Source organism: Allobaculum sp. Allo2, from assembly GCF_022701175.1.
GTDB lineage: Bacteria > Bacillota_I > Bacilli_A > Erysipelotrichales > Erysipelotrichaceae > Allobaculum > Allobaculum fili.
In genome coordinates this window covers 2,316,680-2,426,247 of sequence record NZ_CP078088.1, presented here as the reverse complement: position 1 = coordinate 2,426,247, position 109,568 = coordinate 2,316,680, and the positions used below count along the sequence as shown (strand labels likewise).

General features: G+C 50.9%; 128 protein-coding genes, 3 tRNA genes, 13 pseudogenes and 1 riboswitch (1 of these 145 cut by a window edge). Of the genes and pseudogenes, 90 read left to right on the top strand and 54 right to left on the bottom strand.

Annotation, left to right across the window (positions count from 1 at the left end):
• Positions 1-364: the 5' portion of a hypothetical protein gene (locus KWG61_RS13985; RefSeq protein ID WP_242743450.1), read on the bottom strand. The gene continues 80 nt to the left of window position 1, outside the view; only the first 364 of its 444 coding nucleotides appear in the window; the start codon lies at positions 362-364; its stop codon lies beyond the left edge, outside the window.
• A 197-nt stretch (positions 365-561) separates the two neighbouring features.
• Between KWG61_RS13985 and KWG61_RS13980 the strand changes: the two genes are divergently transcribed.
• Both KWG61_RS13980 and KWG61_RS13975 read left to right on the top strand, forming a co-directional pair.
• Positions 562-1,029: a hypothetical protein gene (locus tag KWG61_RS13980; RefSeq protein WP_230267614.1), complete on the top strand. Its 468-nt coding sequence runs from the start codon at positions 562-564 to the stop codon at positions 1,027-1,029.
• A 321-nt stretch (positions 1,030-1,350) separates the two neighbouring features.
• Complete coding sequence (locus KWG61_RS13975) at positions 1,351-1,542, top strand: hypothetical protein (protein WP_230267615.1); 192 nt, start codon at positions 1,351-1,353, stop codon at positions 1,540-1,542.
• An 849-nt stretch (positions 1,543-2,391) separates the two neighbouring features.
• Here the strand turns inward: KWG61_RS13975 and KWG61_RS13970 are convergent.
• The 10 genes from KWG61_RS13970 to KWG61_RS13930 all read right to left on the bottom strand — a co-directional run bounded on the left by KWG61_RS13970 (position 2,392) and on the right by KWG61_RS13930 (position 8,224).
• Positions 2,392-2,568: a hypothetical protein gene (locus KWG61_RS13970; RefSeq protein ID WP_242744341.1), complete on the bottom strand. Its 177-nt coding sequence runs from the start codon at positions 2,566-2,568 to the stop codon at positions 2,392-2,394.
• Positions 2,565-2,822 (bottom strand): hypothetical protein, encoded by a 258-nt coding sequence (locus KWG61_RS13965; protein ID WP_242744340.1) that lies wholly within the window; start codon positions 2,820-2,822, stop codon positions 2,565-2,567. Before KWG61_RS13965 ends, KWG61_RS13970 begins: the two co-directional genes overlap by 4 nt.
• On the bottom strand, positions 2,750-3,199 hold the full coding sequence (locus KWG61_RS13960; RefSeq protein WP_242744339.1) for a hypothetical protein: 450 nt from the start codon (positions 3,197-3,199) through the stop codon (positions 2,750-2,752). Before KWG61_RS13960 ends, KWG61_RS13965 begins: the two co-directional genes overlap by 73 nt.
• Before the next feature lie 241 nt (positions 3,200-3,440).
• Positions 3,441-3,728 (bottom strand): hypothetical protein, encoded by a 288-nt coding sequence (locus KWG61_RS13955; RefSeq protein WP_242744338.1) that lies wholly within the window; start codon positions 3,726-3,728, stop codon positions 3,441-3,443.
• A gap of 207 nt (positions 3,729-3,935) precedes the next feature.
• Positions 3,936-4,949 (bottom strand): hypothetical protein, encoded by a 1,014-nt coding sequence (locus KWG61_RS13950; RefSeq protein ID WP_242744337.1) that lies wholly within the window; start codon positions 4,947-4,949, stop codon positions 3,936-3,938.
• Positions 4,937-5,143, bottom strand: coding sequence for a hypothetical protein (locus KWG61_RS13945; protein WP_242744336.1), 207 nt, complete (start codon positions 5,141-5,143; stop codon positions 4,937-4,939). The genes KWG61_RS13950 and KWG61_RS13945 overlap by 13 nt, the downstream gene beginning before the upstream one ends.
• Before the next feature lie 83 nt (positions 5,144-5,226).
• Positions 5,227-6,390, bottom strand: a complete 1,164-nt coding sequence (locus tag KWG61_RS13940; protein ID WP_242744335.1) for a serine hydrolase — start codon at positions 6,388-6,390, stop codon at positions 5,227-5,229.
• A gap of 495 nt (positions 6,391-6,885) precedes the next feature.
• Positions 6,886-7,335: a peptidoglycan bridge formation glycyltransferase FemA/FemB family protein gene (locus KWG61_RS16550; protein WP_256460704.1), complete on the bottom strand. Its 450-nt coding sequence runs from the start codon at positions 7,333-7,335 to the stop codon at positions 6,886-6,888.
• Complete coding sequence (locus KWG61_RS16545) at positions 7,274-7,951, bottom strand: peptidoglycan bridge formation glycyltransferase FemA/FemB family protein (RefSeq protein ID WP_256460703.1); 678 nt, start codon at positions 7,949-7,951, stop codon at positions 7,274-7,276. Before KWG61_RS16545 ends, KWG61_RS16550 begins: the two co-directional genes overlap by 62 nt.
• A gap of 12 nt (positions 7,952-7,963) precedes the next feature.
• Entirely contained in the window at positions 7,964-8,224 is a 261-nt protein-coding gene (locus KWG61_RS13930; RefSeq protein WP_242744334.1) for a hypothetical protein, read from the bottom strand.
• A 350-nt stretch (positions 8,225-8,574) separates the two neighbouring features.
• Here KWG61_RS13930 and KWG61_RS13925 point away from each other — a divergent pair.
• The 9 genes from KWG61_RS13925 (at position 8,575) to KWG61_RS13885 (ending at position 12,790) form a co-directional block, all read left to right on the top strand.
• Positions 8,575-8,650: transfer RNA gene (locus tag KWG61_RS13925), tRNA-Val, on the top strand.
• A gap of 8 nt (positions 8,651-8,658) precedes the next feature.
• Positions 8,659-8,742 (top strand) — tRNA-Tyr (locus tag KWG61_RS13920).
• 3 nt (positions 8,743-8,745) lie between these two features.
• Positions 8,746-8,819, top strand: a tRNA-Gly gene (locus KWG61_RS13915).
• Positions 8,820-8,907: 88 nt separating this feature from the next.
• Entirely contained in the window at positions 8,908-9,609 is a 702-nt protein-coding gene (locus KWG61_RS13910; RefSeq protein WP_242744333.1) for a hypothetical protein, read from the top strand.
• 247 nt (positions 9,610-9,856) lie between these two features.
• The gene (locus KWG61_RS13905; protein WP_230267621.1) at positions 9,857-10,276 is read left to right on the top strand and encodes a potassium channel family protein; all 420 of its coding nucleotides are present in this window, start codon (positions 9,857-9,859) and stop codon (positions 10,274-10,276) included.
• A gap of 93 nt (positions 10,277-10,369) precedes the next feature.
• Positions 10,370-10,717, top strand: a complete 348-nt coding sequence (locus KWG61_RS13900; protein WP_256460702.1) for a potassium channel family protein — start codon at positions 10,370-10,372, stop codon at positions 10,715-10,717.
• Positions 10,718-10,971: 254 nt separating this feature from the next.
• On the top strand, positions 10,972-11,868 hold the full coding sequence (locus tag KWG61_RS13895) for an FprA family A-type flavoprotein (RefSeq protein WP_242744331.1): 897 nt from the start codon (positions 10,972-10,974) through the stop codon (positions 11,866-11,868).
• Entirely contained in the window at positions 11,862-12,134 is a 273-nt protein-coding gene (locus KWG61_RS13890) for a hypothetical protein (RefSeq protein WP_242744330.1), read from the top strand. Before KWG61_RS13895 ends, KWG61_RS13890 begins: the two co-directional genes overlap by 7 nt.
• 224 nt (positions 12,135-12,358) lie before the next feature.
• Entirely contained in the window at positions 12,359-12,790 is a 432-nt protein-coding gene (locus tag KWG61_RS13885; protein ID WP_230267624.1) for a hypothetical protein, read from the top strand.
• Between the two features lie 123 nt (positions 12,791-12,913).
• On the opposite strand, the gene KWG61_RS13880 is transcribed toward KWG61_RS13885, so the two are convergent.
• Together KWG61_RS13880 and KWG61_RS13875 are read right to left on the bottom strand one after the other, a co-directional pair.
• Positions 12,914-13,549 carry a chromate transporter gene (locus KWG61_RS13880; RefSeq protein ID WP_242744329.1) on the bottom strand — a complete coding sequence of 212 codons (636 nt, stop codon included), beginning with the start codon at positions 13,547-13,549 and terminating at the stop codon, positions 12,914-12,916.
• Positions 13,542-14,240 (bottom strand): chromate transporter, encoded by a 699-nt coding sequence (locus tag KWG61_RS13875; protein WP_230267626.1) that lies wholly within the window; start codon positions 14,238-14,240, stop codon positions 13,542-13,544. The genes KWG61_RS13880 and KWG61_RS13875 overlap by 8 nt, the downstream gene beginning before the upstream one ends.
• A gap of 186 nt (positions 14,241-14,426) precedes the next feature.
• Here KWG61_RS13875 and KWG61_RS13870 point away from each other — a divergent pair, with 186 nt between their 5' ends.
• The 7 genes and pseudogenes from KWG61_RS13870 to KWG61_RS13840 all read left to right on the top strand — a co-directional run bounded on the left by KWG61_RS13870 (position 14,427) and on the right by KWG61_RS13840 (position 20,163).
• Positions 14,427-15,410, top strand: a complete 984-nt coding sequence (locus KWG61_RS13870) for a hypothetical protein (RefSeq protein WP_230267627.1) — start codon at positions 14,427-14,429, stop codon at positions 15,408-15,410.
• Positions 15,411-15,735: 325 nt separating this feature from the next.
• Complete coding sequence (locus tag KWG61_RS13865; protein WP_242744328.1) at positions 15,736-16,701, top strand: MalY/PatB family protein; 966 nt, start codon at positions 15,736-15,738, stop codon at positions 16,699-16,701.
• Between the two features lie 33 nt (positions 16,702-16,734).
• Positions 16,735-16,920, top strand: coding sequence for a hypothetical protein (locus KWG61_RS13860; RefSeq protein WP_242744327.1), 186 nt, complete (start codon positions 16,735-16,737; stop codon positions 16,918-16,920).
• A 62-nt stretch (positions 16,921-16,982) separates the two neighbouring features.
• Positions 16,983-18,298: pseudogene (locus KWG61_RS13855) on the top strand (serine dehydratase subunit alpha family protein).
• A gap of 175 nt (positions 18,299-18,473) precedes the next feature.
• Positions 18,474-19,288: pseudogene (locus KWG61_RS13850) on the top strand (FAD/NAD(P)-binding oxidoreductase); the annotation flags it as partial.
• A complete protein-coding gene (locus tag KWG61_RS13845) occupies positions 19,283-19,783 on the top strand; it encodes a hypothetical protein (protein ID WP_367614401.1) in 501 nt (166 codons plus the stop codon). The pseudogene KWG61_RS13850 and the gene KWG61_RS13845, both read left to right, overlap by 6 nt.
• A gap of 14 nt (positions 19,784-19,797) precedes the next feature.
• Entirely contained in the window at positions 19,798-20,163 is a 366-nt protein-coding gene (locus KWG61_RS13840; protein ID WP_242744324.1) for a rhodanese-like domain-containing protein, read from the top strand.
• 252 nt (positions 20,164-20,415) lie between these two features.
• On the opposite strand, the gene KWG61_RS13835 is transcribed toward KWG61_RS13840, so the two are convergent.
• Entirely contained in the window at positions 20,416-21,633 is a 1,218-nt protein-coding gene (locus KWG61_RS13835; protein WP_230267631.1) for a hypothetical protein, read from the bottom strand.
• 183 nt (positions 21,634-21,816) lie between these two features.
• Complete coding sequence (locus KWG61_RS13830; protein ID WP_242744323.1) at positions 21,817-22,272, bottom strand: hypothetical protein; 456 nt, start codon at positions 22,270-22,272, stop codon at positions 21,817-21,819.
• A gap of 77 nt (positions 22,273-22,349) precedes the next feature.
• On the opposite strand from KWG61_RS13830, the gene KWG61_RS13825 reads away from it, so the two are divergent.
• From KWG61_RS13825 to KWG61_RS16535, 15 genes and pseudogenes are all read left to right on the top strand, one after another.
• Positions 22,350-23,225, top strand: coding sequence for a glycerophosphodiester phosphodiesterase (locus tag KWG61_RS13825; RefSeq protein WP_242744322.1), 876 nt, complete (start codon positions 22,350-22,352; stop codon positions 23,223-23,225).
• A gap of 724 nt (positions 23,226-23,949) precedes the next feature.
• Positions 23,950-25,038, top strand: a complete 1,089-nt coding sequence (locus KWG61_RS13820; RefSeq protein WP_242744321.1) for a hypothetical protein — start codon at positions 23,950-23,952, stop codon at positions 25,036-25,038.
• Positions 25,039-25,264: 226 nt separating this feature from the next.
• A pseudogene (gene ftsZ, locus KWG61_RS13815) lies at positions 25,265-26,346 on the top strand (cell division protein FtsZ).
• A 698-nt stretch (positions 26,347-27,044) separates the two neighbouring features.
• The gene (locus tag KWG61_RS13810) at positions 27,045-28,721 is read left to right on the top strand and encodes an LCP family protein (RefSeq protein WP_242744320.1); all 1,677 of its coding nucleotides are present in this window, start codon (positions 27,045-27,047) and stop codon (positions 28,719-28,721) included.
• A 330-nt stretch (positions 28,722-29,051) separates the two neighbouring features.
• Positions 29,052-29,594 carry a glycosyltransferase gene (locus tag KWG61_RS13805; protein WP_242744319.1) on the top strand — a complete coding sequence of 181 codons (543 nt, stop codon included), beginning with the start codon at positions 29,052-29,054 and terminating at the stop codon, positions 29,592-29,594.
• A complete protein-coding gene (locus tag KWG61_RS13800; protein ID WP_242744318.1) occupies positions 29,591-29,902 on the top strand; it encodes a hypothetical protein in 312 nt (103 codons plus the stop codon). Before KWG61_RS13805 ends, KWG61_RS13800 begins: the two co-directional genes overlap by 4 nt.
• A complete protein-coding gene (locus tag KWG61_RS13795) occupies positions 29,899-30,162 on the top strand; it encodes a hypothetical protein (RefSeq protein ID WP_242744317.1) in 264 nt (87 codons plus the stop codon). Before KWG61_RS13800 ends, KWG61_RS13795 begins: the two co-directional genes overlap by 4 nt.
• 418 nt (positions 30,163-30,580) lie before the next feature.
• The gene (locus KWG61_RS13790) at positions 30,581-30,838 is read left to right on the top strand and encodes a glycosyltransferase (protein ID WP_242744316.1); all 258 of its coding nucleotides are present in this window, start codon (positions 30,581-30,583) and stop codon (positions 30,836-30,838) included.
• The gene (locus KWG61_RS13785) at positions 30,739-31,719 is read left to right on the top strand and encodes a glycosyltransferase (RefSeq protein ID WP_367614400.1); all 981 of its coding nucleotides are present in this window, start codon (positions 30,739-30,741) and stop codon (positions 31,717-31,719) included. Before KWG61_RS13790 ends, KWG61_RS13785 begins: the two co-directional genes overlap by 100 nt.
• On the top strand, positions 31,716-32,456 hold the full coding sequence (locus KWG61_RS13780; protein WP_230267639.1) for a glycosyltransferase: 741 nt from the start codon (positions 31,716-31,718) through the stop codon (positions 32,454-32,456). The genes KWG61_RS13785 and KWG61_RS13780 overlap by 4 nt, the downstream gene beginning before the upstream one ends.
• Before the next feature lie 257 nt (positions 32,457-32,713).
• A pseudogene (gene rfbA / locus KWG61_RS13775) lies at positions 32,714-33,603 on the top strand (glucose-1-phosphate thymidylyltransferase RfbA).
• A 70-nt stretch (positions 33,604-33,673) separates the two neighbouring features.
• Positions 33,674-34,258 carry a dTDP-4-dehydrorhamnose 3,5-epimerase gene (gene rfbC, locus KWG61_RS13770; protein ID WP_230267641.1) on the top strand — a complete coding sequence of 195 codons (585 nt, stop codon included), beginning with the start codon at positions 33,674-33,676 and terminating at the stop codon, positions 34,256-34,258.
• A 6-nt stretch (positions 34,259-34,264) separates the two neighbouring features.
• A complete protein-coding gene (gene rfbB / locus KWG61_RS13765; protein WP_230267642.1) occupies positions 34,265-35,299 on the top strand; it encodes a dTDP-glucose 4,6-dehydratase in 1,035 nt (344 codons plus the stop codon).
• Positions 35,300-35,407: 108 nt separating this feature from the next.
• Complete coding sequence (locus KWG61_RS16540; protein ID WP_256460701.1) at positions 35,408-35,779, top strand: sugar nucleotide-binding protein; 372 nt, start codon at positions 35,408-35,410, stop codon at positions 35,777-35,779.
• Positions 35,780-35,817: 38 nt separating this feature from the next.
• Entirely contained in the window at positions 35,818-36,261 is a 444-nt protein-coding gene (locus KWG61_RS16535) for a sugar nucleotide-binding protein (RefSeq protein WP_256460700.1), read from the top strand.
• 208 nt (positions 36,262-36,469) lie between these two features.
• Here the strand turns inward: KWG61_RS16535 and KWG61_RS13755 are convergent, their stop codons facing one another.
• The gene (locus KWG61_RS13755) at positions 36,470-37,552 is read right to left on the bottom strand and encodes an MraY family glycosyltransferase (protein WP_230267644.1); all 1,083 of its coding nucleotides are present in this window, start codon (positions 37,550-37,552) and stop codon (positions 36,470-36,472) included.
• Positions 37,553-37,792: 240 nt separating this feature from the next.
• Here KWG61_RS13755 and KWG61_RS13750 point away from each other — a divergent pair, with 240 nt between their 5' ends.
• The 16 genes and pseudogenes from KWG61_RS13750 to KWG61_RS13680 all read left to right on the top strand — a co-directional run bounded on the left by KWG61_RS13750 (position 37,793) and on the right by KWG61_RS13680 (position 46,339).
• A complete protein-coding gene (locus KWG61_RS13750) occupies positions 37,793-39,346 on the top strand; it encodes a YegS/Rv2252/BmrU family lipid kinase (RefSeq protein ID WP_256460699.1) in 1,554 nt (517 codons plus the stop codon).
• A complete protein-coding gene (locus KWG61_RS13745; protein ID WP_367614399.1) occupies positions 39,298-40,086 on the top strand; it encodes an ATP-dependent helicase in 789 nt (262 codons plus the stop codon). The genes KWG61_RS13750 and KWG61_RS13745 overlap by 49 nt, the downstream gene beginning before the upstream one ends.
• Positions 40,087-40,190: 104 nt before the next feature.
• On the top strand, positions 40,191-40,382 hold the full coding sequence (locus KWG61_RS13740) for a hypothetical protein (protein ID WP_242744314.1): 192 nt from the start codon (positions 40,191-40,193) through the stop codon (positions 40,380-40,382).
• Positions 40,349-40,540 (top strand): annotated as a pseudogene (locus tag KWG61_RS13735) (3'-5' exonuclease); the annotation flags it as partial. The gene KWG61_RS13740 and the pseudogene KWG61_RS13735, both read left to right, overlap by 34 nt.
• 104 nt (positions 40,541-40,644) lie before the next feature.
• Positions 40,645-40,872, top strand: a complete 228-nt coding sequence (locus tag KWG61_RS13730) for a hypothetical protein (RefSeq protein ID WP_242745749.1) — start codon at positions 40,645-40,647, stop codon at positions 40,870-40,872.
• Positions 40,869-40,994: a hypothetical protein gene (locus KWG61_RS16530; protein ID WP_256460698.1), complete on the top strand. Its 126-nt coding sequence runs from the start codon at positions 40,869-40,871 to the stop codon at positions 40,992-40,994. Before KWG61_RS13730 ends, KWG61_RS16530 begins: the two co-directional genes overlap by 4 nt.
• A 142-nt stretch (positions 40,995-41,136) precedes the next feature.
• Positions 41,137-41,598, top strand: coding sequence for a hypothetical protein (locus tag KWG61_RS13725; RefSeq protein WP_242744313.1), 462 nt, complete (start codon positions 41,137-41,139; stop codon positions 41,596-41,598).
• A 14-nt stretch (positions 41,599-41,612) separates the two neighbouring features.
• Positions 41,613-41,786 (top strand): hypothetical protein, encoded by a 174-nt coding sequence (locus tag KWG61_RS13720; protein WP_242744312.1) that lies wholly within the window; start codon positions 41,613-41,615, stop codon positions 41,784-41,786.
• 1 nt (position 41,787) lies between these two features.
• Positions 41,788-43,089 (top strand): hypothetical protein, encoded by a 1,302-nt coding sequence (locus tag KWG61_RS13715; protein WP_242744311.1) that lies wholly within the window; start codon positions 41,788-41,790, stop codon positions 43,087-43,089.
• 108 nt (positions 43,090-43,197) lie between these two features.
• On the top strand, positions 43,198-43,518 hold the full coding sequence (locus KWG61_RS13710) for a hypothetical protein (protein WP_242744310.1): 321 nt from the start codon (positions 43,198-43,200) through the stop codon (positions 43,516-43,518).
• Positions 43,515-43,679: a hypothetical protein gene (locus KWG61_RS13705; protein WP_242744309.1), complete on the top strand. Its 165-nt coding sequence runs from the start codon at positions 43,515-43,517 to the stop codon at positions 43,677-43,679. Before KWG61_RS13710 ends, KWG61_RS13705 begins: the two co-directional genes overlap by 4 nt.
• 13 nt (positions 43,680-43,692) lie before the next feature.
• On the top strand, positions 43,693-43,851 hold the full coding sequence (locus KWG61_RS13700) for a hypothetical protein (protein ID WP_242744308.1): 159 nt from the start codon (positions 43,693-43,695) through the stop codon (positions 43,849-43,851).
• Between the two features lie 170 nt (positions 43,852-44,021).
• Complete coding sequence (tnpB, locus tag KWG61_RS13695; RefSeq protein ID WP_230268547.1) at positions 44,022-44,408, top strand: IS66 family insertion sequence element accessory protein TnpB; 387 nt, start codon at positions 44,022-44,024, stop codon at positions 44,406-44,408.
• Between the two features lie 92 nt (positions 44,409-44,500).
• Positions 44,501-44,653 carry a hypothetical protein gene (locus KWG61_RS13690; protein ID WP_242744307.1) on the top strand — a complete coding sequence of 51 codons (153 nt, stop codon included), beginning with the start codon at positions 44,501-44,503 and terminating at the stop codon, positions 44,651-44,653.
• Entirely contained in the window at positions 44,608-44,943 is a 336-nt protein-coding gene (locus KWG61_RS13685; RefSeq protein ID WP_242744306.1) for a hypothetical protein, read from the top strand. Before KWG61_RS13690 ends, KWG61_RS13685 begins: the two co-directional genes overlap by 46 nt.
• A 37-nt stretch (positions 44,944-44,980) precedes the next feature.
• Complete coding sequence (locus KWG61_RS13680) at positions 44,981-46,339, top strand: transposase (RefSeq protein ID WP_242743384.1); 1,359 nt, start codon at positions 44,981-44,983, stop codon at positions 46,337-46,339.
• A gap of 52 nt (positions 46,340-46,391) precedes the next feature.
• Here the strand turns inward: KWG61_RS13680 and KWG61_RS13675 are convergent, their stop codons facing one another.
• Both KWG61_RS13675 and KWG61_RS13670 read right to left on the bottom strand, forming a co-directional pair.
• Positions 46,392-47,372 carry a protein phosphatase 2C domain-containing protein gene (locus tag KWG61_RS13675; RefSeq protein WP_242744305.1) on the bottom strand — a complete coding sequence of 327 codons (981 nt, stop codon included), beginning with the start codon at positions 47,370-47,372 and terminating at the stop codon, positions 46,392-46,394.
• Positions 47,338-48,201: an HAD hydrolase family protein gene (locus KWG61_RS13670; protein ID WP_242744304.1), complete on the bottom strand. Its 864-nt coding sequence runs from the start codon at positions 48,199-48,201 to the stop codon at positions 47,338-47,340. Before KWG61_RS13670 ends, KWG61_RS13675 begins: the two co-directional genes overlap by 35 nt.
• A 218-nt stretch (positions 48,202-48,419) precedes the next feature.
• Between KWG61_RS13670 and KWG61_RS13665 the strand changes: the two genes are divergently transcribed.
• The 3 genes from KWG61_RS13665 (at position 48,420) to KWG61_RS16520 (ending at position 51,486) form a co-directional block, all read left to right on the top strand.
• Positions 48,420-49,502 (top strand): GYF domain-containing protein, encoded by a 1,083-nt coding sequence (locus KWG61_RS13665; RefSeq protein WP_242744303.1) that lies wholly within the window; start codon positions 48,420-48,422, stop codon positions 49,500-49,502.
• Between the two features lie 350 nt (positions 49,503-49,852).
• Entirely contained in the window at positions 49,853-50,506 is a 654-nt protein-coding gene (locus KWG61_RS16525) for a GH25 family lysozyme (RefSeq protein ID WP_256460697.1), read from the top strand.
• The gene (locus KWG61_RS16520) at positions 50,470-51,486 is read left to right on the top strand and encodes a GH25 family lysozyme (protein ID WP_256460696.1); all 1,017 of its coding nucleotides are present in this window, start codon (positions 50,470-50,472) and stop codon (positions 51,484-51,486) included. Before KWG61_RS16525 ends, KWG61_RS16520 begins: the two co-directional genes overlap by 37 nt.
• Positions 51,487-51,796: 310 nt before the next feature.
• On the opposite strand, the gene KWG61_RS13650 is transcribed toward KWG61_RS16520, so the two are convergent.
• The 6 genes and pseudogenes from KWG61_RS13650 to KWG61_RS13630 form a co-directional block, all read right to left on the bottom strand.
• Entirely contained in the window at positions 51,797-52,324 is a 528-nt protein-coding gene (locus KWG61_RS13650) for a hypothetical protein (RefSeq protein WP_242744302.1), read from the bottom strand.
• Between the two features lie 186 nt (positions 52,325-52,510).
• Positions 52,511-52,597, bottom strand: a pseudogene (locus KWG61_RS17815) (hypothetical protein); the annotation flags it as partial.
• Positions 52,594-53,976 carry a glycoside hydrolase family 43 protein gene (locus KWG61_RS13645; RefSeq protein WP_242744301.1) on the bottom strand — a complete coding sequence of 461 codons (1,383 nt, stop codon included), beginning with the start codon at positions 53,974-53,976 and terminating at the stop codon, positions 52,594-52,596. The gene KWG61_RS13645 and the pseudogene KWG61_RS17815, both read right to left, overlap by 4 nt.
• Positions 53,916-55,553 (bottom strand): immunoglobulin-like domain-containing protein, encoded by a 1,638-nt coding sequence (locus tag KWG61_RS13640; RefSeq protein ID WP_256460893.1) that lies wholly within the window; start codon positions 55,551-55,553, stop codon positions 53,916-53,918. The genes KWG61_RS13645 and KWG61_RS13640 overlap by 61 nt, the downstream gene beginning before the upstream one ends.
• A 496-nt stretch (positions 55,554-56,049) precedes the next feature.
• Positions 56,050-57,072, bottom strand: a complete 1,023-nt coding sequence (locus KWG61_RS13635) for a glycoside hydrolase (protein WP_242744300.1) — start codon at positions 57,070-57,072, stop codon at positions 56,050-56,052.
• Positions 57,069-57,797 (bottom strand): hypothetical protein, encoded by a 729-nt coding sequence (locus KWG61_RS13630; protein ID WP_242744299.1) that lies wholly within the window; start codon positions 57,795-57,797, stop codon positions 57,069-57,071. The genes KWG61_RS13635 and KWG61_RS13630 overlap by 4 nt, the downstream gene beginning before the upstream one ends.
• 502 nt (positions 57,798-58,299) lie before the next feature.
• Positions 58,300-58,464, top strand: a riboswitch (Lysine riboswitch).
• 72 nt (positions 58,465-58,536) lie between these two features.
• On the opposite strand from KWG61_RS13630, the pseudogene KWG61_RS13625 reads away from it, so the two are divergent.
• From KWG61_RS13625 to KWG61_RS13615, 3 genes and pseudogenes are all read left to right on the top strand, one after another.
• Positions 58,537-59,366: pseudogene (locus KWG61_RS13625) on the top strand (transporter substrate-binding domain-containing protein).
• Between the two features lie 5 nt (positions 59,367-59,371).
• On the top strand, positions 59,372-60,118 hold the full coding sequence (locus tag KWG61_RS13620; protein ID WP_230268290.1) for an amino acid ABC transporter permease: 747 nt from the start codon (positions 59,372-59,374) through the stop codon (positions 60,116-60,118).
• Positions 60,115-60,867, top strand: a complete 753-nt coding sequence (locus KWG61_RS13615; RefSeq protein ID WP_230268289.1) for an amino acid ABC transporter ATP-binding protein — start codon at positions 60,115-60,117, stop codon at positions 60,865-60,867. The genes KWG61_RS13620 and KWG61_RS13615 overlap by 4 nt, the downstream gene beginning before the upstream one ends.
• A gap of 193 nt (positions 60,868-61,060) precedes the next feature.
• Here KWG61_RS13615 and KWG61_RS13610 read toward each other — a convergent pair whose 3' ends face one another.
• The 3 genes from KWG61_RS13610 to tnpB (KWG61_RS13600) all read right to left on the bottom strand — a co-directional run bounded on the left by KWG61_RS13610 (position 61,061) and on the right by tnpB (KWG61_RS13600) (position 63,380).
• Entirely contained in the window at positions 61,061-62,419 is a 1,359-nt protein-coding gene (locus KWG61_RS13610; protein ID WP_242743384.1) for a transposase, read from the bottom strand.
• Between the two features lie 38 nt (positions 62,420-62,457).
• Positions 62,458-62,901: a hypothetical protein gene (locus KWG61_RS13605; protein ID WP_242743428.1), complete on the bottom strand. Its 444-nt coding sequence runs from the start codon at positions 62,899-62,901 to the stop codon at positions 62,458-62,460.
• Positions 62,902-62,993: 92 nt separating this feature from the next.
• Entirely contained in the window at positions 62,994-63,380 is a 387-nt protein-coding gene (gene tnpB, locus KWG61_RS13600; protein ID WP_230268547.1) for an IS66 family insertion sequence element accessory protein TnpB, read from the bottom strand.
• Between the two features lie 270 nt (positions 63,381-63,650).
• Here tnpB (KWG61_RS13600) and KWG61_RS13595 point away from each other — a divergent pair, with 270 nt between their 5' ends.
• The 6 genes and pseudogenes from KWG61_RS13595 (at position 63,651) to gpmI (ending at position 67,304) form a co-directional block, all read left to right on the top strand.
• The gene (locus KWG61_RS13595) at positions 63,651-64,034 is read left to right on the top strand and encodes a GntR family transcriptional regulator (protein ID WP_242744298.1); all 384 of its coding nucleotides are present in this window, start codon (positions 63,651-63,653) and stop codon (positions 64,032-64,034) included.
• The gene (locus tag KWG61_RS13590; protein ID WP_242744297.1) at positions 64,003-64,362 is read left to right on the top strand and encodes an ATP-binding cassette domain-containing protein; all 360 of its coding nucleotides are present in this window, start codon (positions 64,003-64,005) and stop codon (positions 64,360-64,362) included. Before KWG61_RS13595 ends, KWG61_RS13590 begins: the two co-directional genes overlap by 32 nt.
• Positions 64,347-64,694 (top strand): AAA family ATPase, encoded by a 348-nt coding sequence (locus KWG61_RS13585; protein WP_242744296.1) that lies wholly within the window; start codon positions 64,347-64,349, stop codon positions 64,692-64,694. Before KWG61_RS13590 ends, KWG61_RS13585 begins: the two co-directional genes overlap by 16 nt.
• Complete coding sequence (locus KWG61_RS13580; protein ID WP_230268417.1) at positions 64,691-64,882, top strand: hypothetical protein; 192 nt, start codon at positions 64,691-64,693, stop codon at positions 64,880-64,882. The genes KWG61_RS13585 and KWG61_RS13580 overlap by 4 nt, the downstream gene beginning before the upstream one ends.
• Before the next feature lie 108 nt (positions 64,883-64,990).
• Complete coding sequence (locus KWG61_RS13575) at positions 64,991-65,551, top strand: hypothetical protein (protein WP_230268416.1); 561 nt, start codon at positions 64,991-64,993, stop codon at positions 65,549-65,551.
• Between the two features lie 191 nt (positions 65,552-65,742).
• A pseudogene (gpmI, locus tag KWG61_RS13570) lies at positions 65,743-67,304 on the top strand (2,3-bisphosphoglycerate-independent phosphoglycerate mutase).
• Positions 67,305-67,530: 226 nt separating this feature from the next.
• On the opposite strand, the gene KWG61_RS13565 reads toward gpmI, so the two are convergent.
• Positions 67,531-68,640, bottom strand: a complete 1,110-nt coding sequence (locus KWG61_RS13565) for a hypothetical protein (protein WP_242744295.1) — start codon at positions 68,638-68,640, stop codon at positions 67,531-67,533.
• Positions 68,640-68,957, bottom strand: a complete 318-nt coding sequence (locus KWG61_RS13560) for a hypothetical protein (protein WP_242744294.1) — start codon at positions 68,955-68,957, stop codon at positions 68,640-68,642. The genes KWG61_RS13565 and KWG61_RS13560 overlap by 1 nt, the downstream gene beginning before the upstream one ends.
• Positions 68,958-69,354: 397 nt before the next feature.
• Between KWG61_RS13560 and KWG61_RS13555 the strand changes: the two genes are divergently transcribed.
• A complete protein-coding gene (locus KWG61_RS13555; protein ID WP_242744293.1) occupies positions 69,355-69,657 on the top strand; it encodes a thioesterase family protein in 303 nt (100 codons plus the stop codon).
• A 293-nt stretch (positions 69,658-69,950) separates the two neighbouring features.
• Here KWG61_RS13555 and KWG61_RS13550 read toward each other — a convergent pair whose 3' ends face one another.
• From KWG61_RS13550 to KWG61_RS13530, 5 genes are all read right to left on the bottom strand, one after another.
• Positions 69,951-70,871: a putative glycoside hydrolase gene (locus tag KWG61_RS13550; RefSeq protein ID WP_242744292.1), complete on the bottom strand. Its 921-nt coding sequence runs from the start codon at positions 70,869-70,871 to the stop codon at positions 69,951-69,953.
• Positions 70,808-70,960 carry a hypothetical protein gene (locus KWG61_RS13545; RefSeq protein ID WP_242744291.1) on the bottom strand — a complete coding sequence of 51 codons (153 nt, stop codon included), beginning with the start codon at positions 70,958-70,960 and terminating at the stop codon, positions 70,808-70,810. Before KWG61_RS13545 ends, KWG61_RS13550 begins: the two co-directional genes overlap by 64 nt.
• Positions 70,961-71,010: 50 nt before the next feature.
• Positions 71,011-71,676, bottom strand: coding sequence for a hypothetical protein (locus tag KWG61_RS13540; protein WP_242744290.1), 666 nt, complete (start codon positions 71,674-71,676; stop codon positions 71,011-71,013).
• 357 nt (positions 71,677-72,033) lie between these two features.
• Positions 72,034-72,882 carry a transposase gene (locus KWG61_RS13535; protein WP_242744289.1) on the bottom strand — a complete coding sequence of 283 codons (849 nt, stop codon included), beginning with the start codon at positions 72,880-72,882 and terminating at the stop codon, positions 72,034-72,036.
• On the bottom strand, positions 72,879-73,322 hold the full coding sequence (locus KWG61_RS13530; protein ID WP_242743450.1) for a hypothetical protein: 444 nt from the start codon (positions 73,320-73,322) through the stop codon (positions 72,879-72,881). Before KWG61_RS13530 ends, KWG61_RS13535 begins: the two co-directional genes overlap by 4 nt.
• Before the next feature lie 563 nt (positions 73,323-73,885).
• On the opposite strand from KWG61_RS13530, the gene KWG61_RS13525 reads away from it, so the two are divergent.
• From KWG61_RS13525 to KWG61_RS13470, 12 genes and pseudogenes are all read left to right on the top strand, one after another.
• Positions 73,886-74,023, top strand: coding sequence for a hypothetical protein (locus KWG61_RS13525; RefSeq protein ID WP_242745747.1), 138 nt, complete (start codon positions 73,886-73,888; stop codon positions 74,021-74,023).
• 13 nt (positions 74,024-74,036) lie between these two features.
• Positions 74,037-74,402, top strand: a pseudogene (locus KWG61_RS16515) (PIN domain-containing protein); the annotation flags it as partial.
• Complete coding sequence (locus KWG61_RS16510) at positions 74,400-75,248, top strand: 5'-3' exonuclease H3TH domain-containing protein (protein WP_367614398.1); 849 nt, start codon at positions 74,400-74,402, stop codon at positions 75,246-75,248. The pseudogene KWG61_RS16515 and the gene KWG61_RS16510, both read left to right, overlap by 3 nt.
• A gap of 903 nt (positions 75,249-76,151) precedes the next feature.
• A complete protein-coding gene (locus KWG61_RS13515) occupies positions 76,152-76,826 on the top strand; it encodes a potassium transporter TrkG (protein ID WP_242744288.1) in 675 nt (224 codons plus the stop codon).
• On the top strand, positions 76,790-77,452 hold the full coding sequence (locus tag KWG61_RS13510) for a potassium transporter TrkG (protein ID WP_242744287.1): 663 nt from the start codon (positions 76,790-76,792) through the stop codon (positions 77,450-77,452). The genes KWG61_RS13515 and KWG61_RS13510 overlap by 37 nt, the downstream gene beginning before the upstream one ends.
• Positions 77,453-77,583: 131 nt before the next feature.
• Positions 77,584-78,114 carry a TrkA family potassium uptake protein gene (locus KWG61_RS13505; protein WP_242744286.1) on the top strand — a complete coding sequence of 177 codons (531 nt, stop codon included), beginning with the start codon at positions 77,584-77,586 and terminating at the stop codon, positions 78,112-78,114.
• Positions 78,084-78,284 (top strand): cation:proton antiporter regulatory subunit, encoded by a 201-nt coding sequence (locus KWG61_RS13500; protein ID WP_242744285.1) that lies wholly within the window; start codon positions 78,084-78,086, stop codon positions 78,282-78,284. Before KWG61_RS13505 ends, KWG61_RS13500 begins: the two co-directional genes overlap by 31 nt.
• Positions 78,285-78,433: 149 nt before the next feature.
• Positions 78,434-79,266 (top strand): annotated as a pseudogene (gene rapZ / locus KWG61_RS13495) (RNase adapter RapZ).
• Positions 79,263-80,240, top strand: coding sequence for a uridine diphosphate-N-acetylglucosamine-binding protein YvcK (yvcK, locus tag KWG61_RS13490; protein WP_230268348.1), 978 nt, complete (start codon positions 79,263-79,265; stop codon positions 80,238-80,240). The pseudogene rapZ and the gene yvcK overlap by 4 nt, the downstream one beginning before the upstream one ends.
• Positions 80,224-81,164: pseudogene (whiA, locus tag KWG61_RS17810) on the top strand (DNA-binding protein WhiA). The gene yvcK and the pseudogene whiA overlap by 17 nt, the downstream one beginning before the upstream one ends.
• Complete coding sequence (locus tag KWG61_RS13475) at positions 81,161-81,613, top strand: hypothetical protein (protein WP_242744283.1); 453 nt, start codon at positions 81,161-81,163, stop codon at positions 81,611-81,613. The pseudogene whiA and the gene KWG61_RS13475 overlap by 4 nt, the downstream one beginning before the upstream one ends.
• 14 nt (positions 81,614-81,627) lie before the next feature.
• Positions 81,628-81,789, top strand: coding sequence for a hypothetical protein (locus KWG61_RS13470; RefSeq protein ID WP_242744282.1), 162 nt, complete (start codon positions 81,628-81,630; stop codon positions 81,787-81,789).
• Positions 81,790-81,982: 193 nt separating this feature from the next.
• On the opposite strand, the gene KWG61_RS13465 is transcribed toward KWG61_RS13470, so the two are convergent.
• The 10 genes from KWG61_RS13465 to KWG61_RS13420 form a co-directional block, all read right to left on the bottom strand.
• Positions 81,983-82,570, bottom strand: coding sequence for a transposase (locus KWG61_RS13465; RefSeq protein WP_256460891.1), 588 nt, complete (start codon positions 82,568-82,570; stop codon positions 81,983-81,985).
• A 316-nt stretch (positions 82,571-82,886) separates the two neighbouring features.
• A complete protein-coding gene (locus KWG61_RS13460) occupies positions 82,887-83,447 on the bottom strand; it encodes a transposase (RefSeq protein WP_230268352.1) in 561 nt (186 codons plus the stop codon).
• A gap of 128 nt (positions 83,448-83,575) precedes the next feature.
• Entirely contained in the window at positions 83,576-83,740 is a 165-nt protein-coding gene (locus KWG61_RS13455; protein WP_242744281.1) for a hypothetical protein, read from the bottom strand.
• Positions 83,737-84,186, bottom strand: a complete 450-nt coding sequence (locus KWG61_RS13450) for a helix-turn-helix domain-containing protein (protein ID WP_256460890.1) — start codon at positions 84,184-84,186, stop codon at positions 83,737-83,739. Before KWG61_RS13450 ends, KWG61_RS13455 begins: the two co-directional genes overlap by 4 nt.
• 174 nt (positions 84,187-84,360) lie before the next feature.
• Positions 84,361-85,041 (bottom strand): IS110 family transposase, encoded by a 681-nt coding sequence (locus KWG61_RS13445; protein WP_242744279.1) that lies wholly within the window; start codon positions 85,039-85,041, stop codon positions 84,361-84,363.
• Complete coding sequence (locus KWG61_RS13440; RefSeq protein ID WP_242744278.1) at positions 85,017-85,202, bottom strand: hypothetical protein; 186 nt, start codon at positions 85,200-85,202, stop codon at positions 85,017-85,019. The genes KWG61_RS13445 and KWG61_RS13440 overlap by 25 nt, the downstream gene beginning before the upstream one ends.
• Before the next feature lie 281 nt (positions 85,203-85,483).
• Complete coding sequence (locus KWG61_RS13435) at positions 85,484-86,875, bottom strand: IS66 family transposase (protein WP_242744277.1); 1,392 nt, start codon at positions 86,873-86,875, stop codon at positions 85,484-85,486.
• A complete protein-coding gene (locus tag KWG61_RS13430) occupies positions 86,817-87,170 on the bottom strand; it encodes a hypothetical protein (protein ID WP_242744276.1) in 354 nt (117 codons plus the stop codon). The genes KWG61_RS13435 and KWG61_RS13430 overlap by 59 nt, the downstream gene beginning before the upstream one ends.
• 86 nt (positions 87,171-87,256) lie before the next feature.
• Entirely contained in the window at positions 87,257-87,637 is a 381-nt protein-coding gene (gene tnpB, locus KWG61_RS13425) for an IS66 family insertion sequence element accessory protein TnpB (protein WP_242744275.1), read from the bottom strand.
• A gap of 1 nt (position 87,638) precedes the next feature.
• The gene (locus tag KWG61_RS13420; protein ID WP_230268117.1) at positions 87,639-87,860 is read right to left on the bottom strand and encodes a hypothetical protein; all 222 of its coding nucleotides are present in this window, start codon (positions 87,858-87,860) and stop codon (positions 87,639-87,641) included.
• A gap of 456 nt (positions 87,861-88,316) precedes the next feature.
• Between KWG61_RS13420 and KWG61_RS13415 the strand changes: the two genes are divergently transcribed.
• The 10 genes and pseudogenes from KWG61_RS13415 to KWG61_RS13370 all read left to right on the top strand — a co-directional run bounded on the left by KWG61_RS13415 (position 88,317) and on the right by KWG61_RS13370 (position 96,167).
• Positions 88,317-88,607, top strand: a complete 291-nt coding sequence (locus tag KWG61_RS13415) for a hypothetical protein (protein WP_230268548.1) — start codon at positions 88,317-88,319, stop codon at positions 88,605-88,607.
• 63 nt (positions 88,608-88,670) lie between these two features.
• Complete coding sequence (locus KWG61_RS13410; protein WP_242744274.1) at positions 88,671-89,336, top strand: transposase; 666 nt, start codon at positions 88,671-88,673, stop codon at positions 89,334-89,336.
• A 276-nt stretch (positions 89,337-89,612) separates the two neighbouring features.
• On the top strand, positions 89,613-89,879 hold the full coding sequence (locus KWG61_RS13405) for a NusG domain II-containing protein (protein ID WP_367614397.1): 267 nt from the start codon (positions 89,613-89,615) through the stop codon (positions 89,877-89,879).
• Complete coding sequence (locus tag KWG61_RS13400) at positions 89,876-90,376, top strand: Gx transporter family protein (protein WP_230268474.1); 501 nt, start codon at positions 89,876-89,878, stop codon at positions 90,374-90,376. The genes KWG61_RS13405 and KWG61_RS13400 overlap by 4 nt, the downstream gene beginning before the upstream one ends.
• 123 nt (positions 90,377-90,499) lie before the next feature.
• A complete protein-coding gene (locus KWG61_RS13395) occupies positions 90,500-90,922 on the top strand; it encodes a hypothetical protein (RefSeq protein ID WP_242744272.1) in 423 nt (140 codons plus the stop codon).
• Entirely contained in the window at positions 90,916-91,215 is a 300-nt protein-coding gene (locus KWG61_RS13390) for a hypothetical protein (protein WP_242744270.1), read from the top strand. The genes KWG61_RS13395 and KWG61_RS13390 overlap by 7 nt, the downstream gene beginning before the upstream one ends.
• Before the next feature lie 153 nt (positions 91,216-91,368).
• Positions 91,369-92,018, top strand: a pseudogene (locus KWG61_RS13385) (redox-sensing transcriptional repressor Rex).
• 287 nt (positions 92,019-92,305) lie between these two features.
• A pseudogene (gene asnS / locus KWG61_RS13380) lies at positions 92,306-93,659 on the top strand (asparagine--tRNA ligase).
• 581 nt (positions 93,660-94,240) lie between these two features.
• Positions 94,241-95,194 (top strand): NlpC/P60 family protein, encoded by a 954-nt coding sequence (locus KWG61_RS13375; RefSeq protein WP_230268470.1) that lies wholly within the window; start codon positions 94,241-94,243, stop codon positions 95,192-95,194.
• A gap of 712 nt (positions 95,195-95,906) precedes the next feature.
• Entirely contained in the window at positions 95,907-96,167 is a 261-nt protein-coding gene (locus tag KWG61_RS13370) for a hypothetical protein (protein WP_230268469.1), read from the top strand.
• 278 nt (positions 96,168-96,445) lie between these two features.
• Here KWG61_RS13370 and KWG61_RS13365 read toward each other — a convergent pair whose 3' ends face one another.
• Both KWG61_RS13365 and KWG61_RS13360 read right to left on the bottom strand, forming a co-directional pair.
• Entirely contained in the window at positions 96,446-97,315 is an 870-nt protein-coding gene (locus KWG61_RS13365; RefSeq protein WP_242743677.1) for a transposase, read from the bottom strand.
• Positions 97,312-97,755: a hypothetical protein gene (locus KWG61_RS13360; protein WP_242743450.1), complete on the bottom strand. Its 444-nt coding sequence runs from the start codon at positions 97,753-97,755 to the stop codon at positions 97,312-97,314. Before KWG61_RS13360 ends, KWG61_RS13365 begins: the two co-directional genes overlap by 4 nt.
• Before the next feature lie 681 nt (positions 97,756-98,436).
• On the opposite strand from KWG61_RS13360, the gene KWG61_RS13355 reads away from it, so the two are divergent.
• From KWG61_RS13355 to KWG61_RS13330, 6 genes are all read left to right on the top strand, one after another.
• Positions 98,437-98,766, top strand: a complete 330-nt coding sequence (locus KWG61_RS13355) for a hypothetical protein (RefSeq protein ID WP_242744267.1) — start codon at positions 98,437-98,439, stop codon at positions 98,764-98,766.
• Between the two features lie 677 nt (positions 98,767-99,443).
• Positions 99,444-100,205 carry a hypothetical protein gene (locus tag KWG61_RS13350; RefSeq protein WP_242744265.1) on the top strand — a complete coding sequence of 254 codons (762 nt, stop codon included), beginning with the start codon at positions 99,444-99,446 and terminating at the stop codon, positions 100,203-100,205.
• Positions 100,196-100,744, top strand: a complete 549-nt coding sequence (locus tag KWG61_RS13345; RefSeq protein ID WP_242744263.1) for a hypothetical protein — start codon at positions 100,196-100,198, stop codon at positions 100,742-100,744. The genes KWG61_RS13350 and KWG61_RS13345 overlap by 10 nt, the downstream gene beginning before the upstream one ends.
• Before the next feature lie 196 nt (positions 100,745-100,940).
• Positions 100,941-101,450: an ATP-binding cassette domain-containing protein gene (locus KWG61_RS13340; RefSeq protein ID WP_242744262.1), complete on the top strand. Its 510-nt coding sequence runs from the start codon at positions 100,941-100,943 to the stop codon at positions 101,448-101,450.
• Complete coding sequence (abc-f, locus tag KWG61_RS13335; protein ID WP_367614396.1) at positions 101,405-102,652, top strand: ribosomal protection-like ABC-F family protein; 1,248 nt, start codon at positions 101,405-101,407, stop codon at positions 102,650-102,652. The genes KWG61_RS13340 and abc-f overlap by 46 nt, the downstream gene beginning before the upstream one ends.
• A complete protein-coding gene (locus tag KWG61_RS13330; protein WP_242744260.1) occupies positions 102,649-102,849 on the top strand; it encodes a hypothetical protein in 201 nt (66 codons plus the stop codon). The genes abc-f and KWG61_RS13330 overlap by 4 nt, the downstream gene beginning before the upstream one ends.
• 305 nt (positions 102,850-103,154) lie before the next feature.
• Here the strand turns inward: KWG61_RS13330 and KWG61_RS13325 are convergent, their stop codons facing one another.
• The 8 genes from KWG61_RS13325 to KWG61_RS13295 all read right to left on the bottom strand — a co-directional run bounded on the left by KWG61_RS13325 (position 103,155) and on the right by KWG61_RS13295 (position 109,325).
• Positions 103,155-103,910, bottom strand: coding sequence for an SDR family NAD(P)-dependent oxidoreductase (locus tag KWG61_RS13325; protein WP_230268498.1), 756 nt, complete (start codon positions 103,908-103,910; stop codon positions 103,155-103,157).
• A gap of 188 nt (positions 103,911-104,098) precedes the next feature.
• On the bottom strand, positions 104,099-105,457 hold the full coding sequence (locus tag KWG61_RS13320; RefSeq protein WP_242743384.1) for a transposase: 1,359 nt from the start codon (positions 105,455-105,457) through the stop codon (positions 104,099-104,101).
• 37 nt (positions 105,458-105,494) lie between these two features.
• Positions 105,495-105,938: a hypothetical protein gene (locus KWG61_RS13315; protein WP_242743366.1), complete on the bottom strand. Its 444-nt coding sequence runs from the start codon at positions 105,936-105,938 to the stop codon at positions 105,495-105,497.
• Between the two features lie 92 nt (positions 105,939-106,030).
• Positions 106,031-106,417: an IS66 family insertion sequence element accessory protein TnpB gene (gene tnpB, locus KWG61_RS13310; RefSeq protein ID WP_242744259.1), complete on the bottom strand. Its 387-nt coding sequence runs from the start codon at positions 106,415-106,417 to the stop codon at positions 106,031-106,033.
• Positions 106,418-106,698: 281 nt separating this feature from the next.
• Positions 106,699-107,670, bottom strand: a complete 972-nt coding sequence (metA, locus tag KWG61_RS13305) for a homoserine O-succinyltransferase (RefSeq protein WP_230266803.1) — start codon at positions 107,668-107,670, stop codon at positions 106,699-106,701.
• 367 nt (positions 107,671-108,037) lie between these two features.
• Entirely contained in the window at positions 108,038-108,865 is an 828-nt protein-coding gene (locus KWG61_RS13300; RefSeq protein ID WP_256460889.1) for an O-acetylhomoserine aminocarboxypropyltransferase/cysteine synthase family protein, read from the bottom strand.
• Positions 108,790-109,122 carry a PLP-dependent transferase gene (locus tag KWG61_RS16505; RefSeq protein ID WP_256460888.1) on the bottom strand — a complete coding sequence of 111 codons (333 nt, stop codon included), beginning with the start codon at positions 109,120-109,122 and terminating at the stop codon, positions 108,790-108,792. The genes KWG61_RS13300 and KWG61_RS16505 overlap by 76 nt, the downstream gene beginning before the upstream one ends.
• Before the next feature lie 8 nt (positions 109,123-109,130).
• On the bottom strand, positions 109,131-109,325 hold the full coding sequence (locus tag KWG61_RS13295) for a hypothetical protein (protein WP_242744258.1): 195 nt from the start codon (positions 109,323-109,325) through the stop codon (positions 109,131-109,133).
• Positions 109,326-109,568: the final 243 nt, after the last annotated feature.

The following is a 109,568-nucleotide window of genomic DNA, read 5'->3' as shown; positions in this document are numbered from 1 at the left end:
TCTCGCTTCCATCTACAGCGAGGAGGCGATAACCCTTGAAGGTTTTAACATCAGAGCTGGAAGTTGCCTTGTTAAACCGATTGAAGACGTTTTTATAAAGTGAAGAGTTGATTTTGGAACGGGCCTGAGACACAGCAGAGGCTGAAACAGATGATCCGCCCTTAAACAGGATCCAGGGAAAGGAAGCAGCGAGGGATTCCTCTGTCAGCTGAAACGGAAGAAGGACAAGCTCATGCAGGTCAATCTGCCGCTTACGGGTGAAGGCGGACTGAGAAGTAAAATTGGCAGGGTTCGCCGTTTCTGAGCTGATGATATTGAGGAAGGTGTTTCTGAAGAAAGAACATTCTTTGGCGATAGCAGTCATAGGGAAAACTCCTTTAAGTTCTCCCCATCGGCTGCGAAGCAGCCGCGCGGCGGCAGAAATTTGTCAATAGATTTTTAGAAAAAGTGAAAAACTCGAATCATTCGAGATTTGACTTGAAGAGTAGAAAAAGACCACATCACTGCTTAACGCTGATGTGGTCTGAGAAATCTTAACTTAATGACATTGGGAAAATTATTATGAAAAAGATTTTAACGACTCTTCTGTCTCTCACAATGATGCTGGTCCTTGCTGCATGCTCCGGCGGAAACAACGGCGGAAGTGCAGCGAAAACGACAGCGGTTTCCGGCGACAAGGTAACGGCAGAACTTCCTTCCGGCTGGAGCCTGGTGACCGGCACCGACATGAACGGGAATGACATGGCGGACTTCATCTGCCATGCCGAGGAATTTGAATATGGCGATCCCTATCTGCAGGTAGAAGAGTATACGAAGGATCTGGACAGTGCGAAGGAGCTTCTGGAATCCGGCGATCCCTATGGAACCTACGATGGAGAAAAAGAGCTGACGAACGGCACCTGGTATGTGGCCGAAAATGCAGCCAGCGCACAGATTGGCGAAAAAGTGTTTATTGTAAAAGGCTACGAGTGTGATTTTGGAAGTGATGAAGTACAGAGTATTCTCGGCACTCTCCAGTGGACGAAATAAATCATATTGCATTATATTTGCCGTTCACAGGCACATGAAAACATCTATGAACAGGGCTCTGCTTTAATGCGGCAGCCCTGTTTTTATTCAGATCCGTCTGGGTATATTCCTTTCGGTCGTACTGCAAAGCAGCTGTGCTGTGCCGATATGGAGAAATGACACATGAACCTTTTACAGGAATAGAAATGCGCATGCTGCGGCGGAGCCATCGAGTTTGACAGCACTGCGCAAAAGATGACTTGTCTGTATTGTCGCCCCGAGTCTGTCCTGGAGACTCTGCAAGGCTATTGAGAGGCTCTGAAAATCGAGCAGCCCGACGATATGCAGTGGGAAACAACGGCGGTCGGTGAGCGGCAGCAGGGAGAATCGGAGAATTTGCGCAGTTCTATGTGCAAGTCCTGCGGCTGGACGATCGTGGGCGAAAAGACCGCCGCCGTGACGGCCTGCCCTTTCTACGGCCAACTTATGGTGATTATGGGTCGTCAGTTAGCAGGTGTGCTGCACCCGGACTAAGTCATTCCTTGTCAGCTGGATAAAAAGACGGTTAAAGCTGCGCTTATGAAGCGTTATGACAGCAAACAGCGTTTTTAAGGATCAGAACCATATTGACGAAGTCAAGGGCATGTATATCTCGTTCTGGCTGCTTGCTGCAGATGCGGAGGCCTATGTGCGCTGTAAACGTTAATTTCCCCAAACAGGTACTCACAGCAAAGCAGTTTCTGGAATAGGAACTAAACGAATGAGAACAAACATCTCCTTTTATGGAGAATTTTTCCGAAGAACCGAGGCACGCATATTTTTGATTTAGCCAAGCTGGGACTGACCAGTCAGGAGCAGCTGAACATCGCCATCTCGCCTGTCAACTCAGATGGATTAAAAAGTCTGCACGGTCATACACCGTACGATTATTTCTGCTTTCTGGAAAAATCTTCTGAAATTCTGGAAAAGCCAGGAATCAAAAAACAGATCCGGCTTCTGTCCACTTGAAGCCAGATCTGTTAACTCGCTAAACAATAACGAGAGTTAAGAAGGAAAACGAACCCACCTGGATTCACATATTTGGCAGCTGCATTTAGTCCTTCAACTCAAAAATCTTAGCGTGGAAGCAAGGAAAAGGCGAAACGCAGCCCTGGGAAAAGCAAAATCCCCTCAGTTTCCTGGATTAGATAAAGGAAATTGAGAGGGAAAACAGATTTTTGAAAAAGTAAACGAAACGCCCGTTTTTATCCGTTCAATAGCTGCGTTCACTATTTCAATTCACCATCTTTTGAAACACGGCGTATGAAATTCAGCCGATTTTTTTGCAGTTGAGTTCGACAAAATCCCGGGTCAGCGCTTTGGGGCCAGAGACGTGAAAACGAATTACATAGCTGTCCGGCGTACGGCGGATGACTTCCCGGCACCGATGGTCGGATGACGAATCCATGTACCGACCGCAAAGGACGTTCGGCGCTGATTGGAACGAAGATCGTTTAGAGTCTGCGCGTCTTCCTTGCGTCCAGACTGTTCCTTAATTTCGGTAATATCATTGGCCATCATGATCTTTTGAAGCCTTCAAAATCTTTCGCTTCGTCCAGCAGGTTGAGCTGGAACAGGGAATGGTAAATCGCGCACGCGCGTGCCTGACAGTTGATCTGCCTGTCGGGGTTGAATTCGATATCGCAGTAGGCGTCGCAGTCTCGTACGGCTGCGGCTTCTTTCGGATTTTCAAGAAGGGTGATCAGATATAGCCAGTTATAAAACAGAAAAACGGGCTCTGTCGGATATTTCTTCTTTTCCAGTTCAAAGAACACCAGCTCGCCGGAATCGCGCAGGCGCGGATCGCGCTTGGCTTCCACGGGGTTACGCCAAGCAAATCCACATAGGGACCGCCATGGCGAAATGCCTTGGACGCCTGATACACATTTTCCACCGGAAACGCCTTGCGCAAAGAAGGCAGGCGCAGCGTCATGTTAAACGGGGAGAGACGCCGCCCCATTTCTTCGGTCGATTTTGTGCTCACTTCCAGAATCGTTTTGCCAGGATGCTTTTTCTTCCATGTTTCCTGGAGCAGAGCGGAATTTTTCTGCTTCTGTGCGGGAGAAGTCCCGCTGTGCCAGTCAAATTCAACGTCTTCCTGCTGATAGAAAGGGCGTGTCAGTTTTGGAGTATATACAGGTCTAGTTGTCATGGCTTCAGTATAGTTCCCGACAGCGCAAAAGGTTTTGCGCATGAATCGAGACAATGCCTCCATGGATGTCTTCATGGATAAGTACCAGAAACCCGGATCGACCAGAAAAGGAAACCGCTCAGAGCAGCAATCGAACCGCTGGATCGGGCGGACAGAAAAACGATAGATTCAAAAAGCCATGCAAAGGAACGGCTTCGGCTTCCTGCTGCATGGCTTTTCGGTTTAATCGGTTAAAGGGAGTTTACTGATCGTGTTCGCCGGTTTTGTGCTGCAGACGGCGGCAGAAGCGCTCAACTGGACGCGTATACCGGGGAAAGTATCGATCGTTTTCAATGAGATGGCCCAGAGCCTCTTCAATGAGCGGGGCATGGTCGCTCAGGGAATCGAGCGCGTCAAGATGATCGAGCAGCCGCTTTAAAACGTCTTTTCCGGCATGGTCGAGATCGGATTCGTCCAGCGCGCCAAGAAGGTTGAGTTCGGCGGTACAAAGGAGCTGAGAGCCAATAGATCGTCTCTGTCCTGCTTCCACGCGTTTTCAAAGCCCTGCTCGGCTTTTTCGTATTCGGTTTTCGCGTCTTCTTTCTGTCCGTCTTTTAAGGCGATGGTTCCCAGTTCGTTCTGGATCGAGGCCATCGTAAAGCCGAAAAAGGCGGGATCCTTGAAGGCGCATTTTTCAAATTCATCTAAAGCGCAAAGATACAGTTCCTTTTGCGTCACGTTCGCAAACGGACTGCGATCACGCCATGCTTCGACAGTTTTTGGATCGAAGGAATACGCCGCATAATAGGCGACCCGTCCGAGGTATTCCCGGAAGAGACCGGAGAATGCAGAAGGAACTCCTTCTGATCGATCCACGCCTGCAAAAACGCAGGGAACGGATTTTCAGGACGGCTTTCCGCCTGATACAGAGCGGACAGGCCTTCGATGTAGTGAATGCGGCTTTTCCAGTAGAGCCGGGCCGGCCATTCGACGCGTTCGGAAATTTCGATGGCTTGGTCGAGGAGCGCGTCAACGAGCGTATCGCGAAGGGAAACGGCTGTATGGCTAGAAGCATGGTCAGAGGTGCGTTCCGTTTTGCGGTCTTTTTATTGAGCAGCGGATGATGAGCGAGCTGCTGAATGCTGTCGTCCATTTCTTCCTGCTGGATCAGACAGTTGGCAAAGGAAAGCAGAATTTCCAGATGGCAGGCCGAAAGATCGACAATGTGCTCATCCTTGAGGCGATCGAGCTGATCCATGGCGTCCAGGTAAATGCGGTTGGCGTTTTCAAAATCTTCGGCGCCTTCATAGACGTCCGCCAGATTGTTCAGAATCAGAGCCTTGCGCAAAGGGCGCCAGTTTTCTGGAGTGCTGTCGGTACACTCCAGCGCTTTCTGGTAGGCGGCAATGGCTTCTGGATAGGAATACAGAACCGAAAGCAGATCGGCCTGCAGCGTCCACGCCTCGCAAAGCGCATTTTGCAGGGAGGATATGTATTTTGCCCCGGCAATAAAGCTCTGTATTGTCTGAAGCGCGTCGCTCGTTTTGCCCTGCTCATACAGCAGCCATGCGCTGGCCAGATCGTAAAAGGCCAGCAGCGGGCGCAGGGCGGCTGGATTGGTCTTGCCCTGAACGCGTTCCAGATCAGCTTTGGCCTGCTCCCGAAACTGGCTGGCTTTTTTGAGATGTCCGGTCTGCGTATACAGACGACAGAGACGCAGACAGACATGCGCTTCAAACAGAGGCGTCGGTGCACATTCTAGAGCTGCCATAAAAGCGTCTTCAGCTTTTTATACTGCTGAAGGCCGGCCAGACACTGTCCATACGTCAGCTGCAGCCAGGGCGAGAAAGAAAGACGAAGGCACGTTTTGACCTCGCTTCTGGCTCTGTCGTAATGGAGAGCTTTCATGTTTTTCGCAATTTCAGCCGCGCAAACTGGGGGCTTGCTGGTAAGATCGGGTTTCATCAAGAGAAAGCATAAGCAATCCGGAACGCTTCGACAAACAAAAGAACGCCCGATCGGGGAGCGTTCTTTCGCAAAATTCGATTTTAGTCTTCTTCGGCAGCCTCTTCGGCCATGCTCTGCTCTTCAGAAGTCAGATCCGGGAGAGTCTGTCCTTCTGGACCCGGACGGTAGTAGATGACATCGACCGGTGCGGACATCTGGCTGTTGAGCATATTGATGTAGGCGGCATCCTGATTGGCGTAGTAGCCGGAATTGTACTTGTTGACGAAGTAGTTGTTGACGAGAACGCCAAGATCCGCAATCGCGTTCAGACCTTCCTTCTTGCCGATAGACGAGAAGATGGAAATGGAGAACGGAGCCGGTCCGTTGGAAATGGCCAGCGTGTTTCGAACGGCGTTGATGTTTCCAATTTTCTGGATGTAATGACCGCTCAGATCGCGGTTGAGGAACGTATTGAGCGACGCGTTTTGCAGCCAGTACTTCAGATCGTTGAACGTACCTGGCGTTTTGTACAGCTTGTACAGAAGATGCATCGTGTAGTCGGCATTCAGTACGTTGTAACGTTCGTTGTAAAACTCCGGTGCCTGCGGAGACGGGGAATACTTGGAAACGAGTTCCTTGAATTTCTCATAGCCGCCAAGGTTTTCGTAAAGCATGTGGCCGGCAATGTTGTCGGAATACAGCAGTGCGGCTTCGAGAAGTTCGTCGATCTGAATTTTATCGCCGACTTTGAACTTGCGGTGAATCGGCTGGTTCAGGTTTTCCTTATCTTCTTCTTCCCGCATTTCTTCGGAGTATTCGAGCGAGTCGTTCGGATTGATCCGTCCGGCTTCGATTTCTTCGTAGTAATACATGCAAAGGGGAAGCTTGTATGTGGAGGCGGCGGTGAAATTGGTTTTTGCATTGTCCGATTCAATGTAGGCATCCGTCGTCAGATCCATGACCGACCAGGAAAATTTGGACTGGTCAATGTTATGCGAATTCAGATAGTCGAGAATCTGCGCTTTCAGATCCGCGAGTTCGGCACCGCTGGTCGAACGTTCAATTTCCGATTTCACTGCATTCAGTTTTTCAAGCTCCTTAGCCGTAATTCCGTTAACGCCAGCCTGTGAAGCCTGACTGGACGAGCTGGCCTTGGAAGAAGCGGAAGACGAAGCGGAAGACAGGGAGGCGCCTGCGTTCTCCGCTGGTTTTGGCGAGAACAACCCGGCGACAGCGCGCATGCCGGCATAGCCGCCGTAGCCCACGAGGCCAACGGCGATGCATACGGCTACAAGGACGATGGCAAGCCGGGGCGGATCGTAGCGGCGCTTTCGCTTCTTTCTTTTAGGAACGACATTCGAGCCCGGCCTGGAGGCGGATCGTGTCGATTTTTTCTTACAGGTTTATCGGATCGCATATACCTGATCTTATAAAAAGACGGACGTAAGTTCAATAAGCACCCATGGATTGCGTTGCTTTTCTCATCGTGTTTTCGCTGTTCTCAAAAGGAGAGAGGATCATTTCTTTCCTGTCGCGGACTGTAATCGTTTACCTCTTTATCTTGCCGCCTTACGGCAATTTTTAAGACGTTCCATAAAACGCCGGGGCCAACGGCGGCAACGCAACAGGAGCAGGAACCGAAAACGGATAAGAACAGAAAAAACGGATAAGAACAGAAAAGAGAAGAAAAGGGAAAACGCAGGCGGAAAAACGCAAAAAAGCGGACAGATTTCTCTGCCCGCCGTATGGATCGAATAACTTTATTTTTCGAGCATACCGCTGCGAATTTTGTTTCGGAATGTTTTTCCAAGCAGGGGATGGAGTACCATCGTAAACTCACCGCAGTACTCCCCGGCGGTCGCGCCAAGATTTTTCTTGAAGTAGAAGACGCCGTAGCCTTCTTCATCCGGTTTGAAAAAGCCGGAAATGCCCCAGAAGTTGTAGCGGCGCAGGTTGTGTTCCAGAGCCAGGCGGATCATCGCTTTCTGGGTTACATACGGCCCCATGAAACGGGCGAGATCCGGGCGGCTGCCGCCGTAGAGATAAACCATTTCCGAAGGCGTTTCAAAGAAGATGCCGCCGGCCAGCGGAATCCGATCGGCCGGCTCGGCTTTTCTGAGTTCTACAAGAGCTTCCATCTCCTTTTCGTTATGGGCTTTCTGCTCCTGAATTTCCAGCAGCTGATTGCGCTTCTTTTTCGAATTGGGCATTGCCTCGCAGACGGCCTGCGCTTCTTTTCCTTTTCGGAAAATTCCTTTCCTTTTCCTCTAAATACGTACGGTAAGCCGGAACGTTTAAAGCGGAAATGCAGACATAGCCGTGCGGCCCAAACGATTCGAGCAGTTCCTGCCGGCCGGCCGTCGAACCGGAATTGAAGTTATGCTTCTGGGCGCTCTGTTCGAGAAGCGTGTCAAATTCGGAAAGATCGGAATTTTCATCCCCGCGGGTAATGGTGTATTCGAGGTAGGGAAGGTCCGCTTTCTGAAAGGAACGGCGGGTGTTGCCGGCCATTTCCTTCATCAGCTCAGGCCAGGTATACATTTCATGCGGCCGGTCGAGTGCGATTGGAAAGCCTCTGGAAATTTCGGGAAGATTTTTCTGCAAGTCGATCCAGGACACCCAGCGGGACTGGAACCGTTCATCGTAGCCGCGCCAGAGCTTTGTCTTTTCAAAGCCGAGGCCAGCCAGAAGGTCGCGGTAGCTTTCGTTGCAGAAGAGACCTTCAACGACATCGCCGTTTTTATCGTGCGGCTGGTATTCTACGCTGCTTTCAAGCAGCCACAGCAGTGCCCCTTCTTTTGAGCGTCTGTCGCATGCCGGAAACAAACTGTTCGAGTTTCACGGGATCCTGGGCGAGTTCCGGGAGGCACTGACCCATTCGCGCGGGGAAGACGCGTAAGTAAACAGGCGGAAGGCAGGACGGAAGATGGCGTAAATCGCATACAGGATTTTTCCGTCTTCTTCGCCGGCGTAGTAGCGGACAGTTTCATGCGCTTCGTGCGCGCGGGCAAAGTCGCCGCTCTGCAGGAAGCTGTAAGCCATATGCGAGTCGTTCAGAAACTTCGCATACTGCTCGTACGTCAGGGTTCGTATATTCAAGAGCAGACCTCTCTTTCTAGTCATAAAAGAAGATTCGAAGACCGTGCAAAAGGCGCGATCGTCGAATAAGCGTATTCACTATACCATTTTGAAAATGGATCGCTGAAACCGGCACGCAGCGATGAATGCGACCTGGAAAATTCGTGAAATCTTAGGGCTTGCGTTTTTAGGAAATACCCTGTATAATCCCGATTGTCTTCTTCAGGACAGCCAGACGGCTGCCGGAAAAGACCGTCGGATGACCCGATCGAGCGGCTCAAAAATTAAAAATTGAGTTGCACCGATTTGGAAAACCTGATATATTAATCAGGCAGTCAAACGACAGCACAAATCAAAAACTAGTACACAATGGAGGCTTAGCTCAGTTGGGAGAGCGTCTGCCTTACAAGCAGAGGGTCAGCGGTTCGAGCCCGTTAGCCTCCACCATTGTGAATGGAGAGATAGCGAAGTGGCTAAACGCGGCTGACTGTAACTCAGTTCCTTAGGGTTCGGCAGTTCGAATCTGCCTCTCTCCACCACTTGCAGGTGTAGTTCAATGGTAGAACTTCAGCCTTCCAAGCTGACTACGTGAGTTCGATTCTCATCACCTGCTCCATTTGAAATTTTCGGGACTTCGGTCCCGTTTTTTGTGCACTAAAAACTTAGATCGACGGAATTTACATACCCGCTCTCGTGAGAAATTCATGCATGCGTATAATAAGGACATGAAAAACCATTTTAAAGCGATTGTGATTACGCTCCTGGTGATCCTGTGTATTTTCACAGGACTGAGTGGCGCCGCTCTGTTTGGCCTGCAGCGGCAGGTTTCCTCTCTTACCGCTTCGTTTGTGAATCCATCCGATGAACCGAGTGAAAAAGGAGAGGTCACTCTGAGCGCGCCCCAGACGCTGACCCGTTTTTACCAGACTCTGGTCAGTGAATTGAACGAATATGGCGATCCCGCCAAAACGCAGGAAGCGAGTGCCCGCCTTCTGACGCAGGTGTTTGTCAAAACCATGAAGGACTGCACCGTCAGGACGATTGAATACAAGCCAGACGGACTGGAAATCGAAATTCAGGGTGTCTGCGTTCCGTTCGATCAGATCGACAGCTCGCTGGCTTCTTCTGTGCTCTATTCTTCGCTGGGCCGCTACGCGATGAGTCACCCCGTCAATTCCGCCATGGCCATTTTCGGATCGACAGAAAATTTTAAGAGCACTGTGTACGGCGATTTCGTCAACTTCTACCTGGAAGATCTGAAAAACGCGATTATGAAGCTGGATGCCGAACCGGTCTACTATACGATCGACGTGAGCATCGATGCCGAGGAAACTGGAAAATCCGCACGATCGATACCCAGGAAGGTACCTCTCTTTCGCAGGATGCTGCCAGTTCCCAGACAGTAAATCCGGACGCGGATTCGGACGCTTCGAAAAAGTAACCTCTGACCGCTTCGGAATGCTCCTTTCTTAAATGAGGCGAAATGCCGTATCTCTTATCGCTTACCGCTTATCCGATTTTTCGATCGGAAGCTGTAAGCGGACAGGCACACCCGATCCGTCCAGACACACAGCCCGGTACAATGCAGGTAAATATACGTCTGCAGCGTATCGGGCTATTCTTTCATATACCGGTTTGGAAAGGGGCAAAACAATGAATACGGTTCGCAATTATCATCGCATGATGAAAAAGACCGGCGGCGACAAGCTGCTGTATTCGTTTCTGATTTTTTACTTTGTCGATTGCGCGCTCATTCTCTGGAACGACCCGTCGATTTCCAGCTATGGCGATGCGCTGTGGATGGGCTTTAGCGTCGCGACAACGATCGGGCTTGGCGATTATACGGTCACCACGCCGCTGGCCCGCATTCTCACGATACTTCTCGGCATTTACGGAGCTGTCGTGGCCGCTTATATTCCCGGCCTGATCGCCTCGTCGTACTTTGAAAAACTGACCCGCAAAAGAAAGGCGGTTATGCAGAAACATGGCGAAGCTCTCCAAAACCTTTCGCAGATGAGCCCGGCGCAGAGAAAAGAGCTGTCCGCGCAGATTCGTAAGGAGAACGCGGCATGAAGGTGATCAGTCTTTTTCTCTGATTCTCAAGCAGACGCATACCCGTCGCTATCTGACGGCGTTTGTCGGGTTCTTTCTCGTTGCCACGCTTCTTTGTGGCTTACCGATCCAGATCTGCATTCGTGGTGGGATGCGATCTGGTACGGATTCATGTTAGTGACGACCATCGGCTTTGGCGATCTGAAAGCGACGACGCTGGTCTCCCGCCTCATTTCGGTAGTACTCGGCCTGAACGGCATTCTGACAATGGGATTTCTTTGCGGCGTAGGAGCGAGCTGGCTGTTTGAAACAGTCCGGCTTGGACAGGGCGAATCCATTGCGCGCATGCTGGATCAGCTCGAACATCTCGAAGATCTCGATGACGATCAGATCGACCACCTCAGCCGTCAGATTTCCCGGTACGATCCTTCGAAAGAAATCGAGCCGCCCACGAAGGCGTGAAAGCCCATACCGCGCAAAAGCAGGAGAGATCGCCTGATTTCTGGGCAGTATATGTATGAATGAAGTAAAATTGATGAAGATAGATTCCTGTTCCAAAATGCCGGTTCAAACGCCGCCAGACGTGTTCGTCGGGCAAGACCCGGCAGGATCCCATCCGTTAGCCTGCCTGCAGACTTTCGTGAATGAACGATCCAGGAACAGAAAAAGAAAGCAGGTCTTCGTTTTTGAAAAGGGAAGACCAGAAAGGAATACATATGGAAAAAGTTACCGACACAGTCTATTTTGTGGGCTGTCAGGATCGCGACATTGATCTGTTTGAATCGCAGTACAAAGTTCCTAACGGTGTAAGCTACAACTCCTATCTGATTAAGGATGGAAAAAATGTGCTGATGGACACCGTTGACCGCCGTCGTACAAATGAGTGGCTGGCCAATGTAGAAGAAGCGCTTGCCGGCGAACCGCTCGATTATCTGGTAGTGCAGCATCTGGAACCGGATCACTCCGGAAGCCTGGATGCCATTCTCAAAGCGCATCCGGAAGCCACTGTCGTTGCCAGCGCGAAAGCCTGGTCCATGATTCCCAATTTTGAAGTCACTCCAATTCCGGAAGATCATCGTCTTTCCGTAAAAGAAGGCGACATGCTCGATCTGGGTACGCGCAAGCTGACTTTTGTCATGGCTCCGATGGTACACTGGCCTGAAGTCATGGTGACATACGATGACAAGGACAAAATCCTGTTCTCCGCAGACGGCTTTGGAAAATTCGGAGCCAGCGGAACAGATGAACCGTGGGATGATGAAGCCCGCCGCTATTTCATCAACATCGTAGGCAAATACGGAAAACAGGTACAGGCTCTGCTCAAAAAGGCAGCCGGCCTCGATATCGCCATCATCGCCCCGCTCCACGGACCAGTTCTGAAAGAAGACCTTGGCCGCTACATCAGTCTGTACGACAAGTGGTCGAGCTACACGCCGGAAACGGATGAAATCCTGATCCTCGTCGCTTCCATCCACGGTCACACGAATGTCGTTGCAGACCGCATGAAGGAAATTCTCGAAGCGAAAGGACAGAAAGTCCGCCTCATGGACGTAACCCGTCAGGATACGCACGAAGCCGTTGCCCAGTGCTACCGCTGCAAAAAATCGTGCTGATCGCCTGCTCCTATGATGCCGGCGTATTCCCGGCGATGGAACGCGTGCTGTCCATTCTTGCCCACAAGAACTTCCAGAACCGCACGATTGCCATGATCCAGAACGGATCCTGGGCACCAAGCGCTGCCAAGACGATGAAATCCATCCTCGAAGGCTGCAAGGATATCCAGTATGTCGAACCGGTCGTAACGATTACAACGTCGCTCAAGGAAAAAGACATCGCCCCAATGGAAGAACTCGCCGATCACCTGATCGCTGCAGAATAAAACCAATCGCCATGGAAAAATCCGCTCTGGATGCTTCCATGGCTTTTTTGATTTAGGACGGTTTTTGCGAAAGAAAGACAGACGGGCACCTCGCGTGAAAAAAGAGCGGGGCTGTTCGATTCTGAAAAAACAGACCGATAAAGTGTTCCGCAGTCCATACCCATCGCCCAGGTGAAAACCAGAAACCGATGCAGAGACGCGGAGAAATCGGCGGAGGATCCTTTATGAATGAACAAACGTGGCTCGAGCAGAAACTGGCCCAGAATGGCTTTACGCTCGAAGATCTGAGCAAGCAGACCGGAATCGATCGCTCAACGCTTTTAAAAATGGCAGAGAAGGAAGAAGCCAGAGACGAACAGTGGAATACGGTGCTTTCCGTACTGAACAGCTATCCGATTCTGTATACGCCTTCTGCAGACCTGCTTGATCTTCTGTGCCAGCGCATAGAGCAGAGCTCGGCGCAGGAAATGTGTACCGTTTACTATGGCGTCAACCAGAGCAATCTCATTTTCGCCCTCTGTCAGTTTGAAGACGGCTCGATTCACGGCGCCAATGTGCAGCCGGATTTTCTGCGTTCGCTGCACCTTCCGCTTGGTGAAGTGCTCCAGCTGTTTCAGGCGCAGGAACTGGCTCTTGAAAACGGAAAGCTGAGCTGAAGACACGGAAAAGCGTGTGCAAAAGAAAAGTCAGACATCTGCCTGTCCTTCTGTGTCAGAGCAGACAAGGCTGAACTGAATCCAGAGGGACTGGAAAGAACACAGAAACAGCGCTGTGATTTCTCAAAAGGAGCACAGCGCCGTTTGTTTCGTTATTCTTTTCAAATTGGTTCCGAAAACTTTAAGAGTTTTCGCCATAATCAGAGCTGAAGTACGATACCCGTAATCGCGCAGATGACAATCAGCGCGATCGGGTGGAGCTTTAAAGGAGAAGGCCACGATGCCAAAAAGCACGATGAGGCCCAGATTGATCCAGAAGCTCTGATTCAGTACGAATCCCGAAGGGAAGAGTACGCTGACCACTACGCCGATGGCCGCCGATACGATCAGCGCGCAGGAAGCGGGGCGCAGTCCGTAAAACGCGTCCTGTACGTAGGGGTTGTCCTTGGCCGACTGCAGAACCCGTGCGATCACGCAGATGATGATGACGCTTGGCATGACCAGAGCAGCCGTTGTCAGAATTCCGCCGAGAATGTTATTGCCGGTGGCGTGATAGCCGACGTAGGTTGCCATGTTAATGCCGATCGGTCCCGGAGTGGATTCGGAAATGGCGATCATGTTGAGCAGATCCTGTTCGGTAAACCAGTGATAGCGCTCCATCATCTCATAAAGAAACGGGATGGTGGCCAGACCGCCGCCGACCGAAAACAGACCGGTTTTGAAAAATTCAAGGAAAAGGGTCCAGTACAGACTAAGCATGACGGTCCTCCTCTGGCTTTACGCTCTCTTCCAGCTTGGCGCTCGCCTTTGCGGGCACGTTCGCGTCGGATTTTGATTGCGCAGACGGCGTTTCTGTCGTATCTTGTTTTGGCTGATTCGTCGCAGACGACGCTTTGGCTTTAGCTAACGCCGGCCACTTTACAGGCGCTTTCTTTCCCAGAATGCCTGCGGCGGCTGCCAGGATGACGATGATCGTCGCGGAAAGCAGATTGAAGTAGGAAAGTCCCAGAAACAGGACAAACAGAGCCAGAGCGTACCAGTCTTTGACGCCGGCTTTGAACATCTTCAAAACGGCCTGCATAATCAGAACGCATACCGCAATACGGATGCCCGCCAGGGCGTGCTGAACGATCGGCTGATCCGCAAACGAGGTCATCAGCGACGCGATCAGCATGATGATGACCAGCGAAGGAAAGACGATGCCGGCTGTCGCCATGATGGCGCCGGGGGTCTTTTTCTGGGAGTATCCGACAAACGTGGCGGTATTGACGGCGATGATTCCTGGTGTACACTGACCGATGGCGTAATAGTCCATCAGTTCGTCATACGTTGCCCAGTGCTTCTTGTTGACGACTTCTTTTTCCAGCATGGGAAGCATGGCCAGTCCGCCGCCAAACGTGAACAGGCCGATTTTGGAAAAGGTTAGAAATAAATCTGCATAAATGTTCATAAGCGTTAAATTCCGTTTTTCCTTAGTTTGTTCTCTGATTCTTTGAGGGTCAACACTTTCGACTTGAAACAGGTCAGCAGGCTTGAGAAAAGCGGAAGAAAATTACACGATGAGAAAAGGTTAGAGACTTTATTTACAATCCAGGCAGGATGACGTGTATATTCCTGTCTTGAAATGAGGTTGATTATGAAACGATTGAAACGGCTTCTCAAGCCGGTGATTGCGCTGTCCCTGTTCGTGCTGACAGGATGTTCTGGCGGATCCGGACAGGATCTGAAAGTGGTCAGCGACAAAACCGTAGAGCTTGGTGAAACAGTATCCCTGGCTCCTTCCGAGTATCTGTTAAACGAGCCGGATGAGAGCATTCTGAACGAAATTACCGTCGATTCCGATCTGAAGACGGATTCCGACAAATATACCTATAACGGCTTCAAGGAAACCGTCACATCCAAAGATAAGAAGTACCTCGATATCGGTACGTACAAGCTGACGCTCAAATACGACGGCAAGGACTATCCGGTAACGCTGCGCGTGGAAGATACCGTGATGCCGGAGTTCATTTCGCCTTCCGCAGTCGTTACGATTCCGGTCGGCAAAACCGACTTCGATTTCTCGAAAATTTATCGGACCGACGATAAATCGGATGTGGAAATCCGCCTTGACGGTTTTTATAACCTGAACAAGGAAGGCACGTATCCGGTAACGATCGTGGCGACCGACGCGGCCGGCAACACGAACTCGATCGAAATTACGATCAACGTCGTTGCCGACAATACCCACATTACTGCGTCCGATCAGTTCGATGACGAAGTGGTTCCGTCTCCAGATGGGGACGACACCAGCAATGGCTCCCAGACGCCGGTGATTCCTGATCCGGAAGAACCGGTCGATGATCAGAAGCCCGACAAACCGAGCGTTCCGACGGCCTGCTCGATTTCCACGCTGCCTGCCGGTGCAGAAAGCGCGGAAGTCTACTACAGCTTCTCCGATCTGTACGCAGCCGGTACCGCATGGAATCAGCTTTCTCCAAACAACTATTTCTTCTATCTTGAAGGCGCGGACGACTGCGGAAACAAAGTCTACTTCCTGACTAAGGGAACGCAGACTCCGGATCCATCCGCCCAGCCCCAGCAGACGCCAAATGCTGCCGGAGACGACAATTCCAAATAGAAACTGCCAAAGACCCAGCCAGAAAAGCCGGGTCTTTTTGCGCTCTTTTGGGCTTCTGCACGGCTGCTGCGCTGCTGCTTTCGGTTTTGACGCAGCAGCTTTCTGCCGCTGGATCACCGGAAAACCGGCACTTTTCTCCATGATTGCAGGCGCAGAAGACAAGGCCAGAACCGGAGGACAAATGAAGAAAATCTGGTCGGCCATTTTCGAAAAAGGGCGGTCAGTCCATCGAAAAGCTAGTGTATCATTTAAATCAGATAGAAGTATATTTTGCGAGACACGCCTCGCACGATTTTACGATGCCCGCAATGAAAGGGGGCTGAGGATGAAATACAGTTTTGATGAAGTTATCGATCGAACCGGATACCGTTGTGCCAAATACGACGAACGCCTGCAGAAATTCGGTCGGGCGGATGTCCTTCCGCTCTGGGTGGCGGATATGGATTTCAAAACGGCACAGCCGATCATTGACGCCTGTGTCGCCAAGGCAAAAGAAGGCATTTGGGGCTATACATCAAGACCCGACAGCTATTTTCAGGCGGTCCAGGACTGGCAGCTGCGGCGAAACCAGTGGAAGCCGGATACGAAGTTAATGAGCTGGAGTCTTGGCGTCGTCCCGGCCATGAGCGCCATTTTGCACATCTTTTCCGATCCGCAGGATCGTATTCCCATTCAGACGCCGGTGTATTCCGACTTTTACGACATCGTTGAGGACAGCGGTCGAATTGTGGTCGAAAACCGGCTGCTGGAACAGAACGGGCGCTGGCAAATCGATTTTGATGATTTTGCCCGAAAGGCCAGAACATGCAGAATTTTCCTGATTTGCAGTCCGCACAATTCCGTCGGACGGGTATGGAGCCGGGACGAACTTACACGCATGGCGCAAATCTGCATCGAAAACGATGTGCTGATCGTTTCGGATGAAATTCATTCGGATCTGATTTTTAACGGGTGTCGACATATCCCGACCGCGTCTCTGTCGGAAGATATTGGTCGGCATGTCATCACGGCACCTCTATTTCCAAGACGTTCAACCTCGCCGGAATGCAGGCCAGTACGACGATTTTCCGGATGCGAAGAAAAAGAGCGTTTCGACCGCTTCTGGGGCGCCATGGACATTCATCGAAACAACGCCTTCAGTTCCGTGGCGATGGAAGCGTCGTACCGGCATGGCGAAGAGTGGCTGGACCAGCTTCTCTTCTATTTGCAGGAAACTTTGACTGCGTCTGCGACTTCTGCAAAAAATGGATTCCGCAAATCCGGCCAAATCATCCCAATGCAACGTATCTGATATGGCTGGACTGCCGGGATCTGCATCTGAGCGATGATGCGCTGCGCGATTTTTTCATTGAGAGGGCTGAACGAAGGGCGATCGTTTGACCGCAGCTCCGGCTATATGCGCCTGAACGCCGCCTGTCCAAGATCCATTCTCGAACAGGCTATGCATCGGCTCAAAAAGGCCGTCGACGACCTGGTGACAGAAGGCAGGCAAAAGCAGGAAACGGCATGAGATAGAACGGTGTGAGATAGAAGAAAACAGGAAATACGGTCAGGGAAAGGAAGGAAAGACTTATGAATAAGGAAAGTCCGCTCTATGCGGCGTATACGCAAATACTGAAGGACGAACTCATTCCCGCAATGGGATGCACGGAGCCGATTGCGATTGCCTATGCCGCGGCTAAAGCCAGAGACGTGCTTGGATGTCTGCCGGAGTCCGTAAATGTGTCCGTCAGCAGCAATATTATCAAAAACGTAAAAAGCGTCGTCGTTCCCAATACGGACGGAAGCAAAGGCATTGCGGCCGCAGCCGCCGCGGGAATTGTGGCAGGAAAGGCGGATCAGGCGCTTGAAGTCATCGCTCAGGTCACTCCGGAGCAGAAAGCACAGATGTACGCCTTTTTGAAGCAGACGCCCATCACGGTCGAAGCAATCGATCATGGTCTCGTTTTTGATCTGATCGTCTCGCTTCAAAGCGGCCGGCAGACGTCTTCAGTCCGGATTGCCAACGCCCACACGCAAATTGTCTTCATTGAGAAAAATGGCCAGATACTTCTGGATCGAACCGATCAGATCGACAGCTCCTGCGCATACGATGGGGCGTTCAGAAGCGGACAGATCGATCCGGATCTTCTGACCGTCGAAAAGATTTATGAATTTGCAAACGACTGCGACATTGAAGATGTCCGGGCCGTTCTCGACCGTCAGATCGCGTACAATACGGCGATTGCCGAAGAAGGGCTGCGCCGCAGCTATGGCGCTAATATCGGATCGACGATGCTCAAATACTATGGCAATACCATACGCAATCGGGCGATCGCCAAAGCGGCAGCCGGATCGGATGCGCGCATGAGCGGCTGCGAGCTGCCCGTCATCATTAATTCCGGTTCAGGAAACCAGGGCATGACGGTTTCCATCCCGGTCATTGAATACGCAAAGGAGCTGAACTCCAGCAAAGAGCAGCTGTACCGGGCTCTGGTGCTTTCCAATCTCATCGCCATTCACGAAAAGACCGGAATCGGGCGTCTGTCCGCCTACTGCGGAGCGGTCACAGCCGGCTGCGCGGCAGGATGCGGAATCGCCTTTTACAGGGTGCGGATCGCAAGGCGATTGAACACACGCTGGTCAATTCGCTGGCGATCGTTTCGGGCATCATCTGCGATGGCGCCAAGCCAAGCTGTGCCGCGAAAATCGCTTCGAGCGTGGAAGCGGGCATTCTGGGCTATCACATGTACTTGAACGGCCAGGAATTTTTAGGCGGCGACGGCATTGTCACCAAAGGCGTGGAAAACACGATCCGAAATATCGGACGCCTTGGCCGGGAAGGCATGCGGCAGACCGATCAGGAAATCGTGCAGATCATGCTGGGCTGTTCGGACCGCACGCTCTGAGTCCTGCAGAGCTTTTCAAGGCAAAGTCCATAAAATCAAACGAATCGAATGAAAAGATCGCCGAATGGAAAAGGATTGTCTGCCGGTTCGGCTATAATTCCCCAAACAGAGCGGATTCCAGACGTTCCGGACGCCCGTGAGGCGGCCGCATTCCGGAATCCGGAAAGGAGTTTTTATGAAAGTCGTTATTGTTGGCGGAGTAGCCGGCGGCGCCACAGCAGCTGCCCGCATCCGCCGTCTGGATGAGCAGGCGCAGATTACGGTATTTGAACGCTCGCATCATATTTCGTATGCCAACTGCGGCCTGCCGTATTACATTGGCGGCGTTATTTCCGACCGCCGCGATCTCACGCTCCAGACCCCGGAAAGCTTCGACGCGCGCTTTCGCGTAAACATGAAAGTCCGTCATGAAGTGACCGCCATTCATCCCGATCGTAAAACTGTCTCGGTGACGAATCTGGAAACCGGGGAAACGTTTGAAGAACCGTATGACAAGCTGCTGCTTTCCCCAGGCGCAAGACCGGTGCTTCCGCGTTTAACCGGCATGGACGCCGATCAGCTGTTCACGCTGCGTACGGTAGAAGATACGCTTCGCGTCAAGGACTATATCGATACGCATCATCCCAGATCGGTCGTTCTGGCCGGCGGCGGCTTTATCGGCATGGAGCTGGCGGAAAATCTGCGCGAACTTGGCATCGACGTGACCATCGTGCAGCGACCGAAACAGCTCATGAACCCGTTTGATCCGGACATGGCGGCGCTGATTCAGGGCGAAATGCGGCGGCATGGCGTAAAGCTGGCTCTCGGCCAGACGGTAGAAGGATTTCGAAAAAGGAAAACGGTGTGGATGTTCTGCTCAAGGAGCAGGCGCCTCTTCACGCCGACATGGTCATTCTGGCTATCGGCGTCGCGCCGGATTCAAAGCTGGCCAAGGACGCCGGTCTGAAGCTGGGCATCAAGGACAGCATTCTCGTCAACGAGCGCATGGAAACGTCCGTTCCGGACATTTACGCCGTCGGCGATGCTGTTCAGGTTTCTCATTATGTAACCGGCGATCCGGCCCTGATCGCACTGGCCGGCCCGGCGAATAAACAGGGACGCATTGCAGCCGATAACATCTGCGGCAAGGACAGCCATTACAAAGGCTCGCAGGGCAGCAGCATTCTGAAAGTCTTTGACCTCGATGCCGCCGTCACCGGGCTAAGTGAGACGGCCGCCCGCAAAGCCGGTCTCGATGTCGACTCCGTCATTCTTTCTCCGATGAGCCATGCCGGCTATTATCCCGGCGGCAAAGTCATGACTATGAAAGTCGTCTTTGAAAAGGGAACGTACCGTCTTCTCGGCGCGCAGATCGTCGGCTATGAAGGAGTGGACAAGCGCATCGATGTGCTGGCGACCGCCCTTCACTGCAAAATGAACGCGGTCGATCTCAGGATCTCGATCTGGCGTACGCTCCGCCGTATTCCTCGGCAAAAGATCCTGTAAACATGGCGGGATTCATGATCGAAAACATCCGGGACGGCATTTTGAAGCAGTGGCATCTCGACGATCTGGAGGCGATCGAACACAATCCCGATGTAACCCGGCTCGATGTGCGCACGAATGGAGAATATGCGTGGGGCCATATCGAAGGCTTTCTAAATATTCCTGTCGATGAACTGCGCGGGTGCCTGAATGAACTTGATCCCAGAAAACCGGTTTACGTCATCTGCCAGAGCGGTCTGCGCAGCTACATCGCCTGCCGGATTCTGGAAGCCAACGGGTTTGACTGCTACAACTTTGCCGGCGGATATCGCTTTTACGATGAAGTTACGCACGAACGGCAGCTGGTGGAATCGGCCTTCCCCTGCGGCATGGATCGATAAGAAAGATCCGGCACAGACAAGCCGCTGAAAAAGAAACATCTGAAACAGAGCGGGAAAAAGAACGGCTGAAAAGAAATTCATAAACATAAAAGGAATACAGGGACGAACATGGCCTTTCGCGGTGTTCGTCCCTGTCCGTTTTCTGCATGTCCGGTGAAAACTGGAAACCCAAAGTCCCGGACGAAGCACAAAAAATCTGTACCCGATCTGCCGGAGCAGAATTCAAGGTACAGATTTTCATTTCAATGGAGTTTAGAGCCAGAAGGCAAAGGCAGCAGTAATGGAATCGATGATGGATGCTGGATCGACAGCCGATGCCGGGGCGGAAGATGTCGGATCCTGAATGATCCACATGCCGTTTTCATCTACGCCAGTCGCTACGAGGAAATGCGGATTTTCGTTGTCGCCCTGCTGGAGAATGACAATATCGCCGGCGGCAAGCGCGTCTCCGATCTGCGTCTGGTAAGCGGGCAGCGGATTCATCGGAATGCCCCAGTTTAAAGCGGCTCCCGCGAAAATGGAATCGCCGTCGCGAGCGGGCGTTAGATCGTATTCATATTGACGGGCAAAATCCGCAACCGTAACGGGGTTGAACGTCGGATCCTGAAGAAGCCAGGAGAACACTTCGGAAATGGCGGTCGGGGCGCCTCCGGTCTGTACGAACAGGCCGTTTCCATACTGCATATAGCCCCAGTCCGGATTGGCAGTTTTCAGATCCTGCAGCGCGTCGGTTGCAATCTGCGCGTCCCGGTTGCCGTCCTTGTTGGCACTCGGATAAGCGAGAATGAAATCCACCATGGATGGATCCGAGGCGGCCAGATTGACGATGGCTCCAGGCCATGCCGAAGAATCGGTAAAGAACTGCTCGAACAGACGGACTTTTTCCGGCTGCTCCGGAACCGTAATTTCACTGGTCGCATTCAGCTGATCCCGTGCAGCTGCATCGCCGTTTTTGGCGGCTTCGATCGTTGTCAGAAAGGATTGATCGTACGCGTCGAGAGCGGCCTGCTTCATTGTGTTAAATGCGCCTTCGTCCCAGTCGTCCGGCTTAACGGCATTGTTGACCAGGGCGGTAAAGTCATCGTACTGCTTCATCGCCTCGGTTTCGGCGGTCTGGTATGCCGAAGAAGAAGGCATGCCTGATTTGTGATGGAGATAGACGACCGCAAGCAGAGACGTCAGCGTCACGGCCAGAACCAGAATCAGAACGGGAAGAACAAGCGATCCCTTTCGTTTCTTTGGCTTTGCCGGTGCCGGCTGCGCTTTGCGCGAGCGGGAAGACCGGGATGGAAGATCGACTTCATAGTCGTCTTCTTCGTCATAGTTTTCGTCATCCCAGAGCTCTTCATCCGCGAGATCTTCATCAAATAACTGACGCTCTTCCTTTGGGGAAGGGCGCCTGGACGCTTCGCGAGTGGCAGCCTCCCGATTCGCCTTGCGGCTTTTTGGTTTTTCTGTGTTATTTTTCATGACGATATTTTAACATACGGCTGTTCCCGGTCGAATACGCCATACTAAATTCAGCCAAATTGATGGGCACGCCAGCGCTTTGTCAACGCTGACGCACTAGACGCGGCACGATATGAAAACCTTTTCCTTTTTACAGGACGAGCCCAAAGAAAAATACGGCGCAATTTGGAAAAGCTGCGCCGCTTAGAAAATTGAAAGCTGAAAGATTTCTTTTACAATACCGTATTGTGTGCCGCCCATTTCGCGGCGTTTTTGAAAGCGCACAGGATCCGATTGCCCAATGCGGCTTCTGGTTTCAACGGTCGGAACGCTCTTAGCATCCGCTATAAATGAAAAGGCCAGAACTGGAAACAGGAGAGACATGAATACAAACCATAACGATACAAACCCAAATCCGTCTGCTTCTTCCCGACTCGAAGAGAAGGACTGGCAATGGGAAAGTCCGGAAGAAAAAGAACGAAACGACAGGCTGTTTTCCTCAAGCGCTGCCGATTCGCTGGCCTCTCTTTCCAGAACACCGGACAAAACCGGCCGACGGACCCGAAAAACACAGAACAGACGATGAAGAAAACGGCTTTGAAAAAGAGCCGGCCAGTCGCGCCGATCAGAGCGCTCACTCTGCCGCTTCTTCAGCGTCAAATCGGACGAGTGCGCGAAAAGCCGGGAAGCAGGCGGCGCGAACGTCCGCAGGAAAACCTGTGAAGAAGCACCATTTTATGCGACGTACGCTGATCGGCCTGCTGGCGTTTGCGGCGGCCTCCTTTGGGGCGTATAAAATTTATCCGCTCGTGGCCGGACCGCAGATCGGCTCCGCCTCGCTTTCTTCCGAGCAGATCGATGAAATGGTCCGCAGCCGTCTGATGAACCAGACGAGCCGCAATCTGCAGCGCATTCCCGTCTTCGCGCACCGCGGCTTTGTCGAAGACAATCTGGACAATACGTTCGCTTCGTTCGATCTGGCGCTGCTTTCCGGCTGCCCCCAGGTCGAGCTGGATGTACGCACCAGTTCGGACGGTGTGCTGTATGTCTGCCACGACGATTCGCTGAAAGGACCGGCGGGTCTGGACTGGAACATTACCGAACATACGAGCGAAGAACTCGACCAGATCATTTTGCATAACGGAGAAAAGCTGCACCGCCTGTCGGAAGTAATCGGCCGCTATCGCGATCAGCTCATTTACCTGATTGAATTCAAGGACGATCGAAACGATCCTCAGCCGTTTCTGGATGTCGTCGAAGCGTATCCCCAGTACGCTTACACGATGCAGGTGCAGTCCTTTTATACCGGCATTCTCGAAGCCATCCACGAAAAGCTGCCGAACATGTTTGTTCAGCTGCTCGTCAATAAATATACGGAAATCGATCCGGCGCTAGGCTGCGACTGGCTGGATTCGCTTGCGCTCGATGAAAAGCTCATTTCGCAAAAGCGGATCGAGCAGATCCATGCGGCAGGCAAGGAAGTCTGGCTCTGGACCGTCGATGATCCCGATGCCATTCACCGCTATCTCTCATGGGGTGCTGACGGGGTCATTACCGACACGGAAAACGCCGTCCTCATTTATAAGGAAATGGCACAGAGCGCACAAAACTGAGTTCGACAGGAAATGCGTACTTCCAGACGCGTCTGAAGAATTGAGCAGTACAGGAATTGGAAACAAAAGGCAGAAGAAAAGGGGTTCCGCTTTCCTTCTGCCTTTTGAAGTTCTGGAAAATGAAAAGATAATCCGAAAATTAGCAGAAAGACCCACCTGTCCGGAAAAGATAAAATCCCTGCAAAACCGTTCGCGTTTTCCATCTTTTCCGGATCAAAGAGGGATCTGAAATGAGAACAGCCGGGCGGGCAAACGAGTCACTGCCTCGCCAGAAAAGAAACAGAATGAAAAAGGAACCGGCAGCCCGTCTGAAATCGGTGCCGTTTCCATCGGACTGAACCTGGCGCACCGCCAAAAGCACCGGCGTGCGGAAAAGAAAATGCCGGTGAAAAAGGAAAAATTCAAAGACATTCGGGCAAAATGTTATACTGAAGGTCGCGTCTTCCCAAAGAAGAGCGTCCTGTCTGAAATAAAGCGATTTCTGGTTTGCGGGCAGGGAATACAAATGAATTTCCAAATGCTTGAGCATATAATATAAAACAGAGTGAAGGAGATCTTATGGCGAAAAAAGTGTCTACGCTTCCATCGAAATTGCCGACCGGGAAGTACGGCTTGCAGTCGTGGAAATCTTTAATAACCGAAGCAATGTTTTACGCGTGGAGCGCTGCGCACACTCCGGTATCTCCAACGGAAAGATTACCGATGAAAAGAAGTAACCAACGCCGTGAAACAGGCCCTCAGTCAGGCAGAAAATGCGCTTGGCTACCGCATCGAACGCGTTCTGCTCGCGGTTCCCAGCCGCGGCGTCAAAAACGTCAATACCAAAGTGCACATCGATATCGACGACGGTACGCATACCGTTCGCCGCTTCCATCTTCAGCAGGGGCTGAAGACGGCGATGCATGCCGCAAGCTTTGACGACGAAGTGCTGATCAACGTCAACCGGATTCAGTATTTCATCGGGGCCACCCATCTTGATGAGATGCCGTTTGGCTGCGATGCGGCGGAATTCGATATGGACGTCGATCTGCTGTATGGAAACCGGGAACTGGTGTTCTCCTATGTCAAGGCAGTGGAAGATGCCGGCATTCAGGTCATGGACATTGCGGTCGATCTGTACGCAGCCGCAAAGGAAACCGGATCGCTTCTGCAGTCCGCGGACGCGCCGGTCATTCTGATCAGCCTGGAGGCCGATCATACCGCGCTGGCCCTGCTCAATCAGAACAAAATCGCCTTCTGTGCTGTGATTGATCAGGGATACCAGTCCTTCATTGAAAAGCTTCAGGATCGCTATCAGCTTTCCGACAGCGCCGCATGGCGTCTGCTCGAAAACCTCTTCAGCGTTCCGAAGGAAGACGATGAGGACCGTGTGATCTACATTGAACAGCAGGAAAATCGCCGTGTGGAAATCACTCGAAAAGAACTGGCCGATGCCGTTCTGCCCCGCATGCGCAGCTGGATCGCGGAAATCAATGCCGCCTGTCAGGCGATTGTAAGCCAGACCAAAGCCCGCTATCTGATTACCGGTCAGGGCTCGAACATTCCGGTTCTGCGCGATCTGCTCAAGGATTTCAATGCGTCTGCGGACGTTTATTCCGTTTCGAGCATCGGTGCCCGCAGCGGATGCTTTGTCGTGCCGCTGGGCATGGCGTACGTCTGGGAAGACGGCAATGAAATTCAGGGCCGCGACAAAATTTCCGTCAATAACAACGAACTGGAAGAAAGCATCGAGTCCATTACCCGCTATGTCAAAGATGAAGAAGGCGGATTTACCCGTAAGCTCAAGCGCGTAATACTTACGTCGAAAAACTAGCGGCTTCACCCTTGCCGGAAAAACGAATCATACGATTCGGATTTGACGCAAGATTGGAAAACAGAAAACCAAAAACGGAAATATCCGACAGAAAACCTGTACGATAGGATATCAGGACAAATGAGCGTAAAATGCGGCCATACAGGCGCATATCGCGCTTGTCTGAAGTCTTTATGGACATAGGATTATCGAACCATCGAAACAAGGAATAAAGGAGAGTATTCACATGCCAGAACTGAATCAGAGAGCGAATATTAAAGTCATTGGCGTTGGCGGCGGCGGAAGCAATGCGGTCAATCGCATGGTTATGGACGGACTGCAGGGCGTAGATTTCTACATCGCCAACACGGACGTTCAGGTTATGAAAAGTTCCCCGGTAGAAAAGAAAATCGTACTGGGCAACGATTCGACCAAGGGACTTGGTGCCGGAGGCAACCCGGAAGTCGGCCGTAAAGCTGCAGAAGAAACTGAATCCGAAATCCGCGAAGCCATTAAGGGCGCGGACATGGTTTTCATTACCGCTGGAATGGGCGGCGGAACCGGAACCGGTGCTGCACCGCTCGTAGCCAAGCTGGCGAAAGAAGAAGGCGCGCTGACGATCGCGGTCGTTACCCGTCCGTTTACATTTGAAGGCAAACGCCGTTCCAACAATGCGGAACAGGGCATTGAGGAACTGAAAAATATGTCGATTCCCTGATCGTTGTTTCCAACGACAATCTGCTTGAAGTCATCGGCCGCAAGCCGATCGAAGAAGCCTTCCAGGCTGCAGACAACGTACTTCGTCAGGGCGTTCAGACCATTTCGGATCTGATTGCGGTACCTGCCCTCGTGAACCTTGACTTTGCGGACGTTCGTTCCGTAATGGCCAACCAGGGTCGTGCTCTGATCGGTATTGGTATGGCAGACGGCGAAGACAAAGCGCTCAACGCTGCAGAAAAAGCCATCCAGTCCCCGCTGCTCGAATCGGATATTACCGGCGCAAAATCGGCGATCATCAACATCACCGGCGGCGACAAGGTTTCCCTGTATGATGCACAGAACGCGGTTGCGGTGATTCAGGATGCAGCCGGCGGCGACATCGACACCATTTTCGGTATCGCTATTAACGAACAGCTCGGCGACGCGATCATCGTTACCGTTATTGCAACGGGCTTTGAAGACGACGACGCACCGGCAGCGCGCAAGGCCGCAGTAAAGGGCGGAACCAAAAGGCAGAACCTGCCGCTAAGGTTTCTTCCTGTACACACAGCCGCAGGTAACGGCTGGCCGTGCTTCGGTAAGCGCGGAAGTCAAAGCGTCCGAGGATGAAAACATCCCGGATTTCTTCTTCCAGAATCGCTAATTCCATAAAAGATTTGGAAACGATTTAATTTTGAAAATTACAGAGCGAAAGGACCGAACAATCCTTTCGCTTTTTTGATGGAAAATGGGCATGCAGCCAGACAGCCGGACGAAAAAATTATGTTCAATTTTGTGAAATCCAAACCCCTCAATCTCGGTCCAGAAAGAGAGCTTTGAACGAAAAAGCAGATAAATTAACAACAAAGTGTTTTAATAAAGAGTATAGACGAGCTATCTGTTCCACTTTCTGACAATGGATCGGAAAATGGACAGAAAAAGGGCGGATTCTTGCCTTTGTTGCATTTGGTGCCGCCTCTCTTTATGATGAGTTCGAAAATTCTGGAGGTTTACTATGTCTTCACCACGACAATCAAGGCCGGAGAATCGGCGTACTTACCGTAATTCCGCACCGAAAAGCACCAGAAGATCGAACCCCCAGGGCCGGCGTTCTTCTGGAGCAGAAGACTGGTACGATGACGATTACGAGTACGTAAACGTCTCTTCGAAAGCCAGCCGCCGCAAGGCACCGACTGTTCCCAGTTCCGTCCGGAAAAAGAAAAACGCAATCGCCGTCCCGGCATTCTGGCCTGGCTGATCAGCCTGGCTGCCTTATGTGCCGGCGGCTATTTCATTTTGAGCTCTTCCGTCTCGACATTTTGCCGCTGATGTATCTCTTCATTTTCGTGGCCGTTCTCAGTCTGCTTCTTCTGCTTTTTGTGTGGATCTGGCTGGGCAAGACACGGCGGCCGGTATCCAGGACGATCATGGCTATTCTTGTGATCGTACTTGGCGTCGGCTGCGGCGTGGGTGGCGTCTATGCGCGGGCGACCGAAGATATGTTTACGGAAATTTCCTCGCTGACGGATCGCAAAGCCAACGTCATTTCCTTTTATACGCTCAAAGGCAACCATATTACGGAACCCGATCAGCTTAAGGACGGTACGGTAGGCTATGTAGACGGTCTCGATTCCCATACGCAGGACGCGTTAGAAAGCCTGCGCAAACAGGGCGCTTCCTTTACCCCCGTGCAGTACGATTCGATCTACTCGCTGGTCGACGCGCTCTTCGATCATGAAGTGACCACGATCGCCTTCCCGGAAAACAATCATGAAGAGCTGTACGAGGCCGCTAATGACGAAAACCAGTACAGCGCGCTGAATACGTTTGCCAACATCACGGACGAATACATTTACTATACCGATCGCGACGCGTCGTCTATCACGCCGTCCGATCCGGTTGCCAACATCATGAGTGATCCCTTTACGGTCCTGATTTCCGGAAACGACAGTTACGGAACGATCGATACGGTTTCCCGTTCGGATGTAAACATGTTAGTGACGGTGAATCCGCGAACCGCACAGATTTTGATGATCTCCATTCCGCGTGACACGTATGTGACGGTATCCTGCGAAAAGAATTCCCGTGCCTGCGAAGCGGTGGACGGCTCGACCGATAAGCTGACCCATACCGGCATTTACGGCGTGGGCACGACGGAAAGCACGATTGAAGATTTCCTGGGCGTGCCGATCAATTACTATGTACGTGTGAACTTCTCGTCGCTGATCAATCTGATCGATGCGGTCGGCGGCGTGGATATTGATGTACCGGAAGGACAGGAAGTGGAACGCTTTTACGCCAACGGAGAAGAAGGCGTGCATGCGGGCGTCAATCATCTCGACGGCGACCGTGCGCTTGCCTTTGCCCGGGAACGTCATGCGTATGTCGACGGCGACAACCAGCGTGTCAAAAATCAGGCGATGGTCATGAAGGCGCTGATTCGCAAATGCATGTCTCCATCGATGTTCATCAACTACCCGAAGGTGGCCAAAGCAGTATCGACGGCGATCGATACGAACATGAGCGCCCGGGAGTTGAAATCCCTCGTGACGCTGGAAATTGCCAGACGTCCGGACTGGAACATTCAGAACTATGCCATTGCGGGCGAATCGTCTTTTGAATACTGCGCGACGCTCAATACGACGGCGAGCGCTTCCATCGCCGTTCCGTCCATGGTGGAATACGCGAAATCGCTTATCGCGGATGTGCGTGCAGGCGAAACGATCGAAATTTCTCCCGAAGCCATTACCCCGTCGGTCGATCTCACACAGGATCAGACCCAGACGGAACAGGATAATGCCTACAACGAACCGCTCGTTACCGATCCGTACGGCTATGGTCAGGATTATGTCGATCCTGGCTACGATCCGTATCAGCAGCCGGCGCAGGATTACGGCTATACCGATCCGAATGTGCAGTACGATGCCTGGGGCAATCCCATCGATCCTTCGGCGAGTCCGTTCATCGGCTATGACGAATGGGGCAATCCGATCTACGGCGGATAGCCAAACCTTTCCTTTGAATTTTGTTCAGGCGAAAAGCAAATCGAAGCTTTTCGCCTTTTGTCTGAACCGGCAAAACGGTTCGCCTGGACGTGAGGCCCTTCTGCCTTTCCGCGCTCCTGCCGCTCTGTTTCCGCAGGACTGGAAACAGGGGAAAAAGAGGAAATGAGCAGGGAAGGACTGAACCCGATATAATGAGGATGTTATGAAATTGGATATTACATCGCGCACAGCTGCTGCGAAGCTCAAATATTTCTGCTGGATCCTGCTGTTCTTTCTGCTGAGTCTGCTGGTCGGGATCTTCATGTTCAAATCCAGATAGCGGGAGGTTTCATGAAGACAAACAAGACCGCGCTGATCTGCATCAGCGACACGTACCTGCCAAGAGCCAGACTTCTCGCCAGACAGTATCAGAAGCATGGCGAAGAGACCGTTATTCTTACGCCGGATTTTTCGCACAAAACCAAGGCGCCCTTCTCGTCAGATGAAGAAGGCATCGTCAGGCTTCGCCATCGGCCCTACCAGAAAAACCTGTCGTGGCAAAGACTGCTGGGACATATGGAATTTGCCAGACGTGCCAAAACGTGGCTGGAAGACTGGAAGCCGGATCGCATCCATTGTCTGATTCCGGCCAATTCGCTGGCGATGGAAATTGGACGCTACAAGCGAAAGCATCCGGACGTCTGCCTGATTTTTGATATCAACGATCTGTGGCCTGAATCGCTGCCGGTCGGCTCCTGGTTTGGCAAAACGCCGCCGGCCTGGATCTGGAAGCATATGCGAAACGGCTATTTAAAAGACGCGGATCTTCTGGCCAGCGAATGCGCTCTGTTTCAGAAAAAATTCAGGAGCAGACCGGTCTGCCCGCGCAGGTGATGTACTGGTCGGCCGGAACGGAAGAAACTTTTACAGCGCATTCTGCTTTTGAAGATACGGAGCATCTGAATCTCTGCTATCTGGGGTTTGTCAACAACATCATTGACCTCGATACGATGGAAACTCTGTTTCAGGCGCTTCATGCACGTACGGCGGTTCGCCTGCATCTGATTGCGCAGGGACAGCGCCGCGACGAAATGGTCGAGCGGCTTTCCCGTACTGTGAAATCATCGATTACGGAGCCGTCTATGATCCAGAGCAGAAACAGTCGATTTTTGATGCCTGCGCGTTTGGCATCAACATTATGAAACCGGACGTACAGGCCGGCCTTTCCATGAAGACGCTCGATTATTTACAGGGCGGGCTTCCGGTCATTAACAGTCTGGAAGGCGATGTGCACGACTGGATCGAAGAGTACAGATGCGGGATCAACATCGACCGCAGCCGTCTCGAACAGACCGCAAAGGAAATTGCGGAGGCCGCTCAAAATCAGTTAGAGGCCATGCGAAAGGCGGCCCGTCAGGTTTTGAAACGGATCTGTCTCTGTCGGCGTTTGAAAAAGCTTTGAAATCCTGTGGCAAAGCGAGCAGAATCTCACAAAACACAGCAGGAAATGAATTCAGAATGGCCCATTGGAATAAAGCCGGGCGTTTGTAAGCGGAGTATGCGCGCAGGCGGGCGGCTTTTTGCGATCTGTCGCGCAAAAGATCACAATACGGAATATGGATCATTCTGCCCGTCTGGATGTATAAACCTTTCGGCAGGCTGTACTTGCGGGATAAAATCGCGGCGTGACTGCATGAGACATACGCAGACGGTTTCTGTAGCAGGCAGAAATGGATTTTCCATCCCCCAGAAAAATTCAAAGTGTGGCCCGCGGCTATGCATCGAATTTTTCAAAGGAAAATCCGCAGTCGATCTTCTTTTCATTTTGTTTTATCCTTTGCGGCGCAGACTGGCGCTGCAGTCTGGTACAAGGAGGCTTCATGAACCCATCGAATCCCATTCGCCTGTCTCTGGCGATGACCACATATAACGCAGAAGTGTATCTGATCGAACAGCTCGAGTCGATCCGTCTGCAGACGATGCCTTTTGATGAAGTCGTCATCGTTGATGATGCTTCCAGAGATCACACCGTCGAAAAATCCGCGAATATATCGCCACATACCATCTCGCCGGCCGCTGGTTTCTGCACGTCCATACCGAGAACACCGGCTTTGTCCGCGCCTTTCGTGATGCGCTGAGCCGCACGCGGGGCGAATATATTTTTCTGAGCGATCACGATGACATCTGGAAACCAGAAAAAGTCGAACACATGATGAAGATGTTTGATAAGCATGTGGAACTGCTGGCGCTCGCTTCTTCCTTTTCGCTGATTGATGCCCAGGACCGTCCAATCGAAGGCAAGTCGAGCAGCCGGCGAAGCAACCATAATCTCATTCGCCGTCCGCTGCCGCGCGGCCAGTTTTCGTGGCTGACCTTTGAAGATCTGATGGGCTACAACGTCTCGCCAGGATGTACGCTCGCGCTGACCAGGCGGCTGAAGGATGAGTACCTGTCTACGCCGGTCGATATGAATCTGCCCCATGACTGGGCGATCTGCGCGATCGCAGCCATTCAGAACGGTCTGGGCTATCTCGACGAGGAACTGATGGGCTATCGCCAGTACCCCGGCAACACGCTCGGTCTCACTCGCCGCAGCGACTACGAAAGCCGTCTGCATGCTTCGTGGCAGGACTATCTCCAGAAAGAAGCGCTCCTCTCGCTGACGCTTCAGTTTCAGGCCGAGCTGCAGATGATCGAAAAGATGGAAGAAGTCCGCTCGTTTTACGCGCAGAGAGCCCAGGCGCTCAGCCACCGCTCCCTGTTTGAACTCAGCTCGCTTCTGCTTTCCCATCAGGGCAGCGGATTCCGCCTGACGCTTGGCATGGACATCAAATCCATTCTTTCTTCTTCCTCTTCTTCCGCTACTGCGCAGCAGGAAGCCAGAGCGTTCAATCCGATCGATCCATCCTCCAGAAAAGAAGAAAAAGAAGCAGAAACCGATCCGAAAGGAAACCGCCCGCAAAATGAAACGGATCGGAAAAAGGCAGCCCGAAAAGCGGACGGAAAGGCGGACGCATGAGTTCGAGACTGTCCATTTCGGTCGTTCTGGCTACCTATAAAGGCGCACCCTGGCTGAACGCGCAGCTCGATTCCATTGCCGATCAGCTATGGGTCGGCGATGAGCTGATCATCAGCTGCGATGGCGGTTTAAGCGAAGATCTTGAAATCGCGGAACGCTTTGCCAAAGCCCATCCGGATTTGCGGATCCGTATTTTAAGCGGCCCGGGTCTTGGCGTCGTGCGCAACTTTGAATTTGCGCTCAGTCAGGCAAGACGGGAAATTATCGTGTTCTGCGATCAGGATGATGTCTGGAAACCGGGCAAGCTCGACTTATACCGTCACGGCTTTCGCGAAGAGAACGTCATGGCGATGCTTCACGATGCCTCGATATGCGATGCTGATCTTCACGTGATTGAACCTTCCTTTTATCAAAGCCACGGCTCGAAGGAAGGATTCTGGAACAATCTGCTTCGCAATTCGATGATCGGCTGCTGCATGGCAGTGCGAAAGGAAGTCGTGGACGCAAGCCTTCCCTTTGGAAAGATTCCCATGCACGATCAGTTTCTGGGCCTGCAGGCCTATCGCATGGGCAAGGTGGTTTTCAGCCCGAAAAACTGTCTGGACTATCGACGGCATGGAAACAACGCGTCTTCGCTCAAATCGAGTTCTCTGCAAAATCAGATTCAGTGGCGCCTCCAGCTGATCGGCGCGCTGCTTCGCCATCCCGTTCCTAAGCAAAAGGCAAAATCAAGATAAGGAAGAACACGGAGGTCCGGCAATCCGGGCTTTTTACGGAAGTGCGTATCCTCCGAGAAAAAAGCGCCGTGCCTAAAGCTGAACAGATTCGGAATGAGCAGAATTTGGGAAAAATGTGGGAGAAAAATCGCCAGAAAAACCATTAAAAATCCGTGAATGCTCTTACATTTCGTATGTTGTGGGACGTGCGCCGTATCATTTCCCATCTTTTCTTTTTTGGCTAAGATGGAGCTGAACGGAAAAGGAGAACTGAAGAGATGAAAGGCATCATTCTTGCCGGCGGATCCGGAACAAGACTCTATCCATTAACCAAAGTAACCAGCAAACAGCTTCTTCCTGTTTTTGACAAGCCGATGATTTATTATCCAATGTCCATTCTGATGGAAGCTGGCATCCGGGAGATCATGATTATTTCTACCCGGAAGACACGCCTCGCTTTGAGGAACTGCTCGGCGACGGCAGCCAGTTCGGTCTGGAGCTGACGTACAAAGTACAGCCCTCGCCCGATGGACTGGCGCAGGCATTTATTTTAGGCAAAGATTTTATCGAAAACGATTCCGTCGCCATGATTCTTGGCGATAATATTTTCCATGGTCACGGTCTGACCAAACGGCTTGTGGAAGCTGCCGGCAGAGACAGAGGCGCTACGGTATTTGGCTATTATGTAGAAGATCCGGAACGCTTTGGCGTTGTCGAGTTTGACGAAAACGGCAAAGCCGTCAGCCTGGAAGAAAAACCGGCCGAACCGAAATCCAACTATGCGGTTACCGGTCTGTATTTTTATGACAACAAAGTCGTGGATTACGCCGCCCATCTTCAGCCTTCCGCCCGCGGCGAGCTGGAAATTACCGATCTGAACAAGATTTATCTCGATCAGGGCGAACTGAACGTCACCCTGCTTGGCGACGGCTTCACCTGGCTCGACACCGGTACGCATGAATCTCTGGTGGATGCCACCAACTTCGTGAAAACCGTTGAAGAACACCAGCACCGCAAAATTGCCTGCCTGGAGGAAATCGCCTACCGGCAGGGCTGGATCGATCGCGAACAGCTCGAGAAAACGTACGAGATTTACAAGAAAAATCAGTACGGCGCCTATCTCAAAAAGCTGCTCGATCGCAAATACATTGATAAAAACCAGAAATAGCGGTCTGCTCGGAAGAAAAACAGATCCAAAGCCGGACAAAAGGCCGGCCGACATTCAAGAGGAAATAAGCATGAAAGTGATTGAAACGGAAATTCCAGGCGTGCTGATCGTGGAAACCGACGTTTTCGGCGATCATCGCGGCTACTTTACGGAAACCTATTCCAAACCCAAATACGAAAAGCTCGGCATTACGGTCGACTTCGTTCAGGACAACATGTCCTTTTCCGCAGCCGAAGGCACGCTGCGCGGTCTGCACTGGCAGAACCCGCCGTATGCGCAGTCTAAGCTCGTCAGCTGCACGAAGGGGAAAGTCATCGACGTTGCGGTCGATATCCGCAAAGGTTCTCCAACCTTCGGCAAATGGGTTTCCTGCGAACTGTCGGCGGACAACCATCGCCAGTTCTTTATCCCGCAGGGCTTTGCGCACGGCTTTCTGACCCTGACGCCGGATGTGGAATTCCGCTATAAAGTCGACAATGTCTACGACAAGGCATCGGAGGGCAGCATCCGCTATGACGACCCGACCGTCGCCGTCGACTGGGGCATGCTTCTTAATGGACGCGAACCCGTGCTCAGCGACAAGGACCGCATTTCGCCGGTTCTCGAAGACGCCAACAACCTGTTCGTTTACGATGACATGATGAAAGGAAACTAGCCATACATGAAAATTCTCGTTACTGGAGGAGCCGGATTCATCGGTTCCAACTTTGTTGAATACATGGTCAATACGTATCCGGAAGATGAAATCATCAACCTGGACGCGCTGACTTACGCCGGAAATCTGGAAAGTCTCAAGAGCGTAGAAAACAAGCCGAACTACAAGTTTGTCAAAGGCGACATCGCTGATCGTGACTTCATTTTCGATCTGTTTGAAAAGGAACGTCCCGATATCGTCGTGAACTTCGCCGCCGAAAGCCACGTCGACCGCTCGATCGAAGATCCGGAAATCTTCGTAAAATCCAACGTTCTTGGCACAACGACTCTGCTCGATGCCGCAAAAGAATACGGCGTTAAACGTTTCCATCAGGTATCGACCGATGAAGTGTACGGCGACCTGCCGCTCGATCGTCCGGATCTGTTCTTCACGGAATCCACGCCGCTCCATACGAGCTCGCCGTATTCTTCGTCCAAAGCCGCTGCGGACCTGTTCGTTCAGGCGTACCACCGCACGTACGGCCTGCCGACAACGATTTCCCGCTGCTCGAACAACTACGGACCGTACCAGTTCCCGGAAAAGCTCATCCCTCTGATGATCGCCCGCGCGCTCGATAACGAAAGCCTGCCGGTTTACGGCGACGGCGCCAACGTGCGCGACTGGCTGTACGTTCTCGACCACTGCAAGGCCATCGACCTGATCCTGCGCAAAGGCAAGGAAGGCGAAGTCTACAACATCGGCGGCCACAACGAAAAGAGCAACCTCGAAGTCGTTAAGGCGATCCTCAAGGCACTCGACAAGCCGGAATCCCTGATCACATACGTAGCGGACCGTAAAGGTCACGACCGCCGCTATGCGATCGATCCTGCAAAAATCGAAAAAGAACTGGGCTGGGTACCGGAAGAAAACTTCGATACCGGCATCCAGAAAACGTTCCAGTGGTATCTGGACAACCAGGACTGGTGGAAAAACATTCTCAACGGAGAATACAAAAACTACTTCCAGAAAATGTACGTCGACAAAGGAAGAGTCGACCAGTAAAACCGTCTCGCTATTGAGGCATACACGCTTATGAACCCGCAGCCGGAGGGGCGAAACAGCTTCGTCCGTCCGGCTTCTTTTCGTTTTGAGCACAGAGGAGGATTGAAAATGAAAATTCTTGTTACCGGCGCAAAAGGCCAGCTCGGACACGACATCATGGTGCAGGCCAAGGAGCGCGGCATTGACGCCGTCGGCGTCGATGTAGCGGAAATGGACATCACCAGGCAGAATCAGGTTGAAGAAGTCATTTCCCGCGGCGATTACGACGCCGTCATTCACTGCGCCGCCTGGACCCAGGTGGACAAGGGCGAAGAACCCGAACTGTTTGAAACCGTAGAAGCCATCAACGCGACCGGAACCGGCTATATCGCCAAAGTGTGCCGCGAACTCGACATCCCGCTGATGTATTTCTCGACGGACTACGTCTTTGACGGCCAGGGTGCGGAACCGTGGAAAGTGGATGATGAAAAAATCCGCTGAACGTTTATGGCCTGACCAAATCGGAAGGCGAGGACTACGTGTTCCAGAACCCGAAAAACTTCGTTCTGCGCATTTCCTGGGTATTTGGCGCCAACGGCATCAACTTCATCAAGAAAATGATGCAGCTGTCCGAAACCCACGACACCCTTACCGTCGTTGACGATCAGGTCGGTCTGCCGACGTACACATGGGATCTCGCCCGTCTGAGCCTGGATATGATTCAGACCGACAAATACGGCACGTACCATGTGGCCAACAGCGGCGACTACATTTCCTGGTACGATTTTGCCAAGGAAATTTTCGCCCAGACCGGACGTCACGTAAAAGTCATTCCAGTCGGCTCCGATCAGTATCCGGCTAAGGCGAAACGTCCGTCCAACTCCCGCATGGACCTTTCCCGCATCGCTGCAGAAGGCTTTGAACCACTCCCTGCATGGCAGGATGCGCTCGCCCGCTATCTGAAAACTATGGATCTGGCTTAATCTGGCTAAAGCCTGCCTGTTCGAATTTACGAAATTTACGCTCTGTCATCCGGCAGGGCGTTTTTCTTTGGACGATTGGAAAAGGCCGGTCTTCGCGTTTAAAAACCGGCAAAGAAAACGGATGCCCGAAGGCATCCGAAACAAATCAAAGATAAAGCGGGCACGCAAATCCAGATAACAGAAGGAAGACATAGATCTGTTTTTGCGCTTATGCGTTTGGCTCTGGCTTTGGCTTGCACTTGAACAGGGAACGGCAATGTTTCCAGATCCACCGTCCCAGGGAATGGAGCGGATGGAACGATTCGGAAATCATGCCGGTGCGCTCGATGAACAGTTCAATGACGAGCAGAAGAAGCAGGATCAGAACGACACCGGCTTTTCGGCTGTAAATGTAAATGAACGCGCTCATGCCAAACAGGAACGTAATGCCGCACATGATGATGACCGAATTGGTCTGGCCAAACCGCTTGAGCAGCTGATGGTGCAGATGGGATCGGTCCGCCTGATCGACCGGAATGTTATGAATCTTGCGGCGCAGGATCGCGGAGAGCGTATCGATAATCGGCAAAACGAGAAGCAGAATCGGCAGGCCAAGGGTAATGGTTGTCGACGATTTGAATCCGAGAAGGGAAAAGGAAGAAACGATGGAACCCAGAAACAGAGATCCGCAGTCACCCATGAAAATCGAAGCGGGATGCGCGTTGTAGAGCAGAAAGCCAAGTACCGCGCCGGAAAGCATCAAGGAGAGGATGACCATATCGCTGCGCTTGTCGACAAACGAAATCGAACAGATGACGGCCAGCACAATGAGAATCATGCCGCCGCAAAGTCCGTCGAGACCGTCGAGCAGATTGATCGCATTCGTGATGCCGACCACCCAGAGGATGGTGAAGATCGAACAGATCAGATCCGAGCGGATGGCCCAGCCAAAGATGCGCAGGGTATCGACGCGTATGCCGTAGTGAAGCAGAATCAGCGACGCCAGCACCTGCAAAATGAATTTGACCTTGGCCGGAAGATCCACAAAATCGTCAGCAAGACCGATGAAAAACATCATCGAGCTGGCGAGATAAATGCCGAGTATGGAACGGTCCGCCTGCCCGTTGAGCAGCAGCGCACAGGAGAAAGCCAGATAAATGGCTATGCCGCCGATCCGGGAAATACGGCCGTGATGAATGGTACGGTTATTGATTTTCGCCCAGGCATCTGATGGATACGACAGCCGCTTGATCAGGGGAATGAGTGCGGCTGAAATCAGAAAAGGCGTAATGAACGCCATGACAGCAGTCACGGACTTCCTCCTTTCCAGGACAGTGAGAGCCCTTATGCCATTATGACAAAGAAATTCATTTTTGGTATTTCATCCGTTCGCCCGAGTTTGCGACTGTGTCTGTATACGGGTCTGCACAAAGACGACACTCGCAGAGCGTTTCCGGGAAAAGCCGGACGGGGCCAGCGGATTTGGTTATACTGTTCTGTATCAGGATAAGGCGATACGTCTGTTTCAATGTACAGAACTGGGGATTGGACTATGAAAAAGATGCTCCTTCTTTACAATCCTGTGGCCGGAGACCGAAGAATTCAGAACAGCCTCTCCGATCTCGTCAATCAGATGACGGGAATGGGCTATCTGGTTACGGTGTATCCGACACAGAAACCGGGAGATGCCAGCGAAAAGCTGAAAAATCTGGATCTGAGCGGCTGCGACCGTCTGGTCATCTGCGGCGGCGACGGGATGCTGCACGAAGCGCTCAACGGCTGGATGGCTGGAAAAAACATGCCATTGCTGGGCTATATTCCTTCCGGCACCGTCAATGACTTTGCCAACTCGCATGAAATTCCGCTCAAGCTGAGCGAAGCCGCTGAAATTGCGGGCGGCGACTGGTGGGCGCCCATCGATGTCGGTCAGTTTAACGAGGAATATTTTTCCTATGTGGCCGCCTTCGGTCTGGGCACCTCGGTTTCCTATCTGACGGCGCAGGAGCGCAAAAACCGCCTCGGTTCGATCGCCTACGTTCTGGAAGCCCTTGGCCGCGTGGATTTTGCCCATTGGGAAAACAACTGTGAAACGCTGGAAATCGAATGGGAAGGCGGTTCGCTGCAGGGCGACTTTCTGTATGGCATGGTTTCCAATTCCCGCTATATCGCCGGATCGGATCTGTTTACCCGAAACATTTATAACTGGCACGACGGACTGCTCGAGGGTGTCTTTATTAAGCGCCCGATGAATATCAGCGAGCTCAACCAGATCATTTCCTGCCTCATGCGCTCTTCTTTTGACAATCCGCTCATGATGCAGGTGCAGTCGCCCTGGTTCCGGTTGAAAGGGAAAACATCCCGTGGACGCTCGATGGCGAATACGGCGGCGTGCACGATATCGTCGAGGCCCGCGCCGTTTCTTCGGCTCTCAATCTCGCTCTGCCCAAATCGCACGTGCAGGAAGCGGCCGACTGGCTCGCCGCACTCCACCCGGATGTTCCGCTGGCGCTGCCCGAAAATCCCGCGAGTAAGGAAAACGCCCAAGGGGACGGTCCGCATGGAAAATGATCTCATTTTAAATCCGTCGCAGACCGAAGCGGTCGAAGCCATTGAAGGCTACGTCCGGGTTGTTGCGGGCGCCGGTTCCGGAAAGACGCGAACACTCGCCGCCCGGTATGCCTTTCTGATCGAGATCGGCATGATTCCGGAAAGCATTCTGGCAATTACGTTCACGAACAAAGCGGCAGCCGAAATGAAATCGCGCATCCGCTCACTCACCGGAGACGATCAGTGCGGGACGATCTGTACGTTCCATTCGCTCTGTTCGATGATCCTGCGCGAGGAAAGCCACATCATCAGCTATCCGAAATCGTTTGTGGTGCTCGACAACGCGGATATCGATCAGCTTCTGCGGCAGGTGTACGACGAAAAGGGACTGACGCTTCACGACATGACGTTTTCCAAGGCGCGGGACATGATTGAAATCCGCAAGATCAAGGACGAGCCGAACTACCGGGAAGATCTCGTGGCGCTCTCGCCCGCAGCCATTCAGAAAAAATACGAAAACGCGATCGATCCGCAGGATCAGATTTTTACGGGTATCTGAGCGCGCAGAAGAAAAACTTCGGCCTCGACTATAACGATCTGATTTTGCTGACGCTGAAAATCTTTGACGAAAATCCCGATGTCGCCCGCAAGTGGCAGCAGCGGTTTGAATACATCATGGTGGACGAGTTCCAGGACATCGACGGTCTGCAGTACCGCCTGATCGATGCGCTGGCCAAAGTTCATCACAATCTGTTTGTGGTCGGCGATCCCGACCAGACCATTTATACGTGGCGCGGCGCCAACGTACGCCGTCTGCTCGATTTTGATGAACATTTTCATCCGTGCCAGACGGTGCTGCTCAACGAAAACTACCGCTCCACGCCTCAGATTCTGAAGACGGCCAACTCGCTCATTTCCAAAAACGCGAACCGGATCGACAAGGATCTGATACCCTTTCTGCCGGATGGAAAACCGGTGGAAGCCGGTCATTTTGAAACGCCGGAAAAAGAAGCAAAATGGATCGCCTCGCGCATCGCTTCCCGTCATGAGGAAGGCGTGGCGTATCGTGACATGGCCATTTTGTACCGCGCTCATTATTTAACGCGTCCGATTGAAGACGCGCTCATTGCGGCGCACATTCCGTACGCCGTGTATTCGGGCGTGCCGTTTTTCTCGCGTGCGGAAATCAAGACGACGCTCTCGTACTGCCGCATGCTGCTGTACCGGGACGATCTCGACTTTTTGCGCACGATCAACGATCCGCCGCGCAACATTGGAAAAGGCCGCATCGCCTTTTAAAGGACTATGCCGAACAGAGGGAAATCTCGCTCTATCAGGCGCTCGTCGAAAACAGCGAAAGCGACTATTTCGCGTCGACCAAAGCGGCTGAGTATATCGCGGTCGTGGAAGAAACGGTATGGCAGGACCGGCTGATCAGCCAGGTGCTCGATGAAGTGCTTGACCGCTCCGGCTACGAAAAGGAACAGCGCCTGCGCGGCGCCCAGGATCGCCTCGACAATCTTGCCGAACTGAAGCAGGCGGCTGCCGAATTTGAAGTGTCGTGGGAGAAGATACGACGCTCGAATCGTGGCTGAACCAGAACGCGCTCTTTTCCGCTGCTGATGGACAGACGACCAGCGATCAGGTACGCCTGATGACCATTCATACGGCGAAGGGACTGGAATTTGACACCGTCTTTCTGCCGGCGCTCGATGAAGGCATTTTCCCGTCGAGGCAGACGAAAACCCGCCCGCAGATGGAAGAAGAGCGGCGCCTGATGTTTGTCGCCCTGACCCGCGCCAAAAGGAGCTGTATCTCAGCGATGCACAGGGCATCCTGCATTCGGGATCGAATCGCATGCCTTCGCGCTTTCTCTTTGATATCGGGCTGGAAAACGCCGTCTGGCAGCCGCCGATTCCAGAAGATCTCATTCAGGCCGCGACCCGCTTCATCTCGCTGCGCTCCCGTTCTTTAAAAGGGGAGTCGGAAAACGAAAACGAGCTGCAAAGCGGCGATCGCATCGCGCATCCTGTCTTTGGAGAAGGCATCATTCTCGATCTGGATCGACAGGCACAAAAATCGTGATTCAGTTTGATAAACTGAGCACGACGCGTACGCTTTCCCTGCACGCCCGCCTGAAAAAATCGGAGGCGATCCGGAAGCCATTTTGCATTAAGCCTGCGCTTTCTCTTCGAAAAGGCAGATGAAAGATCTCCCGGAGGGTGCAGGACGTATACTCAAAAAGAAAAATAAAACCGCATCTTCTGGATGCGTATGGGGATAGAAAGCCATATCGGCTTTCGTGAAAATACAGCCAGCGGCTGTATGGAAAAGGGGACTGAAAAGGAAATGGATACAGAAAAGAAGCCCGCGGCGCCTGAAAACAGCCAGCCGGAGACTTCGGCGGCCGCAACAGGGGATCGGGCCGCTGGAAGTCCGCCTTTACGGCGAGCAAAAATCAGCGCCTCCAACACGCCAAAAATCGTAAAACCGAAAACGGCGAATGCCAGTACAAATAAAAATGAAACCGAGGCGCATAGTGATGGTGCGATTGATCGTCTGGAACGGGAAAAGCCGCTGACACGTCTGATGGAAGAAGCCGAACGCCAGGAAGAGGCCGGCGAAAGCCCGAAGACAGAAACTGCACCGTTCGGTTCGGAACCCGCCGCCAGTGCGGATTCAAATTCCGATTCGAGTGCGCAAGAGGAAAAAGAGAGCGAAGTATCCAAAGAAGCAAAAACGCCAAAAGCGCCAAAGGGCCTTCCCGCTTTGCCAGACTGGTACGAAAGCCGGGGTTCTGGTGTCTGCTGATCTGCCTGCTTGCCGTGTTCTGGCTGCTCTATTCGATGCTGGAACTCGGTCTGCTGCGTCTTTCGGCCGCCGCCTGGATTGTCGGACTGGCCGCGGCGGCTATGACCGTTGCGGGGTTCTGGTTTTCGAAACCCGAAACCGTCTGTGGTCCATTCCAGCCGTCTTTCTTTGCGTGGCCATTGTCGTAACGTGCTTTTTGGTCAGCGCTATGTGCATTCGATTTCCAGAGAAATCGATCAGCTGAGCGACTATGGTCAGGAATACACGCTGAGCGCCGGATTATACGTACCGAACGCGGTACCGCTCCAGACGATTGACGCTCTGGAAGGCCAGATTGTCGGCGTTCTTGACAGTCGCGGCAACGAAACGAATGAAAAAGTTCTGGACCGTCTGAAAGAAGAAGGCGTGACGGTGCGTACCGAATCGTACAGCACGCTCCAGCAGCTCAACAAAGCCGTTCGCGGCCAGAAAGTACGTGCCGCCATTCTGACGCCGACGGAAATTAAGCTGATTCATGAATTTTCCAATGGACAGACGTCCAACGGCGATCTGACAAGCGCGCTGAACGTCAGCTGGTCGACCGGTCTGGTCGAAGAAAACCAGCCGCTCGATCTCAACACGCAGCCGTATACCGTTCTGGTTTCCGCTTCGGATACGCGGCTGAATACCCAGATGTACACGTCGACAATGACGATGCTGCTGACCGTCAACCCGACGGCGCATCAGGTGCTCGTCACCGTTATTCCGCGCGCGCTGGCTCTGCCGGCCAAATGCGACGGCACGCTGGGCTGTCCGGCCGATGGCGCTGCCGACCGTGCCGGTCTGCTTTCCAATTACACGCTCGAAGCGCAGCGGCAGGCGCTCGAAGAAGAATTCGGCACGTCGATTGATTTTACCGTTCAGGTCGATCTGGCCGCGGTCGTTTCGCTGTTTGATGAAATGGACGGCCTGTATCAGTCGGGCGGACGGGAATACGAAATCGCTTCAGCGATTACGGTCAATCCGGATAAAGGCGTATCCGGACCGAAAATCCGTCAGATTCTCGGCTCCCTGTCCAACTACTCCGGAAACGATTTCGACCAGGAACTGAACCAGTTTGTCATGTTCTGCGATCTTGCCCAGGCCAGAAAGCAGATTTCGTTTACGAACATTCCGTCCCTGCTTCGTATTCTCGACGGATCGATGATCACATCGTTCAACTACGAACAGCTCTGCACGCTCATATGGCAGTACGTTCTTGAACCGGAACCGTTCACGTGCTGGTATTCGACCGTTTCCGGGGAATACCAGACCCAGTATTCCGCCGTTCTTCGCGATTCGGCGTACATGTTAATTCCCGATCCGGAATCGCTGGATCAGGCGAAGACGGCGATTCAGTCCATTCTCAGCGGCCACGAACCGCAGACGTCCCGCATCGAACGAAGCGATGAACCGGCACCGGCTTCCGAACCCAATGCAGAATCGGATCCAGCAGCCCAGCCGGAAACGTAGCCCGAAGCGGCAGAAAACGGCATCGTACAGGATGCGGGAAATGAAGTTCAGCCGGAACTGGTACCGGCCGGACAGTAATCAGCATTAAAAAGAAGTGTGAGGCGCTTTATGTATAAAACCAAAGATCTGTATACCCATGAACATTCCCTGGCCAAAAACTGGCTGGATCAGTTTGAATACCCCTGGCAGGCTTTAGGAAAAATCAATGAACTGATTCTGACGCTGTGTCACGATCTGCCGGCGGAGTATGAAGAAAAGGAACCAGGTATTTTCGTTCATAAAAGTGCAGAGATCGCACCGACCGCGGTTTTAAAAGCACCCTGCATTATCGGTCCGGATACCGAAGTGCGTCCAGGAGCCTTCATTCGCGGCAACGCGCTCGTCGGTGCGCACTGCGTGGTCGGCAACTCCACCGAATTAAAAACGTGATCCTTTTTGATCACGTTCAGGTTCCGCATTACAACTACGTCGGCGATTCCATTCTCGGCTATCGCTCGCATATGGGCGCAGGCTCGATTACGTCCAATGTAAAAGCGACAAGTCGCTGGTTGTCGTCAGCGACGGCAAGGAAAAAATCGAAACCGGTCTGAAAAATTTGGCGCCATGCTGGGCGACGATGTAGAAGTCGGCTGCAATTCCGTTCTCAATCCGGGAACGGTAATCGGCCGCCATACGAACATTTATCCGCTCTCGAGTGTCCGTCATGTGATCCCTGCCAATTCGATTTTCAAGGACAAGGATCATATCGTCTCGAAAAAGTAACGCGCATACGAATCCGTATCCATTCAAAAGAAAGTAGTCTTTGTCTCGGTTTCTGCCAAAGCGAGGACTGCTTTTTGTTTTGGCCAAAAAGCCGGTAAGCGTCAAATAAAAGACGGGTATTTTCTCGACCGCCTCCTTGGGATAATTCCTTTATTCAAGGAGGCTTTTTCATGGAATCAATCATCCCTGCAATCGATCTCGGTATCGATTTCTCCAAAGTTAAAAACATCTATCTGGCTCAGATGCCTGCTGACCTTCGCAAAGGAATTGACGGTTACGTCTCCCTGGTTCAAGGACCTCTCGCTCTGGATCCGCTGGATGGATCCCTCTTTCTCTTCGTTAATCGACAGAAGAACAAGATCAAAGGTATCCTTCGTGACGGAAATGGATTCTGGCTTGTTTATAAGCGACTCTCCAGATCTTCCCTTCAGTGGCCTGTCAGCACTGACCAGTCCGACTTCATGCGAATTGACTGTTCGCAGCTGGCTTCTCTGCTTTCCGGTCTGTCGATTGTTCCCCAGCCGGCATTTCTGCCACGAACTTATAAGTATGTTTAAACCAATTTAAAAGGATGATTTTCTTGAAGGAATATCAAGATAAATCATCCCATTTACTTTATCTATCGCTCTAAATATGTTAAAATTAATACATGAATGTGCCGAACCCTTACCAGACAATCCGCAACGAGCTCCTCGAAGATCTTCATCATCAGATCAGCACCATGACGGAAGAAAGAAAGACAAATTTATTGAGGATATGTACCTGGATCTCTATTTCGCTAAAGAAATCAATAAAGCCGTGAAAAGCGGCCGCTTTGGTCCTTCTACGGAAAAGATGGTTCCCTTGAAACTGGATTACTCTGAAAACGAGGACGGCGGCCCAGATATCAATATTCTGAATAAACAGCTGGCTCAGCTTGATCTGAAAGCCGATGTTTGTTTTAACCGGGCTGCGAAATATCAGGAAGAGGGAGACCGCTATCGTAAAGAAGCTGAAGATTTAAAGCTCAGTTCTGTTGAAGGAAGCAAGAAAAACCTTCCACCAAGTGCAGAAAGCAGGAAGCGGTCAAAGAAACCACTACCTTCAGTGTAGAAGGGAAAAGCGCATTTGCCCAGTTTGCGGCTGTGAGATGAAAACTGTTGGAATGAAACGTCACTATAGGATTCATCGGATTCCCGCTCGCTATAGGCTGGAAGAAGTGCTGCGTGAGACAGTCGCGTGCCCAAACAAGTGTACGGATGAAAACGGGAAAGCCATCATCCGCACCGCCGAACCTGACGAGCCTGCACTGATCGACAAGAGTGTCGCAACTTCCTCTATGGTCGCGGGAATTGCCTACGATAAGTTCGTAATGGGAACCCCGGCCTATCGTCAGGAAAAGCACCTGAGTCTCACGGGACTGCCGATCAGCCGTCAGACCATGGGCAACATCCTGGAAAAAACTTACGATCTTTATCTGAAGCCCCTCGTAAAACAAATGATTGAGGATCTCCCAAACTGTAACGTCGTCCATATGGATGAGACGGTTTTAAAGTGCACGGAGGTTAAAGATCGAAAACAGTCTTCTATGGTTGTCGCCGTCAGCGGAATCTATGAAGAGAACCAGATGGCTGTCTATAAGTTTTTCCCTTACAAGAAACAGGAGTTCGTAATCGCCCTCCTTGGCGGTTCTTTTCGTCATGCCCTTATGACAGACGGGCTTTATGCATATGCCAACTACTATGGCCCCTGCAGAAAGCTCAACTGTATGGCCCATGCGAGAAGAAAGATCTTCGAAGCCATCAAAGTCCGGTCAGACTTCGCGCAGTATCAGGCAGACGTCCTGAAGTGGGAAAAGACCACACTGGAGAACGACGAAGAGGCCGCAGAAGCGGCAGCCCAGCTGGACGAAACAGAGAGACCCGAACCCAGTCCGGGTCTCCAGATTCTGCTCACAGCCCTGTCTCTGTTCGGGAAGCTCTACCACATCGAATCCCACGTTGCTTCTTACTCGCACGAGGCGAGAACCGAAGTTCGGCAGGAACTTTCAAAGCCCTGCTTTGAAAGACTCACAAGAGTCATGATGGAGATTCAGAGTGGATTCGAGGAAAGAAGCACCGCCTACAGAGCAGCCAAGTACTTCATGGATCGAGCGAACTCGTTGGGAAGGTACCTGGAAGACGGTGATTATCCGATCGACAATAATGTGGCAGAAAGAGCCGTAAAGCCATTCGTGATCAATCGCAAAAACTTCCAGACTACGAAGAGTATCAAAGGTGCGGAAGTCGTCGCAGCGTTTATGACTTTGTTTCGATCGGCTGAAATGAACGACTTAAATCCAGAGCGCTACATGGAGTACGTTCTGGATGAACTCAAATGGTTCAAAGACGATGAAATCGCGGTAGATGTATTGAAGTCACTTCTGCCGTATTCAAAGGATTTACCTGAATATCTTCGAATTGGATACCGTGGACCGGATCCGAAGTATGAAGAAAACGATGAAGAATAAAAAATACGCCAAGCGGGATCTCGAAAGGGATCCCGTTTAGCGTATCTAATATTCAGTCTCGCGTATACCCGTCGATTGTTTGACACTTACAAAAGCCGCCGGCAAAATCGATGTTAAAAAGCAGCGACGAAAAAGTGTATGAAAAAGGGGCCGTAAAAGGCACCCTCTTCAGTATTATCGTTTCATTTTGCGAGATCGGACTGCAGGTTTTGAGAGCCTCTTTTGCATCGACCGCCATAAGAGACGTATCGTCCCGCTTTTTCAGGCGCAGAAGCGCTCTGGCATCGGGATCTTCTTCCTGCAGCGACCAGAGAAGATCCATGGCGCCTGCGGGATCGTTTTGCAGCCTTATAACAAAATCGTCATCGCTTTCGTGAAGAAAACCCTGCAGCTGATCGAAGCCGTCGCTGTACAGCGCAAATCCGTTTACTTCGTCAAAGGGAATGGAACCCGTCAGCGGGGCAAACCAGCTGGCGTTCAGATCGACAATCGGATAGCCGCCTTCTGGATTGTTTTTGCGGGCGCGGTTGGCGATGAGCATGGACTGAATTTCGGGAAGCGCCCGAAGCGCTTTTAAGGAAAGATCGTCGTTTTGACGGATTCGGGCCATCGCTTCCAGAACCTTATTGTCAAAGAAACCGACACGCTCGTCGACCAGACGAAGCGGACGATCCTTTAAGGCAAACAGCAGCGGACTGTCGCCCAGAATGAAATATTCAAAGGCCTGGGTACGCTTACTGGCGCGCACGATGCTTACGGTACAGGAAGGCATTTCGTCTTCGGGGCACTCTCCAAACGCTGCGGAAAGCTCATTTAGAATGATTTTGAGAATCGATTCGATGGACGCGTCCAGATTTTCAAAGCGTTTCGCGGATCGGGCAATGGACCGCGCCAGCCACGCCGCGTCCGATCCCGTCTGCATGCGATTGCCGCCCTTGAGCGCGCTCGCTCCGTCCGCAATCAGCCAGACTGACGAAGAGATGCCCAGCGCGTCTTCGTTAACGGGCTTTTCCGTTCGGCTTTCGAAAAACACAGGCTTTCTCCATGAGCAGGACGTTGATCATATAGGCGATTCCGTTTTGTCCCGCGTTGTACTTGGTCGTTCTTCGGCAGACATCGATGACGGATTTCGGGCTGTTTTTCATCGCGATGCCAAACGTTTCCTTCAGCAGCGCTTTTTCAACACTCAGCGAGCCGAAGCAGAGCGTCTGTTCGGCTGAGAAATGAAATTCCTTCTGGGCCAGTGCAAAGGCTTCGCAAAGCGAACTGCCGCGCGGGTAAATTTCCAGAACGGTCGGGAAGACGCGGCAGACCGGATAGGCTTCGAGCTCTTTCTTGCGGCGGATCCGGTTGATCAGCGCCTTGGAGCTGATCAGAAGCAGACGGTGATAGGACGATTCCGATTTGAGCGTATTGAAATCGACGGAACGAACCGGGTAGAGGTGCTCGCGCAAAGCGAACAGAAAAGCGTACGTTCCCGGATGATCGCACAGGTAGCGGCGGCCGCTGTCGATGATGCGGGCGCAGGGGATTTTCAGAGAAAGGTCGGATTCCAGCGTCGACAGACTCGTCAGCAGTTCGCAGGCTTCTTTTGGATTAAACGCGTGCAGGCTGATGATCTTTTTCAGGCAGGGAAACGTACTGGCTGCCTTCGGCGGCAAGAACGTAGGAAAAATCCTGTCGATTCGTTTGCGCTCCAGAAAATGAAGAACCCAGCGGGCATCGCGCTGAGAACACAGACCAAGGACGATCCCCTTGGAATGCAGATCTTCGAGAATGGACATGGTGGCTGGAGGAATGTCTCCAAACTGGTTGAGAAGCGTATTTTCAAGTCCGATCAGGACAGAATGAATGATTTGCATGTTCTTATTCTATCAAGTTTGGCTGAGCGTGCACGAATCCGAAAAAGAAGAAAACGGTCGAACCGGTCCGGTAAAAGAGGGAAAGCTTTTATCCTCCTGTTCACGATCGGGAAATTTTCAGGAAAAAGACAGCCCGTTAAGATTATTTTCATGTTTCTGTGGCACAATTTCTGTGAAATTCCCAAAGCCCCCGCCTTGGGAGTGTTCTGTATACAGCGATGGAAACGATGTTCCGGCAAACAGACCGGACCGTTATCGCTCTGCTTATTGAAAATAAGGAGTTTTCACATGAAAAATGTCCAAATTGTCAGACGGAAAACCTGGATACCAGCCGGTTCTGCAATGAGTGCGGGACGCGTCTTCCGGATTCTGAAAATAAAACGGAAACCAAAAGCACGGAGGCCTGGTACTACGTCGAAGACGGTGCCTCCAAAGGTCCTTTTTCCAAAGACGATTTCCTGAATCGGATCGTTTCAGGCGACCTCGGTCCGGATACGTACGTGTGGACGCGTGGCATGAAAGAATGGACCCGCCTGAAATCCACACCGCTCTATCAGGAAAGTGAGCCTGCTGAAATGCCGGCCGAGCCCGAAACCGCTGCAGCGTCCAGTACGAACGCCTTTACGGATACGAGCACGCCGCAGAGTACCCAGACCAGCATGTCCGGTTCCTATTCTTCGACTACTGAAACGTATGGCGACAGCTCGCAGGCGCAGGAATGGTACTACGCTGTAAACGGCCGCTCCTATGGACCGTTCTCGGAAACGGTTATGATCGGCTACATCCGTCAGGGTATTCTTGACGGCGAATCCCTTGTCTGGAAAAGCGATTTTGAAGACTGGAGAAACCTTTCCGCTACCGAACTGCGCGCCTATCTGCCTGCGCAGTCGACTGCGCCGCGCCGTTCCCAGCCGGATCTTCGCTCGAACGCAGGCAATTCTTCCACCGCCTACATTACCCCGCGCAACCCCGTACTGTATCTGCTCGGAAGCATTCTGACCTGCGGTATTTTCAGTATCGTCTGGCTCTATCTGCTCGTAGAAGACTCCAATCGTCTTGCTGCAGCCAAAGGCCAGCCGCATGGACCGTCTGCCATGTCGGTTATCCTGCTGACGATCGTGACTTGCGGTCTGTACCTCATCTACTACTTCTACAAGCTGGGTAACCTGCTGTATGACTGCTCCGGCCGTCGTCAGTCCAACAACGCGGTACTCATGCTGATTTTGTCGATCTTCGGTCTCGATGTCGTTTCCATGATGATCGCGCAGGATCAGATCAATACCATCATTTCGCAAGACTAGTTTTGCATCACCTTTTCGAACCTGGCCAGTCCTGTTTTGGGACTGGCTTTTTGTTTCCAATTCAGTCAGGGAAGGCAGCCAGAGAAAAACGCAGCGAGAAGAGAAACCTTCAGCCGAAGAAGAACGAGTCTATGAAGAAAAGGCACATGGTTTTGGCTGCTCTGCCGCTGCGCTTAAAATGTCTTTCGAATCTTGATTTCAGGACTGTACAAACTTTACAATGAAACGGCTTCCTCTCTGCCCGCGACCTGACTTTCAGCCGGGTTGACGAGCCCGCGAGGGAAAAGCGCAGCAGAGAAATTTGAATCCAGCGCAAAAAATTTCATCAAAAACGCGCAAAAGGAGATTGCATGATGAACTATAAAACAACACGAAACAGGCTTCTGCAGGCCTCGCTGGCCGGCGGTCTGGTGCTGGGCGGCCTTCCTGTGCATGCGCAGGACATTCAGCCTATGGAAGAAACGCACACCTCCTCCATGCCGCAGACGGGCAGCCCTTCGCAGGACGTATCCTCCATGCCGCTTGAACCGTCTTCCACACCGGACAACACTCCATCCGATAACACTGCGCCTTCCGCTCCGACTGCTGATCCGGCCGCTCCAGAAACGCCGGCAGTCATAACAGAGGAAATCGTGGAAGAAGCGAGCGAACAGGAGGAAGACAAGCCGTCCATGCCTCTTCCGCTCGACAATCACCGCAAGAGCGACGTGAAGCTCAACGGTATTGACATTTCCCGCTGGCAGGACGGTATCGATCCGGCGGCCATGGATGCGGATTTTATCATCTGCAAGGCATCCGGCGGCAACGGCTACCGGGATCCGAAATTTTACGAGTACGCCTCGAGCATTCTTGAAAGCGGCAAGCTGTTTGGCTTTTACCACTTTGCGCATGATCGCGGCTGCGAAGACACGCCGGAAAAGGAAGCTGATTTTTTTACCGCACAACCCGTGCCTACATCGGCAAGGGCGTGCCGATTCTCGACTTTGAAGCGCGCGATCTGTTAAGCGCGAAAGATACCGACTGGGCGTACCGCTTTGTGAAAGCCTACTACAGTCTGTCCGGCATGAAGTGCATGATTTACATGAGCAGCTATTACACCCGGACGCTGGACTGGAGCCGTCTGGCGGAAGAAGGGTATCCCCTCTGGGTCGCCAACTATGGCCAGAACGAAGTGCAGAACGGCTATCGGGAAAATACGTTTACCGACAGGGCCGGTACGGGCGCCTTTGAGGAATACTGGATGCACCAGTATTCGTCGAGAGGCCGTCTGGAAGGCTACGACGGCGATCTCGATCTCAACAAGTTTTTCGGTTCCGCCGAAGACTGGAAATCGTTATGCACGGTAAACGAAGTGCCTAAGACGATGTATCGCGTCTACAACCCGAATTCCGGCGAACATTTTTACACCGCCGACCGCAACGAATGGGCCTTCTTGTGCGATGCGGGCTGGAAAGATGAAGGCACCGCCTGGCAGCTTCCAGCGACGGGCGAGCCGGTTTTCCGCCTGTACAACCCGAATGCGGGCGACCACCATTACACAATGGATGCCAAAGAGAAAGACGGCCTGATTCGAGCCGGCTGGACGTACGAAGGCATCGGCTGGTATTCCGATCTGAAGGAAGGCACGCCGGTTTACCGTGTCTATAACCCGAATGCCAGAACGGGCTCGCACCACTTCACTACGGATTCCAACGAATACAGCTATCTGAAAAAAGCCGGCTGGAATCAGGAAGGCATTGCCTGGTACGGCACAGTCGAGGAGAGCAAAGAAGAAAAGACGGTGCGTGAAAACTGGATTTCTTCCTCCGAGCACAATAACAGTTCCTCGCAGAACAAATCGATTCGCGTGGAAACACCCGAACTCAACACCGCATCCAAACGCCGGGCAACCTATCCAGAACGCCCCGGCGAGAACAAAGATACAAAATCGTCCATAACCGTTTCTTCCAATCCCAACGGCATGAAAATTCACGTCCAGGATTAGCGAACCGCAAAAACGAAATTGTGATCGGAATCCGGATTTGCAAAATTCGAATCCGATTTCTGATCCTCACTGCATACGAAAAGGCTTTGTCTGCCTGCTGCTCGCATTGAACAGCCAGGCGGCAAAGCCTTTTTGCGAAAGAAAGAAAGTCCAGAAAGAAAAATCTGAACAGAAAAAATCCGGACAGAGAAAAAGAATGCCGGCACAAAGGACGACATTCTTAAAAGTTCAGAACACCGGATGAAAATCCGTAAAGGAGAATTGATCTTCGTTCTATTTTCCAGAAACTGTTCGAATAGAATCGGAACGATTAGAAATTCGCTTTTGGATCTTCTGGATTTTTGCGCAGTTTCAAAAGGGTTTGGTTCAGAGCACTGGCCGCGTCATTGACAGCCTTCTGACTGGTCGGATTGTCGATCTGCGCTTTGGCAGCCGATGCAGCCTCTGTAAGAGCCGCTTTTCCATCCGCCTTAAAGAGCGACAGGTTGAGCGACTCATACTTGTTATGGGTCAGCCGGACAAACGTCAGGTCGACCAGCGTGAGATTCGAACGGGCGGTATTAAGCGATTCGAGCGCGGCATCGACCGTCTTCTGTTGGGCGTCGCTGTCATTCAGAACGCGTTTTGCCTGATCCAGAGCGGTATTCAGCGCTTCAAATGAAGCTTTTACATAGCTGTGATTTTCATCGGGACGCAGAGCAAGCTGTTCCGCTTCAATCGCATCGACGCGTGCCTGCAAAGCCTCCTTATCCACCACGATTGGCGCGTCTTCAAAGACAGGGGTGTATTCCTTCATGGCATGAACCGGTCCAAACGCAGGCGTCCAGCCTATGAACACTTTGCCCTCGGGAACAGTAACCTCCGAAGCGGCTGGAGCGAGCGTTTCAGCACTCTGGCCGTCTTCGACATACGCCTTCTTCAGGACAGTTGTTCCGTTTTTGAAGGTGACGCTCCACTGGCGCTTCAGCGCGTCTCTGGCTGCCTGCAGTGCGGAGAGTGCAGCCCTGACGTCCTCCTCACTCGCATTCGGATTAGAAACTGTATTCTGGGCGGCTTCCCGTTTCGCCTGCAGGGCGCTCCAGGTCGAAGGTGTCCAGTCGGTTTCATTCAGGGCCGATACTTCGGCAAGCAGGGATTCGAGCTGGGTCTTATCGGGGCTGGTCTTAAGGAAACGCCGATCCAGGAAAGAATCGGATCCTGATTGTCCGTTTTGGAAAGGGTCAGGGTAATCGTTTCTTCCTGATCAAGATGAATATTGGCGCTGTGCAGCGTTTCTTTCGAACTGGTGACGTTGCAGTCCATGAGTTTGGAAGTGCCTTTGGATGTCGTCACGTCCAGTTTCATCGTGCGGCTGACGCTCCACCAGCCGTTGACGCCGACGTAAATCGTATGGTCGCCTTTAGGAAGCGTCAGCGCATACGAAATCGTCTTGCCGCCTCGCGCCCAGTATCCGCCGGTATACGGGTTTTCCAGACTGGTCTGGGAGAAGGCGACCATGTCGACATCGCCGCTGTTTTCGCCGATTCTCGAGAGCGATCCCCATGTGTTTTCGTCCGTTTTGACTTGTTCGCTGACGGTGTTTTTCATCTGGGAAGAAGACGCGAGAGCGTATTTGTGGGAAAGCGAGTCGGGGTTGTTGCAATCGATCATGTATTCCATGTTTTCCGGAATCAGCTGAACGGAAGCGAAAACCTTCATAGTCTCGTTTTTCGCTTCATCCAGAACGGCAGTGCCGCTAATCGTAACCGTATCGAAGGCTTTATGACTGCTCCACAAATCTTCGTTTTGCCATGTCACCGGATAGCTGGAATGACCGATGGTGACGGTTTCGGGCAGACCGCTCTTGGAGGATGTCGAATACCAGGTGTTTACGGGTTCCGCCTGGCCGTTTGCTTTCATCAGGCGGTCGTATTCTTCGGCCGAAATGGCGATCGGCGTTCCGTGACGGGCGCCGGACGGCATCTTAAAGCCGCTTTCAAGTTTTGTGAAAGTGCCCGAGTCCAGATCGGAAATTTCAAGCGGGTAGTAGCCGATGCCGCCAAAGTCATCCGCCAGCAGGATCCATTTGTCGCTGGCGCTGTCGTCGGCGTTGAGCTTGTAAATGGCCGGACCTTCGACATACTGGTTGGCGTTGAGCGAATCGGAAGCGATGTGGGTGTACTCGCCAAGAAGCGTATCGGATTTTTCCAGGAACAGCGTCTTGGTTTTCGCGCCTAGACTGTTCGTTTCGCCGCCTTCGTTTTTGGTCAGACGGTAGTAGGCATTGTTATGAGCAATAACGGTCGTATCGATTGAAGACTGATCCTTGTCGATCCATACTTGCGGCTCGCTGAACGTGCAGAAGTCACGGGTACGGGTATAGTAGACGCGCTGCTTGGCGTAATTGTCGCCTTTGACTTTGCTGGACCAGTAGACGATGTATTCGCCCGTCAGCGGATCGTACGCAGCTTCCGGGGCCCAGGTGCATCCGGCATCAATCGATGCAGACACTTCGACCAGACGCGGTTCGCCCCAGTCGATGAGGTCATCGGATTCCCAGACGAGCAGGCTTTGCGAGCCGGCTTTCTGGGCGCGATCCCAGTTTCCGTTGCCGTTGATTTTGAGATCGGTGGCGATGATGTAAAACTTGTCGCCTTCGGGAGAACGCAAATGTACGGGTCTCGGACGCCTTTTTCGCCCAGAGACGATACGAGCGAAGGCTTGCCGTCGTTGAGGTCGTTCCAGTTCAGGCCGTCCTGGCTGGCGGAGAAGTAAATCTGTTCGCCGTCGGCTTTTCCTTCGCCGGTGAAATAGGCGAAGAAATAATCCGTCATTTCCTGCTGCTTCGGCGCGGCCTTGATCGTCAGATCAAAGACTTTGGTTTCGGTTGTGTTCTTGTAGGAAATCGTCGCGGTTAAGGTGACGTTCGTATCGCTTGCCGGACGGGTGATGACGCCGGCAGGAACTTTGCCATAACCAGGGACGCTGGCTTCTTTTTCACTCAGATCGAGAATGCCGTTTCCCGATTCGGACATCGACCAGGTAATCGACGCTTTGCCCAGATGATCGGGCAGCCTGATGTTTCCCTTGATGTTGTCGGCGTTCGGAATGGACAGTTCGGCTTTGGCATCCGAAACAATTTTGTCGGGATCTTCGCCGGGCACGTTCAGATCCAGAACATAGGATGTATCGGTGCCGGTGAAGGCTGCGGTGATGCTTGCTTTCGTATCGGCCAGCGGCATCGTGTACTTGCCGTCTGCGGAAATCGCATCATTTTCCGAAACGCTCCAGGTGACGTTCTGTCCATAGACCTGCGCTGGTAAGTTCAGATCGGAGTCGATCGCATCGACGCTCTTGTTTTTGTTTAAAATCGCCTGCGCCAGGGCGGCTTTCATGCAGTCGTCCTTATTGGGCTCTTCCTTCCAGGCCTGTGCGAGCTCTTCGCTGTTCAGGGCCTTGTTCCACACTTTGAAGGAAGCTGCTGCACCGGAGAAGAGAGGATCGGGCGTATAAAGCGATTTTCCGATATAGCCGTCGCGATCGCCGGTTAAAATCTGGCTCCAGTCTTTGGAGTGGTCGAGTTCGGTGACTTTTTCGCCATCCAGATACACTGTGATCGTATAACCGTCCGAGACGATGGTATACGTATTAAACGCGGTGTTCGAGGCGACTTTGTCGGTATTGACGGGCAGACGGGTTTCACCGCTTTGCGAGATGGCGGCAAGAATTTTATCCGTGTAGCCGCCCTGTCCGCTCTTTGGCGTCAGGAAGAAATAGTTGTCGACGTTTGGCCATACGCCTTCCTTGCTGCCAAGCGTCAGCAGCCAGTGGCTGGATGTCTGCGGCGCATAGGCGCTCAGGCTGATCGTAAAGGCGTTTCCGTCTTCGATCATGCCCTTGGGCAGCGTGACGTAGCCGTTCTGGCTGAAGCTTAAAATCGAGGCTTCGCCATAGCTTGCGCTGTCGGCACTGTCCAGGCTGGTCAGAGGCGCATCCAGCCCATAGCCGGACTGATCGCGCAGAGCGCTTTCTCCGTCCTGGACATCAAAGGAGAGATCGGTACGCAAAGCGCCGCTATCTTCCAGCATGCGTTTTGGCTTGCCGATGCCTTCGATGATGTACGTCGTAATGGAATTGGCTTTCAGATTTGCGGTTACGGAATGATCATCTTTCGAGGCGAGAGCTTCTTCGCTGACGTCTTTCCATTTTTCGCCCTCTTCCATTGAGCCGCTCGTACGGATCGCGGTGACCTTGCCTGGCGCATGACTGAAATCGCCTAGGTTGAACTGCATCGTCTGTGCGTCGGCTTTGTCGTTGATGGCGACGATGACGGCTTTCTGCTCGTCGGGGTCATAGGCGCAAAGCGTACTGTCGCTGGAAGCGAGAATCGTATAGCCCGGACGGATGTAGCGGGTGAACTGGCCAAAGCCGTAGTACTTCATGGAAAGGGCAAGGCGGCCGGTGTTATGATCGGCAGCCGCGACGCCCCAGTAGCCGCCGGTCTGACCGTTCCAGCCGAGATCTTCGAGCGTGGCTTTATCAATGCCATTGGAAGACGAAATCCAGCTCTGGCCGTATTCGGAATTATCGGCATGCTTGTCGATCAGATTCCAGAAAATCCAGGCGGAGCAGTTGAGGCCGTTGACATCGGTAATGATGCGCTTGCCAAGACCTAAAGCCGCGCTCATTTCGCCGGCATTGCTTCCGGCGGTAAAGCCGCCGTCCACTTCGCTCATCCAGAGATTTTCTCTTCTTTTTCGCTAAAGCCTGCAGACCGGCACGGTTGCTCCCGCCATACGTGTGCGTATCGATGCGATCGACTACGGTTTTTGCTTCGCTGCTGAGTGCGTTGTACGTGGTGATCTGCGTATCGATGCTCGTTTCATCAGACGCGCTCAGCTGGAGATCAATGTTCTTTTCTTCCAGCTTTGCGTTGAGACGGACCAGAATCTGCGAAATGGCGTTTGCGTCGAAATGGCAGCCTTCCTGTTTGCTGGAATAGGCGCCCCAGTAATCGGTATTCGGTTCGTTAAACGCCGACGCGCTCTCAAACGTCACTCCGTTTTGATGGAGATGTTCGATGACATCTGCCATGTACGTTGCAAAGGCGTCGTAGCTGTCTGTGCGCAGGTTGTTCTGACTGGCGGTGTAGTTTCCGGAAGAGCAGAGCGATTCCGTCATGAAATACGGCGGGGAATTGGAGAAAATTTCCGCAATGAAATCCTGACCGGACGCCGAAGACGCCGCCTTGAGCACGTTCAGCTGATCCTTGTCGGCCTCCCAGTCATAGTTCCAGGCATATCCGCAGTCTGGATCGGCCCGGGTGAAGTTTTCTACATACCAGCTGAGCGGGTGTTCCTCGGTAATGACGATCGGGGTGATGTTGGTGCAGTAGCCGGGGACTGCGGAGTCCGAGCGAATAATGTGGCTCTGATGCAGTCCGGGATCCTGCGTGCCGTCTTCGAGAACCTGATCCTCCGGGATGACCGCCATCTCGATGTAGTCGTGCATGTACGTGTTGGAAGAAGCTGTGTTTCCTCCAAGCTGCAGCGTGTTTTCGCCCTGAGCCAGTTCCACATTTTCGAGAACGGCTATATAAAATTTCACGTTCCCTGTACGGCCATGATGTTCTTTTCGATTTCCTCTGTGGAAGCGGAGTAAATTTTGTCGTGATTGACTTGCAGGGAAACGCCGCGGTTGTGCGTACCGTCCAGTTTAACCAGCACTTTGACGGTATACGTTCCGGTTTTTTCTGCCTGAACGGTATACGTCAGCATGTCCGCATTGCCTACCGTGCCGTTGATCGGTCCGATCCAGCCGATTTCCTTAAGAGTGCCAAGCTTTGCGCCTTTGAGAAGTCCGAGATCGCGGTCCGTTTTCTGCCAGCGCGTCGAATCGTTGTACGTCTTCGAAGAAATCTGCATTTTGGATCCGCCAAAGGACGGCGCGCTTCCTTCTTCGAGCGTGCACAGAACGGCGTTTTCGTTTGGAGAGAGCGAAGCGATCGTGCTGTCTCCGCCGCCCAGGTTGTAGCGGCCGATGTTCAGATCGAGTCCGTCATCGGAGAAAAACTTCTCTGCCGTGTCCGAAGTCAGGGCTTCGCTTGAGCCGATGCGGTTGGCCCACCAGCAAAGCGAAGTGCCCCAGCCTTCGAATTCGCCCAGGCCGTCGCCGTCCGTATCGTGAAACGGAGACGCTTTGGCAGCCTGTACGCGAACCGTCTGATCCGGAGCGCTTTCTGCAGCCGAAATCGGGAGTACAAAAGCGGAAATGCTTTGCATCGCCATGGCGCCGGAACAGAGCAGACTGAGCAGTCTGTACCTTTTGTTCATATCTTTCCTTTCCTGCTTTTCAGCAAGAAGCCGCCCGGGTCTGCATGGCCTGAAAACGCACAGGCCGGGGGAACAGAGGCAAGCGGCTCCATCTTCTTTATTTTGGCCGGTTAAGCGGTTACATTCAACGGATGTTTAAAAATGGACGTATTCTCATTGCGGATTGTCTATTCGTTTTTGAAGCAGCCGTTTTCGCGGAACGATTTCAAACGACAATTTCAGACGACATGGGAAAGGACGGTCCAAAGGGCGGATGCGCAGACCGAGCGAAAAGGCGAACGGCTATAAAGTTTTGGTTCTGTCCGGCAAGGATGAACGATGGCAAACTGATTGGTTGAGGAAAGCAGACAGAATGAGAATAAAGGACTTTTTTCAGGAAAGAGTGTTCAAAAGGAGAAAATCCCGTCCTTTTTGCGCCGTGAGGGTGCCGGTTCTGGATTTTTGGGGATCCGTTTGACAGGCTATCGGGGGCTTGCTAGTATGAGTGCAACATACGAAACAGGAAAAAGATAGAGGCAGCGGTGCAGAATAGTACCTTTTGGAGAAGGCATTCGAAGAAGAAAGGGAAAGGCAATCATCGCCGAAAGACAGGTCCGGCAGGGGCTGATCTTGGGCTGCAGGGAAATACTTTGCAGACTCCTTCGGTCGAAGAGGTGTTATCTTAACTTCATCTTTTTGACTGCGGATACCGCAGTTTTTTCATTTCTGATTTTCGTTTGAATAAGGAGAAGAAAAATACATGAAAAAATCATCGATTGCAGCAGCGGCCATTGCCATGATGATGCTTGCCGGATGCTCATCTGCACCAGCGCAGACCAGCGACAGTTCCAATACCTTTACCGTCGGCATGGAATGCGGCTACGCCCCGTTTAACTGGCAGACCACAACCGAAACCGATACGACGGTTCCTCTGGCCAGCGGCGCCGGCTACTGCGACGGCTACGACGTTCGCATTTCCCGCAAGCTCGCCGACGAAATGGGCAAGGATCTTGTCATTAAAAAATCGACTGGGACGGCCTGCAGCCAGCCCTTGAATCCGGTGAAATTGATGCCATCGTTGCCGGAATGACCGCAAACGAAGAACGTGAAGAAGGCATTGACTTCACAACCCCGTATTCCGAAAGCGAAATGGTCATGATCGTACCGAAGGATTCCGAAGCCGCTTCCTTTACCGATATTCAGCAGTTCTCCGGCCACAAAGTCATCGGCCAGAAAAACACCAACTACGATACCGTCATCGATCAGATCGACGGCGTTATCCACGTCGTTCCAAAAGCACGCTATCCGGAGCTGATTCTGGCTCTGCAGTCCGGAGAAGCCGAAGCGATTACCGCTGAGCTTCCGGTTGCCAAAGGTATCGTGCAGGCCAACCCGGATCTGACGTACATCACGTTTGAAGACGGCAAGGGCTTTGATGTCGATACATCCGTATCCATCGGTCTGAAAAACAATACCCGCGATACCGAAAGCTTCAAAGCCGTTCAGGACGCTTTAGACAAAATCACAACCGAAGAGCGCGAATCCATGATGCAGGATGCCGTACTGAACGCGCCGACGACTGGTGAATAAGCCGTATGAGTATTGACTGGTCTTACGCCTGGCGGGCGCTCGTCAATAACTGGCCGATGTTCTGGCACGGTGTCGAAGTTACGATCGCCTTTGCGATCGTCGGCACAGTGTTCGGTTTTCTGATCGGTCTGATTGTCGGCGCCATCCGCTCCGTTCCTGTTGATCCGCTCGATTCTTCCTTCATGAAAGGACTGAAGAAGTTCGGACGCGGCATCACCGGCCTGTACATCTGGGTTTTCCGCGGTACGCCGATGATGATTCAGGCCTGCTTCATTTATTACCTTCTGCTTCCAGTCATTCACTGGAATGCGATTACGGCCGGTTTTGTGATCATCTCGATCAACACCGGCGCCTACATGGCTGAAATTCTGCGTTCTGGCATCCAGTCCGTAGATCCCGGCCAGTTAGAAGCCTGCAAAGCGGTCGGCATGTCCAGCTTCCAGGCCATGGTCTCGGTTATTTTCCCGCAGGCCATCAAAAATACCTTCCCGGCTATCGGCAACCAGCTGATCGTCAATCTGAAAGACTCCTGCATGATGAACGCTATTTCCGTAACGGAGCTGTTCTTCCAGTCGTCTTCCATCGCGGGAAGCAACATGCGTTTCGCGGAAATTTACCTCGATACAGCCGTTCTGTATCTGGTTCTTACGACGCTCGCTACCTGGCTGCTCAGCTTCATTGAGCGCAGGATGAACGCCCGCGAAAACGAAGGAAAAGAAAAGAAGAAACTTTTCATGGAGATGTCCTCATGAGTGAACCTGTAATTCGTGTCAGTCATTTAAAGAAGAGCTTTGGCAAGCAGGAAGTTCTTCACGATATCGACTTCTCCATTAACAAAGGCGAAGTAGTCTCCATCATCGGATCTTCGGGATCCGGCAAGAGTACGCTTCTTCGCTGCATCAACCTGCTCGAAATCCCGGATTCGGGAACGATCACGTTCCACGGTCAGGACATTCTCAAAGGCGATCTGAACGGCTATCGTTCGAAAGTCGGCATGGTTTTCCAGAACTTCAACCTCTTTCAGAACAAGAGCGTTCTGGACAACTGTGTTCTCGGTCAGCGCAAGGTGCTCAAGCGCTCCAGGGAAGAAGCGGTCGCCATCGCCAAAACGCATCTCGATCGCGTAGGTATGTCGAACTTCCTCGATAAGGGAGCCACCAAGCTTTCCGGCGGTCAGAAACAGCGCGTCGCGATTGCCAGAGCACTGTCCATGGATCCGGAAGTGCTGCTGTTCGATGAACCGACGTCCGCGCTCGACCCGGAAATGGTCGGCGAAGTTCTCGAAGTCATGAAAGACCTGGCCAAGTCCGGTCTGACGATGATCGTCGTAACGCATGAAATGCAGTTTGCGAAAGATGTATCCGATCGCGTCATTTTCATGGATCAGGGCGTCATCGCCGAAGAAGGCACGCCGGATGAAGTCTTCGAACATCCGAAAAACGAAAGAACGAAACAGTTCCTTTCCCGCTTTCGCCAGACGACGCTTGAAAAAGAAGACTAGAACCGACTCTGTTCTCTCTTCAATCTGAATTTAAATCGCTCGGTATGACCCGTTGAGGTCATGCCGGGTTTTTGTGCCCAAAACGGAGGGGACTGGACGGAACGTAAGTGTCAAACAATCGACGGGTATACGCGAGACTGAATATTAGATACGCTAAACGGGATCCCTTTCGAGATTCCGCTTGGCGTATTTTTTATTCTTCATCGTTTTCTTCATACTTCGGATCCGGTCCACGGTATCCAATTCGAAGATATTCAGGTAAATCCTTTGAATACGGCAGAAGTGACTTCAATACATCTACCGCGATTTCATCGTCTTTGAACCATTTGAGTTCATCCAGAACGTACTCCATGTAGCGCTCTGGATTTAAGTCGTTCATTTCAGCCGATCGAAACAAAGTCATAAACGCTGCGACGACTTCCGCACCTTTGATACTCTTCGTAGTCTGGAAGTTTTTGCGATTGATCACGAATGGCTTTACGGCTCTTTCTGCCACATTATTGTCGATCGGATAATCACCGTCTTCCAGGTACCTTCCCAGCGAGTTCGCTCGATCCATGAAGTACTTGGCTGCTCTGTAGGCGGTGCTTCTTTCCTCGAATCCACTCTGAATCTCCATCATGACTCTTGTGAGTCTTTCAAAGCAGGGCTTTGAAAGTTCCTGCCGAACTTCGGTTCTCGCCTCGTGCGAGTAAGAAGCAACGTGGGATTCGATGTGGTAGAGCTTCCCGAACAGAGACAGGGCTGTGAGCAGAATCTGGAGACCCGGACTTGGTTCGGGTCTCTCTGTTTCGTCCAGCTGGGCTGCCGCTTCTGCGGCCTCTTCGTCGTTCTCCAGTGTGGTCTTTTCCCACTTCAGGACGTCTGCCTGATACTGCGCGAAGTCTGACCGGACTTTGATGGCTTCGAAGATCTTTCTTCTCGCATGGGCCATACAGTTGAGCTTTCTGCAGGGGCCATAGTAGTTGGCATATGCATAAAGCCCGTCTGTCATAAGGGCATGACGAAAAGAACCGCCAAGGAGGGCGATTACGAACTCCTGTTTCTTGTAAGGGAAAAACTTATAGACAGCCATCTGGTTCTCTTCATAGATTCCGCTGACGGCGACAACCATAGAAGACTGTTTTCGATCTTTAACCTCCGTGCACTTTAAAACCGTCTCATCCATATGGACGACGTTACAGTTTGGGAGATCCTCAATCATTTGTTTTACGAGGGGCTTCAGATAAAGATCGTAAGTTTTTTCCAGGATGTTGCCCATGGTCTGACGGCTGATCGGCAGTCCCGTGAGACTCAGGTGCTTTTCCTGACGATAGGCCGGGGTTCCCATTACGAACTTATCGTAGGCAATTCCCGCGACCATAGAGGAAGTTGCGACACTCTTGTCGATCAGTGCAGGCTCGTCAGGTTCGGCGGTGCGGATGATGGCTTTCCCGTTTTCATCCGTACACTTGTTTGGGCACGCGACTGTCTCACGCAGCACTTCTTCCAGCCTATAGCGAGCGGGAATCCGATGAATCCTATAGTGACGTTTCATTCCAACAGTTTTCATCTCACAGCCGCAAACTGGGCAAATGCGCTTTTCCCCTTCTACACTGAAGGTAGTGGTTTCTTTGACCGCTTCCTGCTTTCTGCACTTGGTGGAAGGTTTTTCTTGCTTCCTTCAACAGAACTGAGCTTTAAATCTTCAGCTTCTTTACGATAGCGGTCTCCCTCTTCCTGATATTTCGCAGCCCGGTTAAAACAAACATCGGCTTTCAGATCAAGCTGAGCCAGCTGTTTATTCAGAATATTGATATCTGGGCCGCCGTCCTCGTTTTCAGAGTAATCCAGTTTCAAGGGAACCATCTTTTCCGTAGAAGGACCAAAGCGGCCGCTTTTCACGGCTTTATTGATTTCTTTAGCGAAATAGAGATCCAGGTACATATCCTCAATAAATTTGTCTTTCTCTTCTTCCGTCATGGTGCTGATCTGATGATGAAGATCTTCGAGGAGCTCGTTGCGGATTGTCTGGTAAGGGTTCGGCACATTCATGTATTAATTTTAACATATTTAGAGCGATAGATAAAGTAAATGGGATGATTTATCTTGATATTCCTTCAAGAAAATCATCCTTTTAAATTGGTTTAAACATACTTATAAGTTCGTGGCAGAAATGCCGGCTGGGGAACAATCGACAGACCGGAAAGCAGAGAAGCCAGCTGCGAACAGTCAATTCGCATGAAGTCGGACTGGTCAGTGCTGACAGGCCACTGAAGGGAAGATCTGGAGAGTCGCTTATAAACAAGCCAGAATCCATTTCCGTCACGAAGGATACCTTTGATCTTGTTCTTCTGTCGATTAACGAAGAGAAAGAGGGATCCATCCAGCGGATCCAGAGCGAGAGGTCCTTGAACCAGGGAGACGTAACCGTCAATTCCTTTGCGAAGGTCAGCAGGCATCTGAGCCAGATAGATGTTTTTAACTTTGGAGAAATCGATACCGAGATCGATTGCAGGGATGATTGATTCCATGAAAAAGCCTCCTTGAATAAAGGAATTATCCCAAGGAGGCGGTCGAGAAAATACCCGTCTTTTATTTGACGCTTACGACGGAACTGCACGAATCAGAATCCGCAGGCGGTCATGGATTCGGCCTAAAATAGACGCATACTGCGTCGGGTATACAGTTTTGATTCCGTGGCGAAACGGGAAATACGGCCCGACAAAGGCATTGACATCGGAAATGCCAAGCTGTATCTTTGTATTACCCAAGTGATACAGATAAGACAGAGGGAAGAGATTATGGACTATTCATTTCGAAACGACTCGCCTGTATATCTGCAGCTGGCTTCTATTCTCGAAGGCGCCATCGTTCGGGGAGAATTCGCCCCTGGCGATAAGCTGCCGTCCGTTCGGGAAATTGCACTCGAAAGCCGGACAAATATCAATACTGTTCAGAAAGCGCTGGCCAGGCTGGAGAGTCAGGGCCTGATTGAAACACGGCGTACCAGCGGAAAGTACGTCTGCGACAATCCGGAAACCCTGGCAGGACAAAAGAGAAGCCGCAAAACGCTCTGCGAAACGTTTTTGCGTGGAATGCAGGCTCTTGGATTTTCCGCGTCAGAAAGCATCCGCCTTCTGAAGGAAGGAGTAAATGATGGAACTGAACGTTCGTCATCTCAGTAAATCGTATGGAAACCGCCCGGTGCTTCAGAATGTGTCGTTTACGCTCGAACCCGGACAGATTACCGGTCTGCTTGGCCCGAACGGCGCTGGAAAAAGTACGCTGATCAAGTGCATCAACGATCTGCTCGTCTATGAGCAGGGAGAGATTTCCGCCGATGGAAAGAAGCTGGATCCCTCGGATCATCTGCGCATTTCCTATTTGCCGGAAAAAACGTATCTGGATTTGAACGCCAACGGAAAGGAAACTCTTCGCTTTTTTGAAAAGTTCTATCCGGATTTTGATCGCAAAAAGCCTGCCGGCTCATGGAAGCGATGGATCTGGATCTGAATCAGCCGATTAAATCGATGTCCAAGGGCATGCAGGAAAAGCAGCAGCTGATTCTGGTACTAAGCCGCAAGGCCGAACTGTATATTCTCGATGAGCCGATCGGCGGTGTCGATCCGGTCGCGAGACAGAAAATTCTCGATCTGATTCTGGAACATTCCAGTCCGGAAGCATCCATTCTGATCAGCACGCATATGATCGGCGAAATTGAACGCATCCTCGATCGGGCGCTCATTTTGCGGCACGGAAAAATCGTTCTGGACGAAGACGCGGATACGCTTCGTCAGAAACAGGGAAAATCGCTGGAACAGATTTTCGTGGAGACACTGCTATGAAAAAACTGACCGAAACCTTTACTGCCCAGATCGGAAAGCGTCTGCTTCCGGTCTGGCTGATTCAGCTGATCGTTTATAGCGTATGGCTTATTCTGGTCAGTCTGGACTGGAGCGGCCGCTTTTATTCGCTGCTCTGTCATCTGCTTTTGATTGCGGTATTTGTGATGAGCGCGGCGCTGGTCTTCTAAGCGTTTTTTCAAATCTGGAAGCTGTTTGCGGACTGCTTTTACAGCGCCAGAGCGTATCTCATTCGTACGCTGCCTTACAACCGGAAAACCATTTACTGGTCCTGGTTTGTGACGAGTCTGCTTACGCTTCTGCTTCTGATCGCGCTTTTTACGGCTATGGTGGCCCTGCCGTTTGTTCTGCACGATTTCGCGGAAATTCAGACTGGGGGCATTCTGGATGTCGATGCACGCCAGATGGTCCTGGCGTTTGTCATTGAGGTGATTGTCCAGTGGATCGCCTATATGCTTTCCGGCGCCTTCGGCATAGCCTATGGCCACAGAAACGGCCGCTCGGAGTGGCTGATTTTCATCGCGACCGGCATTGCGTGTGCGCTGATCGTACAGCTGACTGCGGCGGGCCTGCTGTTTGTGTTCGAACCCGGTTTCATTTCACTTCTGGACAGTCCGACAATTCAAGGCGCGGATCTGGTTCGAATCATTTACAAGATGGCGCTGGCCTTTCTGCTTCTGGATGGCATACTGGCTTTTCTTTGCGCAAGACGCGTGGAAAAGCACGCGGATGTGGAGGAAGTCCGGTCGCCTGAAATCCTTTTGAAACGTCTGTATGGAAGAAAACGTTTTTCGCTTTTGAAGTATGTGTACAAAACGGCGCCTGTTTCTCTCGAATGAAACAGGCGCCGCCGTTTTAAAAGCGGCAGGCATGCCCGGTGAAAAGAAGGCTTTTAAGCAAACTATCCATGCCTGAAAATGCGGGCAGAAAATTGGTTTTTCAAGGCGGGTCGAAGCGCATATCGCTATAATAAAGAGGATAAACCAGGAGGAAATATTGAAATGGTTAAAAACCTGTAGTTCTTGTTGTCATGGACGGCGTAGGTCTGTCTGACAACGTTCTTGGAAATGCCGTAAAAATGGCATACAAACCGCATCTCGACAAACTCTGGGAAACCTGCCCGCACACAGAACTGCGTGCGCACGGTCTGGCTGTAGGTCTGCCTACAGACGGCGACATGGGCAACTCGGAAGTTGGTCACAACGCCATCGGAAGCGGACAGATTTACTCGCAGGGTGCCAAACTCGTTAACGAGAACATCGAATCCGGCGAAATGTTCGAATCCGCTGCATGGAAAGAACTCGTAAACAACGTAAAGGAACACGATTCCACCATGCATTTCCTTGGCCTTCTTTCGGACGGCAACGTTCATTCCCATATCAATCATCTGAAGGCTCTGATCGCTCAGGCGAAAAAGAAGGCGTGAAACGCGTACGTCTGCACATCCTGCTCGACGGACGTGACGTTCCGGAAACGAGCGCACTGAAATACGTCGATGAAATCGAAAGCTTCATGAACGATCTCAACGATGCCGACTTCGACGCTCAGATCGCTTCCGGCGGCGGACGCATGAAAATCACGATGGACCGTTACGAAGCCAACTGGCCAATGGTTGAAGAAGGCTGGAAGATTCACGTGCGCGGCCTTGGACGCAATTTCAAATCCGCAACCGAAGCCATTGAAACGTACCGTGCAGAAACCGGCGTCGTTGACCAGGACCTGCCAGGCTTTGTCGTTGTCGATGAAAACGGCGATCCGAAAGGAACGATCAATGACAACGATTCCGTTATCCTCTTCAACTTCCGCGGCGACCGCGCTCAGGAAATTTCCATCGCTTTCGATGCCGATGAATCGTTCGACAAGTTCGATCGCGTAAAAGTTCCTAACGTAAAATTTGCGGGCATGCTGCAGTACGATGCCGATGCGCAGATTCCGAAGAAATACCTCACGGAACCGCCAAAAATCCATTACACGCTGACCGAACAGCTCGTTAATGCCGGCATCAGCGAATACGCCATTTCCGAAACCCAGAAATACGGTCACGTAACGTACTTCTGGAACGGAAACCGTGCCGCTAAGTTCTCCGAAGAACTAGAAGAATACGTAGAAATCGAATCCGATGTAATCCCGTTCGAGCAGCGTCCGTGGATGAAATCCGCTCAGATTACCGACAAGCTCTGCGAAGCCATCCGTTCGGGCAAGTACGACTTCCTGCGGACGAACTATCCAAACGGCGACATGGTTGGCCATACCGGCAGCCTGGAAGCCACAATTATCGGTGTCGAATCCGTTGACCTCGCCCTTGGCCGCGTCATCGAAGCTGTTAAAGCCGTAAACGGCGTTCTGCTCGTTACCGCCGACCATGGCAATGCCGATGAAATGTATGAGAAGCCAAAGAAAGCCGGCGCTCCGCTCAAGGCGAAAACTTCCCATACCCTCAACAAGGTTCCGTTCATCGTCTACAACTACGACTGCAAGCTCAAGCAGGACGATGACATGGGTCTTTCCAACATCGCAGCAACCGTCTGCGAAATTCTTGGCGTAAAACCCAACGAACACTGGAGATCTTCCATCATCGAATCCGCAGAATAATCGAAAGAGCTGCGGCTCGGTCGAACCTGTTTGATGCATTCAAGACCTCTCTGCCTGAAGATCTTTTCCAGATCCAGAAGGACAGAGAGGCCTTTGCTTTTGCGCCTGGAAAAAGCAGGCAGGGATGCAGAAAAGGCGCTGGTACGCTTTGATCGGGTTTCGATCGATGCGCTGCCAGCGCCTCTATGGGTTTAAAAGGTCTGTAAACGATTGGAAAGGGGAACGGCTACCGTCTTCGAAAACGGCCAGAGCGGCGTCCCGCAAAATCGGATTCGGGGCCGTCTGCATCTTCGTTGTCCTCTTCCTCATTTTCCTCATCAAGGGGATCATCGTCTTCATAAATTTCAAACTGGACGCCCTCTTCACTGACGTCATAGTTTTCTTCCTCATCTGAAGCCGGCCGGCTGCGATAAGGATCGTAAATATTGGGAAGCCGGAATGCCGGAAACACCATGATGATCAAAACCGCGTAGCGGACGAGTTCAAAAATCAGAAACAGAATGAAGGCGCTGTCGGGGTAGACGGTCGTATCGCTTTTCCAGTAGCGATACAAAATGAACAGGCCATAGGTGAGAATCAGAAGCTGACCGCCCAGAGCCGCGTACAGACTCTTTTTCGAGCCCGGGTATTTTAAATAGTAGAAGAAAATCGGCAGCGTCCATAAGGCGGCGGTCAGAATGCATAAGGTAAACATCAGACCAGTCGCGAAGACGGATCCGTTGTCGATGGAAACGAATCGGTTCTGGAAGAGATGCACCAGAATCGGAAAGACGATCAGCTCGCCATATACCCCGATCGCCATGCGAATGGCGGCTCTTGGATATTTCGAAGACAGTGCCTTGCGGGCTCTGGCCTGCCGTTCAAGCCGAAGCTGTTCTTCACGCTCTGGATTTCCCTGCAAATCGGGGGAAGACTGTGCGGAGCGCGCGGTCTGGCGACTGGTTTTTCTTTCCTGTGCTTCCCAGTCCGCTTGCGAACTTCGCGGGGATGCGCTTGAGAAGTCCGGGTCGGGCCGGTTTCGAAGCGGGGTGCGAGAAGGCTGGGGCTGCGCAGAGTTCGATCCGTAATCCGCTGCACCATTCGTTTGAAAGCCGGCGGACCGTGCCGGAGCGCTTCTTCGTGTCTCCGGCTGCACAGCGGTCTGTGCTCCCGGTCGGGTCGGCGATGGCTGCCGGTGCGCTTGTGCGGAAGCGGCTCTGGCCTGCTGCTCCCGAGCACGGCGGGCGTTTCGGGCACGGGCCTGATCTCTTCGCTGCTCTTCCTGCGGAAGGAAGAGAACGTGGTCGTAATAAATGCGGCCAAACCAGGAATCAAAGAGCCAGTTTTTAAACCACATCAGTAAAAGCCTTTGATCAGAACGAGCGCGCACCAGACGAGATAAAACACAAAGAAGCTGGTGTGCCGGAAAAGGTCATAGACGAGCCAGCCCGCAAACAGAAACTCGGCGGCAATGCCCAGATTAAACAGCGAGCGGGACGCTTTTTTGCCAAACGCGGCTAGAAAGAAGATGCCCAGCCACATGGCCAGCTCCACAAACAGCGTCATCATGTACAGCGAGTTGAAATAGGGCGGTTTGGAAAAGAGCGGCTGGTTTAAAATGGAATACAGGGCCAGCGAGCAGATGCAGAGAATGCCATAGCTCAGTATGAGCATGCTCTGTATGCGCTGCTTCGCTTTTTTAAATAGTAAAGGTCTTCTCGACGGCGTGAAGGCGCCGGAGAAGCGCGTCGTGTTGAAGAATTTTGTCTTGGATTCATACCATTAAGCGTAACACGATCCAAAACATCATTCCAATGCGTCGAAAAGGACTGTTTTGTTAAACTGTACAAAGAACGGGTCCGTTTTAAGACGGCGAAAAAGAGAAGCTGCACCTAGAATTTGTCGATCGGAATGTCTCGAGAAAGAGAGCTTTTCCTCCGCAATGAGGTCATATGGCGGGCAAAAGAGATCGCGAAAACGGGTGAAGCCTGAACGTAAAAGGAGAAAAGACAATGGCAGAAATGTATTCCGTAATTTATCGAACGGTAGATGAGAAGGGCTGGCGTGCGCCATGAAAAGCGGCGCGCTTGAAGTTCTGGCTACGCCGCAGATGATCGCCTGGATGGAAGAAGCCAGCTGCTTGCTGAACGATGTGGAAGAGGGATGGACCACCGTCGGCATCCATATGGATACGACGCACGACGCACCTAGTCCTCTGCATGCCCGCATTCGCATCGTCAGTCATCTTCTCGAAAAGAAGGGCCGCATTTCCAGATTTGAAGTCAGCGCCTGGCAGGGCGACAAATGTCTGGGTAAAGGTCATCATGAACGGGTGGACGTGAACGCGGAAAAATTCATGAGCCGTCTGAAGTAAGGTGCCGGCCTGCCAGCCTCCCGACGGAACGGCGGCGTTTCGCCCTTCGGCTTTTCTGGTTTCAAAAAGCGGGCATCTAATATAAAGCGGGCATCAAATATTATATAGAAAGCAAATATAGACTCTGGAAGAAACTGCAGATCCAGAAGCGAATACAAAACGAAAACATACGAAGACCAAAGCCCGGCTGTTCATGGGAAAACCTATGGAACCGCCGGGCGTTTGTGTATCGTTTTGAATCGTTCTGGAAAAAATGGATATCCGTGCCAGGAATCGGGAGAAAGGCATTTTCCTCACGCAGCTTGCGTCGCAAGAAGGCCTGCTCTTCTGAAAGAACAAGGCAGGCAATGCAGGCGGGCGACCGGCTCTTCGTACACTTCATCCGTATACGGAGCAGCCGGAATGGACAGCGCCTGAAACGCAGGTTCTAACGGATACAGCCGGTCGGGGTGACCGTCGATCGTATTGATCGCATACGAAGTCTGACCGCCATCGAGAACGCCCTGAATCTGGGCCTGGAGCGTCTGGGGAGACATCAAGCCAAAGCCCTGCAGGGATACGCAAAGACTGCTGTCGTATTCCTGCGGCGGATATTTGGCGAGCTGACTCGTGAATGCCTGCAGCACATCGTGCGCGCTGCCGAACACTTCGATGCCGTAGTTGGCGCTTAACAGCTGCAGATTTTGTAAATAGGGAAGCACGTACAGACGGTTAGCCGCCTGCCGCATACCCTGAAAGGACTGTCCGCTTTCCAAATTGATTTCGTCGTAAACGGCATCCGGTTCCAGCGTCGCCCCAGTATAGACGTGCTTTTCTTCCAGCAGATTGCGCGCTTCATACAGAAAGCCGTCAATTTGTTCGGTGCGCCCGGGCAAATTCGGATCGGTCAGACCGGCACTGCCTGCGGGAAAGCGCAGCGAATCAAACTGGATTTCCTGAAAGCCGATCGAGCAGGCTTCCAGCGCCAGATCGAGATTGTACTGCCACACCCTGTGCTCATACGGACTGGTCCAGTACGATCCTTCCAGCAGAGCCGGCGTACCGTTTTCCTCACACAGGGCAAGATCCGGCCGGCTCTGGGCGAGAAGGGGATCGAGGAACGTTTCCAGGCGGGCGGCCATAAAAATGCCTTTGGCTTTCAGGCGGTCGACTAAAGCGCGGAAACTGTCCATATCGATGGCCCAGGGCTGGGCGGCATCGATGTCATCACCCAAAAGGCAGAAGCGGTATCGGAAAGATAGGACAGCTTTCCGTTTTCATCCTTGAGCGTAACGATCAGCGTGTTGAAGTCGTTTCGTGTCATATAGTCTTCAATCTGGGAAGAATAGTCGAACAGAACAGGAAGGGAAACGTTCAGAGCGCGTTCCGGATCGGGAAGCGAGTTTTCTTTCCAGTCCGGCTGGGGTAGGCTTCCTTGCCCAGAGAAGCAGCTTCGGGTATGTCTTTCTGGAATTCTTTGGCGGGTGCTGTCGACGCATTGGAATAGGCCAGCCACAGCACGACAGAACCGGGAATATATCCAGTCAGCGGCTGGAAAGAAGCGTCATCCTCTGTTGAATTCGGTAGCGTTTCGATCTGATACCAGCGCAGCAGCCCGGCACTCGCATCGTAATCGTCGAGATCAGCGTCGATCACTTTAAAGGGCGTGCCCGGCTGGATATACGCTTCTTCGAGCGGGCCGTCCTTGGTCTTGCGCAGCCAGACTTTGCGATTGACGCTTGCGCGCGAAGGTGTCATAGCCTGGAGCTGATCGCGTGAGAGATGGGAATTATCGATTTCGAGAATCTCTCCGTCGGCTTCGATGCTCGAAAGGTGTGCCCCGCCGGCAACCAGACGCACTTCCTGTCCGCGCGTGAGCGAAAACTGTCTCGTCTCGATTTCACCGTTTTCAATGTAGGGCGAATCAATTTTCAGAATCGGGGTTTCGCTCTGTATGTAGCGGACTGGATACATCCGCTCATGCAGAAAGGGAAAGAAGGTCAGCGAGACGACGATCGAAGCAATGGCGAGCGAGCCCATAAGAAATGTCAGGCATGCGCGTCGTAATAAAGAATTCCTGTTCATCATTCTCAATTTACCACAATCCCAAAATAAACGTAAATATGGCCAAAAAGGGTGAAGACAGCCAAAATGAACCGAAAAAGAAGGCATGGAGTGGGGAACCCTGATCAAATTTAGCAGATTTTTGGTTTTTATCTCTTTTATAACAATGTCATTAAGTTAAGGAGGGATAAAAATCGTATACCCTGTTCATGAGCGTTGTCATTTCTTATATTTTGCGTCTCAGGCATGACGAAAAGGATGATTTTCTACCTGTTGAAAAAATCATCCTGATGACTTTTCGGTTTTCAAATCTGTCACTTCTTCTTTCTGGTATCAGCTCTTCCTTCTCTGATCGGAGATATCCTGGCCAGAAGAAGATCTTCCAGTGTACTCAAGCTGATTCTGGCTTTTTGAACAGCCACTGTTGAATCGTTTTGATGATGAATCCGAAATCTGCCTTCTGCTTGTGCTTTTGGCCTGAGCGATGCGCTTCTGGTGCTGACGAGATCTTTCTACCTTGTTGCGCAAACGGGAACAAAGATTGTAGAGAGTCATTTTGGCATAGATCTCTGCCTGGACCAGATCAAGCTTCCTTGAATGAGTCCATTCAAGATCGGTGTTTCGTTTCAGTCCCCTGAAGCCGACTTCAACCTGCCAGCGCAGACGGTAGATCTGCTTGATGTCCTCGGTCCCAAACTCAGCTTCCGACAGATTGGTGCAGACGGTAATGAATGATTCATTCCCTTCGCAGGCAGCTTTGAACCTCACAACCCTGATATTTAAAGGGAGTTCAGTCGTTTGACCGTCAAATTCAGGCTGCTTCCTGTACGAAGAGATGTACTTATAGACATCCCAATGGTCTTTGACATGCCTGTTGTTTTTACTGGTCAGAATCACATTGAAAGGAATGTCATACTCTTCTGACTCGGGAGTCTTATAGTACTTGAGAATGCTTGTAGATGATGTCTCGTCTTTGATACGTATGACAAAAGGGACATGTTCCTTCTGCAGGCGATAGAAAGACATAAGAGCTTCGTATCCCCGATCAGCGATGAAGATGGCTTTCTGAAATGAAGAACGCTGAGCGAGTTCAAGAAGAGCTGAATCTTCATTCTTCTCAGAGCCGGGTTGAAGCAGCGCGTCAGTAAAGACGGAGTTGAGGGCGTCGAATTCGGCATTCAAATGAACAAAGTGCCTCTTCTTGCCTTTTTAGAAGCGCCATAGGTGATGTCATTGTCCTGTTCAGGAAGAACTTGAATCTCGCTTCCATCTACAGCGAGGAGGCGATAACCCTTGAAGGTTTTAACATCAGAGCTGGAAGTTGCCTTGTTAAACCGATTGAAGACGTTTTTATAAAGTGAAGAGTTGATTTTGGAACGGGCCTGAGACACAGCAGAGGCTGAAACAGATGATCCGCCCTTAAACAGGATCCAGGGAAAGGAAGCAGCGAGGGATTCCTCTGTCAGCTGAAACGGAAGAAGGACAAGCTCATGCAGGTCAATCTGCCGCTTACGGGTGAAGGCGGACTGAGAAGTAAAATTGGCAGGGTTCGCCGTTTCTGAGCTGATGATATTGAGGAAGGTGTTTCTGAAGAAAGAACATTCTTTGGCGATAGCAGTCATAGGGAAAACTCCTTTAAGTTCTCCCCATCGGCTGCGAAGCAGCCGCGCGGCGGCAGAAATTTGTCAATAGATTTTTAGAAAAAGTGAAAAACTCGAATCATTCGAGATTTGACTTGAAGAGTAGAAAAAGACCACATCACTGCTTAACGCTGATGTGGTCTGAGAAATCTTAACTTAATGACATTGCTTTTATAAAAGAGAAAAACTGCCTGGCCTGCGCAGACAAAACGAGAAAAATCGACATCTGAAAAAGACGATTGGGCCTGTGAAAGTGCGGGAGCCGGGCAAAGAATGAAAAGGGAAGAAGTCTGGATAGAGTTGAAAAAATCGGACAGTATGGCATTATGAAGACTCTGCCGGACTATAGTTCTTAAGCATATAAAACAATACAATGCGGTGAATAAATTCATAGAATCACGATTTCTTCTGTGGAAGTCTGATGTGATTGTTCTGTTATGACAGGGCTGTCGGAACAGCCGGCTGGTCTGCGCTTTTCCAATAAGACCATGCAAAACGCATCGCAAAGCCTGGCGGAAATTTCTAATCTTAAGGAAGGAGAAACCATGAAACCTGAATCAGAATATCTTCTGATTATTGACGGGTCTTCACTTCTTGCAACCAGCTATTTTTCTTCTTTGCCCAAAGCCATCCGCAAGGAAAAAGACGAGGAAAAAAAGAGGAACTTTACTCGAAACTGTTAAAAGAGACGCTGACGGCCGCTACTGCGACGCGATTGAAGCGTTTTTTCATACGATTTTTACGATTCTGACGTACCAGAGGCCAACACATCTGGCGGTCTGCTGGGACGTAAACCGTCACACTTTCCGCAAATCCATGTGGCCCTCCTATAAATCCAATCGATCCAGTACGCCGACCCCTCTGGCCGAGCAGTATCAGACCGCCTACACCCTGTGTCAGGAACTTGGAATTGCCCAGTTTCAGCACCCGGATTATGAAGCGGATGATTTTGCGGGCAGTCTGGCTGTGCAGATGGAAAAGCAGCTGCCGGTCCGCCTGCTGACGCGGGACAAGGACTACTTCCAGCTGATCAGTCCCCGCACCAAAATCTGGTACGGCATGTCCGACCGCGACAAAGTGCATGCCTGGCGCACCAAATACAATATGCCGGCCGGACTGCCCAGCCGGGTGGTCGAAGTGGACGACCAGGTTCTTGAAGGCGAGTTTGGCTACAGCGCCAGCTGCGTCTGCATGATGAAGGCGCTGATGGGCGACCGCTCCGATAATATTCCCGGCGTTCGCGGCATCGGGGAAACCCGCGCCGTCGCGCTCGCCCGTCATTATTCGAGTGTCGAAGACCTGTATCGGGCCATCGATCGCGCACAGGATCCCCGCGCACGCAAAACACTGTTTGCGACGTGGCGAAGCTGGGGCATTCGAAAGAATCCCTACTCATGTCTGACCCGCAAAGGCGGCGAGAATGCTCATTCCGCAAGGGAAATGGCCGAGCTCTGCTACGTGCTGGGAAAAATGAAAACCGATCTCGTGCTCCCCATGCCCGGCGGCTATCCCGGCATGCGGCTGAAAAAGGAACACCTGCAGTTTTCGCTGAACGCACGCGATGCCCAGTCGATTTTGGAACAATATAATATTGAACTGAACATTCGCCTGCGCCCGTCCGCCCTCAAGCGTATGGAGGCGGCTTCTGCGTCGGCTCGATCGGCAAAAGGTTCGTCGGATTCCAGCCGCAAAAACGGCCGCTCGGGATCATCCAGTTCGCGTCCGAACCCCGTAAAGACAGCGGAAGGAAAGCGTTCGAATTCGAAAAAGCCGAATGTGCACGATCCGCGTACGAAAAAACGTCCGCCTGGAACGGCAAGCCGGCTGGTAAGAAAAATGAGCGCAAAGCGGCCGAAACGGCCCGGATGGAATCGAGAAAAACGATGGACGCCGCAAACCTTCGTATAAAAATTCGTCTGCCTCTTCACCAAAGGGAAACTGGACGAAGAAAAACGGCTCCGGTCGCGTCCAGAACACGAAAAATGCAAACGCGTATTCTCCAAAACAGACGAAGTCGTCTTCAAAGTCTGGTGCGGCTATGAACGAGACGAAAGCGATGAAAACGTCCAAAAACGCGCGCTCGTATCCAAACGGCCCCAGACGCTCTTACAGTGAGGGCCGCGTGCAGGAACCCGGACGTTCGGCGGGTTCAAAACGAAGAAAAAGGACGCGTATCCGTCCGCAAACGCGTCCTCCAAAATGACCGGAGCTTTGCCGGTTATGCAAGAAAGACCTCAGCTGTCTGATCAGTAATCCAGCTGTTCAGACTGTACATATCAAATTCGAACGGACAGAGCCGGAGGAAAAACCTCCGGCTTTTTCCATGCATCTTTTCATGGACAGAACCTGGTGCAGACTGCCTCTTTGTTTCTCAGAAAATCCAGGAGGCGACAGAGGCTGAAAGCTGTCTCCGGCAGGAGCGCTTCCGCAGCAGAAAAGACAGAGCGGAATAGCGATAAAAGAAATCGACTGTCCGGCGAAGGCGCCAAAACCATGGGCGCTTCCCGTTGTTTGAGGCGGATCGTGCTATATTGTTGATGTCCTGCACGTTGGCAAAAAAGCAGAACTGCCAGAAATTTGCTTTTTCAAAAGAAGAAATTTTCAGGGATGCCCGCCTCCATTTGAGAAACCGTCTGGATTCGGGTGTATCCTGCGGTATCGTTCTGCAGCGTTCGTATTCCCTTTGAAATGATTTGAAGGGCATGCGTTTTCTGTCGCTTTGCAGGGTTTTGTTTTCCCGTCGAGCCTGGACTCGATGGTCACAAGGATATCTGGTATGACATTTCTAAGGAAAAAAGGTTAGGCTTTACGATGCACAAGTGGTTTAACCGGACGCCCCAGGCCAGACTTCTGGCCGGCGGCTTTGGTCTGGTCATTCTGATCGGCGCCATCCTTCTCATGCTTCCCATTTCACTGATGCCGGGAAAGCAGCTGAATTTTCTGGATGCGCTGTTTGAAGCCACGAGTGCCGTATGCGTAACGGGTCTGACGGTAGTCGTCCCCGGACAGACCTTCAATTTGTTTGGACGATTCGTTCTGGCGATTCTGATCCAGATCGGCGGTATGGGCGTTGTCCTGCTGGGCATTTTGCTCATACGCGTCGCTGGCGGCAAAATGGGTCTGAAAACGCGGTCCCTGTTTGTCGCCGCCCAAAATCTGACCGACTATTTCGATTTGCAGAAGCTGGCGACGATCATTTTGCGCATCACCTTTACGTTCGAAGCCATCGGCGCGATCTGCCTGTGGTTTCCGCTCATGCGCTACTTTAATCCGCTTCAGGCATTTGGCCATGCCTGCTTTCTTTCCGTTTCCGCGTTTAACAACGCCGGCTTTGACGTGTTTGCAGGCGGGGATTCGCTGATTCCCTTTGCGGGAGACGTCGCTTTCTGCATGACGATTTCCATTCTGGTTATTATCGGAAGCTTCGGCTTTCTGGCGCTGATCGATTTGTGGAAGAAAAATTCTGCTGGCGCAAGCTGTCGCTGACGACGAAGATCGCCGCGTTCATGACGGTCTTCCTGCTCAGTGCCGGAACGATTCTGCTGAAGTTCACGACCGGACAGACGTGGCTCGAAGCCTGGTTTCAGTCGGTCATTGCCCGAACCGCCGGCTTCGCGTCCTATCCGCTTTCCGCGTTTTCCAACGGCGCGCTGCTGGTATTCATCGTTCTGATGTTTATCGGCGCCTCGCCAAACTCGACGGGCGGCGGTATTAAAACGACAACCGCCTTTGTGATCGGCCTGAAAGCCATCTCCTCGAGTACGGCCCATGATGAGGACAGCTGCTTTTTCCGCAAAGTCCCCAATCTGGTATTCACGCAGGCATTCACCGTTCTCTTTTACGGACTGATGGTCGTCTTTATCGCGACCTTTCTGATCTGTGTAGCCGAAAGCCATCTCGCGCTTTCTGACGTGCTGACGGAAGTCGTCAGCGCCTTTGCGACCGTCGGAAGCAGTACCGGCATTACCGCGTCGCTGCAGCCGGTATCGCGTGTGATTCTGATTGTCGTCATGTTTACCGGCCGACTTGGTCCGGTGACCATTGCCAACCTGCTCGTGACCAGCCGCGCCCATTCCGCTTCGTTCACCGAAGAAAATGTGCTGATCGGCTGATCCATAAGATAAAGAAAAACTGCCCGCCCAGAATGGACAGGCAGCCGGTATAGAAATGAAGCCCGTGACGGAATCGGTAAAAATGCGTTCCGCGAGGCTGGAAAAGTGTTTTTGGGGAAGGAAGATACTTCATGTTCTTTAAGCAAAACAAACAGGAAAAATCGATCGAGATGCCCTCGCAGGGCACATTCGTCATAATCGGGCTGGGCCGTTTTGGTTCCGCCGTTGCGCAGACGCTCGTTGCCAACGGGCAGGAAGTCATCATTGTCGATAAAGATCCGGATCGCGTACGGGAACTGCGCTATCTGACGGATTACGCCTATGTCATCAATCATCTCGATCAGAAATCGCTCGAAGAAATCGGTGTGGCCGACTGCAGCGCCGCGATCATCGCGATCGGTTCGCAGATGGATGCCAACATTCTGGCGACGCTCTACTGCCTGAATCTGAAAGTGCCTACGGTCATCGCCAAAGCCAACTCCAAGGACCAGGGATCGATTCTCGAAAAGATCGGCGCGAAAGCCGTCTACCCGGAATGGGAGATGGGGAGCGGCTGGCCAACCAGCTGTCCAACAAGCGCGTCATCGATTACTTCTCTGTATCGGGAAATATCGATATCGCCCAGATCGAAGTGCCGCACAATTTCATCGGCAAGCCGCTGAAAGATCTCGCACTTCGACAGAAATACGGCATCTCGATTATCGCCATTCAGAAAGGCGATGAAACGATCGAGGAAATTGATCCGAACTACGTATTCGAAGACAATGAAACGATCATCGTCATCGGATCCAACGAAAATATCCGCGTTTTCGAACAATCCAACGCAGACTGATTCAATGGACGGCAGAAGGCTGGTGCAGACAGAACAGAAGAATTTGTTCTGTACCGGATTTCTGCCATCTTTGTTTGATAGAATAATACGAAGTTAATCCAAAGAAAGGAGCGATCTCTGTGGAAAAACAGCTTGTCCTCGTTACCGGCATGTCCGGTGCGGGTAAAACCTCTGCCATGAATGCGCTCGCCGATCTTGGCTACAACTGCATTGACAACTTCCCGAAGGAGCTTTTGAACTCTCTGGAAAAACTGATGGAAAGCGATGATCCGGCTTACGACCGTCTGGCTCTGACGGCGTCGAGTCAGGACTACGTCGATTTCATGAACTTCTTTGACGCCCTCAGCCGTCCGCTGCAGGTGATCTTTGTGGATGCCAGCGATGAAGAACTGCTGCTGCGCTACCGCTTTACGCGCCGCATGCATCCGCTGCTTCTGAAAAATCAGGCGTCCACGCTCGAAGAAGCGATTGAGCTCGAACGCGATTCCTTTAAAAATCTTGAAGAAAACATGAAGGATACCCTTCACCTCGATACCACGCGGCTGACCCCGCAGGCGCTGGTCAACGCGCTCAAACCGTATTTCAAAACCCGACCGAACCGGAATTTGCGATTACGTTCCAGTCGTTTGGGTTCAAGCACGGCGTGCCGATGGATGCCGATGAAATTATCGACGTCCGCTTTCTGCCCAACCCGTTTTATGAACCGGCCCTCAAGGATCTGACGGGCAATGACGAAAAAGTGTACAAGTACGTCATGGAACGCGAAGAAACCCGGGAATTCAGCCGGCGTCTGAAAGACTATCTCGACTTCGTGTTTGAAGCCTACCGTTCGCAGAACAAGAACCACATCATCGTGGCGATCGGCTGTACGGGCGGTCAGCACCGTTCGGTCAGCGTCTGCAACTGGCTCAATGAACAGTACAGGAAGGAGTACAAGACGTACTGCTTCCATCGCGATGCCGTCAAGGAGGATGAAGCATGAAAAATGTGGTAGTCATTGGCGGTGGTACTGGTCTTTCCGCGATGATGAGCGGTCTCAAGCATCTCGAAGATGTCTCGCTCACGGCCGTCATCACCGTAGCGGATGACGGCGGATCCACCGGGAGGCTGCGCGATATTTACCATACTCCAGCCATGGGCGATATCCGCCATGTTCTCTGCGCCATGGCGGAAGTCGAAGATGACCACCTGTTCGCGGATTTGATGAACTTCCGTTTCAGCGGATCAAGCGACATCGGCGGTCATCAGCTGGGCAATCTGATCTTTCTGGCGCTTATGGACATTACCGGCTCCTTCATGGGCGCCGTACAGGCCATTTCCAAAGTCCTGAAAGTACGAGGCAACATTTTGCCCTCTACCCTCGACAACGCGATTCTTTACGCTCTGATGGCGGACGGAACGCTCGTTCGCGGGGAAAAGAACATTCCAAATACGAACAACTCGATTTCGCGCGTGTACTACGTCGACGAAATTCATGCCTACGATAAAGCGATCACGGCCATCGAACAGGCGGATCTGATCATTTACGGAATCGGCTCTCTTTACACTTCAATTTTGCCCAACCTGATCATTCAGGATGTCGGCAAGGCAATCGCAGACAGCCCGGTTCCCAAAGTGTATTTCTGCAACGCGATGACGCAGCCCGGCGAAACCGACGGCTTTTCCGCGGAAGATCACGTTCGCGCCATTGAAAAGCACACGTTTAAAAATTCCGTCGATCTGCTCGTGATCAATTCGCAGCCCATTCCGCAGGAAACGCTGGACCGCTACGCCAAGCAGGCAAGCTATCCCGTCACCTTGAAGGAAAGCGACCATACGTACGCCATCCTGGAAGAAAAGCTGTCCATCGTGGATGAAAACGGACGGATCCGTCATGACAGCGACGCTATCGCCCGCAGCGTACAGACCATTCTGAACACGCTTGACGAAGGGAAAGAAAATGTCGTTTTCAAGTGATGTCAAAGCCGAGATCAGCAAGCTTTCCTTTTCCGGCGCACAGGCAAGGGCGATGCTTTGCGCGCTGTTTCTTTCGAGAGCTTCGCTGAACTGGAATTCGCAGGGAACCTGGCTTTCCTTTCAGACGGAAAATGCCTCCATTGCCAAGCTGGTGTTCCAGCTTCTGAAAAACGAGTATCAGGTCGATATCCAGCTTTCCACGCTGAAAAAGATGAATCTGAAAAAGAACAACGTCTACCGGCTGATGGTGTATGAACAGGCTTCGGACATCCTCGAAGATCTGGGCATTTTGCGCGAAAGCGGCCTGTACAGCGTGCCGCCGTATACGATGGTGCGTTCCGAGAAAAACGCGCGGGCTTTTATTCAGGGTCTGTTTCAGCCTCCGGCAGCATCAACTCGCCAAAGACGGCCAATTACCATCTGGAAATGAATCTGCCTTCGCAGGAGCTGGCGCAGATGACGATCAAGCTGATGAACCGCTTTTACATTCCGGCCAAACTGCTGACGCCGAAAAAGGGCTTTGTCGTCTATACGAAAGCCGGAGACAAGATCGCGGATTTTCTGCGTCTTCTGGGCGCCAGCCAGTCGCTGTTCGAATTTGAAGGCCAGCGCATTCAGCGCGACTTTTACAATCAGCTGACCCGTCTGGACAACTGCGAAGTAGCCAACGAGATGAAAACGCAGAAAGCCGCCAGCGAACAGCTCGTCTGGATTGCGACGATCGAAGAGCGCGGCATCAAGGTGCCGATGAAAATTTCCAACGTCATGGAAGCGCGCAAGCAAAATCCGGAAGCGTCCACGCTGGAGCTTTGCGACGCGGTTTTTGATCTCTTTGGAGAAAAGATTTCCAAATCGGGTATGAAGCACCGTCTCGCGAAAATCCGCGAACTGGCTTGTCCGCAAAAGGAAGAAGCAGGCGTATGATCCGCAAATTCTTTTTCTCCTTGAAACGGCGCGTACAGACACTGATGCGTTCAAACGCCTCGTACAGAAACCAGTCGCTTTTCAAAAGGCAGCGCAAGTCCAGAGGACTCCTTGCCGCTGGCCTGTGTATAATGCTGACGGGCTGTTCGCAAAACCTTACCCTGACCAACCAGACGTTTGTGCTGGAGCTGGGCGTCGACGTCTACGCCAATCCCTCACTTTATCTCGAAAATCCGGAAAAAGTCGATCTGGACCGTCTGAGCGTAGAAGCGGATGCGCCGGGCATTACCATTACGGACAACCGCTTTGTAACCGTCGGCCTGGACTATCTGACGGTCGGCGAGTATAACTTTCTGATCCGTGACGGACAGGAAACCATACCGTTCGTGATCAAGATCAAGGACACAAAGGCCCCTCTCTGGCGAGATCACCGTCCAGCCTCGACTTAAAATACGGACAGGACGTGAACTGGGATGACGTGTTTGGCGCCAGCGATCTTTCGGGCGTTTATTACGAGGCTCCTTCGGATCTGACGTGGAATACCGAAGAGCGGGATGTGGATATTCGCATTCGCGACCGCTTTGGCAACAGCATTACCAGAACCCTGCATATTACCGTCTCCTGATCTGAGGCACGGCTTTGAATTTTTCAGTTTGCTGTGGAACCTTACGCCTGGATCTTGTAAACTCGCGAGTATGCAGGGAAATTTCAGGCAGATATTTTTGAAAATGTGAAAGTCTTTAGATGATTTATGGCACGACGAAAAGCCCTCCTTGCGAAGGGAAATTTTTCTTAGCCGTCATCATTTGTATTCTGCGTTATACCAACAATGACTTGGTTGTTGTTTCTGCCAGTTGAAAGGGAATTCCAATCTGTTTAAGCAGGATCTGCACCTTTTCAATAAGAACTGGATCTGATTCTTTTGTCAGTTCAACCAGTTCTACGGCCGTTTTCTGAATTTCGTGGACGTTCTCCAATTCCACGAAATTCTCGGCTTCGGTGCAGCTGTTTTCTTCAACCGTCTCGTTCTCAGCCGGGACCGCTGTATTCGATACGTCAGATTCATCACTGGGCCGGAAACATTCTCCGGTTCGAAGCATGTGATAGGCTGCTGTCATCATTTTTCTCGCAATAGCCACCAGAGCTCTCTTCTTGCCTCGTCTGCCAGAAATGGCTTTATACTTATTGCCAAAATATGGATTTTTAACGGCGTTGGGAGCGCACTGAATCAGTACAGGCTTCAGGTATCTCCCACCCTTTCCTATCTTCACTGATTTGTGCTTTCCGTTACTCTGATTACTTGCGGGACAAAGACCGCACCAGCTTATAAAGTGCTTCACGTTTACGAAGCAATCCATTTTCGGACCGATTTCGCCGAGAATCTGTTTCGCCGAGAGATGGGAAATCCCAGGAATTGGTGAATTGAAATAGTAAACGCACCCATTGAACTGATAAAAACGAGCGTTCCATTTACTGTTTCAAAATCTACCTTTCCTCTCAATTTCCTTTATCTAAGCCAGGAAACTGAGGGGATTTTTCTTTACCAGGGCCGCGTTTCGCCTTTTCTGTGCTTCCATGCTAAAATTTTTGAGTTGGAAGGACTAAATGCAGCCACGACAAAAAGAGCAGTTGATTAGTGTATTTTTTACTCCGATACTAAATGCAACTGCCAAATATGTGAATTAAGGTGTGTTCGTTCTCCTTCTTAACTCTCGTTATTGTTTAGCGAGTTAACAGATCTGGCTTCAAGTGGACAGAAGCCGGATCTATTTTTTTGATTCCTAGTTTTTCCACAATTTCAGAAGATTTTTCCAGAAAGCAGAAATAATCGTACGGCGTATGACCGTGCAGACTTTTTAATCCATATGAGTTGATATGCGAGACAGCGATGTTCAGCTGCTCCTGACTGGTCAGTCCCAGCTTGACTAAATCAAAAATATGGCCGCCTCGGTTCTTCGGGGAAATTCTCCTTAAAAGAAGATGTTTGTTCTCAACGGAGGCTTTCTGGATAGACTGCATCGGATCGCAGTAAAACACTTTCACACCGAGTGCTTCGATTTCTTCGACTGCAGTAAATTCTGAACCGAGATCGGTCAGAACCACCGCGAACAGTCGTCGGAAAGTCTGGGCTCCAAGCTGATCGTGGAGAGTTTTAAGTCCTTCAGACATCGCCTGAGCGGTCTTTTCTGTGTGGTAAACAGCGAGAAACAGATGGTGCGGATCGCGAAATAGAAAAGTCTGCATGAATGGCCCGTTGGTTACGTCGTTATAGACCGTATCCATTTCAACTACCGATACACCTGGGTGTGAAGCGAGGTGTTTCTGAAAATCCTCATAAGTTCGGCCTCAAACCACAGAATTGTCTTTCCGCTTTTTCGTTTTGATAGAGGGCTTGAATCGGATTTCTCGCTTTACCTTAAGGGGAGATCGATATTTAAGACTCCCTGATCGGCTAATTCCCGATGTTCGATCCAGGTATAGACAGTACGCTCCGTTACTGGGATCTCTGGGCAGCGCTGACAGATAGAGGAAAGAGACTGCCCGTTTTTAACTCCTTCACTGATGATGCGTTTCACATATTGGAATTCTTCACCGGTAAGGTTGATCCCAGTGCGCGATTCTCTAAGAGTTTTTTCGTACTCCTCCTGCGCCTGTTTCGCTTTGTAGAGGCGCTTTTCGAGTTTGCACCGCCGAGGCCGATGGGCTTTAGGACATCCGTTGCAGAATCCTTTTTGTCTCTGAATTCGCAAGGAATCGGCTTTCGCTTTTTACATGGAGATTTACAAATCCCGTTGTCAGGGCTGCATTCATGAATACAGACGCAATCCCAGATGACAGCTTTACCGTTGGAATCAGATTCCTTAAGACACGGCTGAAAGGAAATGTGCGCTTTGACTTCGCGGCTGACGGTGCTTTTAGACTTGTCGATCTGTCGGGCGATTTCAGCCATAGAAAGCCCCTGGTCCAGACCGTCTTGAATCAGTTTTCGAGTGACAGCGTTGAGATGTTTTTGATTAGGCATAAGGCCCTCCTGTCTGTTTTGGAAGGAGAACATCGAAGACTGGCCGAATCGGTCAGTACATTTTTCGCTAAACAAGAACGACCTTAAGTTATCTGGATTGAAGGACTAAACGCAACGATTGTGGTTGAAGGACTAAATGCAACGAGAAAGAGTTCAATGGGTGCGTTTACTATTTCAATTCACCGGTTCAAGAGTTTCTTGCATCATAGATTCGTAGTCTTGAATCTGCTTAGCCGTATGGTCAATTCTTTGATAGGCGGATTTGAGCTCAAATTTCTGCGAGGGGGAGAACTTGGCGCCGGCGAACGCTTTATAAAGTTCTTCTTCTTTTTCTTTACGCTCCTGAGCATTGGCAAACTTGACGATACTGCACGATTTACGAATCCGCTTCTGTACTTCTTCCAGTACCGGCACCTCCGTGTCCAGCAGGTATTGGATAACATTCCTTGCCGATTCCCCTTCAACACCCGAGAAGATCAAATCAAGTCGGATATTGGCTTCGGTCAGGATATTTCGAATGCGACGGATATCGTCGCCTCTGACGTAAACCAGTTTTGTCCGCGTGCGTGACAGTCGTCTGGCTTCTCGAATGCGCCGTTCGGGAATATAGGATTCCCTGAGAAGGCCGTTAATTCCCAGTTCTGCGATCCACGCAGCGTCCTTCTGGTCTGTTTTCTGACCAGTGATCATCCGCACGTGTTTTGGATTGACTATATGCGGAATCAGCTTTTTCTCTTCACAGACGTTGTAAACCGGTGTGGAGTATTTTCCGGTGGATTTCATGTAGACATCGATCGGATCATGCGGCTGAGATTTCAGAATTTTCTTCGTCATCTCAAGAATCCAGTCACACATCTCAGAAAGATCCGTATGGTTGGATCTGAACTTTTCGATTTGAGCTTGAGAACGTCCACATTGGTTTTAGGATCTTTCACAGAACAGCAGACCCAGGCGTAGACATTGTTTTTATGAACATCGAGTCCGGCGCAGACGGACTTTTGAATCTGAATGGTCATGTCTAAGCTCCTTTCTGAAAGAAACAGGAACCAGAGCAGAGAAGTCGATTCTTTCTGTAAGAGCTCGCCAATCTGATGAGTAAGCGTCAAATAGAACCCGTCTAGAAATCGAGCGCAGACTCCTTCACAATTTCCGTGAAGACGTCTGCGCTCTTCTTTATAAAAACTGCTCGACCGACTGCCCAGTGGGCTGCTGGTTGAGCAGTTTGAAGGCTTTTGTCTGCGAAAAGCGTTTGGCCACGAGAAAAGGCCAGAATTTCTTCTGGCTTTTTCGGATCTCTCTAATTTTCTTCCCTTTCCACATACAGATCAGCCGGCAGCGTTTTCGAATATGGAAGCAGCCCCTCAACGATATGGTCCTGGAGTCCCTGTGTGGATAAAACATCCAGAACATAGACCAGATACTTTCTTGGATCCAGGCCGTTGAGAATAGCGCTCTGCAGGATCGTGAAGCAGATGGCTGTGGCTTTGGCTCCTCTGAACGTATTGGAAAACAGGAAGTTCTTTCTGGCCATTACGAATGGCTTCACCATTCGCTCGCACGCATTGTCATCGATTGGAGTTGCTCTGTCTTCTAAGAAAGCAGCTAATTCTTTTCGATTTTTGACGAAGTATTCTGCAGCTTTCTTCAATTCTGACTTTGGGGCTGCGCCATCGTAGATTTTCCACATCAGGGCTTCGAGGGCTTCGAACACGGGACGGCTTTCCTTATCTCTGCGGATCTGAATCTGCTCAGGGGTTTCGTGCAGATTTTTGGCTGTCCGTTCGATTTTATAAAGCTTCTGGAACAGAGCGAGGGCTTTCAGGGTCAGGCTCAGGCCCAGGTTCTCTTCCTCCTCCAGAAACTTCGTTTTCTCTTCATCACTCAGTTTCAGATACGCTTTGTAATCCCTGCGTGTTTTGAGGTGATCCGTGAGCTTGCGTCTGGCATGTGCCATACAGAAGGCAAGCGTGGCGTCCTTATATATCCTGTGTACATCCGCTGCGTCACAGATGATTGTTCCGGAATAGTCCGGAGAAAGGAAATCCGCAAACGCCTGCTTATCTTTGCGCTCGGTGGCGTGATAAACGACCAGCTGGTGATTTTCCGCCCAGCTGGTACGGGTAACAATAATGGTCCCCATCTTGTTGCCCCCGCTTTTCGAGCTTTCTAATACGCGTAAAGGCGTCTCATCCATATGAATGTGTCCGCTGTGTTTCAGATCTTTTACCATGCGGTTGTATATCGACTCCAGATACTGTTCCGAAGTTTCTATTCCCCAGTTGCTCATTGTCTGTCTGGTCAGATAGAGCCCCTGCCTGTTGACATCCTGCTCCTGACGGTAGAACGGAAGGCCAAGCACGACTTTGTCGGAAATGATTTTCCCTGTCAGAGAAGGGGAAGCATAACTTCCTGGAAACAGCTTGGATGTTTCTGGCTTAGCCTGGAAAATATGTGTCTCTCCGTTTTCGTCTTCATACAAATAAACAGGGTAAATATCGCGCTGTACATACCACTGTGCAGGAACGTGAACGATCTGGTCATAAACAACAGACTTAAGCTGGACACATTTATCTTTAACCGCTTCAAACTCTGGACCGGTCGGTTCGATGGTATTGGTGATCTTAGGAAGATCATTGATATTGTCGTGAAGAGTTTTCTTTTGCCCTTTGAGTCTGAACGATTTCCTCATCCTCCTGTTCTTGAGAAAGATTCTCAAGGACAGACGCTGCTTTAGAATTGGCATCAAGATGCCCTTCAGGAAGGTTCTCAAACAGAGAAGGCATTCCCTCCGAAGAAGTCCCAAACCGCTCATTCCTGCTCTTGATTCTCTTGATGAAGTTGTAATTGAACATCTCGGAAATCTGAGCGGTTATTTTGAGAAGTTCTTCTTTGGAAGCATCTTTGAACATCTCTAAAACATCTTCTTGTTTCACTCCATCCGGGCTTTGAATAAGACGGAGCAGGCTGGAGAAATCATTTTTCATGCCTTAACTATATCATATAATTCCATCTATATCAATTAATATTGAATATTATAAAATTAATATTATTCTTATTTAGTATAAGCAGATTATATCGAAAGGATATGCAGAATCGTCAGATCAGAGGAACAGGGAGTCGTTTTCTTGTAGACCTTTCCCGTCTCCATGTTCAGACCGTCCAGCAGCCAGTTCAGCTGCTGGGATGTGATCGACACGATCCCATCTCCTGTAATTCTCCAGTCGAAATGTCCGGAGTTGAGAACCTTGTAGAACAGCCAGGTTCCCGTTCCGTCATAGTACAGGCACTTGATGCGGCCCTTTGAGCGATTGGTGAAGATGAAGAGAGATTCATCGAAAGGGCTGAGCTTAAACTGATCCTGAACAAGAGCAGCGAGACCGCCCATTCCTTTTCTGAAGTCGATCGGATCTTTGGCGATATAGATATTTGTGAAGCTGAATTTTGATTCCATCTTATTTTTCCTCCTGAATGACGACTTTGAAGAACGCCAGATCTGAAAGCTCTGGCGCCTTTTTCTGTTCAAGCTTTTCTACCGATTCGACGCAATGAACCATGCGTCGAAAACGGGTATAGTCCAGATCTCGAGTCCGACAGAACTGTTTCATAGTCAGTTCGGGATGAAGATAGAAATCTTCGAGAAGTGTTTCCCACTTCATAAGGGTTTCGAGTTGCATAAAAAACCTCCGATTCAGAATAATTTTCCGAGATCGGAGGGGTGGCGCTAGACGGGTTCTATTTGACGCTTACATCTGTTTCTGAAGGGTTGGTGCAGCTTTAGCTTTACGTGGCATAAGTGGTCTCCTTGTATAAATTTGTCAGGCTCAAGCTGATTGTATCAGTCTGATGCCTTGATGGAATTTACACAAAAGACCTTACTCTCTCCATATTTTTTACTCCGGTTATAGATATTGAAATTGCTATATAAAAGCAATGCCATTCGGTTAACGGTTTTGTAGATTGCCAAATTATCCATTTGAGATAATTTGTCTTTTTTGTGGCAGGAAGTTTAGGAAGTTTCAAAACTTGTACAAATGAGATTATTGACAAAATCGCGGGCCCTTCAGGCCATAATCCAGCGGAGCTTGAAGGGGTCATTTTCCCCCTTTCCAAATTGGAAAGGAACTATTGACATGCCGCATTTAAGCTCCACTGCATTCGCTTTACAAACCGCCATGGGCTCTACTGTGCCCTCCGGTCACCATCCATCGCCTGACCAGCTGCGTACGATTCTCCAGGAATCGACCGCAACGGTAATGAGCGGTCATGCGAACTACCATCAGAACAGCGCCTTCTGTCGTGACACCCAAAAGCTGCCTCTGGATAAGCTGGTCGACTTTATCTTCTCCATGCAGAGCACGAATCTCCCGATCCAGCTTGCCTCTTATGCAGGCTTCTGTGAAGAAAACCAGTTTGCCAATTAAGCACTGAGCGAAGCTAGAAGCAAGCTCCGTTCCGACTTCTTTAAGGACATCTTTGAGCAGGTCATGAGCAGACTGCTCCTTACAGGTGCCTTTGAGGATCGCAAGTATCTTTACCCGACGTATGCCATTGATGGCTCCACTCTGCATCTCGAACCCTTTAACAAGGACAGCGACGACTTCCTCCGGACCAAATCTCCAAAACGCAAACGGGCTGGAGCCCATGTGGTCGCTGCTTATGACGTAGATAATAAGCTCTTCACAGATGTAGAAATCCAGAAACTCGCTAAGAAAAACGAACGCATCGGTGCTCTTGAACTGATGCGCCGAATCACAGAAAAAGGGATATTTATCATGGATCGAGGATTTCATGGTTTCAGTTTAGAAAAGGCGATCATGGATTTGGCGCAGCTGTTTCTGATTCGTCTGAAGAAACGAGACTATCAGGCTCTTCTACAGATTGCAGAAGAATACGACATAGATCCGGAAGTAGATATCACAAAGAATCTGATTCTGGTCAAAAGAATCTGGCCAAGTATAAAGGCGACGCACTCCACTATCCGCTACGCGGAAAAGATAAATCCTGTCTGGACGCAAATGGCGAGTGCAATTTCACCATTCGAAAAAGACCCGCAGAGCGATGCTGCGGGTTTTCTTTGGCCTGCATGGATTTCCAAACCGAGTGCGGCCTGTTTCGAAAACCAAAACCCAGGCCGTGATCCGGTATACTGAATAGTAAGACAGAAAAGGAGGCAGACCCATGCCAGAGCGCAAAGATTATCCGGAAAATTCATTCAGTCCAGAGCGCAAAACGGCAGAGACGGATGCAGCGCTGCCTCAGACGTCGCCAAAGGGTACGACGCGTTCCAGATCGTCTCGACGCGAGCGGATCCGTCCGGACCTTTCCAAAGACGGTCTTCGCAAAGCGGACAAGATTCTGATCGTTCTTTTGCTGGCGTGTGCAGTGCTTCTGCTTTTTCCGCTTCTGAACTATAAAGAAGGCGGCTCATATGCCGTCGTGAAAGTGCGCAGCGAAGAAAAGCTCCGGCTTCCGCTCAGCGAAGACGGCGAATATTCGGTGGAAGGCACCTTAGGCACGGTCCACATTTCCATAAAAATGGTAAGGCTGCGGTCACGCAGGAAAACTCGCCCCATCATTACTGCTCCCGACAGGGGTATGTAGATTCGCCGGCGGTTCCCATTGTCTGTCTGCCCAACGAGACGATTGTGACGATTGAGGGCAGTGAAGCCCAGGAAGATACGGTGATTCAATGAACCGGACAATTCGTAAAATGACGATTCTTTCGCTGCTGATCGCGGCAGCGATTCTCATGCAGATCGTCGAATCTTTCTTTCCGCTGATTACGATCATTCCCGGCTACAAAATCGGTCTGGCCAATATTGCCGGCCTGTTCGCGCTGTATGCCTATGGACCAAAGGAAATGTGTGCGGTTACCGTACTGCGCATTTTCCTGGCTTCGCTGGCCACTGGTACCCTCTTTTCCGTCAGCTTTCTGCTCTCGGCATGCGGATGTACGCTGTCTCTGATCGGCATGACGCTGGCATACCGTTCGGGCTGGTTTTCCATTTACGGAGTCAGTACGCTGGGTGCGGCCTGTCATACGATCGGACAGGTCATTGCGATTGCCTGGATTTATCAGCAGTTTTTCATGGGCTTGTTTCTGCCGGCCCTGCTTGCGCTTTCCGTGCTCTCCGGACTTTGCATCGCCTGGATTGCCCGGCAGGTGCTCATTCGCATTCGCCTGAATTAAGCACGAATAAGCGCGAATGGGTAAGAAGATCGTTATACAAGACGGGCTCTGGCCAGCGAAACTAAGCCCGTGCAAAACGATGCAAAGTTGAAAATCCGGAAACTGAGAAAGAGAGGCGGCCTCATGGAAGATACTTACTGCGCGATTCTCATGCAGCTTGAACAGGATATGAAAAATGAAATTTCGACGGCTTCCCCGTCCAGAGAAAAGCTTCAGCGAACGATCAGCGCGTTTAAGCCGGAGCAGATCTCGGCACAGACCGCTTTAAAGGCACTCGATCTGGAGCTGCAGATCGAGACCGAAAAGACCGTTCCTTCGCAGGCCAATATTGCCGCGTGCCGTCTGTGGCATGCGGCGATTGAAAACGCCAGAAAGGATTCGGACTGGCGTCTGCTCTTTGCCCGTATGGACTTCGAAAACGCCTTAAATGGACAGGAGCCAGAAAACAAAGGAAGGACACGTATTCTCTTTGATGATCACAGGCGCTTAAGAAAATGGGTCGGCGCTCTTCTCGTACTGCTTACGGTTCTGCTTTTGGAGTGCTGACAATTGCGCTTCGCTGGTCCTACGGGGCCTGCCTGATCGTTCTGTTCCTGTTCATGAATCTGGCGCTCTGGATTTGCGAAGTGGCCTGGCCCATGATTTTGCGCCGGCGGATTTTACGGGACAGCCGGCAGGCAGCGCAGGGCGCTCTGCGCATTTTTCTGAAGAAAATCGCTCTCAATCGCTGGATGTGGTCTTTGCCCTCGCTTGTCCGCCTGTTTAAGGCGTGGTCGAGCACCCTCTTAAAAAGGGAAAGAAGCAAGCCGTCTAAACCGATCCGTACAGAAAAATCATAAAAATCATCGTAAAACGCTCGAGGCTGCTCCCATTTAGGGGCGGTCTTTTGAAAATACAGACATATCTGTTTTTTGGATTAAAAATCTCTTGTTCAAATAAGAGATAAATTCACAAATTAGGAATTCTTTGTTATGATTGGAGCGGTGATAATCATGAAAAACGCAAACTCTGTTCCAAAGGCGACCCTGCAGAGATATCCGGTATATCTTAAAGCGCTTCGTAAACTTCAGAAAAACGGGGTTTCCAAAATCATGTCGCGCGAGCTGAGCAACTTCGTAGACATTGAACCGACTACGATCCGCCGCGATTTCTCGTTTCTTGGAAACCTGGGAAAACAGGGCTACGGATATGATGTAGACAAACTGATCGAGATTTTCAATCAGGAGCTTGGTGTAGATTTTGATGAAAAATCATTCTGGTCGGTGCCGGCAACCTTGGCCGTGCCCTGATGAACTATAACAAGTGGGATTATGTCGTCGGCGAAATCGCCTGCGCGTTCGATATCGATCCGGCCAAGACCGGAAACATGTTCGGCATCAATGTATACTCGCTCGATGAGCTGGAAACACGCATCCCCAAAGGATGCCGCATTGCCATCCTGACCATTTCGGAAGATATCCAGGCTACCGTTGACCGTCTGATTGCCAACGGCATAATCGGCATCGTCGATTTTACCCACCAGCATTTTCAGGTTCCGCATCACGTGATGGTCAAAGCCGTTGATGTGGTCAGCTCGATTCAGGAGCTCGTTTTCACGACCAACTCCATGGACAGCGCCTCCACCAAAAACGGAAACAGCTAAGCTGTCTGCACTTGCCTTTTTCTGCGAGAAGGCAGGTGTTTTTGCATCGAAAAGCAAAACGGGAAGACCGCGATTTGGCTGGAACGGCCGGCTTTGTGACGCTCTGTTTCGGCTTTAGCTGGCGCTCATATTGTAATTTACGTCTCGCAATGGTTTAATACCCATAGCTCTTAGCGAGACGTTTTTCTGTGCCTATGGCGCATGAATTAATCCGCCTGAATCAGATCTGCGGATTGGAGCGTTCCTGATGGAGGGACGCTTTTCTCTTTAAGGAAAGGAGCATTTTAATGCTTGTAAAGAAACTGAAAGAAAAGATCAGCGAATACGATGGAAAACCCGTGACCCTGCAGGGATGGGTGAGAACCAATCGAAATTCGAAAAATATCAGCTTTATCGAATTCAATGACGGAAGCTGCTTCTCCAATCTTCAGATTGTCTATTCTCCAGAAATGGAAGGCTACGAACAGGCTTCCAAAATCACAACCGGCAGTGCTATTGAAGTAAAAGGTACAGTCCACGCGACACCGGAGGCTAAACAGCCTCTCGAAGTGGCAGCCGATTCCATTACCGTTCTCGGTATGGCGGATCATGACTATCCGCTGCAGAAGAAGAGACACAGCTATGAATTCATGCGCGAAATCCCGCACGTTCGTCCGCGTGCCAACACGTACTACGCGGTATTCCGTCTGCGTTCCGTTCTGTCCATGGCGATTCATACGTTCTTCCAGGACCGCGGCTTTGTTTATGTACAAACGCCAATCATTACGGGAAACGATGCGGAAGGCGCCGGTGAATGCTTTACCGTAACGACCATTGATGATCAGGAGTACGAAAAGGACTTCTTCGGCAAGCACGCCCAGCTGACCGTATCCGGCCAGCTGCACGTTGAGCCGTTTGCGCTGACGTACCGCAACGTATATACGTTCGGTCCGACGTTCCGTGCGGAAAACTCAAACACGACCCGTCATGCGGCTGAGTTCTGGATGATCGAACCGGAACTCGCTTTCGCGGATCTGTCCGATAACATGGACGTGATCGAGGACATGATCAAGTACTGCATCCGCTACGTTCTGGAACATGCACCGGAAGAAATGGCGTTCTTCCAGAAAATGATCGATAAAGACTGCATCAATCGCGTTAAAAGGTAGCCGACAGCGAATTCCGTCGTATGACGTATACCGAAGCCATCAAGGAACTGGAAAAGTCAAAGACCGCTTCGACAACAAGAACATTTACTGGGGCATGGATCTTCAGTCCGAGCACGAACGCTACATTTGCGAACAGGTTGTAGGCGGTCCGGTGTTCCTGATCGACTATCCGAAAGAAATCAAAGCGTTCTACATGCGTGAAAACGAAGACGGCAAGACCGTAGCGGCCTGCGACCTTCTCGTTCCGTATGTCGGCGAGCTCGTCGGCGGAAGCCAGCGTGAAGAGCGCTACGATGTTCTGAAAAAGAAAATGGACGACATGGGCATGGAAGAATCCACTCTGCAGTGGTACATGGACTTGCGCCGCTTTGGCGGATGCGTTCATTCCGGATTCGGTCTTGGATTTGACCGCATGCTCATGTACCTCTCCGGCATCCAGAACATCCGCGACGTACAGCCGTATCCGCGTACTCCGCGCAACCTGATTTTCTAAACCTTTATACTCAGCTGTATTCAGCGAATATCATCAGCCGCATCGAGACGAACCCGATGCGGCTGTCTTTTTGTATCGAAAGATTTTTCCAGGGAAATGTAAATCATTATGAAGCGTGCCAAATTCCATTCACAGAGCTTCATCCCGCGCAGAAACAGGAAATACATTCCGGCGGATAGCGGCTTGGAAGAAGCGCCCCAAAGGACAGGGGATGTATGCATAACGAGAACAGAATTTTGAACGCCTCATTTTTGCAAAGTCGTCAAGGCGTTTCTGAAAGCCGCTTTAATGTTCATTTAACGATAGGTATCGGATTTTTGACAAAGTAAGCGATTTCTTTTTGTTTATGAGAATTCCAAATTTCTTTAAAAATGTATATGTATAATGAACACTCATTTTTTTACAATTTTCGTGATTCACACACACTTTTCCACATTCTGCGTGAAGACCCTTTACTTAAAGGGCCCATCGCTTTTATACGAATCGGATTGTTTGGAAATATTTAAGAAATTATTCTGGTCATTTTGCTTCCGTTTTGGATAATTGGTACTCTCTTTGGGCAAGCGCAAGGAGGACCAACTATGAAAAATAAGTTTCTGGCAAGACATGCCGCGATGACTTTAGCAATGGCAGTAGCCTGCGGTATTCCATCAGTGTCCGTATTTGCTGCTGAACCCGCAAATCAATCACTTGGAAAAGAAGCCATGTCGGTTTCGTCCAATTTCTTTAATGGAATCGATCGAAATCAGTCAACGATTAAAAATAAAACAACCAGTCTTCTCGAAAAGAAAACCGGCGAAGTCGTAGAAAAAGGAAAAACCGTTTACTACGATCAGTTTGGTCTTCTCGCTTCGGGAAAGCTGAATACAAAAGACGGCAACTATCTCTTTGATGAGAACGGTCAGAAAGTAACCGGCTTTGTCAAAGAAGAAGGCAAAACCGTCTACTATGATGAAACGACCGGCCGCAAGGTAGAAGAAGCCGCTGAAATTGAAAAGGACGGCAAGACCTATCTGCTCGATGAAAACGGCAATACGCAGACAGGCTGGACCGACTACGAAGGCAAGGAATACTACCTGGATGCCGACGGATCCATCGTCAAAGGCCAGACCCGCGATGTGGACGGCGTTCGCTACAGTTTCGATGAAAACGGACAGAAAGAAATGTCCGTAACCAAAGACGGCTACGTCTATGACGAGAACGGCAAAGGAAAGGAAGATCTGAGCGGCTACGACAAAATCGCACAGGCAGCCCTTGCGCAGATCGGCGTGAATCAGGACTGCACCATGCTGGTGACCAATTCGCTTAAAACGGTCGGCATCAACTTCCACGGCGCTCCAGAAGCCTATCTTTCTCTTGGCCCGCTGACGAACAACCCCGTTCCTGGCGATATCTGTGTGTACCAGGGCCATGTAGCAATCTACATCGGCAACGGACAGGCTGTACACGGCGGCTGGAACGGATACACTACAGCGGTTTATTCCGTATCCTGCGCCAATCCGCTGATCGGATACGTACATCCCGTTCTGCCTTAATTCATTCCAATTCTTACTGCTTAAAACAACAACCGCTTTCAAAACCAGCGACGAAACTGTGAAAGCGGTTGTAAAGAAATAATTAAGAAAAACAGGTCTTCTCAGAAGACAGAGACCAATGGATGGGGTAGTATACAGCCATGGAAATCAGCAGCAGATTTCCTGAATAATACAATTTCCTTTCTTTTTCTCTTTTTTAGAAAAGGTCGTCCCGATTCGCCCCGGAGACGGCCTTTTTCTTTAAATTACTTTACATAAAGCGGGAACAGGAAAAATCCACTGTTGCTCTGCGATAATTCGAATGCAGTTAAAACATATCCGCAGAATGCATGAAAAATTCTCCGTAACCAGCACACAACCAGCAATGAGTATCCGTCCGTCAGGATCAGTACCCCAGCAACGCTAAAAATATGCTCATGAAATTAACATATTGGAAATAATATATTTACTTTAGGAAGTAAAGAATCTGTTAAACAGGGTGATCGAAGTCAAATAAAAACTTAACAATTCTGGTGAAATAGAACTTTACAATTTTTGGAGGATATAATTTTTCAGAGATACTCGAGGTGGTGAATCTACCCAGCAGCCACACACCTGTATGGTCAAAAGAGAACCGGGGAGTTGGGCCCGGCGAGCATCTCTAAACTAAGAAGAAAGAGCCGGTAGCGGCTCTTTTCTTTACAAGATGCGGAAGAGAAAGCAGGAAACAAGGATGCGCGGAATAAATGGTATATGCAGGCATCCCCGTATACAGAAGCTGGACAGAACCGATGAAACGGCGATAGAACGCCTCAGGCTCTCTTTTCTTTTGGGTACTGCCTTGGCAGACAGTCGACAATGCTTTTTCCCGGACAGGGGACTGGAAGCAGCTGGTGATATGGCGCGACCGGCGGTTTCTATTGGTGAAAAGAAGTATCGCCGTACGGATTTGGAACAGATCAAGGCTGAATTAACGAATGCAAAATGGTATTAAGAAGCTATAAAGAAATTGCGGGCGTCAGAATACATCTTTCCAGAAAAACGGTATCCTGAAATCAAGGAAATCAAGCAGCAGATTTCCTGAAATCATAATCATTTTTCCTTTCTTTTCTCTTATCATTCCAATGTCATTAAGTTAAGGAGGGATAAAAATCGTATACCCTGTTCATGAGCGTTGTCATTTCTTATATTTTGCGTCTCAGGCATGACGAAAAGGATGATTTTCTACCTGTTGAAAAAATCATCCTGATGACTTTTCGGTTTTCAAATCTGTCACTTCTTCTTTCTGGTATCAGCTCTTCCTTCTCTGATCGGAGATATCCTGGCCAGAAGAAGATCTTCCAGTGTACTCAAGCTGATTCTGGCTTTTTTGAACAGCCACTGTTGAATCGTTTTGATGATGAATCCGAAATCTGCCTTCTGCTTGTGCTTTTTGGCCTGAGCGATGCGCTTCTGGTGCTGACGAGATCTTTCTACCTTGTTGCGCAAACGGGAACAAAGATTGTAGAGAGTCATTTTGGCATAGATCTCTGCCTGGACCAGATCAAGCTTCCTTGAATGAGTCCATTCAAGATCGGTGTTTCGTTTCAGTCCCCTGAAGCCGACTTCAACCTGCCAGCGCAGACGGTAGATCTGCTTGATGTCCTCGGTCCCAAACTCAGCTTCCGACAGATTGGTGCAGACGGTAATGAATGATTCATTCCCTTCGCAGGCAGCTTTGAACCTCACAACCCTGATATTTAAAGGGAGTTCAGTCGTTTGACCGTCAAATTCAGGCTGCTTCCTGTACGAAGAGATGTACTTATAGACATCCCAATGGTCTTTGACATGCCTGTTGTTTTTACTGGTCAGAATCACATTGAAAGGAATGTCATACTCTTCTGACTCGGGAGTCTTATAGTACTTGAGAATGCTTGTAGATGATGTCTCGTCTTTGATACGTATGACAAAAGGGACATGTTCCTTCTGCAGGCGATAGAAAGACATAAGAGCTTCGTATCCCCGATCAGCGATGAAGATGGCTTTCTGAAATGAAGAACGCTGAGCGAGTTCAAGAAGAGCTGAATCTTCATTCTTCTCAGAGCCGGGTTGAAGCAGCGCGTCAGTAAAGACGGAGTTGAGGGCGTCGAATTCGGCATTCAAATGAACAAAGTGCCTCTTCTTGCCTTTTTAGAAGCGCCATAGGTGATGTCATTGTCCTGTTCAGGAAGAACTTGAATCTCGCTTCCATCTACAGCGAGGAGGCGATAACCCTTGAAGGTTTTAACATCAGAGCTGGAAGTTGCCTTGTTAAACCGATTGAAGACGTTTTTATAAAGTGAAGAGTTGATTTTGGAACGGGCCTGAGACACAGCAGAGGCTGAAACAGATGATCCGCCCTTAAACAGGATCCAGGGAAAGGAAGCAGCGAGGGATTCCTCTGTCAGCTGAAACGGAAGAAGGACAAGCTCATGCAGGTCAATCTGCCGCTTACGGGTGAAGGCGGACTGAGAAGTAAAATTGGCAGGGTTCGCCGTTTCTGAGCTGATGATATTGAGGAAGGTGTTTCTGAAGAAAGAACATTCTTTGGCGATAGCAGTCATAGGGAAAACTCCTTTAAGTTCTCCCCATCGGCTGCGAAGCAGCCACGCGGCGGCAGAAATTTGTCAATAGATTTTTAGAAAAAGTGAAAAACTCGAATCATTCGAGATTTGACTTGAAGAGTAGAAAAAGACCACATCACTGCTTAACGCTGATGTGGTCTGAGAAATCTTAACTTAATGACATTGCTTATCATTCGGAAGCAGCCCAGCTTCCAAAAATGCGTTCCTTGCCCAGGACGCATGATCCTCTGCTCATTCGCCCGTGCAGAGGATTTTTTATGGGCACAAAATGCATTGGTCATTTCCGTAAGCTCAATCAGAAAACCGTTTTGGAGGACGGAAATAACGGGACGGTGCGGTGTAACGGGACGTCCTGGATCGAAAGAAAATGAGGAGGCGGTCGAAAGACTATGTATTCCATTTACGCATAAAAATCGAAACAGCTTTCATTTCAGAGGCAAATTGCCTTTATTCTCGTGAAGCTTGTTCAAGACGTCAGGGGCGGATAAAAAGTCAAGCGTTAATTGAAATATTCTAAAAATAGACGTTAAGATAAGACCGTGGAAATCAAAGCAGCAGATTTCCAATAATAATAATTTTTCAATCATAATTTTTTTCTTTCTTTTTCTCAATAATTTACACAGAACACCCGGACCGCCCATCCGGGTGTTTCTGTGTCTGATGAAAAGAAATTCTCTTTTAACTCTCATTTTAGGTAAGGATCGGATACTGATCGTGGTCAGAGAAAGCCTCTGGTCAAAGAAGCTGAATACAATTCAGGACTTCTTATTTCCTTTCTTCTCTTTTCATAATTTTCAATACCGAAAAGTACCGGTTTGCCCGACCGGTACTTTTCATATGCGGATGTATGAGAAACCGGAAGGCCGGATTCTGCGCGAACCGAGATCGCCGATAGAAGAGCTTCTGCCTAACGCCTGCTGTTTGGAAGCTGGGCGGGACTGGGATCTCTTTTGCGCGGCATTTTTGTCTGAAAATTCTTTTTGGTTTTAATTCGGCATAGAGGGTAAGAAATCGTCCGGTTTGAATAACCTGTGTTCTGGAGGTGCTGTTTCCTGATCGTTCCTTTCTTCTTTGACTGGACGACGCGGAGTGGATTTCTTCTGTCGCTGAGGCTGTGCACTCCCTGCTTTCTGCGGTTTCGGAGCGTATGCGATCCCACAAAAACAAGACCGAGGGAAGGCGAAATCCGCTCGTGAAATGACAAATGCTGCACCTTAATACCGTCTTAATAAAAATGGGCATTGGAAAGCGTCTGACTTGCGTCAGTTGATATATTGAATTCGGGAAGAGACATAACGTTGGGTCAGCGCAGCGGCTGATCAATCCCTTCCATATTTCCTCTTTTAACTCTCTACGTAATTGAAAAAGAAGGGTTGTGGCGGCCCTTCTTTTTCAATGCCTTTTGAAAAACGGATGGGGCAGGAGGTTTGCGGGAGACGACAAATTGAGAGCCCTGTGTGAATGCGTTTTATAAGCTGTTTCTGTTTAAGCGGTTTTTGTTACGCTTTGACCATGATGACTCCCAATTCGCCTAAGAATACAAAAAGCCTGTTTCTGCGAAGAACACGGGCAAAAACAGAAAAAGAAAACGCAGGCTGACTCGAAAAGGAAAGATTGCACTCACGGTTGCGGTTTTAGTTATCGTCCTTTGCATCAGCCTTCTCTTTATGCGCCAGCCTTCGGTTGCAGAACGGCTTTCGCTTACCTATCTGGACTCCCTTACCCTCTCGGATCTCAACTCCAAACCGCAGGAAAGCTATGCGGATAAAACGCGTGTGGGCGACTACACGGTTTACGGTACGTCCCTTGTGTTTTACGATCAGACGTATTCTCCTCTGGAAACCGACGGCTATTTTGGACGCAACGTCAAGCTGGTCAATATTAAAACCGGAGAAGAAATTACGACGACCTTTACCGGCGGCGGAGATAGTGGAATCGACTTGCAGAACCTGCCCGCCGGCGTTTATGAAGTGTATCTGACTAACGGCTATACGTACGCAAGAGCCTACAGCGATGAGGAAATGCACTCCTCTCCGCTGATTACGATGCGAAACGACAAGAAAGTCTCCAGCGTGCAGGTGGATGCTTCGAAAGACTATCTCGACAAGTTTAGCATCGACACCGATGAAAACTACATCTTTCTGACGGTAACGGAATCGCTGCCGATTGTGAAAGTGACCGATGTGGTCATCGACCCTTCCGGCTATCTGGTCGATCCAAACGGCATGCCTCTCGAATGGTACAGTGAGGGCAGCTTTGACGAGAGCGAGCACAGCTGGGAATTCGCTCAGCGTATTGCCAGATATCTCGAAAGCGCCGGGCTTCGCGTCACGTTCTCCCGCGATAAGGAAGAACTCAAAGGCTACGCAGGAGAAAACTCCCGCGCAGGGATCGGCTACTCTTCGCAGGCAAAAATCTTTTGTCGCTGACGATGAGCGATGCCGAGCAGCCCTATCCATATATGATCAGTTCGCCATTTACCAACGGCGTTCTGGGCAATTCGATTTCCAGCGCGCTTTTGAGCGATGGAATTTTGCTGAGCACGCCCGTAGTCTCTTCCCAGCTGAATATTGGAAATACGTACGACCAGCTCACTGTGGACGAGGCGTATGAGCTCGAACCGTATTCGCTGTTTCCGGCACTGCGCGAAACCGGCGGCCGTCTGACGAGCGCCGGCCAGAGCGAGCAGTGGAAAGCCAATGAGATGTTCTCCCAATCGTATGGAATGAACTCGCTGGTGTTCTGCTACGCGTCCAGTCAGAATGAAGCATCCAGAACGTATTTTCTGGAAAACGAAGATACGCTGGCCCGCGGAATCGCGCAGGGCATTCTCAATGCCTGCGGCTATTCGATTACGCTTGACGAAAATTCCATTTCCCATGAGGAGGAAAGCCATTCCCAGACAACCGCTTCGCAAAGTGCGGCGGCTGCGTCTTCTGACTCGCCCGAAGACACTCCTTCCGAGTAAAATAAGCAGGAAAAAACAGGATCCTGAATCCGCCGGCTTTCATAGTGAAATCGGCCAAGAGGAGGATCCTTTTTCTACGAAACGAAAAGCCGAAGTACGGCTACTCCCATATCCGTCGTTTCCATGCGAAAAACGATACATCTCGTTTTTAATGCGTTATGGAATCGGCAGAAAAACGATACAGAAAGGAAATCCCATGAAACTGCAGGTATCCAATTTATATAAGTCCTATGGCGCCCAGGACGTTCTGTCCAATGCAAGTCTGCAGGTCAAAGGCACCGAAAAAATCGGTCTGGTCGGGCGTAACGGATGCGGAAAAACAACGCTCCTCAACATCATCAGCGGAAAAGAAGATTTTGATCGCGGCGAAAGAATTGTCCCCAACGCGGTCCGGATCGGTTCACTGTCCCAGACCGTCTTTGAAGATAAAAATCAGACCGTTTTAGAAGCGCTCGAAGACGTCTTCTTTGAACTGCGCAAAGTCGAAGCGGAACTGGCGCGGCAGGCGGAAGTGCTCGCGGAAGATTCCAGCGAAAAGCAGCTGGAAAAATACGACCGGCTTCAGACCCGTTTTGAATCGCTGGGCGGCTACGACTACGAACACGAAATGCGCAGCGTCTTCTTCCATTTTGGTTTTGAAGAAAGCGATCTTTCCAAAAAATCAATGAGTTTTCTTCCGGTCAGCAGACCCGCATCGCGCTCGTAAAGCTGCTGCTGGAAAAGCCGGACGTTCTGCTGCTCGACGAGCCGACCAACCATCTCGATCTGGATTCGATTGAATGGCTCGAAAGCTATATCAGCCGCTATCCAAGCGCCGTCATTCTCGTCAGCCATGACCGTATGTTTCTCGACCAAGTGTGCGATGAAATTGTCGAAATTGACCGCGGAAAAACGATGCGCTTTCCAGGCAGCTATTCTCACTACGTCAAAGCCAAGGAAGAGTGGATTAAGAAAAACCACGACACCTACGTCCGTCAGCAGGAAGAAATTGCCCGTCTGGAAGCTCTGATTGAAAAATTTCGCTACAAGCGATCCAAGGCTGCGTTTGCCCAGTCCAAAATCAAATATCTCGACCGTATGGAAAAGCTCGACGATACGACCGCGGACAAATCGCGGATCAAAGCGGAGTTTTCCAGCGAACGCAAAGGCGGAAACCGGGTTCTGGAAGCAGAAGGCCTGACGTTTGGCTATGACCATCCGCTTTCAACGGTGAGCTTTGAACTGTTCCGTCAGAACCGCATCGGCATTGTCGGCCCGAACGGCATCGGCAAGTCGACCTTGCTAAAAACGCTGATTGGAAAGATCCCGCCTTTAGGCGGTCAGTTTGCGTTCGGCCATCAGATCGATATCGGCTACTTTGATCAGGAAACTGCCGCCATGCATTCCAGCAAGACCGTAATCGATACGCTCTGGGACGATCAGCCAGAAGCAAGCCAGACGCAGATCCGTTCCGTACTGGCTGCGTTCCTGTTTACCCAGGATGAGGTGTTCAAGGAAGTGAACGATCTGTCCGGAGGCGAAAAAGTCTGTCTCTCGCTCGCCCGTCTGATGATGAATCACGATAACCTTCTGATTCTTGACGAACCGACCAACCATCTCGATATTCCAGCCAAAGAAGCTCTCGAAGCCGCGCTTAAAAACTATGACGGCACGCTGCTGTTCGTTTCCCACGACCGTATGTTCCTGTCCAAAATGGCCGATAAGGTTCTTGAAATCGGCGAGGACAGTCATCTTTATGACTGCTCGTATACCGAATACGCGCAAAAGAAAAAGAGGGAACGCTCGATTCCCTCAAAACAGCTGAAGTCCCGGCCTCTTCGCGCCGCGGCCGTACGCCGGCTGCAGCGCCCGCTCCCAAAACGGCTGCGCAGCTGCGTCAGGAGAAAAACACCCTTTCCAATCGCGTGACCAAACTCGAAGCCATGCTGGAAAAAGCCGAAGCTGAGCTGGAAGAGCTGCGTGAGCTTCGCTACGATCCGGAATATTATCAGGACTATCGCAAGATGGAAGAACTCGATGGCCGGATTGACGATAAGCATAACGAGATTGCGGCCTATACGAAGGAATGGGAAGAGAAGATGTCCGCTCTTGAAGAGATGAGCTGATCCGCAAAGAAAGAAGATATCGGCAGACATCCGTCTTCTTTTGCGGATCTGGTTTTCCTGTCTCAAGGGGATCGGCTCGTTTGTTCAAAGATCGTTCTGGTGCTTTCCTGCCGGATTCAGGAGAAACGCATCTTTTCCATATCAAATCATGAACAAGAAAGCGTCCGATCGAAGAGATCGGGCGCTTTTGTCTGGAAAGGAAATCGGTCTGTCCGCGTGCCGTGCCTGGCATGGCCTCGGTCGGGATTCGATCGGTTATCCAGTGAGAATTCTTTTGATTTTGCCTTTTGACCCGCGTACAAGGCTTAGGAAATCCAGCCGCCGTCGACGACGAGCACGTCGCCGGAAACGTAGGAAGACTGATCGGAAGCGAGGAAGAGCGCTGCGTTGGCGATTTCTTCCGGGGCTCCGGGTTCTGGAGACATTGCCAGCATTTTCGATACTTTTCCATAGCCGTCCATGTTCGGCATGCCCATGGAAGTGCTGATTTCCGTGGCGATTCCGCCTGGAGCGATGGCGTTGCAGCGAATGCCGTCTGCCCAGTACATGAAGGACGTGTTCTTGGTCATGGAAATGAGGGCAGCTTTGGAGGCGCAGTAGATCACGCCGGCTACATTTCGCATGCCGCCGACCGAAGCGACATTGACGATGGAGCCTTTGGTTCCTTTTTCCTTGAAGACTCTGACAGCCTTGCGCATGGCGCACATCGGGCCGAATACGTTGACTTTCATGACGTGATCGAATTTTTCATCGGTCGCATCGGCTACGCCGGCCATGTCGTCCATGACGCCCGCATTGTTGATCAGAATATCGAAGCCGCCGAACGTTTCCAGACAGAAATCAATCATGGCGTCATTGTTTTCTGCGACGGATACGTCCGCTGCGAAGATTTCGACTTTTCCTGGCGCGTCGCTCAGCGATTCCTTGAGCGCTTCGAGGCGTTCCTTACGACGGGCAACCGCTGCGACATTCGCGCCTTCCTTCACGAAACGTTCGACGATGGCTTTGCCCATGCCGCTCGAGGCACCGGTCACCACCGCGCATTTTCCTTCTAATAACATTGGTACTTCTCCTTGCCGGCTTGAACGCCGGGTTTTGTCTACCATTATAGCCGCTTCATTATGAATTATGATAAGGCTTGCAGATTCCCCGAACGAATGTAAGTGTCAAACAATCGACGGGTATACGCGAGACTGAATATTAGATACGCTAAACGGGATCCCTTTCGAGATCCCGCTTGGCGTATTTTTTATTCTTCATCGTTTTCTTCATACTTCGGATCCGGTCCACGGTATCCAATTCGAAGATATTCAGGTAAATCCTTTGAATACGGCAGAAGTGACTTCAATACATCTACCGCGATTTCATCGTCTTTGAACCATTTGAGTTCATCCAGAACGTACTCCATGTAGCGCTCTGGATTTAAGTCGTTCATTTCAGCCGATCGAAACAAAGTCATAAACGCTGCGACGACTTCCGCACCTTTGATACTCTTCGTAGTCTGGAAGTTTTTGCGATTGATCACGAATGGCTTTACGGCTCTTTCTGCCACATTATTGTCGATCGGATAATCACCGTCTTCCAGGTACCTTCCCAACGAGTTCGCTCGATCCATGAAGTACTTGGCTGCTCTGTAGGCGGTGCTTCTTTCCTCGAATCCACTCTGAATCTCCATCATGACTCTTGTGAGTCTTTCAAAGCAGGGCTTTGAAAGTTCCTGCCGAACTTCGGTTCTCGCCTCGTGCGAGTAAGAAGCAACGTGGGATTCGATGTGGTAGAGCTTCCCGAACAGAGACAGGGCTGTGAGCAGAATCTGGAGACCCGGACTTGGTTCGGGTCTCTCTGTTTCGTCCAGCTGGGCTGCCGCTTCTGCGGCCTCTTCGTCGTTCTCCAGTGTGGTCTTTTCCCACTTCAGGACGTCTGCCTGATACTGCGCGAAGTCTGACCGGACTTTGATGGCTTCGAAGATCTTTCTTCTCGCATGGGCCATACAGTTGAGCTTTCTGCAGGGGCCATAGTAGTTGGCATATGCATAAAGCCCGTCTGTCATAAGGGCATGACGAAAAGAACCGCCAAGGAGGGCGATTACGAACTCCTGTTTCTTGTAAGGGAAAAACTTATAGACAGCCATCTGGTTCTCTTCATAGATTCCGCTGACGGCGACAACCATAGAAGACTGTTTTCGATCTTTAACCTCCGTGCACTTTAAAACCGTCTCATCCATATGGACGACGTTACAGTTTGGGAGATCCTCAATCATTTGTTTTACGAGGGGCTTCAGATAAAGATCGTAAGTTTTTTCCAGGATGTTGCCCATGGTCTGACGGCTGATCGGCAGTCCCGTGAGACTCAGGTGCTTTTCCTGACGATAGGCCGGGGTTCCCATTACGAACTTATCGTAGGCAATTCCCGCGACCATAGAGGAAGTTGCGACACTCTTGTCGATCAGTGCAGGCTCGTCAGGTTCGGCGGTGCGGATGATGGCTTTCCCGTTTTCATCCGTACACTTGTTTGGGCACGCGACTGTCTCACGCAGCACTTCTTCCAGCCTATAGCGAGCGGGAATCCGATGAATCCTATAGTGACGTTTCATTCCAACAGTTTTCATCTCACAGCCGCAAACTGGGCAAATGCGCTTTTCCCTTCTACACTGAAGGTAGTGGTTTCTTTGACCGCTTCCTGCTTTCTGCACTTGGTGGAAGGTTTTTCTTGCTTCCTTCAACAGAACTGAGCTTTAAATCTTCAGCTTCTTTACGATAGCGGTCTCCCTCTTCCTGATATTTCGCAGCCCGGTTAAAACAATCATCGGCTTTCAGATCAAGCTGAGCCAGCTGTTTATTCAGAATATTGATATCTGGGCCGCCGTCCTCGTTTTCAGAGTAATCCAGTTTCAAGGGAACCATCTTTTCCGTAGAAGGACCAAAGCGGCCGCTTTTCACGGCTTTATTGATTTCTTTAGCGAAATAGAGATCCAGGTACATATCCTCAATAAATTTGTCTTTCTCTTCTTCCGTCATGGTGCTGATCTGATGATGAAGATCTTCGAGGAGCTCGTTGCGGATTGTCTGGTAAGGGTTCGGCACATTCATGTATTAATTTTAACATATTTAGAGCGATAGATAAAGTAAATGGGATGATTTATCTTGATATTCCTTCAAGAAAATCATCCTTTTAAATTGGTTTAAACATACTTATAAGTTCGTGGCAGAAATGCCGGCTGGGGAACAATCGACAGACCGGAAAGCAGAGAAGCCAGCTGCGAACAGTCAATTCGCATGAAGTCGGACTGGTCAGGGCTGACAGGCCACTGAAGGGAAGATCTGGAGAGTCGCTTATAAACAAGCCAGAATCCATTTCCGTCACGAAGGATACCTTTGATCTTGTTCTTCTGTCGATTAACGAAGAGAAAGAGGGATCCATCCAGCGGATCCAGAGCGAGAGGTCCTTGAACCAGGGAGACGTAACCGTCAATTCCTTTGCGAAGGTCAGCAGGCATCTGAGCCAGATAGATGTTTTTAACTTTGGAGAAATCGATACCGAGATCGATTGCAGGGATGATTGATTCCATGAAAAAGCCTCCTTGAATAAAGGAATTATCCCAAGGAGGCGGTCGAGAAAATACCCGTCTTTTATTTGACGCTTACGAACGAATTCGAATGGATTGCAGAGAAAAAATGTCTGCCCGCAAATGGACAGACATTTTTTCGAAATTCAGAAAAGGTACAGATTTTATACAAAAGCCGCAAAAATCAAACCAATGGAAAACAGAAACCTGTCCTGCGCACTGTTCAGAAGAAGGCGAGAGGTGAAGGATTTGTTTTCGTATGGATCACTCAGAGAGCCGGCTGACTACTTCTCTGCCGTATGATCCTGAGCGCTTTTGTTTTTGATGAATTCCTTGACGATCTGCAGCTGTTCGAGATCGTAAGGTGTCGTCTGGTAGACGATGTAGTTGATCCAGTTGGCAAAGAACAGGTTGCCGGAAGAACGCCAGCGAACGACGGGATCCTTGGACGGATCATCGCCAGGATAGTAGTTGTCCGGAACGTGAATGGGAACGCCTGCGTTGACATCGCGCAGGTATTCCTTTTCGAGCGTACGCGGATCGTATTCGCTGTGTCCGGTTACGAAAATCTGGCGTCCCCCTTCTGTAGAAAGACAGTACAGACCGGCTTTGTCGGAAGAAGCGAGAACTTTCAGTTTGTCGCAGGCGAGCACCTGATCTTCGCGCAGACCAATGCCGCGCGAATGGGGAACCATGAACACGTCATCAAAACCGCGAAACAGAATTGAACTTGGACGATCGACGTGATGTTCAAAGACGCCAAACAGCTTTTCCGGAAGCTTCACATTGCCGATGCCATAGTGATAGTACAGCCCTGCAAACGCGCCCCAGCAAATATGCAGGGTGGAGAAGACATGCGTCAGCGACCAGTCCATAATTTTGCAAAGTTCGTTCCAGTAGTCGACTTCTTCATAGTCCAGATGCTCGAGCGGCGCTCCGGTAATCACAAAGCCGTCGTAGTATTTATCCTTGATCTGATCAAAGGTTTTATAAAACGCCTGCATGTGCGAAGAAGAAATATGAGACGGCTCATACGAAGAGGTCTGCAGCAGATCCAGTTCGATCTGCAGAGGCGTATTGCCCAGCACGCGGGCCAGCTGCGTCTCCGTTTCAATTTTGGTCGGCATCAGATTCAGCAGAAGAATATGAAGCGGGCGGATGTCCTGGCTGGTCGCCCGGGTTTCGGTCATCACAAAGATGTTTTCATCGACCAGCGTTTTGGTCGCCGGCAGCTGTTCAGGAATTTTAATCGGCATACAATCAGACTTCCTTTCTAAAAGTACAAAGTCAGGTCCAGATTCTAATGGTGCTCCTTTGCGCAAAAGAGACCGGACCCAAAAGCCAGAGGCAGAACAAAATCCAGAGCCGGAAACATAAAGTCCGCCAGGATGCGATCTGGTTCTGCAAAACGGTACAGAAAAATGATATCGAAACGGCGATAGAGAAATGCGCTGCAAAATACAAAAGGGAAGAAAACCGGATCGGGCAGAAGAAGCGGCCTCAGACAGGAACGAGACGGCACGATAGAACCCAGTTCCTATCTGTAAGGACAGCAGCTGCCGATCCGGGAAAAGTTCAGAACATCAAAATCAAAACGGGAATAAAAGCGAATGGAAAGGAAAACTATGCTTCTGTCGCCTCGAGCGCCTGTGCAATGTCGTCTAGCAGATCCTGCGTATCTTCAATGCCGCAGGAGAAGCGGATCAGATCGCTGTATACGCCGGCTGCCTCCAGTTCCGCATCGGTCAGCTGACGATGCGTGGTGCTGGCCGGATGAAGAACGCAGGAGCGGGCATCGGCTACGTGCGTTTCAATAGCAGCGATCTTCAGGTTTTCCATGAATTTCTGTGCGGCTTCGCGACCGCCCTTCAGACGGAAGGAGACAACGCCGCATCCGCCCTCCGGAAGATACTTCTGAGCGAGCGCATGGTATTTGGAAGAAGGAAGCCCTGCGTATTCAACGCTCTTGACGGCTGGATGCTTTTCCAGGAATTCCGCCACCGCCTGGCCGTTTATCGCGTGCTGTTTCATGCGAAGATGCAGGCTTTCCAGACCCAGGTTCAAGTAGAACGCGTGCTGTGGCGACTGGATGGCTCCAAAGTCCCGCATGAGCTGCGCGGTGGCCTTGGTGATATAGGCACCTTCCAGACCGAAGCGTTCGGTATAGGTAATGCCATGGTAGGATTCATCCGGCGTGGTCAGTCCCGGATATTTCTCGGCATGCGCCGTCCAGTCGAATTTTCCGGAATCGACGATTGCACCGCCGACGGCAGCACCATGTCCGTCCATGTATTTTGTCGTGGAATGGGTGACGATATCCGCGCCCCATTCAAACGGGCGGCAGTGAATCGGAGTCGGGAACGTATTGTCCACAATCAGCGGCACCCCATGACGGTGGGCCGCATCCGCGAACTTTTCAATGTCCAGAACGGTGAGCGCCGGATTGGCGATCGTTTCGCCAAAGACAGCTTTCGTATTGGGACGGAACGCCGCATCCAGCTCTTCGGGGAAGCGTCCGGATCCACAAAGGTGAAGTCAATGCCCATCTTGCGCATGGTGACATTGAAGAGGTTGTACGTTCCGCCATAAATGGATGTGGAGCAGACGACATGATCGCCGCAGTTGGCGATATTAAAGATCGCAAAGAAGTTGGCCGCCTGACCGCTGGACGTGAGCATCGCTGCACTGCCGCCTTCGAGGGCACAGATTTTGGCCGCTACCGAGTCGTTGGTCGGGTTTTGAAGCCGTGTGTAAAGTAGCCTTCAGCTTCGAGGTTGAAAAGCGCGCCCATTTCATCGCCGTTTGCGTATTTGAACGTTGTCGACTGTACAATAGGAATCTGACGGGGTTCGCCGTTTCCCGGAGTATAGCCGCCCTGTACCGCAATGGTACCAAGACCTTGTTTTTTCATTTTCTTATCTCTCCTCAAGATTCCGCCAAACCCAGTAAAAATTCTGGCTGTTTGGGGATCTGTTACGATCAGCCTTCGCAAATCCGGTTCGGGCTCGATTTTGCATTAGGCAAAGCCGGAAACGATCTGCGCTGGACTGAGGAAATTTCACAAACAATGCGATTATTATAAAAGCTTTGCCTTCTTTTCCTAGATGTTTCAGAAAACAGCTTTCAAAATGCAGGCAAAGAGGGTATTTCAGCC

What these genes read in the sequence shown, in the direction of transcription:
- KWG61_RS13980 (WP_230267614.1), top strand. Translation starts at nt 562, where the DNA reads ATGAAAAAGATTTTAACGACTCTTCTGTCTCTCACAATGATGCTGGTC.
- KWG61_RS13975 (WP_230267615.1), top strand. Translation starts at nt 1,351, where the DNA reads ATGCAGTGGGAAACAACGGCGGTCGGTGAGCGGCAGCAGGGAGAATCG.
- KWG61_RS13970 (WP_242744341.1), bottom strand. Translation starts at nt 2,568, where the DNA reads ATGATGGCCAATGATATTACCGAAATTAAGGAACAGTCTGGACGCAAG.
- KWG61_RS13960 (WP_242744339.1), bottom strand. Translation starts at nt 3,199, where the DNA reads ATGACAACTAGACCTGTATATACTCCAAAACTGACACGCCCTTTCTAT.
- KWG61_RS13950 (WP_242744337.1), bottom strand. Translation starts at nt 4,949, where the DNA reads ATGGCAGCTCTAGAATGTGCACCGACGCCTCTGTTTGAAGCGCATGTC.
- KWG61_RS13945 (WP_242744336.1), bottom strand. Translation starts at nt 5,143, where the DNA reads ATGAAACCCGATCTTACCAGCAAGCCCCCAGTTTGCGCGGCTGAAATT.
- KWG61_RS16550 (WP_256460704.1), bottom strand. Translation starts at nt 7,335, where the DNA reads ATGCCCAATTCGAAAAAGAAGCGCAATCAGCTGCTGGAAATTCAGGAG.
- KWG61_RS13910 (WP_242744333.1), top strand. Translation starts at nt 8,908, where the DNA reads ATGCATGCGTATAATAAGGACATGAAAAACCATTTTAAAGCGATTGTG.
- KWG61_RS13905 (WP_230267621.1), top strand. Translation starts at nt 9,857, where the DNA reads ATGAATACGGTTCGCAATTATCATCGCATGATGAAAAAGACCGGCGGC.
- KWG61_RS13895 (WP_242744331.1), top strand. Translation starts at nt 10,972, where the DNA reads ATGGAAAAAGTTACCGACACAGTCTATTTTGTGGGCTGTCAGGATCGC.
- KWG61_RS13885 (WP_230267624.1), top strand. Translation starts at nt 12,359, where the DNA reads ATGAATGAACAAACGTGGCTCGAGCAGAAACTGGCCCAGAATGGCTTT.
- KWG61_RS13880 (WP_242744329.1), bottom strand. Translation starts at nt 13,549, where the DNA reads ATGCTTAGTCTGTACTGGACCCTTTTCCTTGAATTTTTCAAAACCGGT.
- KWG61_RS13875 (WP_230267626.1), bottom strand. Translation starts at nt 14,240, where the DNA reads ATGAACATTTATGCAGATTTATTTCTAACCTTTTCCAAAATCGGCCTG.
- KWG61_RS13870 (WP_230267627.1), top strand. Translation starts at nt 14,427, where the DNA reads ATGAAACGATTGAAACGGCTTCTCAAGCCGGTGATTGCGCTGTCCCTG.
- KWG61_RS13865 (WP_242744328.1), top strand. Translation starts at nt 15,736, where the DNA reads ATGAAATACAGTTTTGATGAAGTTATCGATCGAACCGGATACCGTTGT.
- KWG61_RS13860 (WP_242744327.1), top strand. Translation starts at nt 16,735, where the DNA reads ATGATGCGCTGCGCGATTTTTTCATTGAGAGGGCTGAACGAAGGGCGA.
- KWG61_RS13845 (WP_367614401.1), top strand. Translation starts at nt 19,283, where the DNA reads ATGGAAACGTCCGTTCCGGACATTTACGCCGTCGGCGATGCTGTTCAG.
- KWG61_RS13840 (WP_242744324.1), top strand. Translation starts at nt 19,798, where the DNA reads ATGATCGAAAACATCCGGGACGGCATTTTGAAGCAGTGGCATCTCGAC.
- KWG61_RS13835 (WP_230267631.1), bottom strand. Translation starts at nt 21,633, where the DNA reads ATGAAAAATAACACAGAAAAACCAAAAAGCCGCAAGGCGAATCGGGAG.
- KWG61_RS13825 (WP_242744322.1), top strand. Translation starts at nt 22,350, where the DNA reads ATGCGACGTACGCTGATCGGCCTGCTGGCGTTTGCGGCGGCCTCCTTT.
- KWG61_RS13810 (WP_242744320.1), top strand. Translation starts at nt 27,045, where the DNA reads ATGTATCTCTTCATTTTCGTGGCCGTTCTCAGTCTGCTTCTTCTGCTT.
- KWG61_RS13805 (WP_242744319.1), top strand. Translation starts at nt 29,052, where the DNA reads ATGAAGACAAACAAGACCGCGCTGATCTGCATCAGCGACACGTACCTG.
- KWG61_RS13795 (WP_242744317.1), top strand. Translation starts at nt 29,899, where the DNA reads ATGAAACCGGACGTACAGGCCGGCCTTTCCATGAAGACGCTCGATTAT.
- KWG61_RS13790 (WP_242744316.1), top strand. Translation starts at nt 30,581, where the DNA reads ATGAACCCATCGAATCCCATTCGCCTGTCTCTGGCGATGACCACATAT.
- KWG61_RS13780 (WP_230267639.1), top strand. Translation starts at nt 31,716, where the DNA reads ATGAGTTCGAGACTGTCCATTTCGGTCGTTCTGGCTACCTATAAAGGC.
- rfbC (WP_230267641.1), top strand. Translation starts at nt 33,674, where the DNA reads ATGAAAGTGATTGAAACGGAAATTCCAGGCGTGCTGATCGTGGAAACC.
- rfbB (WP_230267642.1), top strand. Translation starts at nt 34,265, where the DNA reads ATGAAAATTCTCGTTACTGGAGGAGCCGGATTCATCGGTTCCAACTTT.
- KWG61_RS16540 (WP_256460701.1), top strand. Translation starts at nt 35,408, where the DNA reads ATGAAAATTCTTGTTACCGGCGCAAAAGGCCAGCTCGGACACGACATC.
- KWG61_RS13750 (WP_256460699.1), top strand. Translation starts at nt 37,793, where the DNA reads ATGAAAAAGATGCTCCTTCTTTACAATCCTGTGGCCGGAGACCGAAGA.
- KWG61_RS13730 (WP_242745749.1), top strand. Translation starts at nt 40,645, where the DNA reads ATGCCTTCGCGCTTTCTCTTTGATATCGGGCTGGAAAACGCCGTCTGG.
- KWG61_RS13725 (WP_242744313.1), top strand. Translation starts at nt 41,137, where the DNA reads ATGGATACAGAAAAGAAGCCCGCGGCGCCTGAAAACAGCCAGCCGGAG.
- KWG61_RS13710 (WP_242744310.1), top strand. Translation starts at nt 43,198, where the DNA reads ATGTATAAAACCAAAGATCTGTATACCCATGAACATTCCCTGGCCAAA.
- KWG61_RS13700 (WP_242744308.1), top strand. Translation starts at nt 43,693, where the DNA reads ATGCTGGGCGACGATGTAGAAGTCGGCTGCAATTCCGTTCTCAATCCG.
- tnpB (WP_230268547.1), top strand. Translation starts at nt 44,022, where the DNA reads ATGGAATCAATCATCCCTGCAATCGATCTCGGTATCGATTTCTCCAAA.
- KWG61_RS13690 (WP_242744307.1), top strand. Translation starts at nt 44,501, where the DNA reads ATGAATGTGCCGAACCCTTACCAGACAATCCGCAACGAGCTCCTCGAA.
- KWG61_RS13685 (WP_242744306.1), top strand. Translation starts at nt 44,608, where the DNA reads ATGTACCTGGATCTCTATTTCGCTAAAGAAATCAATAAAGCCGTGAAA.
- KWG61_RS13680 (WP_242743384.1), top strand. Translation starts at nt 44,981, where the DNA reads ATGAAAACTGTTGGAATGAAACGTCACTATAGGATTCATCGGATTCCC.
- KWG61_RS13670 (WP_242744304.1), bottom strand. Translation starts at nt 48,201, where the DNA reads ATGCAAATCATTCATTCTGTCCTGATCGGACTTGAAAATACGCTTCTC.
- KWG61_RS13665 (WP_242744303.1), top strand. Translation starts at nt 48,420, where the DNA reads ATGGAAACGATGTTCCGGCAAACAGACCGGACCGTTATCGCTCTGCTT.
- KWG61_RS16525 (WP_256460697.1), top strand. Translation starts at nt 49,853, where the DNA reads ATGATGAACTATAAAACAACACGAAACAGGCTTCTGCAGGCCTCGCTG.
- KWG61_RS13640 (WP_256460893.1), bottom strand. Translation starts at nt 55,553, where the DNA reads ATGCTGGAAGATAGCGGCGCTTTGCGTACCGATCTCTCCTTTGATGTC.
- KWG61_RS13630 (WP_242744299.1), bottom strand. Translation starts at nt 57,797, where the DNA reads ATGAACAAAAGGTACAGACTGCTCAGTCTGCTCTGTTCCGGCGCCATG.
- KWG61_RS13620 (WP_230268290.1), top strand. Translation starts at nt 59,372, where the DNA reads ATGAGTATTGACTGGTCTTACGCCTGGCGGGCGCTCGTCAATAACTGG.
- KWG61_RS13615 (WP_230268289.1), top strand. Translation starts at nt 60,115, where the DNA reads ATGAGTGAACCTGTAATTCGTGTCAGTCATTTAAAGAAGAGCTTTGGC.
- KWG61_RS13610 (WP_242743384.1), bottom strand. Translation starts at nt 62,419, where the DNA reads ATGAAAACTGTTGGAATGAAACGTCACTATAGGATTCATCGGATTCCC.
- KWG61_RS13605 (WP_242743428.1), bottom strand. Translation starts at nt 62,901, where the DNA reads ATGAATGTGCCGAACCCTTACCAGACAATCCGCAACGAGCTCCTCGAA.
- tnpB (WP_230268547.1), bottom strand. Translation starts at nt 63,380, where the DNA reads ATGGAATCAATCATCCCTGCAATCGATCTCGGTATCGATTTCTCCAAA.
- KWG61_RS13595 (WP_242744298.1), top strand. Translation starts at nt 63,651, where the DNA reads ATGGACTATTCATTTCGAAACGACTCGCCTGTATATCTGCAGCTGGCT.
- KWG61_RS13590 (WP_242744297.1), top strand. Translation starts at nt 64,003, where the DNA reads ATGATGGAACTGAACGTTCGTCATCTCAGTAAATCGTATGGAAACCGC.
- KWG61_RS13585 (WP_242744296.1), top strand. Translation starts at nt 64,347, where the DNA reads ATGGATCTGGATCTGAATCAGCCGATTAAATCGATGTCCAAGGGCATG.
- KWG61_RS13580 (WP_230268417.1), top strand. Translation starts at nt 64,691, where the DNA reads ATGAAAAAACTGACCGAAACCTTTACTGCCCAGATCGGAAAGCGTCTG.
- KWG61_RS13565 (WP_242744295.1), bottom strand. Translation starts at nt 68,640, where the DNA reads ATGTGGTTTAAAAACTGGCTCTTTGATTCCTGGTTTGGCCGCATTTAT.
- KWG61_RS13560 (WP_242744294.1), bottom strand. Translation starts at nt 68,957, where the DNA reads ATGCTCATACTGAGCTATGGCATTCTCTGCATCTGCTCGCTGGCCCTG.
- KWG61_RS13555 (WP_242744293.1), top strand. Translation starts at nt 69,355, where the DNA reads ATGAAAAGCGGCGCGCTTGAAGTTCTGGCTACGCCGCAGATGATCGCC.
- KWG61_RS13545 (WP_242744291.1), bottom strand. Translation starts at nt 70,960, where the DNA reads ATGACACGAAACGACTTCAACACGCTGATCGTTACGCTCAAGGATGAA.
- KWG61_RS13540 (WP_242744290.1), bottom strand. Translation starts at nt 71,676, where the DNA reads ATGGGCTCGCTCGCCATTGCTTCGATCGTCGTCTCGCTGACCTTCTTT.
- KWG61_RS13530 (WP_242743450.1), bottom strand. Translation starts at nt 73,322, where the DNA reads ATGACTGCTATCGCCAAAGAATGTTCTTTCTTCAGAAACACCTTCCTC.
- KWG61_RS13525 (WP_242745747.1), top strand. Translation starts at nt 73,886, where the DNA reads ATGAAACCTGAATCAGAATATCTTCTGATTATTGACGGGTCTTCACTT.
- KWG61_RS16510 (WP_367614398.1), top strand. Translation starts at nt 74,400, where the DNA reads ATGTCCGACCGCGACAAAGTGCATGCCTGGCGCACCAAATACAATATG.
- KWG61_RS13515 (WP_242744288.1), top strand. Translation starts at nt 76,152, where the DNA reads ATGCACAAGTGGTTTAACCGGACGCCCCAGGCCAGACTTCTGGCCGGC.
- KWG61_RS13505 (WP_242744286.1), top strand. Translation starts at nt 77,584, where the DNA reads ATGTTCTTTAAGCAAAACAAACAGGAAAAATCGATCGAGATGCCCTCG.
- yvcK (WP_230268348.1), top strand. Translation starts at nt 79,263, where the DNA reads ATGAAAAATGTGGTAGTCATTGGCGGTGGTACTGGTCTTTCCGCGATG.
- KWG61_RS13475 (WP_242744283.1), top strand. Translation starts at nt 81,161, where the DNA reads ATGATCCGCAAATTCTTTTTCTCCTTGAAACGGCGCGTACAGACACTG.
- KWG61_RS13460 (WP_230268352.1), bottom strand. Translation starts at nt 83,447, where the DNA reads ATGGATACGGTCTATAACGACGTAACCAACGGGCCATTCATGCAGACT.
- KWG61_RS13450 (WP_256460890.1), bottom strand. Translation starts at nt 84,186, where the DNA reads ATGCCTAATCAAAAACATCTCAACGCTGTCACTCGAAAACTGATTCAA.
- KWG61_RS13445 (WP_242744279.1), bottom strand. Translation starts at nt 85,041, where the DNA reads ATGTGTGACTGGATTCTTGAGATGACGAAGAAAATTCTGAAATCTCAG.
- KWG61_RS13440 (WP_242744278.1), bottom strand. Translation starts at nt 85,202, where the DNA reads ATGACCATTCAGATTCAAAAGTCCGTCTGCGCCGGACTCGATGTTCAT.
- KWG61_RS13435 (WP_242744277.1), bottom strand. Translation starts at nt 86,875, where the DNA reads ATGAGGAAATCGTTCAGACTCAAAGGGCAAAAGAAAACTCTTCACGAC.
- KWG61_RS13430 (WP_242744276.1), bottom strand. Translation starts at nt 87,170, where the DNA reads ATGAAAAATGATTTCTCCAGCCTGCTCCGTCTTATTCAAAGCCCGGAT.
- tnpB (WP_242744275.1), bottom strand. Translation starts at nt 87,637, where the DNA reads ATGGAATCAAAATTCAGCTTCACAAATATCTATATCGCCAAAGATCCG.
- KWG61_RS13420 (WP_230268117.1), bottom strand. Translation starts at nt 87,860, where the DNA reads ATGCAACTCGAAACCCTTATGAAGTGGGAAACACTTCTCGAAGATTTC.
- KWG61_RS13415 (WP_230268548.1), top strand. Translation starts at nt 88,317, where the DNA reads ATGCCGCATTTAAGCTCCACTGCATTCGCTTTACAAACCGCCATGGGC.
- KWG61_RS13410 (WP_242744274.1), top strand. Translation starts at nt 88,671, where the DNA reads ATGAGCAGACTGCTCCTTACAGGTGCCTTTGAGGATCGCAAGTATCTT.
- KWG61_RS13400 (WP_230268474.1), top strand. Translation starts at nt 89,876, where the DNA reads ATGAACCGGACAATTCGTAAAATGACGATTCTTTCGCTGCTGATCGCG.
- KWG61_RS13395 (WP_242744272.1), top strand. Translation starts at nt 90,500, where the DNA reads ATGGAAGATACTTACTGCGCGATTCTCATGCAGCTTGAACAGGATATG.
- KWG61_RS13375 (WP_230268470.1), top strand. Translation starts at nt 94,241, where the DNA reads ATGAAAAATAAGTTTCTGGCAAGACATGCCGCGATGACTTTAGCAATG.
- KWG61_RS13370 (WP_230268469.1), top strand. Translation starts at nt 95,907, where the DNA reads ATGCGCGGAATAAATGGTATATGCAGGCATCCCCGTATACAGAAGCTG.
- KWG61_RS13360 (WP_242743450.1), bottom strand. Translation starts at nt 97,755, where the DNA reads ATGACTGCTATCGCCAAAGAATGTTCTTTCTTCAGAAACACCTTCCTC.
- KWG61_RS13355 (WP_242744267.1), top strand. Translation starts at nt 98,437, where the DNA reads ATGAAAAGAAATTCTCTTTTAACTCTCATTTTAGGTAAGGATCGGATA.
- KWG61_RS13350 (WP_242744265.1), top strand. Translation starts at nt 99,444, where the DNA reads ATGCGCCAGCCTTCGGTTGCAGAACGGCTTTCGCTTACCTATCTGGAC.
- KWG61_RS13340 (WP_242744262.1), top strand. Translation starts at nt 100,941, where the DNA reads ATGAAACTGCAGGTATCCAATTTATATAAGTCCTATGGCGCCCAGGAC.
- KWG61_RS13325 (WP_230268498.1), bottom strand. Translation starts at nt 103,910, where the DNA reads ATGTTATTAGAAGGAAAATGCGCGGTGGTGACCGGTGCCTCGAGCGGC.
- KWG61_RS13320 (WP_242743384.1), bottom strand. Translation starts at nt 105,457, where the DNA reads ATGAAAACTGTTGGAATGAAACGTCACTATAGGATTCATCGGATTCCC.
- KWG61_RS13315 (WP_242743366.1), bottom strand. Translation starts at nt 105,938, where the DNA reads ATGAATGTGCCGAACCCTTACCAGACAATCCGCAACGAGCTCCTCGAA.
- tnpB (WP_242744259.1), bottom strand. Translation starts at nt 106,417, where the DNA reads ATGGAATCAATCATCCCTGCAATCGATCTCGGTATCGATTTCTCCAAA.
- metA (WP_230266803.1), bottom strand. Translation starts at nt 107,670, where the DNA reads ATGCCGATTAAAATTCCTGAACAGCTGCCGGCGACCAAAACGCTGGTC.
- KWG61_RS13295 (WP_242744258.1), bottom strand. Translation starts at nt 109,325, where the DNA reads ATGAAAAAACAAGGTCTTGGTACCATTGCGGTACAGGGCGGCTATACT.